A 115,343-nucleotide genomic window follows, 5' to 3' on the forward strand; every position below is an offset into this window, starting at 1 on the left:
CGCCTGTTGACCATCCGCGACGTCGGGCGCTGGGCGGCCTTGCTGGCCAGCTCCACTTGGCCCCTGGTGTGGCTGTTCGCCTTGCAGCGGCCGGCTGAGACGGACGTGATCGGCTTCGCCCTCGCGATGACAGCCGCCCCGTTGCTGATGCTCCTGGTACGCGATGCGCTTGTTCGACGACTGGAGACCGCCTATACCGGACTGCATGGCGGGCTGGCGCGGGATCTCCCCCGCCTGTCGGGCATGATCGTGGTAGCCACGCTCTCCGCAATGGCCCTGCCACTGTTCCCCGGCTTCTTCGCTCTGCTGACACTGCTGGGTGGTGCCACGCCCGGGGTTGCCCTCGGGGTCCTGCTGACCTGGTTGCTGTGGAGCTGGGCAGGGGCGCGGCTGCTGCAAGGAACAGTGTTCGGGCCGCGCAGTGGCGCCATCGCCGAGGACCTGCCGGCCACATCGATATGGGCCTTCGCCGGACTGGTGGCATTGCTGGTGGTATCCGGACTGCTGTGGACTGGAGGTGCCCCGTGAAGCTGACCCTCGGACGTAAGCTCAAGATCCGCTCGATGGTGCGCATGGCGGCCGAGCCGATTCCCAACTTCTGGCCCATGCGCACCTTCATCCATCACAACCCGCTTCACGGGCTGGAGAACTTGCCGTTCCCGGACGCGATCCGGCGCGGTGAAGAGCTGTTCCACGGGCGGGGATTCCTGCCCCGAGCCGACTACCAGCGACTGTTCCGCGAAGGCCGCGTGGACCGCGACACCCTCGAGGCGCGCGTCGATGCCACTCTTGAGAGCCACCCGGCCCTTAGGGCGATCGGCGGGCTCGACCTGCTCTGCACGCTGCTGACCGAATGCCATGATCCGGTCATCACGCCGCGCACGCTCGCCGATGCCGACGACGTGGCGGCCGCCCTGAACGGTCGCGAACACACACCCTCTGCGACGGATACCGGGATACTCGCGGACCGGCTGCACGCCGCGTTTCCGGCTATGCGGCCGCTCTACGAGGCGCTCGATTCAGTGTTCGGCACACGTATCGGGCTCACGCTGGACGAACAGCTGATCAGGATCTGCCTGGACTACTTCGACGAAGGTCAGTCGGCATGGCAGATGCCCGGCCGCGAACAAGGCCTGTTCGCCGCGTGGAAGAGTGTCGTCCATCACCATCCGCGCCTGTTCCTGCGCGGCCAGCACACTCACAAAATCCTGGCGGAGTGTGACAGTCCCGAGGCGATCATCGCCCATGTCCTGGACGCGATCGGGATCCCCGAAGAGGCCTGGCCCGATCTGATCGTTCACGAACTGACTCGCCTGCACGGCTGGGCCGGCTTCATCCGCTGGCGCTCGACGGCAAGCCACTACCACTGGGCACGCGAACATCCGGCCGACCTGATCGATTTCCTGGCTATCCGCCTGGTGCTCGCGCTGTCGCTGATCCGCGAACATGGCCGTCGGCACAAGTTGCCCGGTGACCGCAAGGCGCTCGAGGCCTTCCTGACCGAGCGACCCGGCGAGGCCTACCTGCGCCACGAACTGTTCACCGGGGCAATACTGCCGACTCAGGCCGAGATCGTCGAAGACGTTATCGCGCGTGGCAGGCCGGCCGAGATCGCCCGGCAGCTGGACCATTACCTGCCGGCCAAACGCCACGCGGAAAGTCGCGACCAGGCCCGCGCGCTTCACGCCCTGGCGTCGCTCGCCGGGAATCCCGCGCTGTTTGACGGGCTCGAGCGCGGACCGCTTGCCGCCGTGCTGGAACAGCTGGGCGAGTTCGAGCGGCACGAGGGTATGGTCTGGCTGGAGGCCATGGAGGCGACCTACCGCCGCAGCGTTCTGTCCGGCCTGCGACTCGACCCGCCCGCACCGCGCGAAAAACGCCCGTTCGCGCAGCTGCTGTTCTGCATCGACGTGCGTTCCGAACGTGTCCGGCGTCAACTCGAGACCATCGGCGACTACCAGACCTACGGCATTGCCGGCTTCTTCGGGGTACCAGTGAGCTTCATCGCGCTCGGCAAGGGCAGCGAGGATCACCTCTGCCCGGTCGTGGTCACGCCGAAAAACCTCGTGCTGGAGGTGACCACGGGCGCCGAGCAGCTGGACCTGGACCTGTACTCCTCGGCGGAATACCTGCTGCACGACCTGAAGCACTCCGTGCTGTCGCCGTATTTCACCGTCGAGGCCATTGGTCTGCTCTTCGGATTCGACATGATTGGCAAAACCGTCGCGCCGGCGGCCTACCACCGATGGCGCAACAAGATCGAGTCGGACCAGCCCTCGACCCGCCTGATGGTCGACAAACTTACCCGTGAACAGGCGGATTCGGTGGTTCGCGCCCAGCAGCGGGTCATCATCGTCCAGGCGATTCATCAGCAGTTCGACATCGAGCGCGAAGCGATCACCGACTCCATGATCCGCGAGTTGCGCGAGACGGCAATGGGAAACAGCAGCGAACAGACCGTCTTCGCCCGCGAATTCGGCCTGAGCGAGAGTGCGGAGTCGGAGTTCATCGCGACCTTGCGGAACGACTATCGGATCAACCGTTCCTATGCCCATATGCAGCTCGAGCGACTGGGACGAATCGGCTTTTCCCTCGAAGAGCAGGCCTACTTTGTCGCCCAGGCGCTCCGCTCCATCGGCCTGACCGAACAGTTCTCGCGTTTCATCATCCTCACGGGGCACGGCAGCCAGTCGGACAACAACCCCTACGAATCGGCCCTGGACTGCGGCGCCTGCGGCGGCAGCCACGGTATCGTCAGCGCGCGAGTGCTCGCACACATGGGCAACAAGCCCGAGGTTCGACGGCGGCTGCGAACCCAGGGCATCGACATCCCCGATGACGCCTGGTTTCTGCCCGCCATGCACAACACCACATCCGACGAGATCCGGCTGCATGACCTCGACCTGCTGCCGGCCAGCCACCTGGTCTATCTCGAGCGCCTGCGCAACGGCCTGCGCGCCGCCACGCGCCGAACGGCACGCGAGCGGCTGCAGACCCTGGAACCGGATCTCGAGGACGCCCCCGATACCATAACGGCCGCTCGGCAGGCACGACGCAACACGGTCGACTGGGCCCAGGTGCGCCCCGAATGGGGTCTGGCACGCAATGCGGGCTTCATCATCGGCCGGCGACACCTGACCGCGGCGAGCGACCTGCAGGGCCGCACGTTCCTGCATTCCTACGACTATCGCGTCGACCCCAAAGGCCGACTGCTGGAAAGCATTCTGACCGGCCCGCTGATCGTCGCCCAGTGGATCAACATGGAGCACTATTTCTCGGCGGTCGACAACGAACGCTACGGCTCCGGCAGCAAGGCCTACCATAACGTCGCCTGTCGCGTCGGGGTCATGACCGGCAACCTCTCGGACCTGCGCACCGGCCTGCCCGCCCAGACCGTACTCTACGACGGGCTGCCCTACCACGACCCGATCCGGTTGCTGGCCCTGATCGAGGCCCCGCTCTCCCATGCGCGCCGGGCCATTGAAAACGTGCCCAAGGTCCGGAGCCTGATTGCGAATGGCTGGGTACTGTGCGTCATCCTCGACCCGGAAACCGACCGGCTGTACCGATTCGTCGACGGCGACTGGCGCGAGGAACCCCCGCCCCGTTCCACACAAGATGCGGCCGACCGACCTGCCGTGGAGGAAAACCGCGCATGAACGACCTGAATCTCAAATCACTGAAGAAGATCGAGATCATTCTCGAAGGCGAACACCAGGCGTTTGCCACCGATCTGCTGGATCGGGCGGGCGTCAAGGGCTACACCATCATCGGCAATCTCTCCGGCAAGGGTAGCCAGGGCTTCCACTCGGGGCACCTGATGTTCAACGAGGACGAAGTCCTGATCATGATCATCGCGGCGATCCCCGAAGAACTGGTCGAACCGATCCTCGAAGGGTTCACGCCCTTCTTCAACCAGCACAGCGGTGTTGTCTTCATCTCCGACATCCAGGTCAGCCGCCTGGTGAAGTTCAAGGGCTGAGATCGAGCGCCTTGCCTTGAGCACACGGGTCGGCGACCACCACGGACGCCCCCTCACGACCGTGGTAGCCGAACATCACCTCCTCAGTGCCCATGGAGCCGGTTTTCGCCCGTGCGCTCAATGCCGCACTTCTCGTCCAGTGCAGAGTTGTCGTCCGCGTCGACGGGCATCGTCAGCGGACCCTCTCCCGGGACCCCAAGCAGCGTGGCAATGACCACCGTGGGCTCATCCCGGCTGGGGTTGTAGGCCGTGTGCACACTGTCCCCGGGATCGACCAGGGCCATGCCGGGTTCAAGCTCGCGCCTTACACAGTCCTCCGCGAACATGAATACGAATTCACCTTCCGTGACCATGATGAGTACCGTCCCCGGATGGGTATGCCAGGGAAACACGGCCCCCGGCTGGATGGTGAACTCGAATACGCTGACATTCGATGCGTCTTCAATGTCGAAGGTCTTCCTGGGCAAACCGTCGAGCTCCTGCGTGATCTGCATCGAGACTTCGCCGCTAAAGGCGTGACGTTCGGTCAATGGCTTGGCCGTGATCGGATCGGGGTCCGCGTGTGCCAGTGGCGTGGCCAGGAGCACCAGCAGCGTAAACGCCGTGAGGGATATGGCGGCTCTGGTCCTGGCACGGAATCCGGGATTGTTCATGACATTCTCCTTTGGGTCTGTTTGGGGCGAGCACTCCCCGACAGCGGCACCCTCGGCGCCGTATGTCGCACACGCACTCCGTGCGGCTTGATGTGGAAGGACTCGACTGGCGATCGATTCGCATGTGAGTGTCATCGTCGGCTCCCCTTGGTTTGGGCTGCGATGGGTTACGGCAAGACAAGGCACGCCGTGAGATCAGCATTGCGAAGCGGAGGCCGACCCCGCTAGTTCAGAAAATGAACCGGAAAACACCCGGTGGCGGAGCCATAATTGGGAAAATGGCTGCGGAGAAGCGCCATGACCGACCGAACGGGATACAGTCAGTTCTGCCCTGTGGCAAAGGCGGCGGAGATCCTGACAACGCGCTGGACCCCGCTGGTTCTGCGTGAGTTGATCAGTGGGTCCTCAGGTTTCAACGAGATCCATCGCGGCGTGCCGCTGATGTCGCGTGCACTGCTGGCCCGCCGTCTGCGGGACCTGATTGCGAGCGGCGTCGTAGTCCGAGAACACGCGGACTATCGCCTGACGGAGGCCGGCGAGGCCCTGGGCCCGGTGATCATCTCGATGGGCCTGTGGGGGCGGCGCTGGGTGGAAAGCGCAGCCGACGGCCCCGACTGGGACGCAGGCGTACTCATGTGGGACATGCGCCGGCGCATCGATACCGCGGCTCTTCCCTCGGGGCGGACCGTCGTCCAGTTCGACTACAGCGACGCGCCGCCCGAACTTCGACGCTGGTGGCTACTGATCGAAGACGATGATGTCGACCTCTGCCAGTCCGACCCCGGATTCGAGGTCGACCTGTACATCGCCACAACCGTGCGGGTGCTGGGCCCGGTCTGGATCGGCCAGCGCCCCCTCGCGCCGGCCATCGAACGCAGGGATATTCGGGTTCTCGGAAGACTGGAGCTGGAACGCAGCATCGGGCGCTGGATGAAGCTGTCAGTCATTGCCGAACAGGCGGCAAGGTCGCCCCCCACAAGAACGGCCCCTGACGCCACCACCGGGATGAACCTGAAACACTGACCAGCGGTCCAGACCTCGTCCCTCTACCGAATTCCCGTCGGGCTGTCGCCACCAGTATTCCATCGCAAAGCTGGCAGTCTTCAGCATGTCTCGCTCAGCGGTTGGCCCCAACGGGACGCCCAGCACGGGCCGCGATTGGCTTGCCCGCGCAGACCGTACTTTGCAACGGCTTGCCCCACTCCGACCCAATTGCCCGCTGACCCTCACCGAGCCGCGTTCGCACACGCACGCGGAGCCATCGACAGCGTGCCCAGGATCCGGAGCCTTATCGACAACGGCCGAATACTGATCATGATCATCGCTGCGATCCCCGAAACACTAGTCGGGCTCGAGAAAACAGAGCTGCGCCGGCGCGGCTTCAACCCCCACCAACAGGGATACTACCGGGCCGTTTCAGCCGCATCGCGCCTGCCAGCCAGGCGGTAACCCCATGCACTGATAACTCGCGACAAGCGAACGATACAGCCGCTCGCACGATGGCTTGACCGGTCTGTGGACCTCAATCCTCGTCGAGAGCGGCAAAGCCTTCGGCCAGATGATCGATCAGCCCGCGCACGGCCGGCAGCTGACCGCGCCGCGACGGGAACACCGCATGCACGATCTCGCGCGGCGGGGCCCAGCCGTCCAGCACCGGCAGCAGGCGGCCATCCGCCAGCTCCGTGGTCATCATCATGGTCGGCAACTGCACGATACCGACCCCGTGGCAGGCGGCAATCCGCAGGGCCGTCATGCTGCGCGTGACCAGCCGCGGCTGGTGGGCAATCCAGGCCTCGCCACCGTCGGGCCCGACAAGATGCCATTGGTAGCGTGCCTGCGGCCGGCTCAGTGCGAGGCTGGGGAGGTCTGCGAGGTCCGCCGGCACCCGCGGCGAGCCCTCACGCTGAAGCAGGTCGGGGCTCGCCACCAGCCGCTGGGCCCGGTCGGCCAGGACGCGCAGGACAAGCTCGCTGTCCTCCAGCGGCGGCGGCTCCACGCGGATGGCGATATCGAAGCCTTCCTCGATGACATCCACGCGGCGGTTGGTCGCATCCAGGTGCAGCTGCACCCGCGGGTAACGGCGCTGGTATTCCGCCAGCATGGTCGCCACCCGGGCATCCAGCAGCGCGACCGGACAGCTCAGCTTGACCGTGCCACAGGGCTCGTCGCGCAGGCCGTCGATAGCGTCCTGCGCGGCCTCCGCCTGCACCAGCATGGCCTTGCAGAAGCCATGGTAGACGCGCCCGATCTCGGTGACGCCGACCTGCCGGGTGGAGCGATGCAACAGGCGCACCCCCAGGCGTTCTTCCAGCGCCGCGATCCGGCGACTGAGCTTGGACTTGGGCTCGCCCAGTGCCCGTGCAGCTGGGGCAAACCCGCCGTGTTCGACCACGCGGGCGAAATAGTAGAGATCGTTGAGGTCCTGCATCTTCATCGTTCCGATTATGGAACGGTGAGTGTAATTTTTGCGTACTACCAGCGCCACCGTCCTGCTGCCAGGATTCTCGTCAGGTCACCAACCACGGCCTTTCGAGGAGGACGACATGAAGACCATCCTGGGTACATACAGCGCCCCACCCCGCCACTGGGTCGGCAACGGCTTTCCCGTGCGTTCGCTGTTTTCCTACCAGAGTCACGGCCGCCACGTGAGCCCGTTCCTGTTGCTCGACCATGCCGGCCCCATGGATTTCGAACCTGCGACCCGGCCGCGCGGCGTCGGAGAACATCCGCACCGGGGGTTCGAGACCGTCACCATCGTGCTGGATGGCGAGGTGGAGCATGCCGACTCCACCGGGGCCGGCGGCATTATCGGACCGGGCGACGTGCAGTGGATGACCGCCGGTGCCGGCATCCTGCACGAGGAGTTCCATTCCCGGCGTTTCACCCGCACCGGCGGGCGGCTGGAGATGGTGCAGCTCTGGGTCAACCTGCCGTCCCGATACAAGATGACCGCACCGGGCTATCAGCACCTGGGCGTCACCGACATCCCGGAGATCGCACTGCCGGACGCCGCCGGGCGGCTGCGAGTCATTGCCGGCGAGTATGCCGGGCAGCGAGGGCCGGCCCGCACCTTCAGCCCGATGCAGGTATGGGACCTGCGCCTGGAGCGCGACGGCGAGGTCCGCCTGGACCTGCCGCACGGCTGGAACTCCATGCTGGTGGTACTGCACGGCACCGTTCAGGTGAACGGCAGCGAGATCGCGCGCGGCGGCCAGCTGGTGATGCTGAGCGCGGAGCACGAGGGGGTGATCGTCGAATCCAACAACGAGGCCACCGTACTGGTCCTGTCCGGCGAACCCATCGACGAGCCCGTCGTCGGCCAGGGGCCCTTCGTCATGAATACGCCGGAGGAGATCCGCCAGGCCATCCGCGACTATCGCGAGGGCCGCCTGCAGCACTCCGCCCCATCCACTTGACCCCACCCCGCGGCGCACCCGCGTCGCGGCATTTCATGCCTGCCCGGCAGGCTTTCACAAGGAGAACGACATGAATCACGACTACACCTACCGCCGCCTCGACAAGGACGATGCCGCGCTGCTGCTGGTCGATCACCAGTCCGGTCTGATCTCGCTGGTCCAGGACTTCGAACCCAGCGAATTCAAGAACAACGTGCTGGCCACGGCGGCCTGCGGCCGGTACTTCGGGTTGCCCACCATCCTGACCACCAGCTTCGAGGCCGGCCCCAATGGACCACTGGTGCCGGAACTGAAGGAGATGTTCCCCGACGCCCCCTATATCGCGCGTCCGGGCAACATCAACGCCTGGGACAACGAGGAATTCCTGGCTGCCGTGAAGGCCACCGGCAAGAAGCAGCTAATCATCGCCGGTGTCGTCACGGAGGTGTGCGTGGCCTTCCCTGCGCTGTCCGCCATCGAGGAGGGCTACGACGTGTTCGTGGTGACCGACGCCTCGGGCACCTTCAACAAGACCACCCGCGATTCCGCCTGGTCCCGCATGGAGGCCGCCGGCGTCCAGCTGATGGGCTGGTTTGCGATGGCCTGCGAACTGCACCGCGACTGGCGCAATGATGTCGAAGGCCTGGGATCGCTGCTCTCCGAGCACATCCCCAACTACCGCAACCTGATGACCAGCTACTTCGCACGTAACGCCTGAGCCATGAGCTATCGGGGCGGGCGGCCATCGCGGCGCCCGCCCTTTGCCGTTTTCATCACGACCTGACGCCCTGGAGGCGTTCACAAGCTCCGGGATCACCGGGGACATGCGCCTCCGGATTGCCGCGATGGCAAGGAGTCCCGGACGAGTTCACCCGCGCCATCGCCATTAACACCCGAGGCATGGCTTCAATACCACCGACATCGGGCTCGAATAATGGACCCACATCCTCGCCTGCGGCCTGATCCACTTCACCCAGGTCGAACTCGAAAAAACACTGCTGCGCCGACGCGGGTTCAATCCCCACCGGCCGTCCACATGAGCACGACTTCATCCATTCCACAAGCCATTTAGGCACCGGTCAGACCGAAACCAGACGCGTCATCGATGGTGATACTGCTGACTCATTGCAGGCCCCATGGCCAACCCTTCATAAGCCTTGTTTATACGCCTCCGTTCGCCTAGGGTAATTATGGCGCCATTATGTGATGGTGGTCACGCTTTCTTGGGACTACGCGGCAGGAGGCCAGATGCGTTTGATTCTTGCGTTTCTTCTACCCTGGCTGCAGCTATTCAGCATCGGGCGTCCTTTCTCCGGGATCGCCTGCCTCTTCCTTCAACTCACTCTCATCGGATGGATTCCTGCGGTGATCTGGTCCGTGCACGCGCTCAATCAGTACAAAACGGACCGGAAAATTCGCGCGGCCATGAGGCGTTAGCGAAGCAACCGAATACGGCAGACCCGCCTTTGTAGCCTTCGGCATCAGGCTTACTCAGGCGATTCATGGATGATGAGCGCGAGAGGGACATCAAGTGATTTTTTCAGGAACGAAATTTGTAGCAGCCGGCATTAGTACGGCAATCGTGGCTCTGACCGGGTGCGGTGGGAGCGGTGGCGGAAGCAGCGGCGGAGGCGGCGGCGGAAGCTCGCAGGTTCGGCCTGCCGCGCCGGATGTGGGCTACACCTACGTCGAAGGCGGGGAGACCGTAAAGATCGCGGTCCTCGACAACGAATTCCGTCTGAGTCACGAGGAGTTTGATGGCCGGATTGCGGGCACTCACAACGTTGCTGGTGAAGACGACGATATGGAAGCCACGGTGTTTGGCGATGACACCCTGGTTCCCTCTCAGCACGGGACGCCGGTCACGGCCCTGGCCGCAGGTACTACGTTTGGCGTGGCGGGAAATGCGGAGCTGGAACTGGTCCGCGTGAGCAACACGGGGACGGCCTGGAGCAACAACATTCGCGCGGGGCTGGAACACGCGGCGCTCTCCGGCGCGCAGGTCGCGAATGTTTCCTATGGGAGCATCTGGCGCGCAATGGATCGCGAGGAGACCGTCGAGAGCATTCAGGCGGCCAATGATGGCGCAGGGATGGCGGTCGTGATGTCGGCCGGGAACAGCGCAACGAACCTCTCCCGAGGGGAGGGTGACGATCCGCCCGCTCTGGACTATGAAGGACTGGAGTGGACCCCGGAAGTCTGGGATCAGTTGATTATTGCGGGTGCCAGCAATGGCTACGACCTGGCCTCGTTCAGCAATTACGCGGGCGAAGACGAGCGGATTCAGGCGCGCTTCATGGTGACTCAGGGGCAGGGGCTTACCTCTGCGAGCTACACCGATGATGATGCGACCGGGACTTTCGCAGGAACCTCGATGGCGGCTCCGCGCATCGCGGGTGCGGTGGGCGTGATGCACTCGCGCTGGCCGCACCTGACGGCGGAGGAGTCGACCGGCCGCCTGCTCGATACGGCCGACCAGGGTTCCGAGTTGTATGACCGTAACGACTGCGGACCCGACGAGAACCTGAACTGCGGCTTTTACTACCTCGGCCAGGGGCACCTCGACATCGAGGCCGCGCTCAAGCCGGATGGCGAGCTGGCAATGGCTAGCCAGGACGAGACGGTGGAGACTGCAAGCTACGCTCCCGCTGAGAGCCTGGTGGCGTGGTCGTCCAACTTCGGGGCCGGCCTCGATGCCCAGGCATTGTCTGGAGCGGTGGCGTTCGATTCCCTCGGGCGCGACTACACCCTTGACCTCTCCGGGCACAGCGAAATGGTGCTGTCCTACGGCCAGCGTCTTGGGAATCGCGTGGAGCGCATTGCTTCGGCCAGCCTGAACCCGCGTCCGATCACCACGGAGATCATGCCGGGTCTGTCCATGACCAGCCACCATGCGGCTGGCGGGGCGCTGGGCGCGAGTGAAATGCGCTTCGATACGGGCTTCATGGAACTGTCGGCCTTCGGCTTCCATCAGGGCGAAACCGCGCTGATGGATCCGTGGAGCCCGGATAACGGGATGGCGATGTTGTCCGATGGCTCCGGAGGTCTGTCGCACCTGCTGGATACCGGCGCGGGCTTCGGCGTGACGTTGCCGATGAGCGACCGTGTGAACGTGGATGTCGGTCATTGGGCTGGTTCCGCGGATGGCGAGGATGACAGCCTGTACCGCGGCTATCGTCAGGCGCGTACCGATGTCGCGATGCGTTTCGATGCAACCGACAACCTGGAACTGGAAGTGGGCTACGGCCAGCGCCAGGAGGACAACGGTGTGCTGGGTTCGCGCGGCTTCGGTGCCCTGTCGCTGGGCAACCAGACCCGCATGAACCTACTGAACGTCGGCGCGAACCTGTCGCTGGGCGAGCACTTCGGGCTGATGGCTCGCTACGAACAGGGCCACGCAGACGTGGCAGGCGGCCCGGGCATGATCCGCTCGATCGACGGCCTGACCACGGAGCAGTCCGCCGTGGGCCTGACCTTCGAGCACGACCGCCACGAAGCCGTGTTCATGGTGAGCCAGCCACTCCGCGTCACGGGCGGCGACGCGCAACTCGATGTTCCGGTGGGCCGGGATCTGGATGGCAATGTGATCCGTGACCCGCGTAGTGCCAGCCTGGCTCCGGGCAGTCGTCAGCAGGACGTGGAACTGGGCTATGCCTTCGCCTCGTCCGTGGACAGCCGACTGAACCTGAACGTGCTCTACTCCCGCAATCCCGACCACCAGAGCGGTTCGGATATGGCGGGTGTTGCCACCTACACCAGCCGGTTCTAAGCCATGATGATGCTGAAACCTACCTTCAACCGGGTGGCCCTCACGGCCACCCTCATCCTGACCACTACCGCCTGCGCGGGGAACGCGATGGACGCCAACAATGATGTTCACGGCTATGAGTATGACGAGCACGGTGAACCGGTTGCGGCCTACGTGTTCACCGGGTGGGACGACCGAAACTGCGCTCAATACCGCCTGGAGGCACTCCGGGACGACATGGCGGCCGTCACGGCAATGTTCGTCTGGGATGGCGTTCAGTTCACGATGGATCAGGGGCGATGCAAGCCTGGAGTGACGCCCCGGTAATTGCGGCAACGATAACGCGCCGACTCCGCACACCGAGCTCCTCACAAGACATGGGGAGAACGCACGGTCCATGTTAAAGACCGGAGGCTCCATTCGGAGTCTCGAGCTTTCTCGTCAGGTCCAGATCGTTCCAAGGTCGGCAGCCAGCTTAACGCCGAGTACCGGCATTGTTCCGGCCGTACCGGCATCCGCCAGGCAGGCCGTACGCCTTGCGTAGGTTAGGGGCAATGACTGCGCTTCTTCTTCCTAGCCAGGGATCAGCTCCCTGACAGGAGGGGACATGCGCCTCCGGACTGCCGGGATGGTAAAGTGCGGGCCCAGAAAGGGCCGTAAAGGGCCTGTCCCTCATTCAAACCGCATTGGTCGCAGGAGCATCATGGCGCAGTACATCTTCACGATGAACGGTGTGGGCAAGATCGTCCCGCCGAAGAAGTACATCCTCAAGGACATCAACCTGAACTTCTTCCCGGGCGCCAAGATCGGCGTGCTGGGTTACAACGGTGCGGGGAAATCCACACTGCTGCGCATCATGGCGGGCGTGGACACCGAGATCGTCGGCGAGGCGCGGCCGCAGCCGGGCATCAATATCGGCTACCTGCCGCAGGAGCCGCAGCTCGACGAGAGCAAGGACGTGCGCGGCAATGTCGAGGAGGCCGTGGCCCCGATCAAGGAGGCGCTGGCCGAGCTGGATCAGGTGTATGCCGCCTATGCCGAGGCCGATGCCGACTTCGATGCCCTGGCCGCCAAGCAGGGCGAGCTGGAGGCTAAGATCGAAGCGGCCGACGGCCACAACCTCGAGCGCAAGCTGGAGGTCGCCGCAGACGCCCTGCGCCTGCCGCCGTGGGATGCGGACGTGAAGACCCTGTCCGGGGGGGAACGCCGCCGCGTGGCCCTGTGCCGCCTGCTGCTGTCCAGCCCGGACATGCTGATCCTCGACGAGCCGACCAACCACCTGGACGCCGAATCCGTGGCCTGGCTGGAACGCTTCCTTCAGGAGTTCCAGGGCACCGTGGTCGCGGTCACCCATGACCGTTACTTCCTCGACAACGTGGCCGGCTGGATTCTCGAGCTCGACCGCGGCCAGGGCATCCCGTTCCAGGGCAACTACTCACAGTGGCTGGAGCAGAAGGAAAAGCGCCTGAAGCAGGAAGAAAAGGCCGAGGCCGCCCGCGTGAAGGCGATGGAGTCGGAGCTCGAGTGGGTGCGTTCCAACCCGAAGGGCCGCGGCGCCAAGAGCAAGGCGCGCCTGAAGCGCTTCGAGGAGATCGCCTCCACCGACTACCAGAAGCGCTCCGAGACCAAGGAAATCTACATCCCGCCGGGCCCGCGCCTGGGCGACAAGGTGCTGGAGGTGGACGGCCTGTCCAAGAACTTCGGCGACCGCGTGCTCTACCAGGGCCTGTCGTTCTCCGTGCCACGCGGCGCGCTGATCGGCGTGATCGGCCCGAACGGCGTCGGCAAGACCACCCTGTTCCGCATGATCGCCGAACAGGAACAGCCGGACGAAGGCACGATCGAACTGGGCGAGACCGTGCAGCTGGCCTATGTGGACCAGAGCCGCGACGCGCTGCAGGACGAGAAAACCGTCTGGGAGGAGATCTCCAACGGCCAGGACATCATCCAGGTCGGCAATTTCCAGATGCCGTCACGCGCCTACGTCGGCCGCTTCAACTTCAAGGGCACCGACCAGCAGAAACGCATGAAGGAGCTGTCCGGCGGGGAACGCAACCGCGTACACCTGGCCAAGCTGCTCCAGAGCGGTGGCAACTTCCTGCTGCTCGACGAACCGACGAACGATCTGGACGTCGAGACCCTGCGCGCGCTGGAAGAGGCCCTGCTGGACTTCCCCGGCTCCGCGATCGTGATCTCGCATGACCGCTGGTTCCTCGACCGCATCGCCACGCACATCCTCGCGTTCGAGGAGGATGGCAACGTGGTGTTCTTCGACGGCAACTACCAGGAATACGAGGAAGACCGCCACAAGCGCCTGGGCGCTGAGGCCGACCAGCCCCATCGGGTCAAGTACAAGCGACTCGCTTCCTGACGCGAACCCGTCCGGGCGCTCTCCGCGTCCGGACGGTTGGCCTTACAGCCGTTCCAACACACTGCGCGTCACGCGCTCGGCGTAGTCGTTGCGTTTCCAGTGCTCCGGACTCCAGCCGGCCAGAAAACGCTGGAAATCCGCCTGGGCCAGCAGGAACAGCTCGCGCCATTCCTGCTCCAGTGCGTCCAGGTCCACACCCCCTCCGTGCGTGGCGACAACCTCCGAGCGCAGTGCAGCGAAATACCCCTCCAGCAGTTCCTTCTCGAAGCGTTCCTGATCAGCCTCGTCCAGACAGCTGCCGATGAAGTACGCAACGTCCTTCATCCCGCAGCCACCCCCGACATACTGGAAATCCACCGCGGCCACCCGATCGCCACGTTCGCTGAAACAGAAGTTCGCGACCTTGGCATCGCCATGCACCAGCGTCTGAAAGCGCGCCGAACTGAGTCGCTGATCGAGCTTCGGGGCCGCTTCGCGCAGTTGGGGATCAGCGATGGCCGCCCATTCGTCCGGCCGGGTCGCGAGGTGCCAGTAGGTACCCGTAGTCCAGAGTCCCGAGGGCCTGGCACTGAGAAAGGTCGCGTGAAAGGCCGCAAGCCATCCCAGGCAAACGCCGGCCTGCTCCACCGACAGGTCATCGTGCCGAAGCGGAAAACCGGCGGCATCCAGGTCCTCCAGCACAATCAGGTGGGAATCACCCAGGTCCTGCGCGAGGTGGCATCGCGGGACACGACAGGCGTCGCGGCAGCGCCCCGCCCAGTCGCGATACCAGTGCATCTCGACCTGATAGGAGTGCCGCTTGCGCTCATGCCCCCGCGCCCCTGACCAGCCGCGCGGGTGGCGGCGATTGGCCGGAAACACAATGTGCTTGGCGATAACGGTGGGAACGGACGCCCCCTCCAGACGATAGCGGACGATCTCGCCGTAGCCGCTCCAGAGCGTCTGGACATGCTCGATGGGGATCGCGCGGCGGGCGCCCGTGGCTGCGCATACTGCAGCGGCGACCGCCGCCTGCGATCCGTCGCGGCCTGGCTCAGACACCCGGGTCGTTGCAGGTCGCGGTCAGGCGCCCCTCGACTGGATCCCGCGTCATCCCGGTATCGGAAAACAGCCCCTCGGCGACCAGTTCCGCGCCGTCGATCCGGATCAGGGGTTCGGAGGGACCGTCCGCAGCGGAGAACCACTGATCGCCGGAACGGCTGCGGTTGGCCTCCAGCACCTCGCCCTCCGGCGACATTACATCCCCGATCTGCACGCTGACCGTATGCATCAGCATGCCGCTGACCTCATTGCGCGAGACAAACACCCGCATCGGGCCATCTTCAGTCTCGGCATCGCCAACGAGTGTCTGCAGGTCACCTTCGTCGGACTCGCCTGAGAAATCACAGACCTGAACGTCGAGATCATGGGACTGCCCATCCAGCTCGAGCTGCGCGGTGCCCGTGGCGTGGGCGCTGCCGGCCACGGCGAACACAATGGTGGCAGCCGTCAGGCTCCTGATGCGATTCGGGTTCATGTGTGTCCCCTGCTCTTGATCCGAACCCGACAGTATCCCGGGTTGTACCAACGGGCAAGCCGGGGTTGGCGCTGATGCGTTTGCACCTGCATGCCGGAGCGAATTCTGCCCGCCTCGTCCTCATGCCAGCGGCCGTACCAGTGGAACGGGGGGCGCGACACACAGGACATACGTTCCTTTCGACCGCGATGTGGTCCATATTCAGAGTAGAGGCTGGTTGATCCTCGAGGCGGAGGGCGATGCGAAGATCCTTCGGTAGCGCTGTAAGGGGTGGTTCCGGAATCCGGCCCGGCGCTTCTCCTTGCCGGAACCGGTCCCGGAGAACAGCCCGTGCAGCCTGAACGGACCGCCACCTGCCGCTTGCAGTTGCACGCCGGCTTCACACTGGATGATGCCGCGCGCGTGACCCCCTACCTCGCCCGGCTGGGCGTATCGCATCTCTACCTTTCTCCGATCCTGCAGGCGGTGCACGGCAGCACCCATGGCTATGACGTGGTCGACCCCTCGCGGGTGAACGACGAGCTCGGCGGCGAGCCGGCGCGCCAGCGCCTGTGCGCGGCACTGGAGCAAGCCGGTATGGGCCTGGTGCTGGACATCGTACCGAACCACATGGCGGTGGCCGGAGCCCAGAACCCGTGGTGGTGGAATGTACTGGAGAATGGCCCCTCCAGCCCGTTTGCGATGTATTTCGATGTGGACTGGGAATCATCGGAGGAGCGCTGGCCGAACAAGGTGCTCCTGCCAGTGCTGGGCGATCATTACGGGCGCATCCTGGAGGCTGGCGAGATCCGTCTCCAGTATGGCGACGGCCTGTTCGAGCTCGCCTGTCACGAACACCGCTTCCCGCTGGACCCGTCCTCGCTGAACGACCTGCTCCACCGCGCGTACCGCGCCACGGGTATCGAATTGCTGGGCTTTCTCGCGGAGTCTTGCGCGCGCCTGCCGCAGCCATGGCTGACCGCCCGCGACGCGGCGTCTCGGCGCCACCGGGATCAGGACGTCATCCGTCAACTCCTCGACAACACCACCCGGCAGGATCCGGCGGCCGCCGCGGCCATCGAGGCCGAGGTGGAACAGATCAATACGCGGCCCGATGCCCTGGATGCACTGATCGAGAAACAGAACTACCGCCTGGCCTGGTGGCGTACCGCCGGACGCGATCTCGGTTATCGGCGGTTCTTCGACATCAACGACCTGGCCGGCCTGCGCCAGGAGCAGGAAGAGGTCTTCGAGGCAGTACATGCACTACCGCTCCGCTGGGTAGAGGAAGGCTCGGTGCATGGCCTGCGGATCGACCACCCCGACGGCATGCGCGACCCGGGGCAGTACTTCAGTCAGCTGGGGCGGGCCTGCCCGGGCGCCTGGATCGTCGCCGAAAAGATCCTCGAGCCCGGCGAACAGCTGCCCGGAGACTGGCCGATCGCCGGCACCACCGGCTACGACTTTCTCAACCGCGTACAGGGGCTGTTCGTGGACCCGGCGGGCGAGGCTCCGCTGACGCGGCTGTTCGAGGAACTCACCGGCGAGCACGCCGACTACGCCGGGCTGGTCTACGAGTCCAAGCGGCAGGTACTGAAGGACCTGCTCGGCAGCGAGCTGAACCGGCTGAGTTCGCTGTTCGTGGACATCTGCGAACTGCACCGCCGACACCGCGACTATACGCGCCACGAGCTGCACCTGGCCCTGCTGGAGACAGCCTCCTGCTTCCCCGTCTACCGCACCTACGTGAGCCCGCGTGAAGGCTCAGTGGCGGCGACCGACGTCGACTATGTAGACGCCGCGATCCACCAGGCGGGCGAACGCCGTCCGGAGCTGGACAGCGAGCTGCTGCAGTTCCTGCGCGACCTGCTCCTGCTGCGCATCCCCGGCGAGCGCGAGAACGAACTCGCCCTGCGCTTCCAGCAGTTGACCGGGCCGGCGATGGCCAAGGGGGTCGAGGACACCGCGCTGTACCGCTTCCACCGCCTGACGGCGCTCAACGAGGTCGGTGGCGACCCGGAACGTTTCGGCATATCGGTCGATGCATTCCACGAGGCCTGCGCCCTGGTACACGCGCGTCACCCGGAGACCATGCTTACCACCTCCACCCACGACACCAAACGCAGTGAAGACGTGCGCGCGCGCCTGGTGCTGCTCTCCGAGATCCCGGATGCGTGGGCAAAAGCCACGCGCAGCTGGATGCGACACAACGCCCGCTACCGCAGCGGCGATTGGCCGGAACCGGCCACCGAATACCTGTTCTACCAGACGCTGGTCGGCGCCTGGCCGATCGATGCCGAGCGCATGACGGCCTACATGGAAAAGGCCGCGCGCGAGGCCAAGCAGTACAGCAGCTGGACCCACCCCCAGGAGGACTACGAGCAGGCATTGCGCGAGTTCGTGAGGGGGACGCTGGAGGATGCAGGATTTCGCAACGCGCTGGAGTCGTTTCTGCAACCGCTGATCGGCCCCGGTCGCACCAACAGCCTGGCCCAGACCCTGATCAAGCTCACTGCGCCGGGGGTTCCGGACCTCTACCAGGGCAGCGAGCTGTGGGACCTGAGCCTGGTCGATCCGGACAACCGCCGTCCGGTGGACTTCGTGACCCGGGCCCGGCTGCTGGAGGAGCTCGGTCACCTGACCCCGGCGCAGATCAGTGCCCGTGCCGACGAGGGCCTGCCCAAGCAGTGGGTGGTGCACCAGGCGCTGACCCTGCGCCACCGCCATCCGGAATGGTTCCGGCCGGATGCGGCCTACACCCCGCTGCGGGTCACCGGCGAGCGCGCCGGGTATGCAGTGGCCTATCTGCGCGGGGAAGGCGCGCTGGTGCTGGTGCCGCGCCTAGTGCTCGGGCTGGGGGGCGACTGGCGCGACACCCGGCTCGGGCTGCCGCCCGGCGTCTGGCACAACCGCCTCTCGGGCGAGACCTTCGAGGGCGGCGACCGGTCGGTGGCCGAGCTCCTCGATGCGTTTCCGGTGGCACTGCTCGAACGCGAGGAGGAAACCGCATGACCCGCGTGCGCGTCTGGGCCCCGCAGGCGAACCAGGTCGAGCTCGAGTGCGGCGGCAGCCGCATGCCGATGGACCGCCAGGGCGAGGGCTGGTGGTCGCTGCAGACCTCGCGGCTGGTGCATGGCAGCGACTACGCCTTTCGCGTCGACGGCAACGGGCCGTTCCCCGACCCGCGTTCCGGCTGGCAGCCGCAGGGGGTGCACGGCCCGTCGCGCTGGCTGGACCATTCCCGCTTCGTCTGGAACGATGCCGGCTGGCAGGCGCCGCCGCTGGCCGCGGCGGTGATCCAGGAGATCCACGTCGGCACCTTCACCCCGGAGGGCAGCTTCGACGGCGTGATCGACCGCCTCGGCCATCTGGCCGAACTCGGCATCACCCACCTGGAGCTGATGCCGGTGGCCGCGTTTCCCGGCGCCCGCGGCTGGGGCTACGACGGGGTCGACCTGTATGCCCCGCACCATGCCTACGGGGGTCCCGACGGCCTGAAACGCCTGGTCGACGCCTGCCACCGCCGCGGCATCGCGGTGCTGCTGGACGTGGTCTATAACCACCTCGGGCCGGACGGCAACTACCTGGCGCAGTTCGGCCCCTACTTCACCGACCGCTACCACACCCCGTGGGGCGACGCGGTCAACCTCGACGGCGCGGACAGCGACAGCGTGCGCCGGTTCTTCATCGACAATGCCCTGATGTGGCTGCGCGACTATCACATCGACGGCCTGCGCATCGACGCGGTGCACGCGATCGTCGACACCTCGGCCACCCATTTCCTCGAGCAGCTCGCCGGCGAGGTGCAGCGCCTCGGGCGGCAGCTCGGCCGGCACCTGGTGGTGATCGCCGAGAACGACCGCAACGACCCGCGCGTGGCGTGGCCGGTCGAGGCCGGCGGCTACGGGCTGGACGCCCAGTGGAACGAGGATTTCCATCACGCGCTGCACACCGCACTGACCGGCGAGTCCGACGGCTACTACATGGACTTTCGCGGGCTGGCCGACCTGGCCCGGGTGCTGACCCGCGGCCTCGCCAACGACGGCCGCTATTCGCCCTTCCGCCGCCGGCGGCACGGCCGCCCCGCGGCGGACCAGCCGGGACGGCGCTTCGTCGGTTGCCTGCAGAACCACGACCAGATCGGCAACCGCGCCAACGGAGAACGCATCAGCGAACTGGTCTCCCCCGGCCAGCTCAAGGTCGGGGCGGCCCTGGTCATGACCAGCCCCTTCGTACCAATGCTGTTCCAGGGCGAAGAATGGGGCGCCTCGAGCCACTTTCTGTACTTCACGGATCACACCGACCCGGAACTGGGCCAGGCAGTCACCGAGGGTCGGCGGCGCGAGTTCGCCGCCTTCGTCGGGGATCCGGGCGACATCCCGGACCCGCAGGCCCGCGAGACCTTCGAACGATCGAGACTGGACTGGGACGAACGCGAACAGCCGCGACATGCCGCGATCCTGCGCTGGTACCAGGCGCTGATCGCCCTGCGCCGCACCCACCCGGCCTTCAGCGATGATCGCCTGGATGCCATCGACGCATACTTCGACGAGACAGCCCGATGGTTCGTGATGCACCGGCCGGGACTGCTGGTCGCGTGCAACCTGCACCCCGATGCGCAACGCCTGGCATGCCCCGGGACCGCACGATCACGCCTGCTGCTGCGATCCGAAGCGGAGATCGTGATCGGGCAGGAAAACCTGGACCTGCCCGGCGCCTCCGTCGTGATTATGGAACCGGGCGATCCGCCCGGTATGTCTTGCCAACATCCCATGTCGAGGGAGTGAGCCCGTGACGGTATCCGACCGCCCCATATCCCGTGCCGAGGGCTACCTGCCCATCGAAGAACACGGCCTGATAGGCAATTGCACGACTGCCGCCCTGGTGGGGCGCGACGGGTCCATCCCCTGGATGTGCGTGCCCCGCTTCGATTCCGAGCCCCTGTTCTGCGCTCTGCTCGATCACCAGCGAGGCGGTGACTTCACCGTGGCCCCGGAGCCCCTGGTCGCCTCGCACCAGCGCTATATGCCCGACACTGCGGTCCTGATCACGGAGATGACCGGCCCCGAAGGACGCATCCGGGTCACTGATTGTCTGCCCCTGCGCGCCGGGGCCGACTTGTCCGAGGATGCGCCGGCAGGGCGCAACGAACTGCTCCGGCGGATCGAGGTGCTGGAAGGCCGCGTGCGGCTGCGGGTCAGGATCGCACCCAGGGGAGGTGCGAAGGCGTATCCACACGGTGCCGGCCTGGGCCTGTCGCTGTACCGCCAGCCGGAACTGGAGCTGTCGCTGAGCTCGTCGCTGCCCTTGGAGGACACCGACAGCGAGCACGAACTCGAGGCCGGAGACCAGCACTACCTGATCCTGGGCTGGGGCCCGCACACGCACCGTTTCCAGGCCCGCACACCCGAGGAACTGCTCGAGGCCACGCTGGAGGTCTGGCGGCGCTGGATGACCCATTTCCACTATGAAGGCCCCTGCGCGGACCTCGTCCGGCGCTCGGCCGTCACGCTCAAGTTGATGGACTACACCGCGACCGGAGCGATGATCGCCGCGCCGACCTCGTCCCTGCCGGAAGCAATAGGCGGCCCGCGCAACTGGGATTACCGCTACGCATGGATACGCGATGCGGCATTTTCCGTGTATGCCATGAGCGATATCGGCATGACCCACGAGGCCGCGGGCTTTATCGGCTGGGCCCTGGACGCGGTGGATCGCGCGGGCTGGCCACGGGTGCTGTATGACGTAGACGGGCACCTGCCGCAGCCGGAGCGAATCGATCCCGAACTGGAGGGCTACCGAGGCTCAGCGCCTGTACGCTGGGGCAACGGTGCGGTGGAGCAGCGCCAGCACGACGTATTCGGAGAGATCCTCGATTGCGCCTATCGGTGGGAGCGCTGGGGCGGGATGCTGGATGAGCACCTGTGGAGCCGCCTGCGGCGACTGGTCGAAGCCGCCGAGAAGGAGTGGAAGAACCCCGACCATGGCATCTGGGAAGTCCGCACCGCCGGCCGTCCCTTTACCTACTCCGCCGCCCTGTGTGCGGTCGCCCTGGAGCGTGGAGCGGCCCTGGCCGATAACAATGGCATGGCAGGCAACAGCGACCTGTGGCGTTCCGAGGCAGGACAAATCCGCAAGGCAATCCTGGACCAGGCCTGGGACCCCGAGCTTCGGAGTCTCACCGAGCACCTGGGCGGCGGTGGCATCGACGCGAGCCTGCTGGCCCTGCCGGGACGCGGTGTAATCCCGGCCGATCACCCGAAGATGATCGCCACCACAGAGGCCGTTATCCGGCGCCTGGGCGCGGGCAACGGCCTGCTGTACCGCTATCTTCCGGAAGAGTCCCCGGACGGTCTGCCCGGGCACGAGGGTGCATTTGTCCTGTGCAGCTTCTGGCTGGTCGACAACCTGCTGGGACAGGGCCGCCTGGAAGAGGCCCAGGCCCTGTACGACTCGCTGTGCGCCCGCACCAATCCCCTCGGCCTGCTCCCCGAACAGATTGACCCGGCCACCGGCGCCTTCCTCGGCAATTTCCCGCAGGCATTCAGTCATGTAGGGCTGATCTCGAGCGGCATCAAGCTCGCTCGGGCCCTGCAACAAGACCGCTAAACCCGGGAATCAGGGGATCCAGCCCGAACGCGGTCCGGGCGGCTCCGCACCCTGTTCAGGCGGTCGGCATCATCGACGAGTGATGGTGCACGATCAGCCACTTGCCGTCGCGGTTCTCGTAGACGAAGGTGTAGCGCGCGGGGACTTCCTGCGTCTCGTTGCCGTCGGTCACGCGGAAGGTATAGGTGCCGGCGTCGGTCAGCTTGTTGCAGCCGAGCTTCACGTTGCGCGTGTTGATGGTGCCGAAGGGCTTCTTCTCGAGGAAATGCTCGAAGTAGTCCTGGATCTCGGCGTGATTGGTACGCGGGACGTTCGACACGGTCGGCAGCAGCACCGCGTCATTGGCGTACAGCTCGGTCACACGACGGGCATCGCCCGTCTGCAGGGCTTCATTCCAGGCGTCGAACAACTCCTCGGCCAGACGGCGCGTGGCGGGTGCGCAGACCACGCAGCTCTCGTTCGGCGGGGTATCGATCGCGGCGGCGAGCATATCGCTGCCCGTCCCGGTCACCGGGTGATGCTGGTCGCGGTGCGAGGCGCTCAGGCTCAGCCGCGAACGCGGGGCCTCGTCGGCGTTGATGAACTGGGTACCGCTGATACGCGGACGGGTCACGGTGCTCACTGCGCGTTCTCCCACTCGGGCCGATGGCGGCCGGGTAAAACGTGAATTTTAAAGAAAGCGCTGAATAAAGCCATCCCGGCTTTCTCAGCGCACGCGGCGCTGCATCGTCTTGCATCTCTTTGCACGGGCAAAGGGGTTTGCAGCTTGCTCCGGAATCAACCGCCTACGGCGGTCGATTCCGGCGGCACGTCCCTGTGCCGCAGGGAAACGCCGATCAATCAGCGTTTCCCAAGGGACCCCTCAGGGCCGGTCATGGCCGCCACTCAGCCGGCCTGGGCCTTGAACGCGGCCAGCAGGTCCTCGACCTGCCCGCGCACCCGGGCCTCGTCCTGGATGGCGAAGTCGAGAAAGGTCTGGGCGACGACGGACAGGACCTTCTTCTTCGGGTAGACGATGTGCCACTGGCGATGGATCGGGAAGTGCTCGACATCCAGCAGCGCCACCGGGCCCTCGGCCCCCTCGGCACTCAGGGTGTGCAGCGACAGCACGGCAATCCCCAGACCACCGATCACCGCCTGCTTGATCGCCTCGTTGCTGCCCAGTTCCATGCGCACGGGCGGGCTGATCCCGTGCTCCTGGAACAGCTTGAGCGTCGCCTCGCGGATACCCGAGCCGGGTTCGCGCATCAGGAACGTCTCCTGCTCCAGCTCCTTGAGCGGGATATTGCGCCGGCCGACCAGCGGGTGGTCGCGGCTGGCCATCACCACCAGCGGATTGGGCGCGAACGGGTGCACCGCGACATCAGTCAGCCGCTCGGGGACATGCCCAATGATGTAGAGGTCGTCGTCGTTGTTCGACAGCCGCTCCAGCACCCGGTCAAAGTTGCTGACCTCCAGCGACAGCTCGATATCGGGATACCGCCGGGCGAACTGACCGAGGATGCTGGGCGCGAAGTACTGCGCCGTGGTGATCACCGCGAGACGCAGACGCCCGCGCTTGAGGCCGTGCATCTCGGCCAGCTTCATCTCGAGGTTGGTCAGCGCGCCGAGCATCTCGCGGCAGGTGTCGTACAGCAGCAGCCCGACCTCGGTCGGGAAGGCCTTGCGCCCCACGTATTCAAACAGCGGGAGCCCCAGTGCCGTGGAGAGCTTCTTGATCTGGATCGAGACGGTCGGCTGGGTCAGATGCAGCTCTTCCGCCGCGCGGGTAAAGCTCCCCAGGCGCACGATCGCCTCGAACACCTGCAGCTGACGCAGCGTGGCATGCCGGATCAGGTGCGCCGGCAGCTCCGACTTGAGCATCACCTGCGGGAGACCGGACTCCTTTGGCGTAGGGGACTGAGTCATACGCGACGTATCGTTTACCGCGTGAGACCCGCGTACAGCATCGGCAGCTTCTCCGGCAGCCGGTCGATCTGGTCCAGCACCATGAAGTGCTGGGCCCCGAAGATGCGCTCGACGTACTCGTCGGCGTTCGGATCCAGGCTCATGCAGAAGGTGTACACCCCCTTGCGCCCAACCTCCTCCACCGCCCGCTTCGCATCCTGACGCAGGTACTGCGGGTCGCGCACATCGGTATCCGCCGGCTCGCCGTCGGTGATGATCAGCAACAGCTTCTTCGCCGTGCCCTGGTTGTGCAGCTGCTGGCCGGCGTGGCGAATGGCCGCCCCCATGCGGGTGGAGAGCTGGCCCTGCATCCCGGCGAGGCGGGCCTTCGCGGTATCGTCGAACGGGGCGTCGAAATCCTTGAAGCGGTAGTACTCGACGTCGTGGCGCCCGTCGGAGGCGAAGCCATGGATCGCGAACGGGTCGCCAATGCGCGAGATCGCGCCGGACAGCAGCGTGGCCGCTTCGCGCGCCAGTTGCACCACGGTTGTCTCGCCGTCGCCGATCGTCTCGTTGGTCGACTCCGACAGATCCAGCAGCACCAGCACGGAGAGATCGCGCACATGACGCAGATTGCGCACATAGATGCGCTCGTCGGGCTGGCGCCGCATGCGGACGTCAATCTGGGCCTCGACCAGCGCGTTCACGTCCAGCTCGTCGCCCTCCGGCTGCTTGCGCATGCGCTGAACGCCCTGGGGCTGCATCGCCTCGATCAGGAATTTCAGGCGCGAGACCAGCGGCTTGTGCTTGTCGTAGATGGCCTCGATTTCCTCGATGTCGCCCTTCTTCGGGCGCCGCTCCAGCAGTGTGACCCAGTGCGGCCGCTCCAGCTGCATCTGGTAGTCCCACTCGTGATAGTGGAACGGCAGCGAGATCGGCTCCTTGCCCTCCTGCTGGTTGATGCTTTCGTCTTCGCCGTCGCGGAACCACTCGGTCGCCAGCACCAGGATCTGCTGGGCGTCGTCGCCGGCGTTCGGCACGTCCAACGTATTGATCATCTGCATCGGGGTGACGTAGAAACGCTCCTGCCCGGAGCCATGCGCGGCCAGGACCTCCGCCTCTTCCTCTTCGCGCCCGAAGTTCCAGAGATAGCGGTTGTCGTCGCGATAGAGGACATCCGGCGCGACCTTGGCCGGGTTCATGTAGCCCTGCTCGGGAAACTCGGGTGCCAGCACCTCGGCCAGCTCGCGGGCCAGCCCTGCGGCCTCAAGGTCGTCCACGCGTTCCGCAAACGCGCTCACCGCCTTCTGCACGAATGCATGCGGGTCGTGGTATTGCGGATCGAGCAAGGCGCGCGCGGTGCGCGCCAGCACTGCCTGCGCCGTGTCCCCATCCTCCGCCGTGGCGGTATGCAGCGGGACCCAGATCTGGCGCAGGCCCGGGAACGCCGCGATCGCCAGGGCCTCAATACGCGCGTCCTCGAACAGCTCGGTCAGGATGCCGACCACGCCCCGAGGCCCCTCGTCCGGCTGCATCTCGCGGGTATGCACCACATGGGATGCCGCGTGCGCGGCCGCCGCGCGATACAGATCCAGCCCGGTGAGGCCCTCGACATCGTCGTAGGCGTCCGGCAGGAAGATCGTGAAGCCCTCGATGTAGGGGCGATACCCCTCGCGCGACTCGAAGTCGCCACTGGTCGGGCGCATGAAGAAATCGCGTGCCCACAGCGAGCGCAAGTAGAGGTTGATACGCCGCTGCACGTCCACGAACAGGGTGCCGCGGCGCTCCTTCTGGAACACCGAGCGTGACTCCGGCGACTCCAGACCGAAGTAGGCAATCTGGCCCTCCAGGTCCGTGCGGTGCGCCTGCGCGCCCCACGTCGCCCAGCGCCGAAGACCGCCCAGCGTCAGGTGGGTCAGCAGCTCATCCAGGTGTTCCAGCATCGGCCGCACACCACGCGGCGCCTGCCCCAGCAGGTTATCCAGCAGGCGCAGATACCCCTCGAACAGCGAATAGTCGCCAAGCCGCTGGGCCGCGACCGGGCTAGTCTCGATCACCAGGGTGATGACCGCCGCGGAGGTCTTGGAGTACATCTTGATCGCGGAACCGAGCAGTTCCGCAACGGCATCCTCGCCCAGTTCCTGGGCCAGTGCAGGCGCCTCCTGCACGAAGGCCACGACCATCTCGGAACCGCGCCCCAGGGCCTGGAGACTGCGGGCCCCTTCAAGGTAGTAACGCTTAAGCCCACTGGCGCTGAAGGCACGGCTGGCCTCCTGCCAGGAACTTTCCAGCACCTCGGTGGCGTGGTTTCCCAGATCGTCGAGGAGGTCCTGGTAGTCCTCCAGATGAACGCTCATCGGTACGGGTACGCCGCGCGGTGCGCTAGAAGAACGTGGTGACGGCCGAATCCAGCGCGTCGCGCATGTCCGGATCGTCGGTGATCGGCCGCACGAGTGCCATGCGGCAGGCGCCTAGCGGCTCCACGCCCTTGGCGATCAGCGAGCCGGCGTAGACCAGCATGCGGGTGGAGATGCCCTCGTCCAGGCCATGGCCCTTCAGGTTGCGCGCGCGCTCGGCCACGCTGACCAGCTTGCCGGCCATCTCCTCGTTGATCTTGCCCTCGTGAGCGACGATCTTCGCCTCGGTCTCGTGATCCGGGTAGTCGAAATCCAGCGCGCCGAAGCGCTGCTTGGTCGACTGCTTCAGATCCTTCATCAGGCTCTGATAACCCGGGTTGTAGGAAATGACGACCTGGAAATCCGCGTGCGCCTGGACCATCTCGCCCTTCTTTTCCAGCGGCAGCACGCGGCGATTGTCGGTCAACGGGTGGATCACTACCGTGGTGTCCTGCCGGGCCTCGACAATCTCGTCGAGGTAGCAGATCGCCCCGTGGCGCGCGGCCAGGGTCAACGGACCGTCCTGCCAGCGCGTGCCATCGGCATCGAGCAGATAACGCCCGACCAGATCGGAAGCCGTCATGTCCTCGTTACAGGCGACCGTAATCAGCGGCTTGCCGAGCTTCCAGGCCATGTGCTCGACGAAGCGGGTCTTCCCGCAGCCCGTCGGCCCCTTCAGCATCATCGGCATGCGCACCGAATACGCCGCCTCGTACAGCTCGATCTCGTCCGCGACCGGCTGGTAATACGGCTCTTCCGTGATCAGGTGATCGCGCAGATCGTCTTGCATTGCCCAGACTCCTCAATCAAAAAAGGCCGGGGGACGGGATGCCCAGCACCCCGCCCAGCCCCGGCCCCGAAACGCCCTGACTCAGTCCGGCCAGATACGATTCGGGTGCAGGTTCTTCCACGGCTCGTCGGCCGTCGCCTTCGCCTTGCCCGGATTGAGCTCGGCGGTGGTGCGACCTCCGCGGCTGGCGCCAGAGCCGCTGGACTTCTTGGCCGCCGGCTTCGTGGCGGACGTCTTGCGTGTGGCCTGTGCGGCCGGCTTTTTGGCCGGGGCCTTGCGCTTGGTCGTAGAGGCCTTGCGGGTCGCCGTCTTGCGCGCCGTGCTTTTGGGCGTCGCGGCCTTTTTCGTTGCGGCTGCCTTGGTGCTGGCCGCCTGATGCGTTTGCGCGCTCGCAGGGGTCGTGCTGGTGTCTTTCTTCAGCGCGTTATCCGACGCAGCATTGCTGTCCTTGTTCTGGTCTTCCCGGGCGCTGCGCACACCGGCCGCCAGCTTGTCTTGCAGATTGCTCATTGCGACACCTCCTCGATGATGGCTTCGATCTCCTCGGCCGCCGGTTCGCCCGGTTTGCCCAGGTCGTACACGGAACAGCCTTCCAGCGCGGAACGCCGGTAGATGGCCCGCCGGCGGAGCGACTGCTCCAGGGCGGGGATGTCGATCTCCATCAGTGCATGCTTCATCGCACGCGACAGCGCACTGCGGACCTCGAGCTGGTTGATCACGACATAGGGGCGCAGCGACCGGTTCTTCATCTGCGCCTCCTCCAGACCGCGCCCCATCCGCACACTGCCCCAAAGATCAACGGGGGATGGCAGAACAGGGATCAACACGACATCCGAGCCCGCGAGCGCGGCAGTCACCGCACCACCCTCCAGGGTCGGCGGGCAGTCCACCACGATGTGATCGTAATCCTTGCGCAGCGCCTTGAGTTCGCGATCCAGCGGACCCGCGACGGCGAACACGGAGGCCGGAAAGGGACGGTCGTCCGAGGACATGCGCGCCCACTGGCCGGCCGATCCCTGCGGATCCGCATCGACCACCAGGGTGCGTCCTCGGCGCGCCAGACCGGCGGCGAGGTTCATGGAGAGGGTGGTCTTGCCGGTACCCCCCTTCTGATTGACTACCGCGAATACCCGGGAACCCACGTATCAGCCTCCTAGGGCCAGGAACCGGACGGGTCCAGTTCGTGGACTCTGACGTGATGGTCGGTCAGCCAGTCGTTTCGCTGGCCAGCCGATCCACCTCTTGCGCGAAACGCTGATCCCCCTCGCCAATCCGGTCGCCGTCGCGCGCATCAATGGTGATGTTCACATACGTCGTACCGAAACTGATATTGGGATGATAGCCATCCTCCTCCGACAACTCGGCTACCCGATCGAGAAACTCGCGCGTGATGCCGTAACGGTCGAAGGTGAACTGCTTGCTGATGGTCGCCGAGGAGCCCTTGCCCGGCTCCCAGCCGGCCGGCACCACGAGATCGCTATCCGCCATGTACTACTCCAGAACGTTGGACAGGCGTACCCCTAGCGGGCCGCGACTTCCTGTGCGTCGATCTCGCGCACATGTTCGAGTTCTTCCTCGAGGATCCTCTCGAACAACTCGGCATCGGCCACCGCACCCACGCGCCGACAGTAGACCGCCGCCTCGTCATACAGGCGCACGGCTTCCATCTCCAGTTCGCGGTTGCGCTCCAGCAATTCGGCCATCGAGCGCCCCAGCCGCACGGGTGCCAGCTGGCTCCCGTTGGGGGCAACCCCATGGTGAAACATGCGGGTCATGAATCGATCCGCATGGTCCAGTTCCTCCTGGGCGTCCCGACGCAGGCATTCGCTGACATCGCTCATGCCCCACATCGCGGTCAATCGCGCCTGGGCCAGATACTGCTGAACCGCGGACAGCTCATGCGCCACCGCGCGGTTCAGGTAACCCACGATCCGCGGATCCGCCATCGAGGTTGCCTCAGCTGGCCGAGCCGTCGGCCGTCGGGGCCTTCGGCAGGATGCTTTCCACTTCGGAGTGGACACGGGCAATGATGTGCGCAGCCACCAGGCCGTCGCCCACACGCTCGCAGGAATCCGCACCGGCACGCACCGCCGCATTCACGGCACCGGTCTCGCCACGCACCAGAACCGTCACGTAGCCACCACCGACGAACTGACGACCGATCAGGCGCACTTCCGAGGCCTTGGTCATCGCATCCGCCGCTTCAATTGCCGGCACCAGACCACGGGTCTCGATCATGCCCAGGGCCACACCAGAAATTTCGCTCGCCATTGCTAACCTCTTTTACAAACGGGCCGCCGGGCCGATCAGCCACGGCGGCGTTTATCCGCCGCAGGGAATTACGGCTTTTCCGGGAGGATGTTTTCCACCTCGGAATGCACACGGGCAATGATGTGCGCAGCCACCAGGCCGTCACCCACACGCTCGCAGGAATCCGCGCCGGCACGCACCGCAGCGTTCACAGCGCCGGTCTCGCCACGCACCAGAACGGTCACGTAACCGCCACCGACGAACTGACGACCGATCAGGCGCACTTCCGAGGCCTTGGTCATCGCATCGGCAGCTTCAATCGCCGGGACCAGACCACGGGTCTCGATCATGCCGAGGGCCACACCAAAGTTTTCGCTAGCCATTACTTAACTCCTATCAAGCGTTACTGATGAATTACTTTTCAACCTGCTCGGGCAGGATGCTTTCCACTTCGGAATGCACGCGGGCAATGATGTGCGCAGCCACCAGGCCGTCACCCACACGCTCGCAGGAATCCGCACCGGCACGCACGGCGGCGTTCACGGCACCGGTCTCGCCACGGACCAGCACGGTCACGTAGCCACCACCGACAAACTGGCGACCAATCAGGCGCACTTCAGAGGCCTTGGTCATTGCATCAGCGGCTTCAATCGCCGGCACCAGACCACGGGTCTCGATCATGCCCAGCGCCACACCAAAACGTTCAGTTGCCATTTCTCTTTCTCCTGGAGTTACAGTTTTTCCAATTAAAATGACGCTCAAGCCGCCTTGTGGGTACCAGCAGAGCGCTGTGCATCGGTCTGGTCTTGTCCAGCCTTGTTCGTCGACCCTTCCGCTTTCCTGCCACCATCGTCCCACTGGTCGATGATGCCGCCGATCGTCAGATCGGTTGTCACCTTGGGGTCATCGAGCGCGTAGCGCGCGGCCGATCCAGAGATCGTGAACACCCAATTGCCCGGGTGCGCACCCACTGGATCCACGGCGACGCTGAGCGCACCCTTTTGATCCACCAGCACGCGCAGCGACATGGTCTGAAGGCCGTCCACACGACGCGTGACCACCAGTTCGTCCTGCACCTGCATAATTTCCATGGAGCTACTGCTCCTCCCAGTAATCGATGATCCCGACGATCGTCGCGTCACTGGGGTATTCCTTGCTGCCGGCCGCCTCGCGCGCCGCGGACGATCCGACCACGATCACCCAGTCCCCGGGCACACAACCGACCGCGTCCACCGCGACCGTGCGCGGACCCCCGGCCTTCTCCTGGACCACCAGCAAGGGACGGTGACCCAGATCCCGGATCCGGTTGGTCGAAACCAGCGTCTTCTCTACCTTGCAGATCTTCATTCCGTGTCCCGTTAGCTCAACCGGCGAGCGGTTCCAACTGGCTGCCGCTGCGCTTGTCGCGAATCACCATGTGGCACCCGATTAGGCCCTTTTCGGCCAGTTCGCGATAGCGCGCCATGATCTGGTCGCGGATCCGCCGGCAGCGGGCCTCGACCCGCTCGCGCGATCCCGGCACCTTGCGGTCGTAGCGGTAATGGATCACCACCGGTACCGGCAGGCCCCGCTCGACATTCAGCTGCCGAAAGATCTTGTTCACCCCCACATCCATCCCGTGGGCGCCTTCTTCCATCGTTTCCAGGTGCGCGAAGTAGGCAAAGTTGCGTACCTGCATCTCCTCGACTTCCTGGCCGACGATGATCACCCGCTCGCGGTGCCCCACATCGGCGTAATGCCCGTTGTGGTAGCGCGCCACGTAATCGAGCTGCGAAATATTGTTCAGCAACAGCCGCGAGATCAGCCGAAGCATCCCCTCGTGCGGCCCACCGTTGCCGTGACCCCAGCCTTGCTGGTGGATCGCGTCCTGGATCGCCTGATACACGCGCAGTTCCGCGTCACGGCCATCCAGGTCCTGCGTCTCCCGGTACACCTTCGCGCTATCCACGAAGCGGTACAGACTCATCCGCGTGTCGGCGTCCGGGATATGGATCTTCACGGCATCCGTATCCGTATCCACGCCAATCAGCAGCGTATCGACCGAGGCCCCACAGCAGTAGGTGTTCTCGATCGCCTGACGAAACGCCCGCAGCTGCCGGAGAGCGGCATCCGCCGCGTCCCGCTCACTGTTGCCGTGCGCCGCGCACCCCTGATGGTGCGGGTCCGCACTGCTGTAGTGGTACGCCGCGATCTTCAGGTATCGACTCGGCACATCCGCCGTGGTCGGCCGTCCTTCGCGGAACCGCAACAGCTCGCGTTTCGTCCAGTGGCGGACATCCTCTTCGATGTCGAACTGCGCACCGGCATAACTCTTAACCCGAACAGCCAGATCCGGCAGGCGCAGAATAAAACGCCGCAGGCTCAACAGCCGCCCGTCGGAACAGGGCGAGATGTCCACTTCGTGGAAATCGCAGTCGAGGAAGTACGCAATCGCGCGTTCCGCCTCGTCCACCAGGTCATCCCGACCCGCCCAGTATTCATTGACCAGCTGATCAAACAGCTCGAACGTGCCGTGCAGGTACAGTTCGCGCGTGTCCAGATCGTTGATCCACGCATCCTCCAGGACGCGTTCCGGCAACCGATACCCGAGGTTATCCTCGACAATCCGTTGCGCCTTTTCCTCGAAGTCCCGCTCGTGTTGCAGCGCATGGACCTCTTTCAGTACTGGCACCAGATTCGCGAAGCGATCGCGAAACCCACTCTCGAACGCGTACAGCCGTTCGTTGTCGGCGACATCCGCCAGCGGATGCCCGGGCTTCAGCACAGAAGGCACGTCCATCGGCGCCGGCGCCTTCGGCGGCACTGCGCTAACCAGAGGTTGCGCAGCCGCCGAATTCGCCCCTTGTGCCACCGGCGACCGGACGGCACTTCCCCGTGGCGTCGCGTAACGCGTGCCAAAGGCGGAAGTCTTGCGGCGGCCTCGGCGCACCATCGTGGTCGTATTGCCTCCTTACTCGCCGCTTAGCCGCGGGCACCGCCGGACAGGGTCACCAGCGAACCGCTGCCACTATTCCCGGAGGAACCGGTGATCTTGCTCATCGGCACTTCCTTGCGCTCGAGCTCACGATTGGCATAGGCACTACGGCCTTCACCACGCGGGTTGCCCTTTTGCGTCGCGTTACGACGCGTGGCGAACCCTTCGGTGCCGGTGACGCTGCTTCCACGGGCCCAGTCATCGCCCGTGATGGTCACACCGTTGCTGCTCCCGTTAACGGTCACACGTTCGGCACCAATCTTGGCCACATCTTCAGCCTGAGCCGGTACCGGCTGGTGACGATCCGGCTGATAGCGGAACTCCTCGGTCCCGGACACCAGGCCCGTCGCCTTGTTGATCGGCCCGGTAATGCCACCCGAGGCACCGTATGCAGTACCGGTCACACGACGCTCGCGGCGCGCCAAGGCTTCGCGGGCCGGGCTTTGAACACTGAAGCCGTCATTCGGCATCGCCTGCGCCGGCACGTCGGCCACCGGTGCGGCTACTGCGGCCTGGCCTTCCGGACGCAGACGCGGGTGCAAGCTGCCAGCGGCCGTCGGACAGGTCGCGGCAAATTCGTTCGCCCCGACATACGGCGCACCGGACACGTCCTGACATGCACCGCGTTCGGTGCCCGTCACGCGCTCGTCATAACCCGGCTGGCTCCCGGAAACCGGATGCCCCGGCGTCGCATGGCGTTCGGCCACGCGGGTGTGCGCCGTCTGCATATCACGCGGCTCGCAATAAGCCTCGTACTGGTCAGCGCCGATGTAGGGCGTGCCAGAAACCGGTTTGCACGCACCGTACTCGTCACCGGTGACCCGTGCCGAGCGGCCCACGGACGTACCCGAGACGTTCTGCTGGTTCCAGGTGCGGCTCACGGAGACTTTTTCCGGGCCGGCCTGCGGACGGGAGCCACAGAAGGCGTCGTAATGCTCGGACCCGACATACTCGGTACCGGTGATCGGCTTGCAGCCGCCGTATTCGTCACCGGTCACGCGCAGCGAGCTATCCACCTGCGTGCCGGAGACTTCCCGACCCCGCAGCGTGTGCATCACGCCCACCTTCGGCACACCACCGGCGGCCGGACGGTCACACAGGTCACCGAAATCCGCCTGGTTGTAGTACGGGGTACCCGTCAGGGGGCGGCAGGATCCGGACTCGTCACCCGTCACCTTCGAGCTGCGGCCCACGGCCGTACCCGTCACGCTCTGGTCTTCCATCGTGTGCAGCTCCTGCACCTTGGCCGGCGTCGGCTCCGGGCGGGTACCGCACATGCCCTTGAACTGTTCCGTACCGATGTATTCGGTCCCGGTGACCGGCTTGCAGCTGCCGTACTCGTCACCGGTGACACGCGAGGAGCGCCCGACTTCTGTCCCGGTCAATTCACGACCGCGAAGCGTATGCATGACGCCGACCTTCATCGGCGCTCCGTTGGACTTTCCCGTGTTACACGGAACCTCGCTCGCCTGCGTATTTAGGTACTCGGTACCGGTGATGTCGCGGCAGGAGCCCGACTCGTCACCGGTGACACGCGGGCTACGGCCGACGCTCGTACCCGACACACCCTCGCCATGACGGGTCACCATCACGCTGGTGCGCGGCGCGCTGTTCGGCGCACGGGTGCCGCAGAAGCCTTCGTACTGCTCGCTGCTCAGGTACTCGGTGCCGGTGATCGCTTCGCAAGAGCCGGACTCGTCCCCCGTTACACGGGCAGAGCGCCCGACCTCGGTACCACTGACTTCCTGGCCGCGGCTGGTGTGGGAGTGCCCCACCTTGGCCGGGTTGGCACTCGGGCGCACATCGCAGTAGCGCTCGTAGTGCTCGAGGCCCAGGTACTCGGTCCCGGTAATGTTGGAGCAGCTGCCCGCTTCGGCGCCGGTGACGCTGCGCGTCGACTCGACTTGCGTGCCGCTAATGTGACCACCGGCGAGGGTCGTGCCCTCTTCCACCTTCGGCGGTGCTTCGCTCGTCTGACCACGGGGACGACCACAGGGACGACCCGGATCCGAAGAACCGCGACCAATCGTGCACAGCTCTTCACGACGCTGGCGTGCTACCTCGCGAGTGGACATACCCTTGCGTTTCGCAGCCTTCCACGCGCCTTCCTGCGGCATGGCACCGCGGCCCTTGGAGCCGTTGAAACGGCGCTTGGTCGCACGCTTGCCGTTCTGTGCCATCGCCTCGCGGCGCGCCATGCAGATCGCGCGGACCTCGGAGATCACCGGATGCGGACCCGCGGACTCGCCACCGGACTCCACCTTGTCGCACAACTGGTCAAGGCCACTTTCCACGACGGTGTCGCTTTCGGGGGTCACCGCGCTATAGGTGTCGTTGCGCTCGGACTTCTCGTCCTTGCAGCCACAGCCACAGCCCTTTTTCTCTTCCTGTGCAGACGGCGCGAAGGAACCCTCGCCTTTCAGCAGGTCTTCACGGCGCGGCTCGGCCGCCATGGCCTTTTTGCCATCGGTCGCCAGGGCCTGACGGCGCAGGCGGCAGATTTCGCGCCCGCTCATGTTGGAACAGTCGATTTCCATACCCTGGTTCTGCGACAGCGCTTCAAGCTGACGCGACCGGTCGGAACCGCCACGGGCCAAACCGCCGAGGGCCCGCGCACGGGTATTGGAGCGACCGACCGCCTTCTTGCCCTGGCGCGCCATCTTCTGGCGGCGCTCAAGAGCGGCCTGGCGGCCGTTCGACGCACCGGCGTGCGCGCCCGGTTCCGGACGGCGCGCAGGTGCGCTGCTGCCGACCTCGAACGAGGTCGACGGCTGAGATTCGCTGGAGTGCGACTCCGGCTCCCGCGCCTGGGGGGCCGGTTCGGAAACACGCTGAGCCTGGCGCGCCTTTTGCGCGGCCGCGGCAGAACGCGACGTTCCCTTGGTTTGGCCGGTCGGCTTCACGGCAGCCTTGCCATTATGAGACATGGCCTTGCGCCGTTCCCGGGCGAGTTCGCGACCCGAGAGACCTTCAGACGCGGATGTCGGATTACTCATGGCACTTCCTTACAGTTGGCGGCAGCAACGGTAATAACGCTTGATGGACGGGCCGGGTGCCACAGGCACCCGGCCTCCACCGAACCGGGGTCTTAGCGACCGCGGTCGACCACGAAGGCCATGCCCTGACTCTGGGCGTAGTTATCGTACGCAATGAAGCGCACCATCATGCCCGGGTTGGCACGGCGGCATTCTTCAATCTCGGACAGCACCGCTTCCACGGACTGCTCGCCAAAGAAGGGCAGCTTCCACATGTACCAGTAGTGGGCCATGGCGTTTTCTTTTTCGCTGTACTCGATCGCCGGGTTCCAGCCCTGCGCGAGGCAGTATTCGATCTGCTTGCGCACCTGGTCGGCATTCATCTCCGGCAGATAGGAGAAGGTCTCGTACTTCTGCGACTGCTTGAAGTTCTGGATATCAGACATGTCGGTAGTCCTGTGCTCTGGTTCTTTCTGGGCACGGACGGCGCACTAGCGCCGCCCGCGCTCGGACGATCACTTGTGCTGGGTATCCAGCTTGTCGACGGTGTCGAACTCGAACTTGATCTCTTTCCACGTTTCCATGGCGATCTTCAGTTCGGGGCTGTGCTGCGCCGCCTGAGTCAGGATGTCCTTGCCTTCCTTCTCGATGTCCCGACCTTCGTTACGCGCCTGGACACAGGCTTCCAGCGCCACACGGTTGGCCGCCGCACCCGGGGCGTTACCCCACGGATGGCCCAGCGTACCGCCGCCGAACTGGAGCACGGAGTCGTCGCCGAAGATGGAGACCAGGGCCGGCATGTGCCAGACGTGGATACCACCAGAGGCCACGGCGAACACGCCCGGCATGGAGCCCCAATCCTGATCAAAGAAGATGCCGCGCGAGCGGTCTTCCGGGATGAAGGATTCACGCAGCAGGTCGATCCAGCCCAGGGTCGCGGCACGGTCGCCTTCCAGCTTGCCGACCACGGTGCCGGTGTGCAGGTGGTCACCACCGGACAGACGCAGGATCTTCGCCAGCACACGGAAGTGGATACCGTGCTTCGGATGACGGTCGAGCACCGCGTGCATCGCACGGTGGATGTGCAGCAGCACGCCGTTGTCGCGGCACCAGTTGGCCAGACCCGTGTTGGCGCAGAAGCCGCCGGTGATGTAGTCGTGCATGATGATCGGCGCGCCAATTTCCTTGGCGAACTCGGCACGCTTGTACATCTCTTCCGGGGTCGGCGCGGTGACGTTCAGGTAGTGACCCTTGCGCTCGCCGGTTTCGGCCTCGGCCTTTTCGGTCGCTTCCTGCACGAACTCGAAGCGGTCACGCCAGCGCATGAACGGCTGCGAGTTGATGTTCTCGTCGTCCTTGGTGAAGTCGAGGCCGCCACGCAGGCACTCGTACACGGCGCGGCCGTAGTTCTTCGCGGACAGACCCAGCTTCGGCTTGATGGTGCAGCCCAGCATCGGACGGCCGTACTTGTTCAGCTTGTCACGCTCAACCTGGATACCGGAGGGCGGACCACCGCAGGTCTTCACGTAGGCCATCGGGAAGCGCACGTCTTCCAGACGCAGGGCACGGATGGCCTTGAAGCCGAACACGTTACCGACCAGGGAGGTGAACACGTTCACCATCGAACCTTCTTCGAACAGGTCGATCGGGTAGGCGATGAACGCGTAGAAGGACTCGTCGTCACCCGGCACGTCCTCAATGGAGTAGGCACGGCCCTTGTAGTAGTCCATATCCGTCAGGAGGTCGGTCCACACCGTGGTCCAGGTACCGGTGGAGGACTCGGCGGCCACGGCGGCCGCGGCTTCTTCGCGGTCAATGCCCGGCTGCGGGGTGATCTTGAAACATGCCAGCAGATCGGTATCCAGCGGCATGTATTCCGGCATCCAGTAGGTTTCGCGGTAATCCTTGACGCCCGCGGAGTACTTCTTGGCGGCCATGTGGCTTTCTCCTACGCGTTGGTTAATCGTGACGGTCGCCTAGATTAGGAAGGTGCACTGCTAATAACAAATAAATAATCTAGATACGACCAATAGACTTTCGTTTATAGAAAGACCGGTCCGCAGAGTTCCGCGGAGCGGCATGGGGGTTCTGTTCGCATCAGCGCCCGGCGCCTGCTCGGCAGCCTCAGCGGGGAATGCGGTCGCTGATTGTAGTCCATGACCGCAGTCAATGCATGCTCTTTAGACCACAGCGTGATCGGAGCCCGCGCCCCTCTGCCGGGGCGCGCGCACCGACGATCAGGCAGGACCCGCATCGGCCTCCTGCGCCTCCAGCGTGTCGGCGTAGTGATCGCGCGCCACATAGGTATAGATGGCCGGGACCACGAAGAGCGTGAACAACGTGCCGATCGCCATGCCCGCCGCAATCACCAGGCCCATTGCGAAGCGCGAGCCGGCACCAGCACCGGTCGCCATCAGCAGCGGCACCATCGCCACCACGGTCGCCGTGGTCGTCATCAGGATGGGCCGCAGACGCAGGCTGGCCGCCTCCTCGATCGCATCGCGCAAGGGGCGCCCCTGACGCTGCAACTGGTTGGCGAACTCCACGATCAGGATGCCGTGCTTGGCGATCAGCCCGATCAGGGTCAGCAGACCCACCTGTGTATAGATGTTCAGCGAGGTCACACCCAGGCTGATAAAGATCAGGGCGCCAGCGATCGACATCGGCACCGTGGTCAGAATGATCAAGGGATCACGGAACGACTCGAACTGCGCGGCCAGCACCAGGAAGATCACGACCAGCGCGAAGAAGAACGTGACGACCAGATCCCCACCCTCGGCCTTCAGCTGCCGCGACTCGCCGGCATAGTCCACGTTCACATCGGGCGGCAGCACCTCGGCGGCAATCCGGTCGATGATGTCCAGCGCCTCCCCGAGGGTGACGCCGGGCCGTGGCACCCCCTGCAGGGTCACCGCGTTCAGCTGCTGGAAGCGGTTGAGCTGGCGCGGCGTGACCGTCTCTTCCAGCGTCACGATGCTGGACAACGGTATCGGCTCGCCGTCCGCGGTGCGCGTGTACAGCTCCTCAAGCTGCTCCGGCGTCAGGCGGTCGGAACGCTGGACCTGCGGGATCACGCGATAACTGCGGTTCTCCATCGCAAACCGCCCGGCGAACCCGCCGGAGAGATACGTCGCCAGATCGGCATTCAGCGTCGCCATGTCGATGCCAAGCTGCGAGGCACGCTCGCGGTCAATCTTCAGATCCACCCGTGGCTGGTCGAAGTTGAGATCGGTATCGAGGAAGATGAACCGACCCGTCTCCATCGCCCGGTCCTTGATCTCCTGACTCAGCTCGTTCAACTCCTCGAACGAGCTGGTGGAGCCGAACACAACGCTGACCGGCGCGCCCTGCCCCGGGGTCGGCAGCTGCGGCGGCTGGATCGCGAACACCTCGAGCCCTGGCAGCCCTTCCAGCGCCGGCTGCAGGTCCTCTTCCAGGATCTTGGCGGTCGTTCGGTCACGCTGATCCCAGGGCGCCATAACGAAACCGCCCAGGGCCTGGTTGGCCGCCCCGGCCATACCGGGCCCGCCGCCAAAGCCGTTCACGATAAAGATGTTGTCGAGCTCGGGGATGCGGTCGAAAAAGCCGTCGGTCAGCGCGGTGTTGCGCTCCAGGTAATCGATCCCCATGTAGGCATCGCCTTCCATGATCGAGAAGGCGAAACCCTGGTCCTCCTGCGGCTCCAGCTCGGTCTGCGAAGTCACGAACAGGAAGTAGCAGGACACCAGCACGATGGCGCCGAAGGCGGCGACGGTGAAGCGGTCATTCAGTGCCCCGTGCAGCCGTCGGCGATAGCGCTCGCGCAGGCTGTCAAAGCGCGCGTCCAGCCACGACTCGATGCGCCCGCGCCGCTCGACCGAACCATCGCGCAGGATTTTCGAACACATCATTGGCGACAGCGTGATCGCGACAATCCCCGAGATCACGACCGTCGCCGCCAGGGTAAACGCAAACTCGATGAAGAGCGTGCCGGTCAGGCCGCCGATGAACCCCAGCGGCAGGAAGACCGCCACCAGCGTGGTCGACATCGCGACAATCGGCCACGCGAGCTCGCGCGCCCCCTGGATCGCCGCGTCCATGCGCGACATGCCCTCCTCGATATGCCGCGAGATGTTCTCCAGCATGATGATCGCGTCATCGACCACGATGCCGATGGCCAGCACCATCGCCAGCAGCGTCAGCAGGTTCAGCGAGAACCCCATCAGGAGCATCAGCATGAAGGTCCCGATCAGGGACAGCGGTACCGCCACCGCCGGGATCAGCACACTGCGCCACGAGCCAAGAAACAGATAAATCACGACCAGCACGATCAGCAGCGCCAGCACGATGGTCGTCAACACCTCGTCGATCGCGCTCTCGATGTATTCGGTGGAGTCATAAACGATCTCGCCCTCCAGCCCGGAGGGCAGGCGCGGCTCGATGCGCTCCTCGAAGATCTCGCGTACATCCGCGATCACCTCCAGGGCATTGGCATCCGGCGCCAGCTCGATGCCGATGAACGTCGCCGCCTGACCGTTGAAGCGCACCGAGGTGTCGTAGTTCTCCGACCCCAGCTCCACCTCGGCGATATCGCCAAGACGCACCAGGTCGCCCTCCTGCTCGAACAGGATCAGCTGCTCGAACGCCTCCGGGGTCTGCAGGTCGGTATCCGCGGTCAGGTCCAGGCTCACCATCGAGCCCTTGGTCTGCCCCACCGCGGAGAGGACATTGTTGCCCTCCAGCGCCGACCGAACGTCGCGCCCGGTTACGCCATAGGCCGCCATGCGATTGGCGTCCAGCCAGGCGCGCATCGCAAAGCTCTGATCGCCGAGGATCTCGGCCCGCTGAACGCCGTTGACGGTGGCCAGCTCCGGCTGCACCTCGCGAATCAGGTAGTCGGTGGTCTGATTGTTGGAGAGGCGCTCGGAATAGAACGACAGGTACATCGCCGCCACATCCTGACCCACGGAGAGATCCACCACCGGGTCCTCGGCCTCCGATGGCAGATCGCTGCGAATCTTGTCCACCTGGGCGGAGATCTGCGTCAGCGCCTGGTTCGGATCGTAGTCCAGCTCCAGAAACGCCTGCACCGTGCTTATCCCCGGCAGGCTGTTGGATACGATGTAGTCGATCCCCTCCGCCTCGGCGATCTCGCGCTCCATCGGTGTGGTGATGAACCCCTGCACCAGGTCCGCATCCGCGCCGATATAGGCGGTGCTGACCGTGACCACCGCGTTCTGCACTTCGGGGAACTGGCGCACGTTCAGGTCGAACACCGCCCGCACCCCGAACAGCAGGATGAACAGGCTGACCACAGTGGCCAGCACGGGCTTCTGAATAAAGAGATCGGTAAAACGCATCGTCGCGGGCCCGCTCAGCGATTCGCCGGCCGCGGATCGCGTTCGGCATCGGGCTGGGCATCCTCCGTGATCTTCACGGGGGTATCGTTCTGGAGCTTCAGCAGACCGCTGACCGCAATCTCGTCGCCCTCTTCCAGGCCATCCACGATGCGCACCAGGTCACCGCGTCGCTCACCGATCTCCACCAGGCGCTGCTCCACACGCTTGTCGCCGTCATCGTCTTCAAAGATCACGAACACCGAGTTGCCCCAGGGTGCGAAACGGATGGCCGTCTGCGGGACCACCAGCCCCTCCTCCGGCTCGCCACGCTGCAGCGTGACGCGGGCGAACTGACCGGGGCGCAGCCGATGGTCCTCGTTGGTGATCATCGCCTGCACGCGGAACATCCGCGAGGCAGCACGGACACGCGGCTCGATCGCGGTAATCTGTCCCTCGAAGGTCTCGCCATAGGCATCGACGGTGACCTCGACCGACTGCCCCAGCTCGACATTCGCCAACCGGCGTTCGGGCAACGTGAAGTTCACATACAGCGGGTCCAGGGACTCCAGCACCACAATCGGGTCGCCCGGGCCGACAAACTGGCCCTCGTTCACCTGACGGATACCCAGCTGCCCGTCAAAGGGCGCCCGCAGACGCTTCTGGCGAATACGGGCATCCTGTGCCTTGACCGCCGCCTCGGCCTGTTGCGCCTCGGTCGCGCGGCGCTGGAACTCCGAGTCGGAAATATCGTTGCGCTGCACCAGGCCCCGCGCCCGTTCCAGCTCGCGCGCCGCGAGCTGCGCCTCGGCGCGCAGGCTTTCCAGCTCCGCCTCGTCCAGCTCGGTGTCGAGTTCGACCAGCGTCTCGCCCGCCTCGGCGAAGGCCCCATTGGCAAAATGGATGCGGTCAACAATGCCCTGTGCCTCGAAACTCAGCGTGGCCCCCTGCACCGCCTCCAGGTCCCCCACCGCACGCAGCTGCGGGGCCCAGCGATCGGTCTCCACGGTCGCCGCGTTGATGGTCGCAGTCGGCTCCGGCATCTCGTCAAAGAACTCCGCGATCTGCTGATCCACGAAGGCCTTGAAACCAAAGATGCCACCCAGGACCAGGGCTACGCCCAGCAGCATCAGGAAGAATCGCTTGCTCATGAATTTGCCTCAGGAATGTGCTCGCGCACGATCGCGCGCACCCGCTCCGTCTCGGCGCGCACGACCGAGGGTTCGTCTGGATCGATTCGCGGCTCCCAGCGCCAGCCGGTCAGCAGCGCATGGGTGTGGCGGATCAAGTGTTCATACGGGCGGTGGATATCGTAGGCATCCAGCAGCCCCTGGGCATTCGCGAGCGCCTGCATCCCGGTATTCAGCGCCCACGGCCCCAGCCCCATCTCTTCCTCGCCCATCTCCTGGGCCGGCGGCAGGTCCTTGTTCGCCCGCGCCTCGGCCACGATGGCGTTGATCGCCTGGCTGATCGGTTGAGCCGCATCAAGCAACTCCTGCCGCCGCGCCTCCGACGTGCTCGCCCAGACCACCTCTGTCGTCACGAATTGGGTCAATCGATAGTAGTCCGGATTCGCCTGCGCGAAATCGATATCGGCCAGCACCATCGCCAGCATTCGTGAACGGGTTCCCAGCGGCAGCCGCGGAATGTGCCGAAAAACCTCGGCACGCTGGCGCGTCGTCCGGGTGGCGACGGCCGCCAGCAGATCCTCCTTGGAGTTGAAATGCTGGTACAGCGTGCCGGTCGCGTACTCGCAGGCGGCCGCCAGACGCGACATCTGCAACGCCAAAAGGCCCTCCGAGCGGATCAGCTCGTGGGCCTTTTCGACAAAGAGGGTCTCGCGCGCCTCGCGCTCGCGCTGCTTTCGATTCTCGGTGCCCATCGGCGCAGACTACCGAATCGGAACCAAGGTTTGAACCTCGTTCACTCAACAAGCAAAAAAACGGGGCCCAGAAGGCCCCGGTCCGCTTGTCATCGGCGCCCAATCAGCCGGCTTCACGCAGTAGGCGCACGATCGCGTCGGCCACGCTCTTGCTGGACTGCGGGTTCTGCCCCGTCACCAGTTTGCCATCCACCACGACATGGTCGGCCCAGTCCTCGGCGGTCTCGACCTCCCCACCCAGTTCGGCCAGGCGGTCCTGCAGCAGAAACGGCACGGCCTGATCGAGCTGTACCGCCTTCTCTTCGCTGTTGGTGAACGCGGCCACCTTGCGCCCCTTCACTGCCGGACTGCCGTCTTTCAGCATCGCGCCGACCAGACAGGCCGGCCCGTGACACACCGCGCCCACGACCTTGTCGTTCTCCAGAAACTCGCCGACCAGGCGCTGCACATGCGGATTCTCCGGCAGATCGAACATCGTGCCGTGCCCACCGGGGAAGAAGATTGCCGCGTAGGCATCGTGGTGCATGCCTTCATCGAGATGGATCGTGTCGTCCAGGGCCTCCTGCGCGGCGACGGCCGCCGGGCCGGGATGATTCGACTCCAGGCTCTTGGGATCCAGAGGGACGGGCCCGCCCTTGGGACTGGCCACCTTGATCTCGAAACCGGCCTTGCGGAAGCGGTCATAGGGCACCGAGAACTCGTCAAACCACACGCCGGTCGCGTGGCCGTCGCCGATCTCGCCGTGACTGGTCACCACCATCAGTATCGTCTTGCTCATCCCGCGAACTCCTGTTGCATCCATACATGTCCGTGGACTCGGTGGTCCGGGACAGGGTTCCGCTGCGCACAGGAATCAAGGGGCCGGGGCCCGAATTCGAGAAGCCGATCCCTTGCGTCTTGTCGGTATTGGCGGGACAGCTTTCTGAGCGGTCCGAGGAGCAGGGACAGTCGACCGAACGCGTATCACTCTCCCCAACCAAGAAAGGCCCCGTAATGGGGCCTCTGACAGCTTGGTCAATGACGTCCGACCGGCAATGCCGGGCGGACGCCAAGGCTTCAGGTCGGAGTCAGACCTGGGTGTAGCGCAGGTAGGAGCGGATCTCCTCGAAGCCCTGCGGGAACTTCTTCTGCGCATCCTCGTTGCTGACCGTCGGCGGGATGATCACGCGATCGCCCGGGGTCCAGTCGGCCGGCGTAGCGATGCCGTGCTGGTCTCCGGTCTGCAGCGCATCGATCACGCGCAGGATCTCGTCGAAGTTGCGGCCCACCGACATCGGGTAGGTCATCATCAGCCGGATCTTCTTGTTCGGGTCGATAATGTAGACCGAACGCACCGCGGCAGTCTCGCTCTCGCCCGGGTGGATCATCTCGTAGAGCTCGGAGATCTTCTTGTCGGCGTCGGCAACGATCGGGAACTCCAGCGTGGTGTTCTGGGTGTCGTTGACGTCCTCGATCCACTTGTTGTGCTCGTCGACGGTATCCGTGGACAGGCCCAGCGGCTTCACGTTGCGATCCGCGAACTGCTGCGCGAGCTGGGCAGTGCGGCCCATCTCGGTGGTGCACACCGGCGTGAAGTCGGCCGGATGGCTGAAGAAGAAGCACCAGGAATCGCCGATCCACTCGTGGAAATCGATCTTGCCCTTGGTGGTGTCAATCTGGAAGTTCGGGGCGGTATCACCCAGTCGAAGTGCCATGATGTACTCCTTTCTTGCTAATCAATGGTTTGCAAGTTTCGGGGCCGTCTCGGCTCCCCGTGGAAACCAAGGTATCGCGACCCCACTGAATTAGCTATTACTAATTCTCTAAGGCCTCGATAGCCGGCACCTAAGACGAGCCGCAACAAGGGCACCCCGCCCCGAGCGGCCCACCCGTCACTACATGCGGCGAAAGAGCTCGGCCAGGTCGTCACGCATCGGCTGGCGCCCCATCTCCTCGGTGGTAAATTCCGAGCCGTCGAAGGACACGCGCAGCATCACTGCCTCGCCGGCCTCCACATCGGGCATCAGCGCAACCATCGGGCGCCCGGTCAGGTATTCGGCAACCGCCTCGTCCATCTCCGCCGCGGCCTGTACCTGCTGCTGCATCCAGGTGGAGATATGCAGCATCAACGTGCCGTCCCACTCGGCCTTCGCGAGCTCGCCGAGCAGGGCGTGGGCCAGGGCCACGTTGTCGTCACGGCTGGCACCGGCGCCAAAGGCGAGATAGGTCACCTCGGCGTCACCGATCGCCGCTACTGCGTCGGCGGCATCCTCGGGCCCTTCCATGCCCGCGATGCTGAACCCGGCCTCCGGGTTGGCGGCCAGCATCCCGGCCCCGAGACCGCCGGTCAGCGCGCCACAGATCGCGGAACGGTTGTTGACCACGGCCAGCGACTCGGCCTCCATCATGCTCGCAATGGCCTGTCCGACATTGCCGCCCGCCATGGCGCGAACGGTCTGCTCCTCGCCAAACGAAAGCGACTCGGCTGCCGCCGTGAGCGGTGCGGCCAGCAGCGCAGCCGAGAGAGACAGTGCAATGGTCGTCTTTTTCATCAGTTCACCTCGTGTTGGTGGTTGGGAATATTCGGTATTTCTGATGCCTGGGGCATCACATCACCATCGGCCGGCCGGGCGGGCGCGGCCCTTCTGGTGTTCGGGAGTTGTGGCTATGCAGCTCCTGGGAACCTGCAGCACCACGCGCGATTCAGGTTTCTCCGACCGCGGCATACTGCGCAGACGGGAACACTCGCCGCAGGCGGCCCGTCAGAACCCGTACCTGGGGCCGCCGGATCAGCCGTCTCGATCCAGTTCCCGCAAGCGCCGGTACAGGCTGCGCTCGCTCAGGCCCAGCCGGCGCGCGAGGCTCCGCCGATCACCCTGGTGTACCGCCAGGGCGTGACGCAGATACTCGCGCTCGATCTGATCCAGCGGACGCAGTTCCCGCGGATGGACCAACTCCGCGTAACCTTCTCCGGCCGCACCCGATTCGGCGCGCGTGGCCTGCTGGCGCACCGGGCCTGGCAGGTGCTCCGGCCGAATCGGACCGCCATCCGCCAGCAGGGCCGCGCGTTCCAGGATGTTGCGCAGTTCACGCACGTTGCCGGGGAAGGCATATCCCTCCAAAACCCGGATCGCGTCGTCCTCCATCGTCGGACGCGGCACCAGCTCGGAGCGATCCAGCATGGCCTCGACGAGCAGCGGGATATCGCCGCTGCGCTGGCGCAGCGGCGGCACCTCGATGGGGAAGGTATTGATCCGGTAGAACAGGTCTTCGCGAAACTCGCCGGCCCGCACCATCGCCTCCAGATCCCGGTGGGTGGCACAAACCAGTCGAAAATCCGCACTCCGAGACTCGATTCCGCCGACCCGGCGGTAGGCGTGCGTCTCCAGCAGGCGCAGCAGCTTCACCTGCTGGCCCAATGGGATATCGCCCACCTCGTCCAGGAACAGCGTGCCGCCGGACGCGGCCTCGACCAGCCCGACCTTGGCCGAGGCCGCACCCGTGAAGGCCCCCTTCTCGTGGCCGAACAACTCGCTCTCGAACAAGGTCTCGGTCAGTCCGGAGCACTCAACCGCGACAAACGGCTTGTCGCGGCGCGGGCTCTCTTCGTGGATCGCCCGGGCGATCAACTCCTTGCCGGTACCGGACTCACCCAGCAGCAGCGCCGAGGCATTGCTGGGTGCCACGCGACTGATCAAGCCCAGCATGGTATTGAACGCCCGCGAACGCCCGACCAGCCCGGTGGCCCCGTTCTGCGGGCTGGATACGGGCAGATGATGGAGGCGCTCGACGAAATAGCGAACAGCCCCCTCCGCCCCCAGGATCGGAGTCAGCTCGACGTCCACGTGCTCGCGGCCCTGCGCCGTGTGATGCACATGCAGGACACGTTCCCGGCGGCGGCTGGCGAGCGCAGCCTGGAGCGGACAGGCTTCCCCGGCCTCGTCGCACGGACGCTGATAGCCGTGCGAGGCCTCATAGCAGGCCCGGGAAGAGCCATCGGCATCCGTGCCGTAGACCCTCTGGTAGGCCGTATTCGCGGCCAGGATCCGGTAATCGGGCGACAACAGGATGGAGGGCTCGCGAAAGGCCTCCATCATCTGTCGCATCGCCGAGAGGTCCGTCTCGTTGCCACACGGAATCGCCAGTCGGCTAATCGTCACGTCTTCTCGCATGGGCCAGGTATCCAGGGGAGGCGCCGCGGCGGTGGTCCTCCGATGACTCTGCCCAATAGACACGCTCAACCGAGGTACGTTCAGTGGCATCACGGCCGGTCTCTACGAATCCCGCTTAGTGGTACCCGGTCTCGGGCGTCACCTTGCCGCGGAAGACCCAGTACGTCCAGGCCGTGTACCCCAGGATGATGGGGATCACGAACAGCGCCCCGACCAGGATAAACAACTGTGCATCCGGGGACGACGCCGCATCCCAGAAGGTGTGGTCCGGCGGCACCACATACGGCCACTTGCTGACCAGAAGCCCCAGATAGGTCGTAATGAACAGGGCGATCGTCGCTACGAACGGGATCCCCTCGTCACGCCGCCGCACCGCCCGGATCAGTATCCAGGCGGACAACAGGGCCAGCGCCGGCAGGACCCACAGGTACTGCCAGGTGCCCATCCAGCGTTCCATCACCTTCGGGTCAATAAACGGCGTGATCAGGCTCACCGCCGCGAACACCACCAGGACCAGGGCCAGCAGGCCAGGCACCACGCGATAGGCAAAGGCCTGGGTCTCGCCATCGGTCTTGACGATCAGCCAGGTCGCGCCCAGCAGCGCATAGCCCGCCAGCAGACCGATACCGGTCAGCACGGTGAACGGCGTCAGCCAGTCCAGCGGCCCGCCGGCAAAGCTCAGACCCTCCATCTCGAAGCCCTGGATGTAGGCGCCCACCACGGCCCCTTGGGCAAACGCCGCCACCGCCGACCCCGCGGCAAAGGCCACGTTCCACAACCCCTTGGAGGTATTGGCCTTGAACCGGAACTCGAAGGCCACCCCGCGGAAGATCAGCCCCGCCAGCATCAGGAAGACGCCGATATACAGGGCCGGCAGGAACACCGAGTACACCAGCGGGAAGGCCGCCAGCAGCCCCGCCCCGCCGAGGATCAGCCAGGTCTCGTTGCCGTCCCAGACCGGGGCGACCGAGTTCATCATCACATCGCGCGAGGTCTCGCCCGGGGCGAACGGGAACAGGATCCCGACCCCCAGATCGAACCCGTCCATCAGCACGTAGGCGATGATGCCGACGGCAATGATGACCACCCAGATCAGCGTGATATCAAGCGTGGTTTCCATGGATCAGCTCCTTGCAGCGCCGGTAGCGGCGTCGTCGATCGAGGTATCGGCCGCGGACCAAGGCCGCTTCGCGTGGGCCGGGGCCTGCCGGACCTCGGTGGTCTCCGGTCCCTTCTGCACGATACGCACCAGGTAGTAGACGCCAGCCGTGAACACGGCGGCGTAGACCAGCACGTAGCCGATCAGCGTGAACAGGGCCATGCCTCCCGTCAGCGCCGGAGTGATGCCCTCGGCATGGGTCATCACGCCGTAGACCAGCCAGGGTGCGCGCCCGGTCTCGGTCACGAACCAGCCGGCGACCACCGCGATGAACGGGGCCGGGATCATCCAGGTCAGACCCCGCAGGAAACGCGGCGAGGCGAACATGCGGCGCCGGAAGCGCAGCCAGGCACCGGCCAGCACGAACAGGATCATCACCATCCCGATCGCGACCATGATGCGGAACGACCAGAAGGTGATCCCCACCGGCGGGCGTTCCTCGGCGGGTACCTCCAGCAGGCCGGGGACCTCGCCATCCAGCTCGTGGGTCAGGATGAAACTGGCCATCTTCGGGATACCGATCTCGAAGTGGTTGGTCTCATTGGCCGAATCCGGGATCGCGAACAGCAGCAGCGGTGCCCCGCGTTCGGTCTCCCAGACGCCCTCCATCGCCGCGACCTTGGTCGGCTGATGTTCAAAGGTATTCAGGCCATGGATGTCACCCACCACCAGCTGGGCCGGCGCCGCCAGCAGCAGCACCCACATGGTGGTACCCAGTGCCTTGCGGTTGACCAGCACATCGCGCTGGCGCAGCAGGTACCAGGCCGAGACGCCGGCGACCACGAAACCCGCGGTCAGCAGCGAGGCCAGGCCCATATGGAAGAAGCGCGGCCAGAAGCTCGGGTTGAAGATCGCGGTGATCCAGGAGGTCACGTGGAAGACACCGTCCTGCAGCTCGAAGCCCACCGGGGTCTGCATCCAGCTGTTGGCGACCAGGATCCAGAACGAGGAAATGAAGGTACCCAGCGCCACCATCAGCGCCGCGAACAGATGTACGCCCTGCGGTACCCGGTCACGGCCGAACAGCAGCACGCCCAGGAAGGCCGCCTCGAGGAAGAAGGCCGTCAGCACCTCGTAGGAGAGCACCGGCCCGAGGAAGTTGGCGGTCGCATAGGAGAACGCACTCCAGTTGGTCCCGAACTGGAACGACATCACCAGCCCGGAGACCACCCCCATCCCGAACACGACCGCGAAGATCTTGATCCAGAACTTCGAGATCTGGGTGTAGATCGCATCGCCGGTCTTCCAGGCGCGAAACTCCAGGAAGGCGATGAACGACGCCAGCCCGATGGTAAAGACCGGGAAGATGGCGTGAAACGAGACCACGAATGCAAACTGGATTCGTGATAGCAGTATGGGGTCGAGCTCCATGGCGTTCCTCCATTGTCAGGGTGCGCCGTCCGGACGCAGCTACCGCGTCCTTACAAGTACCGTGCCAGCAAGCCCGCCTCCCGCTCGCGGGCCCGGCAGGCGGCAACCGGCCTCGAAGACAACCGCCCGCACCCGCTCGCCACAGCGCCGCTGTGACTGCCATTCATGGCAGCAAAAACCCCACAACTGCCATTTGTGGCAGTCCTGTCGTGGCACAACCCGCCGCCAGCGGCAGGCGCGAGCGGGCTCTGCGATCTGGCACGCAACTTGTAAGAAAACGGCAAGCAGGGCGCGTCAGACGCCCGCCTTTCATAACAAGAGTGCACCGCAGGAACCGCGGTGCCGGACGACGGAGATCCAGCATGTCCCAGCCCGAACAGCGCGAAAATCGCAGCCGCCAGCAGCAGTCGACCGAGGCCCTGGCTGCCGCCATGGACCGCAGCGGCCTGTCCCGCCGCGACTTCCTGAAGATCGCCGGCGCGGCCGGCCTGGCCTCGGCGACCGGCGTACAGGCCGCCCCGGCTCAGGCCGCGGTCTCGACACGGGCACGCATCGTCGTGCTGGGTGGAGGCGCCGCCGGCCTGACCATGGCCGCCCGCCTGCGCGCCCTGCTCGATGGCGCCCGTATTACCGTGGTGGAACCGAGCGAGATCCACGACTACCAGCCCGGCTGGACCCTGGTAGCGGCGGGCGTCTATTCGGTCGGCGAGGTCCAGCGGCGCAACGAGCGCTATATCCCGCGCGGGGTGGACTGGGTGCGTTCCGCCGTCGCCGCGATCGACCCGGAGTCGCAGCGGGTGGAGACGGTCGATGGCGACCACCTGGACTACGACTTCCTGGTGGTCGCAACCGGCCTGCACCTGGACTTCGAGGCCATCGACGGCCTGCGCCGCGAGGACATCGGCCGCCCGGGCCTGACCAGCATCTACGCCAGCGCCGAGGCCGCGCGCGATGCCTACGAACAGGTACGCACCTTTGGCGAGCGCGGCGGCGTGGCCCGCTTCACCATCCCGGGGACGCCGATCAAGTGTGCCGGCGCCCCGATCAAGGCCACCTTCATCGCCGAGAGCCTGCTGCAGAGCGCCGGCCAGCGCGGAGATGCGGAGTTCCACTACCACACCGGGGCAGACCGCCTGTTCAGCGTCGCGCGCTTCGACACGATGGTGCGCGACCTGTATGCCGAGCGTGACATCGCCGTGAACGAGGATGGGTTTCTCGCCGCGGTCGATATCGACGCCCGGCAGGCCACCTTCCGCGGGACGAACGGCAACGAGGAGACGGTCGACTACGACTACCTCCATGTGACGCCACCGATGCGGGCGCACGGGTTCGTGCGCGAGGCCGGGCTTGCCGTGGAGGATGGCGCGCTGGCCGATGGCGGCTGGCTGGCGGTGGATGATCGCACCCTCCAGCACACCCGCTATCCGAACATCTTCGGCGCCGGCGATGTGGTCGCCACCGCGATCGGCAAGACCGCCTCCACCGTGCGCTCCCACGGCGCGGTGATGCCGGACAACCTGGTGGATGTACTGCAGGATCGCGAGCCATCGCGCGAGTTCGACGGCTACACCTCCTGCCCGCTGATCACCGAGGTCGGCAAGGCCGCCCTGGTGGAGTTCGACTACAGCCTGCAGGAGGTCCCGACCTTCGGCTTCATCGATCAGGGCGAACCCAGCTGGATGTGGTGGCGTCTGAAGGTGCACATGATCAAGCCGCTGTACTTCAACATGCTGCGCGGGCGCTACCTGCGCTAGGGGGAGCCTGACTGATGTCCGCACGCCCAATCGGTCCGCTCGCGCTGCGTCGAGCCCGGATGCCCGTCGTCCGCACGCGATGAATGCTACCGCCAGGGAGTGGCTGCGCCAGCGTGCCCGCCCCCATCGCCGCTGGCTGTGGCTGTCCGCGGCCGGCTCCCTGATCGCGGCCGGCGCGACGATCGGCGTGGCCGGCATCATCGCCCAGGCCGTGTACCAGGCCCTGTTCGCGCCCGAGCGCCTGGACTGGGCAGCGGTGCTGGCGGCCGGGCTCGTACTGATCGTGCTGCGCTACAGCGCACAGGGACTGCGTGACCTGGCCGGCCAGCGGCTGGCCCACGCGGTCAAGGGCCGCCTGCGCGGCGAGCTGCTGCATCGCGCCCGCGAGGCCGGTCCGGCGCGGCTCGCGGCACAGGCCACCACCGGCGAATGGATCGAACGCTTCCAGGCCCGCGGCGAGGACCTGACCGGCTACTACGCGCGTTACCTGCCCGCGCTGCAGGCGGTCATCCTGATCCCGCTGGCGATCCTGATCACGGTGTTCTGGCTGGACTGGCTGGCCGGCCTGCTGCTGCTGTTCGCGGCCCCGCTGATTCCGGCCTTCATGGCTATCGTCGGCATGGGGGCCGAACAGATCCATCGCCAGCAGCAGGCCGAGCAGGACCGTCTCGCCGGGCACTTCCTGGACCGCATCCGCGCCCTCGACTGGCTGCGCCGGGCACGCGCAATCGAGGCCACCCAGTCCGAGGTGGTGGAGCGCAGCCACCATCAGCGCCGACTTACCATGCGTACGCTGCGGGTGGCCTTCCTGTCCTCGGCCGTGATGGAGTTCTTCAGCGCCGTGGCCATCGGCATGGTCGCGATCTATGTCGGCTTTGCCCTGTTCGGAGCGCTGGACTACGGCCCGGCCGCGGAGCTGACGCTGTTCACCGGTCTGTTCGTGCTGCTGCTGGCGCCGGAATACTTCCTGCCGCTGCGGCAGTTCGCACAGAGCTATCACGACCGCGCCGGTGCGCTCGCGGCGGCCGAGGCTCTGGCCCCGCTGACCGCGCCCGCCGAACACCCCGCCGCCAGCGCCGCTCCGGCCATCGAGCCGCCCGAGACCGACCCGACCGGCGCGATGCTCGCACTGGAAGCCGTCAGCCTGCGCTATCCCGGCCAGGACGCCCCCGCCCTGCCCCGGACCACGCTGACCGTCGAGCCCGGCGAATCCATCGCGATCACCGGGCCCAGTGGCGCGGGAAAATCCACCCTGCTCGCCCTGTGTGCGGGGTTCCTGCAACCGGACGAGGGACGCGTACGGCGCCATGGTGATGCGCAATCGTTCGTGTGGATCGGACAACAGGCCCACCTGTTCCACGGGACCCTGCGCGAGAACCTGCAGCTGGCCCGCCGCGAGCCCCTCTCCGATGAGGAGATGGGCTCGGCGCTGGCGCAGGCCGGCCTGCCGCTGACGGCGGCGGAGCTGCCGGACGGGCTGGATACGGCGATTGGCGAGCAGCGCCGCGGCCTCTCCGGCGGCCAGGCCCAGCGTGTCGCCCTTGCCCGCGGCCTGCTCTCCGGCTACCGGCTATGGCTGCTGGACGAGCCCACCAGCGCACTCGACGCGGCGACCGAGCGCGCATTGCTGGACACCCTGTTCGGGCTGGCCCGGGAACATGGGCTCACGCTGGTCGTGGCCACGCACCACACGACGGTGCAGGCCCGTTGCCAGCGGACCCTGAATCTCGTGGGGGATCGGGATGCGTAGGGACGGCTTCCGGGATCTGCGCTTCCTGCACGCGATCTTCCGGCAACGGCGGCTCTGGTACTGGGGCGCCTGGGCCCTGCTGGCCCTGACCTGGGTCGCCGGGATCGTGTTGCTGGCGCTGTCCGGCTGGTTTATTACGGCCACGGCCCTGGCCGGGGTCGGCCTGCTGGCCACCCTCGACGTCTACGTCCCCTCGGGCGGCATCCGTACCGCGGCCATCGCACGCACGCTGGCGCGGTATTCCGAGCGGCTGGTCAGCCACGAGGCGGTGCTGCGCAGCCTCGCCGACCTGCGGGGCCGGACCTTCCGGGGCCTGGCGGCCCGTCCCGCCGGCTGGGTCCGCGCCTATCGCAGCGGCGACCTGCAGACCCGGCTGACCGGGGACATCGACACCCTGGACGCGATGCCGCTGCGGGTCGCGGGCCCGATCATCGCCGCTCTGCTGAGCCTGCTGGTCACACTGGTCATTGCATTCTGGCTGGCGCCATGGCCGGCGGCGGCACTCCTGCTGGTGGCCGGCACCCTGACCATGCTGGTCTCGCTGCTGCTCGCATGGGTCGGGCAACGTGACAGCCGCCAGCTGGTACGCGCCCGGGCTCATGAGCGTATCGCCCTGGCCGACTACATCGGGGGCCTGGCCGAACTGATCGCCTTCCAGCGGGCGGGCGATACCGAACAGGCGCTGGCGCGGCAGAACCGCGACCATGCCCGGCGACTGACCCGACAGGAGTCGGTGGGCACACTGACCGAGCCCGTGGTGCAGGCGGTGGTCGCCGTCTCGGCACTGCTGATGCTCCTGCTGGCCCTGCACTGGTACACGCAGGGGCTGATTTCAGCACCTGTGGCAGTCCTGCTGCCCCTGATGACCCTGGGCCTGGGCGAGGTCCTGGGCAGCCTGCCGGGCGCCTGGTGGCGGGCCGGCGAGAGCCTGGCCGCCGCGCGCCGCATACGGCATGTGGTCGCGCGGAAGCCCCTCCCGGCCGATTTGCCCGAAGGGGGTGAACGGCAGGGACACCCGCGCCTGTCCGCGCAGGGCGTGGTGACGGGATTCGAGGCCGGCCGCCCGCTGTCGGCACCGCTGGACCTGGCACCCGAACCCGGGACGCCGCTGGTCGTGACCGCCCCGAGCGGACACGGCAAGAGCACCCTGCTGGACACCCTCGCCGGCGAACAGGCGCCCCTGGCCGGGTCGGTCCGGATCGGGTCGACACCCATCGAGGCCCTGTCGGTCGATGCCCGCTATGCCCGGATCAGCTATCTGCCGCAGACCCCGCACCTGCCGGACACCCGCATCCGCAACATCCTCGCGCCCGGTCCGCATGACGACCACCAGGACGAGGCCCTGTGGGATGCGCTTCGGCAAGTCGACCTGGCCGACCGGGTTGGCGCCGATGCGGATGGACTGGACGCCCGCATCGGCGAGGGCGGGCAGCGCCTGTCCGGTGGCCAGCGTCAGCGCCTGGCGCTCGCCGCCATACTCCTGCAGGACCGCCCCATCGTGCTGCTGGACGAACCCTTTTCCGGTCTCGATGCCGCCACCATCCAGCGGATCCTGCAGCGCCTCCGGCCCTGGCTGGCTCGGCGCCAATGCATCCTCGTGACCCATGCCCCGGACGCGCTGCCGCCGGACTGGACACGTCTGCTGCTACCGCGCCCCGCGCTGCCCCGGACGGGTTCTGATTCGGTTACTACTGCTTAGGGAAACACGGACCGGGCTCAACGCCCGCCTTGCGCTGCCGCGGCCCACTCGCGGAGCGCGGCAACATCGACACAGGGGCCCGGCAAATCCGGCCCCCGGAACACCGTTGCCGGACACTGCGGCTCGCCAAATCCATCCAGGACAACCAGGGCGCCGGTGAAGTCCTGCTCGCGCGTGTAGTCGTTCGTCGTGACCACCACATTCAGCCCCGCCCCCCGGGCTGCGCGCACGCCGTTGTCCGAGTCCTCGAGGGCCAAGCAGGCCTGTGGCGGCAGATCCATCGCCTCCAGGGCGTGCTGGAAGATATCCGGGGCGGGCTTTTTCTCCGGGACGACGTCACCGGCAGAGATCACCTCGAAGCGGTCCGGACCCTCTTCGCCCAGCGTCGCCTCCAGCAACGCGGTGACGTTCTCGGGCGTCGTGGTGGTAGCAATCGCCAGGCGCAGTCCTGCCGCCGACGCCTCGTCGAGCAGACGTTCGACCCCCGGCCGCAGCGGGATCGCGCCGGTCTCCAGCAGCGCCACGTAGTGCCTTGTCTTGGCCGCATGCAGGTCCCGGATGCGCTGATCGATTTCGGGCTCGTCCAGGATGTCGGGATGATCCTCCGAGAGGTACTGGCGGATGCGTTCCTTGCCACCCGTCACGCGCAACAACTGTCCGTAGCGCTCGACGCTCCACTCCCAGTCCAGCCCGGCCTCGGCAAACGCCTGGTTGAATGCGACGCGATGCCCGTCGCGCTCGGTATCGGCCAGTGTGCCGTCGACATCGAAGATCAAGGCCTTCAGTTCCTGCATCCGGGTTCCTCTGGATATGTGGCTGATAAAGTGGGATTCGCTCCGGGCCCCACACAAAAAATACTGGCACGGGACTTGCCCAGCCGGGCTGTCTCTGATACTAAGTGCGCCTTATTTTTCCAGCCGGAGAGAATGCCCGCATGGCTGCTGACAAGAATCAGGACCACCCCTCCACCAAGCACATGGTTGCCGGAGGCATCGCGCCCTACGAGCCGAAGTCCGGCGAAGAGTACATGAATCCGGATCAGCTCGATCATTTCCGCAGCCTGCTGCGGGCATGGCGCCAGGAGCTGGCCGAAGAGGTCGACCGTACCGTGGGCCACATGCGTCAGGACGCCGCGAACTTCGCGGACCCGGCCGACCGCGCGACCCAGGAAGAGGAGTTTGGCCTGGAGCTGCGTGCCCGCGATCGCGAGCGCAAGCTGTCGAAGAAGATCGACGAGGCCCTGCGCAAGATCGACACCGGGGACTACGGCTACTGCGAGACCTGCGGCGTCGAGATCGGCATCCGCCGCCTCGAGGCACGCCCGACCGCCACGATGTGCATCGACTGCAAGCAGCTGGCGGAGATCAAGGAAAAGCAGATGGCCTAGGGAGACGCTGATTTAATCGCACGTCCGCGCTCGAGTCGCTTTTGCGTGGGAACAAGGCGCGGTGACTGCCGTGCAGTCATTCTGCACAAGGGAACCGCAACGCCGTTCCCACGCAAAAGCGGCCGAGCCCCTGCTTTCAATGGCTTGTGGGGTTGGTGCCCCCCCTGTTCCCCGATCCTGCGTTGCGCCCCGCATTCATCAAAAACGGGCGGGTAGAACCACTACCCGCTGCACGACGCGCCTTGTCTCGGAAAACAGGGGGCACCAACGCGGACGTGCGATTAAATCAGCGTCTCCCTAGCAGGTCATCCGGCGGCAGGATGGCTGTGCCATGACTACCGCCAGCTCGAATCAAGGCGCCCCCTATGTGGGGCGCTTTGCCCCTACCCCCTCCGGCCCGCTGCATGCGGGTTCCCTGTTCGCCGCCGTCATCTCGTGGCTGGACGCCCGCAGTCACCACGGCCGTTGGCACCTGCGTATCGACGACATCGACACCCCGCGCGTCCAGACGGGCGCGGAGTCCGCGATCCTTTCGGCACTCGAGGCCTTCGCCCTGGACTGGGACGGCCCGCCCACCCGCCAGAGCAACCGCACCCCGACATACCAGGCCGCGCTTGAGCACTTGCTAGCCCGGGACCTCGCCTTTGGCTGCGCCTGCACCCGGCGCGACCTTGCTCACAACGGCAAACCGGGCTGGGAAGGCCCGATCTACCCCGGAACTTGTCGTCAGGGTCCGCCGGCCGGACACCCGCCGCGGGCCTTCCGTGCCCGTGCGGCGCAGTCACACTGGGACGTGGAAGACCGTTTCCTGGGCCCCGTCGCCTTCGACCTCGAGGCCCTCGGCAGCGACTTCGTCATCCGCCGCGCGGATGGCCTGTTCGCCTACCAGCTGGCCACCGTCGTGGATGATCTCGGGTTGGGCGTGACCGACGTGGTGCGCGGAGTCGATCTGCTGGGCTCCACTCCCCGTCAGATGCAGCTGTATCAATCGTTGACCACGCCCTGGCCGCGTTACGCGCACCACCCCGTGCTGATCGGCGCGGGTGGCCAGAAGCTGTCCAAGGCGACAGGCGCCGAGGGTCTGCGCGAGGACACCACACGCGCCCAGCTCGCCTCAGTGCTGACCTGCATCGGGCTGGCACCCAGCGACCCCGACTGCCCCGACCGGCCCGCTGCCCAGCTGGCCGAGGCACTGGAGCGCCTGACCGACCGTCCCCTGGCCACTCGCCTGCCACTCACTACCGGCGTGCCCGTCCGCGAGCCAGGGAAACACTGATGAATGTACACGCTCGCGTTGGCACCCCAGGTTTTCCGAGACAAGGCGCGTCGTGCAGCGGGTAGTGGATCTACCCGCCCGTTTTTGATCAATTCGGGGCGCAACGCAGGATCGGGGAACCTGGGGTGCCAACCCCAAAAGGGCTCGGCCGCCGGTTGTTATCAAAAACGGGCGTGGGAACTGCGTTGCGGCTCCCTTGTGCAGAATGACTGCACGGCAGTCACCGCGCCTTGTTCACACGAAAAAAGTGACTCGAGCGCGAACGTGTACATTCATCAGTGTTTCCCTAGGGGGTAGACTGCGGCCATGCTGCGCCTGTCCACCCCCACATTCGCGCCACGGCCTGCGGCCCGTCACAGGCCGGATCGGCACACTCCGGGGCGCTGACCTTGCAGTCTTCACGCGCAATCCTCGTCGCCCTGCTGGGCGCCTTGCTGTTCCTCAGCCCACTGGTCATCTGGGTCGCGCACCTGACGCCGGCCTGGTGGTGGCCATTCGCTGGCTGGGCGACCTTCATCGTCCTGGTTGCCGTTGTCTTTGCCGGGGGTCGCCGTGACCCTTAGCCTGGGCCTGATCTACGCCGTCGGCGTGGCCTATCTGGCGCTGTTGTTCGGGATCGCCTTCCTGGCCGATCGCGTTCCGCGCGTCGGGCGCATCGCGGCCAACGGCTGGGTATTCAGCCTGTCGCTCGGCGTCTATGCCACGTCCTGGACCTTCTACGGCAACCTCGGCTTCCTCGCGGACCATGGCTACCTGTACCTGACGATCTACCTGGGCGTGACGCTGGCCTTCGCCGCTACCCCGTGGCTGCTGCGCCCGATCCTGCGCCTGACCCGCGAGCAGCAGCTCACATCCCTGGCGGATCTGTTCGCGTTTCGCTATCGCAGCCGCTGGACCGGCCCCATCGTCGCGCTGTTCATGCTGGCCGGGGTACTCCCGTACATCGCGCTGCAGATCAAGGCGGTCGCGGAATCCGCCGGCGTCCTGACGGCCGAGACGCCACCGCACCTCCTGGCCCTGACCTTCAGCGCCACCATCGCGTTGTTCGCGATCCTGTTCGGCGCCCGCCATATCGCACCGCGCGAGAAACACGCCGGCCTGGTGCTGGCCATCGCGTTCGAGTCCATCGTGAAGCTGGTGGCGATCCTCGGCATCACCGCAGTCGCGCTGTACGCGGTCTTCGGCGGGTTTTCCGGCCTGGACACCTGGCTGACCGAGAATCCCGAGGCCGTGGATGCGCTGTACGCGCCGGTACGCGAGGGCGGCTGGTTCGCGATGATGATTCTGGCGTTTGCCGCCGCCTTCCTGCTGCCGCGCCAGTTCCACATGCTCTTTACCGAGAACATCAACCCGGCGGCGCTCAACCGGGCTGCCTGGGCCTTTCCCGCCTTCCTGCTCCTGCTGAACCTGCCGATGCCGGTGCTCTACTGGGCCGGAGAGGCGGCCGAGCTCGGCATCGACACCAACTACTACGCAATCGGCATCGCCGGCATGGTCGACTCGCCCTCGCTGGCCTTGCTGGTGTTCATTGGTGGTCTCTCGGCCGCCAGCGCAATGATGATCGTGACCACGCTGGCCCTGGCCCACATGGGGACCAACTACCTGTCGCCACTGACGCGCCTGCACGACGAGGACAGCGCCGCCGCCAACCTCTATTCCCGGCTCCTCTGGGGTCGACGCCTGTGGATCGTGTTCATCATCGGTCTGGGCTACGCGTTCTACGGCCTGCTGCAGGTGGTCGAAGGCCTGGCCCAGCTGGGCCTGATCTCGTTTGCCGCCGTGGCCCAACTGCTACCGGGGCTGATCGGGCTGATGCTGTGGAAACAGGCCAACCGCGTCGGCTTCCTGCTGGGACTCTGTGCGGGCATCGCCGGCTGGCTGTTGACGCTGGTGCTGCCGCTGATGGCCAAGGCGGGGATCGTTGCTGGCTACCCGGACCCACAGGGAATGCTTCGGGCCGAGGCCCTGGACCCGTGGACCTTCGCCCTGATGTGCAGCCTCGGCATCAATGCCGTGCTGTTTGTGCTCGGCTCGCTGCTGACCCGCCCCAACCGCGAGGAGACCGAGGCCGGGCGCGCCTGCTGCCCCAACGAATCGGCCGGGACCGGCGGCGGCCTGCCGCTGGCCGGCGATGTCGCCGAGATGGAGACCGCACTGGCCGCCACGCTCGGTGCCAGCGCTGCCCGTCACGAGGTCCAGCGGGCCCTCGACGATCTCGGCCTGCCGCGCCACACCCGTTCGCGCGGCGACCTGCGCACGCTGCGCGAGCGCATCGAGCGCAACCTGTCGGGCCTGCTGGGCCCGGTGCTCGCCCGCATGATCGTCGACCAGCACCTGCGTCTCGACGCCGCCGGGCGCCACACTCTGAGCGAGAGCCTGCGCCGGGTGGAAGAGCAACTCGAGACGCGCGCCCTGCCCCTGTCGGGTCTGGCGGCCGAGCTGGACGCCCTGCGCCGCTTCCACCGCCAGATCCTTCACGAACTGCCGCTGGGGGTAGCAAGCCTTGGCACCACCGGCGAGATCACCGGCTGGAACCAGGCCCTGGCCAAACTGACCGCGATCAACACTGACCAGGCCATCGGATGCAATCTGCAGCAGCTCGAGAGTCCCTGGGCGGGGCTGCTGACCGCCTTTATCGAGAGCCCGGATCGCCAGTGGTACAAGCTCAACGTCGATCTGCCCGATGGCAACCGGCGGCTGAACCTCCACAAGTCCGCACTCCAGGACGAGCATGGCCGGCTGGAGGGTCGCATCGTCCTGATCGAGGACATCACCGAGCGCGCCCAGCTGGAGTCCGAAATAGCCCACGGTGATCGCCTGGCCTCCATCGGGCGCTTTGCCGCCGGGGTCGCGCACGAGATCGGCAACCCGCTGACGGGCATCGCCTCGCTGGCGCAGAACCTCCCGCTGGAGGAGGACCCCGAAGAGGTCCGGGGCACCGCCGAGGACATCCTCGCGCAGACGCGGCGCATCAATGCGATCGTGCAGTCGCTGGTCACCTTCGCCCATGCCGACGAGGGCCCCTCCGCCGGGCATTTCGAGACCATCGCGCTGGATGCCATCGTCAACGAGGCGATCCGCCTCACTCGCCTCGCCGGGCGCAAGGACCTGCGCTTCGAGCTGGACGGCCTCGAAGGCCTCTATCTGCGCGGCTCGCACGCGACCCTGCTGCAGGTGTTCATCAACCTGCTGACCAATGCCGAACAGGCCTCGCCCGAGAATGCGACGGTGGCGATCAGCGCCAGCGCTCGCGGTCGCAACATCCACCTGATCATCGACGACCGCGGACCGGGCATCGAGGAATCCAGCCTGGAGCGGCTGTTCGAGCCATTCTTTACCACCAAGCCCGCCGGCCACGGCACCGGGCTCGGCCTGCCGGTGGCCTACAGCATTGTGCGCGACCACGGTGGTACCCTGATGGCCGCGAACCGCCCGGACGGCGGTGCGCGCTTTATCCTGATCCTGCCGCGACACAACCCCGATGGCGACCACGCATGACGCGCATCCTTCTGGTTGACGACGAAGCCCCGATCCGCCGTGCCGTGCGCCGGTTCCTGGAGCATCACGGGTTCCAGGTGCGGCTGGCCGAAGACCTCGCCAGCGCCCGCACCGCCCTGCGGGAGGAACTGCCGGACCTGATGCTGGTAGACCTGCGCCTGCCCGACGGCGAGGGCATCGAGCTACTGGCCGAGGCCGGCCATACCCCCACCGTGATCATGACGAGCTACGCCTCGGTCCCCTCGGCCGTCACCGCGATGAAGGAAGGCGCGGCCGACTACATCGCCAAGCCATTCGATCACGACGCCCTGTTGCTCACCCTGCGCGCGGCGCTGCGGGGGGTCCCCGCCGCAACGACGGCGGGCAGCGACCGCGATGCCGACGACGACAGTCTGGGCCTGGTGGGCGACAGCGTGGCCATCCAGCGCCTGCGTGACCAGATCCGCCGGGTCGCGACCACTCAGTCCACCGTACTGCTGCGCGGCGAGTCGGGCACCGGCAAGGAGCTGGCTGCACGGGCCCTGCATCGGCTCAGCTCGCGCGCAACCGGGCCGTTTATTGCGGTCAACTGCGCGACCATCCCCGAGGGACTGGTCGAAGCCGAGCTGTTCGGCCATGCCCAGGGCGCCTATACCGGCGCCGTCAAGGCGCGCACCGGCCTGATCCAGGCGGCCCACGGCGGCACGCTGTTCCTGGACGAGATTGGCGAACTGGCCCCGGCCGCGCAGGCGCGCCTGCTGCGCGTGCTGCAGGACGGCGAGATCCGCCCGGTCGGCGCGAACGAAAACCTGAAGGTCGATGTCCGCCTGCTGGCGGCCACGCATCGCGACCTGGAGGCGATGATCGGCGAACAGGCCTTTCGTGCCGACCTGTACTACCGCCTGCGCGTACTGGAGCTGTCCATCCCGCCGCTGCGCGAGCGCCGCGAGGATATCCCGGCACTGGCCCGGCATTTCCTCTCCGATCTGGCAGGGAATGGCGGACCACCCGCCGAACTCACCCAGGCCGCGCAGAAAACACTCGAGTCCCACGACTGGCCGGGCAACGTGCGCGAACTGGCGAATGCCCTCGAGCGCGGCTGGGTGCTGAGCCCGGACAGCCGGATCGAACCGGACCACCTGGGACTGGCCCCGGCTACGGGCAATGGCGACACGACTCCCGGAGGCTCGAGCCTCAATGACTATTTCCGCCGCTTCGTACAACAGAACCAGGCCCAGATGACCGAGACCGAACTCGCGCGCGCCCTGGGTATCAGCCGCAAGACCCTGTGGGAACGCCGCCAGCGCGAGGGCCTGCCCCGCCCTTAAGCGGCCTGGCCGGGCGGCCTGACCGGGTCGAGGAGAGACGCCTTGAGCGACGCACGCCGCGTGTTCCTCGCGCTGTGGCCCGATGACACCACGCGCGGGATGCTGGATGACGAAGCGCAACGCCTGATTGGCCCGGGACGGCCCGTCCCCCGGGGCCACCTGCACCTGACGCTGGCCTTTGCCGGCACCATCCCGGCCACCCAGGCCGACTGTATCGCCCGGGAGATGGGTACGCTGGGGCAGGAGGCCTTTCCGCTCACACTGGACCGGCTCGGCCATTTCGAGCGGGCGCACGTCAGCTGGATCGGGCCCTCCGCGACACCGGCCGCGCTCGACACGCTCGCGGCCCGGGCGCGCGACCTCACCCGAGCCTGCGGCGCCACGCCAGAGGATCACTCGTTCCGGCCGCACGTGACCCTGCGCCGCTTCGCGCGTCCGCCCGAACGCGAGACGCCCGAGCACGCGATCCACTGGAACGCGACGGAGGTCGTGCTGATCGAATCCGGCCAGGGTGGCAACCCCGGCCCCTACAAGGTCCTCGCGCGGGTCCGGCTCAGTTCTTGAGCGTGACCGGGGATGTGAACATCAACAGGCCATAGTCCGCCTCGTACTGCTCCTTGAACTGTTTGGCAATGCGGTCGCACAGGTCCGGGGAACCGACCACTTCAAGCTTGATGTTGCCGCCCTGGCGCCAGTTGCCCCGGCGCTTGCCATGTTTGCCCCAGCCCCGGGTGTCGGACACGGTGTAGCCAGCCGCGCCCTGGCGGCGCACCTCCTCGATCAGAATATCCTCGAGGATGGCCTCGGCCACCACCGTCAACAGCAGCATCTCCTCCGATTGCATTGTCCTAGCCTCCCAGCGAGTAGAGCCACTGGGTCATCCAGAAGTACAGCGGGACGCCCAGGAAGATATTGAACGGGAAGGTGACCCCCAGCGAGGCCCCGATCGACAGCGCGGGGTTGGCCTTGGGTACCGCGATGCGCATGGCCGCGGGTGCGGCGATGTAGGACGCACTCGCGTACAGGGTAGCCAGCAGCAGCGTACCACCCAGGCTCATGCCCAGGCCCCAGCCCAGCAGGATCCCGAGGATCGCCGAGACCACCGGCATCACGATCGCGAACACCACCAGGAACAGCCCGTACTGGCGCACCTCGGCGATCCGGCTGGAGGCGACCAGCCCCATCTCCAGCAGAAACAGGGCCAGTACGCCCTTGAACAGATCGAAGAACATCGGCTCCAGTGGGTCCATCAATTCGGGACCGGCCACGAAGCCGATCACCAGCCCACCGGCGAGCAGGAAGATGCTCTTGCCGAAAAAGACCTCGTGCATGGTCTTGCCCCATTGCACCGGTCCCTTCGTGCCCATGCGTGCCAGCAGGATGCCGATCACCAGCGCCGGCATCTCCAGCAGCACGAGGAAGACCACCATGTGACCCTCGTAGTCGATCCCGCGGGCTGCGAGAAAGGCGACCGCCACCGAGAACGTCACCACACTGACCGAGCCGTAGTGCGCGGCGATAGAGGCCGAATCCGCGCGCGGCATATGCCCCAGCCAGCGCAGCACTGGAAACGCCAGCAGCGGGATCAGGGCCCCGACCGTCAGCACCGCAAGGCCGGGCAGAATCAGCGGCACCAACTCGCTCTCGGCCAGTTTCACGCCGCCATGCAACCCGATGGCCAGCAACAGATAGATCGACAGCGCCTCGTAGATCGCCATCGGGATCTTGAGATCCGACTTGGCCAGCCCGGCAATTGCCCCGAGCAGGAAGAACAAAACTACCGGATCAAAAGCCATTTCCACCCGTCTCCGTTACTGCGCTGCAGCACCCGGAATATCGTAGGGCAAACTCGAATCAATGTGCATCGATCCGCCGCTGCTACTGGCAGTAAAGCCAGACGGCTTCAGTGATGGGCTACGCTCGTAATGAGTGGTTTGTTCCCGAGCTGCCGGAGGCTGGCCGATGACACGCATCCTGATCCTGCAGGGCCACCCGGACCCGGCCGAAGGCCACTTCGACCATGCGCTGGCGGACGCCTACCGCGAGGGTGCCGAGCGTGCAGGTCTCGCAGTGGATGCGTTCCCGATCGCCCAGCGTGACTTCCCGCTGCTGCGCAGCCAGGCCGAGTTCCTGGAGGAGGCCGTGCCCCCGGCGATCCTCGAGGCACAGGAGTTGATCGAGGTCGCCAACCACCTGGTGCTCGTCTACCCCCTGTGGATGGGCGATATGCCGGCGCTGGTCAAGGGCTTTCTGGAGCAGGTCTTTCGGCCATCCTTTGTGGGTGACGGCGACATGAACCAGTTGCGCCATACCCGGCTGAGGGGCCGCTCGGTGCGTATCGTCGTCACCATGGGCATGCCGGCACCGATCTACCGCTGGTTCTATCGCGCGCACAGCCTGAGGAGCCTGGAGCGCAACGTCTTCCTTTTCTGCGGCTTCAGCCCCGTGCGCCACACCCTGATCGGGCAGTCCGGGGGCAATGCCGCTAGCCGCGAACGCTGGCTGGAAAAAATGAGGGAGCTGGGAGGTCAGGCGAAGTAGCACGACCATCGGTACACTCCCCCGGACCCCCAGCCAACGGACGCGTGTGAACCACAACGATCACCCCCTGAGCGAAGTACCGGACCACGCCCGCAAGGGGTTCTGGTCCATGACCGTGGTCCTGTTCGGGTTCACCTTTTTCACCTCGACCCTCTGGGCCGGCGGCTCGCTCGGCACCGCCTTCAGCTTCGGCGAACTGATGGTGGTGATTGCGCTTGGGAATCTCCTGCTCGGAGCCTATGCGGCCACACTCGCCTACATCGGCTGCAAGAGCGGGCTGCACACAGTGCTGATGGGGCGCTTCTGCTTCGGCGAGTGGGGCAGCAAGCTCTCCGACGTGATCCTCGCGTTCACCCAGATCGGCTGGTACGCCTGGGGTACCGCAACGGTTGCGATCATACTGGTCGAGACCACCGCCCTCCCCGAACCCATGGAGGTCGGACTGATGGTGCTGTTCGGCTTCGCCTTCTGCATCACCGCGATGATCGGCTACCGTGGTCTCGACTGGCTCTCCCGCGTCGCCGTGCCGGTAATGCTGCTGTTTATCCTGTTCACGCTGTTCATTGGCGTGGGCGAGGTCGGCGGCCCCGGCGGTCTGCTGGGGCAGGATCCGGAAACAGAGATGGGCTTCGGCTCCGCGCTCACCATCGTGATCGGGACGTTTGTCGGCGGCGCAACACTGGCGACCAACTGGACCCGCTTCGCGCGCACACCCCGCATTGCGGTGATCGCCACCCTGGCGGCCTTCGTCTTGGGAAATGGGTTGATGGTACTGACCGGCGCACTGGGCGCGCTGATCTATCACGAGGCGGACATCGTCCACGTGATGCTGGCGCAGGGGTTCGTGACCTTCACGCTGCTGATGCTGCTGCTGAACATCTGGAGTACTCAGGACAACACCATCTACAACTTCGGCGTGGCCGGTTGCAATCTGCTGCGCACCCAACGCAGGCGCCTGGTGACGGTACTCGGGGCCGCTATCGGCACGGCACTGGCGGTGGCCGGGATGTATGACTACCTGGTGCCGTTCCTGATCCTGCTGGGGACCTTCATCCCGCCGCTGGGGGGTGTAATCATGGCCGATTACTGGCTGCGCCACCGGGGGCAGTATCCACAACTGGCCAACACCCGGCTCCCGAGCTTTCACTGGCCGGGGCTGCTGGCCTACGCCGCCGGCTCGGCGGCCGCGTACTACTCGCCCGTCGTGCCGCCACTAGTTGGTGTGGTGGCCGCCACCGCGGCCTATGCGGTTCTGATGAACCCGGCCCTGCCCGCCGCGCTGCGGGCGCGACGGGCAGAGAATCGCTAAACCATCCGGGAAGGTTGATCAGAGATCAGGCGTCGGCGGGGTCGGCGGCTCCGGCAGGTCGGACGGATCCGGCAACGGGCCATCCCCCGGCGAGGGCGGGCTGGACGAACGCGGCGGCTTGGGCAGGTCCGGGCTGCTGCCACCGCGCTGCTGTCCCGGGGGTGTTCCGCCATGGCCCGGGGGCGGATTGCCTCCGGCCGGGGTACCACCACTGGCCCCGGGCGAGCCCCCCGGCGGGCCACCGGGGCCCGGTTGCGCCTGAGCGGTGCCGACCGTGAACAAGGCGCCCAGCGCCGCCGCCAATACCCAACGTTTCGTCGACATCATGTCACCTACTCCTTGTGTGGATTCCTGCCCGTGAGTCCGCGCGAAAGGCCCGGGCGTTCCGGCACACCCGAAAAACTGCCAATCCCTTCACACTATGCAGTCGCTTCGCGAGACCTTACGCCGTCGTTCCAGGATGAACTCTCATCCCCTGTGCAGGAACCACTCGGTACGCTGACGACTTCGATATCCTGCCAAGGTAGATCATTCACCAGGAGATGCTGACTGATGCAGCGCTTCGAGTCCCGCAACGTCTTTGGTCGCCCGCTGGAACCCTGCGGCACCGATCCCGTCACCGGCTTTTATCGCGACGGTGACTGCGCGACCGGCCATGACGACCAGGGCATTCACACCGTCTGTGCCGAGATGACCGAGGATTTTCTGGAGTACTCGCGCGCCAGGGGAAACGATCTAAGCACACCCAATCCGGCATTCGGGTTTCCGGGTCTGAAGGCCGGGGATCGCTGGTGTCTTTGTGCGGGGCGCTGGCTGGAGGCCTACAAGGCCGGCTGTGCGCCCGGGGTATTCCTGCGCGCCACGCACGAGGAGACGCTGGCGATCATCCCGCGCGATCTCCTGGCCGAACACGCGCGCGATACGGCCGAGTAGATAGCGACTCCGAAGGATGCGGAGTCGGCGGAGCTAGCCGGCCACCCGCCGTGCACGGCTCTCGCCGCTGTAGGCGGCCTTCCAGCTCTCGTAGTCGGCCACCAGTTGTTCGACGTCCGCGGCGTCGTACGGGCGCAGGCCGCTCAGCACCAGATGCTTGCTGCCTTCGGCCACGACGGCCTGGTCGATCACCAGCTCGTAGTCGAGGCGGATCTCGCCGCGCTTGCCGTTGACGGTCATCACCGCATCCTTGAGCCGCGGTTCCGGGACACCGGCCGTTGCGGCCAGCGGCTCCGGCAGGCTGAAGCCCATGCGCTCGTACATCACCAGCGGGCGCTTGGGGTTCACCATCACCCCGTGCTCCTCCATCAGCGGCACGAGCACATGCGGGAAATTCTGCCCGGAGAAGCTGACGTAGCTGCGGATCAGCGATTCGATCACATCCGGATCATCGATCACACGCCCGGAGCGCTCGACCTCGATCACGCTCTTGCCGCCGTCTGCCGTAATGGCGAAGGCATCGCCCGGGGTGTCCGGGAAGATCAGCGGCACATGTCCGCCCACCATACTGGTGAAGCGAAAATGCATGTTCGCGCTCGCGCCGAAGGTATCCAGCACCAGGGCAAACAGCAGATCGCCGGGCACACAGAAACGCCGGTTGTCGGCATCATGGATCGGGTTGAAGTCGCCCGCCAGCGTCTTGGCGAAGTCGCTACCCTGCTCGGGGGTAACCACCACCTGGCCATCCCGGAGTTCGTAGAAATCTTTCAGAAAAGGGGTATGGCTCACGCGGTCTCCCCGGCTGTTGTTGTCTTGTTATCGGGCCTGTCCCGGCGTTTGCACCACTATAGCCCGAAATGCCCCTCGATGGCCCGGATGAACGCGTCGCCGTAGCGCTCGAGCTTGTGCTGCCCCACCCCGGTAATCCCGGCCATCTCCTCGGGCGTACGCGGCGCGCTGGCCACCATCTCCAGCAGTGTGGCGTCGGAGAAGATCACATACGGCGGCACCCCCTGCTCGCGCGCCAGGTCCGTGCGCAGCGCCCGCAGGCGCTCCCACAGACCCCGGTCTTCCGGGTCCATCGCGGATACGCTGCGCGCTGTGTCGCGGCGTGCGGGCCGGGCCTGCCGCGCCGGACGGGCCTGCTCCTCGCGCAGGTGGATGGACTCCTCCCCGCGCAGCACGCCCCGGCAGGCCGGATCCAGGCGCAAGCCGCCGTGGCCCTCGTCATCCAGCCGCAGCAGACCTCGGGCCAATAGCTGGCGCACTACCCCGCGCCACTGCATCTTGTCCAGTTCGGTGCCGATCCCGTAGGTACTTAGCCGGTCGTGCCCGAGCCGCTGCAGGCGCTCGCTCGAAGACCCCCGCAGCACGTCGATCACATGCCCGGCCCCGAAGCGCTCGCCGGTGCGGTAGATGCAGGACAAAAGCTTCTGAACCGGCACAGTGGCATCCCAGGTCGCGGGCGGATCCGTGCAGTTGTCGCAGGTCCCGCAGGGTTCCGGCATGTGTTCGTCGAAGTACGCCAGCAGAGCCTGGCGGCGGCAGCTGGTGATCTCGCAGAACCCCAGCATCGCGTCCAGTTTCTGCTGCTCGATGCGCTGGCGCTCCGGGCCGGCCTGCGAGCCCTCCAGCATCTGGCGCAGGGTGACCACGTCCTGCAGGCCGTAGACCATCCAGGCATTGGCCGGCAGCCCGTCGCGCCCCGCGCGCCCGGTCTCCTGGTAGTACCCCTCCAGGCTCTTGGGCAGGTTCATGTGCGCGACGAACCGCACGTTGGGTTTGTCGATCCCCATGCCGAACGCGATCGTGGCCACCATGATCACGCCCTCTTCGCGCAGGAAGCGGGTCTGGTTTTCCGCGCGGGTCCGCGCCGAGAGGCCCGCATGGTAGGGCAGCGCGGGAATCCCCTGCTCCGCCAGCCACTCGGCCAGGGCGTCGACCTTCTTGCGCGACAGGCAATAGACGATGCCCGCCTCGCCGGCGTGCTCCTCACGGATAAAGCGCAGCAGGCGGTCGCGCGGCGTGCCCCCGCGCCCGCCATCGGCCTGAGCCACACGATAGCGGATGTTGGGGCGGTCGAAGGAACTGATGAACGCGCGGGCCTGTTCCAGCCTTAGCCGTTCGCGGATCTCCTGGCGAGTCGGCCCGTCGGCCGTGGCGGTCAGCGCCATGCGCGGGACATCCGGGAAGTGTTCGGCCAGCACCGCGAGCTGGCCGTATTCCGGGCGGAAGTCGTGACCCCACTGGGAAACGCAGTGCGCCTCGTCGATCGCGAACAGGGCCAGCTCGATCCCCTGCAAACGCTCCAGCATGCCCGAGGCAAACAGCCGTTCCGGGGACAGGTACAGGAGATCCAGTTCGCCCGCATGGAGTGCGGCCAGCACACCGCGCGCGGTCTCGGCGTCCTGACCGGAATCCAGGCTGGCCGCGGCCACCCCGTTCTGGCGCAAGGCCGCCACCTGATCCTGCATCAGCGCAATCAGCGGCGAAATCACGACCGCACAGCCCGGGCGGGCCAGCGCCGGCACCTGGTAGCAAAGCGACTTGCCACCACCAGTGGGCATCAGCACCACGGCATCGCCACCGGCGATCACATGCTCGATGACCGCCTGTTGCTGGCCACGAAAATCGGAATAGCCGAAGGTCTCGCGCAGGATGTCCAGCGGCGCAATGGCCGGGGCGCTTCCCTGCGCGTGCCCGGCGGCGAGACGTGTCGGTTCCAAAAGAAACTCCAGGGACTGGCAAACTCCGAAGCCTGCCGAATGCCAGCGGAAGCTGCAAGCCTCGAAACTGCCCGACCCGCCGGGGCGCTCTCTTCCGTCGCGACTGGTACGAATCAACTGCCACCGTGTACATTGGGCATCACCCCGCCCGACCCGTATCCACCACCAGACGTGATGGTCCGAAAGCATGCGCAATTCGGTTGACGAGGAAGTCCGCAGCGCGGTCCGCGAGTACCTGGATGCCTGGTTGCGGCACCGGGATGCAAACGAGGTGATAGCACTTAACGCCGAAACCGTCTGTGGTTTCGGAACCGGCATGGACGAGGCGGCGTTCTCGCCCGACGAGGCCGCTTCGATCATTCGGCGCGATATCGAGCAGGCCCCGGAGCCCTTCGACTACATGATCCAGCACGAGCACGTGACCTTTCCGCATCCGGAGGTCGCGATCGCGATGATCACGTTCGCGATGCACACCCGGATCCACGGACAACAGATCAGGCTCAACGAGTTGAGGGGCAGCCTGGTTTTTCGACGCACCGACGACGGCTGGCGTCTGGCGCACCTGCACGGCTCGTTCCCCACCACTGTCCACGGGGCCGACGAGCCCTACCCGATCAAGGAGTTGGAGGACCGCGCCCAGGTCCTTGATCGCATGGTCAGCGAACGCACGCGGGATCTCGAGGCCGCTCAGGAGCACCTGGAGCGCCTGGCCACCACCGACCCCCTGACGGGGCTGCACAACCGCCTGAAGGGTAACCATGCCCTCGAGGAAGCGATCCTGCAGGCCCGCCGGGACGCGAGCCCTCTGACCGCGATCCTGATGGACCTGGATCACTTCAAGACCATCAATGACCAGCAGGGGCACGCTCGCGGCGACCATGTCCTGCGCGAGACCGGACACCTGCTGCGCGACCGCATTCGCAGCTCCGATACTGCCGCACGCTGGGGTGGCGAGGAGTTCCTGATCCTCTGCCCGAACACCACAGCCGAACAGGCCGCGAATCTCGCCGAGGCCCTGCGCCATGCGATCGAGGCACATGACTTCGGGACCGCCCCACCGCTGACCGCGAGCTTCGGGGTTACCGGCCACCAGCCGGGGGAGTCGGCCGAGAACCTGATCGCGCGCGCGGACGAGGCGCTGTACGCGGCCAAGCGCGCCAACCGCAACCGCGTCGAAACCGCCTGAATGCGTGGGCACACGGCGCATCCGGATGCACCGCCCCCCGGGGCGGTGAACTGGCGCATCCTCAAGAGCCTGCTCCCCTATCTGGCGGAGTTTCGCGGACGGCTGATCCTGGCGCTTGTGCTGATGGGCCTGGCCAAGCTGGCCACGGTCGCGATCCCGCTGGCGCTGAAGTACATCGTCGAGCACTTCGAGGACGCCGGTACCGAGGCACTGGTCGCCGTACCGGTGGCCCTGGTGATCGGCTACGGTCTGTTGCGCTTTGGCAGCACGCTGTTCGGCGAGCTGCGCGACGCGGTATTCGTGCGCGTGGCGGAACGCGCGATGCGCCGCGCCTCGCTGCGCGTGTTCCAGCACCTGCACCGGCTGGAGCTGGGTTTTCACCTCGCGCGCGAGACGGGTGGTCTGGCGCGCGACATCGAGCGCGGCACCAGCGGCATGAGCTTCCTGCTGCGCTTTACCGTATTCAACATCCTGCCGACCCTGATCGAGATCGCGCTGGTCGCGCTGATCCTGCTGGTCGCGGTGGGGCCGGTGTTCATGGTCACGGTGCTGGTGGCGGTCGCGGTCTACATCGCGTTCTCGATCTGGATCACCGAATGGCGCACGCGCTTCGTGCGCGAGGCGAATCTGCGCGACAACGAGTCCAACACCCGCGCGATCGACAGCCTGCTCAACTACGAGACGGTCAAGTACTTCGGCAACGAGGCCTTCGAGGCCGAGCGCTACGACCGCGGGCTGGCCGCCTGGGAACAGGCGCGCACCAAGAACGTCCTGTCGCTGGTGCTGCTGAACTCCGGACAGGCCCTGATCATCGCCGCCGCGATTACCGTGATCATGCTCCTGGCCACGCGCCAGGTAGCCGCCGGCGAGATGTCGCTGGGCGATCTGGTGATGGTCAACGCCTACATGATCCAGCTGTTCATGCCGCTGAACTTCCTCGGCTTCGTCTATCGCGAGATTCGCCAGTCACTGGCCAACATCGAGCGGCTGTTCGGCCTGCTGGAAAAACCGGTTCAGGTGGAGAACCGCCCGGATGCCCCCGATCTAGAAGTCCGGGCGGGCACGGTGCGCTTCGAGCATGTGGAATTCGGCTATCACGCCAACCGGCGCATCCTCGAGGACGTCTCGCTGGAGATCCCGGCCGGTCACAAGCTGGCCGTCGTCGGCCCCAGCGGCGCCGGCAAATCCACCCTGGCGCGCCTGCTGTTCCGCTTCTACGACGTGGACGGCGGGCGCATCACGATCGACGGGCAGGACATCCGCGAGGTGACGCAGGCTAGTCTGCGCCGGGCCATCGGCGTGGTGCCGCAGGACACCGTGCTGTTCAACGACACCATCCGCTACAACGTCGCCTACGGCCAGCCAGGCGCGGACGAGGAGGCGATTCGTCGCGCAGTGCGCCTCGCACACCTGGACGACTTCATCGCACAACTGCCGGACGGGCTGGATACGGTTGTCGGGGAACGGGGGCTGAAGGTCTCGGGCGGGGAGAAACAGCGGATCGCGATCGCCCGCATGCTGCTGAAGGACCCACCGATCCTGGTCTTCGACGAGGCGACCTCGTCGCTGGATTCGGGCTCGGAGAAGGCGATCCTGCGCGCGCTGAACGAGGTCTCGGCACGGCGCACCACGCTCGTGATCGCGCATCGGCTGTCGACGGTGATCGACGCCGAACAGATCGCGGTCATGGAGCACGGCCACGTGGTCGAACGCGGCACACACCGCGAGTTGCTGGCCCTCAAAGGTGCCTACGCGCGGCTATGGCGCCACCAGCAGGAAGAGGCCGAACAGCCCCATCCGGCGACGCCTGGCGAATAGCTCAGTCGTCGACGTCGGCCTCTTCCATCCAGGCGGCCTGGATCGCCTCGAGGATGCGCTCGCCGGAACGGTTCGGGTCGTCGTCGAACTCCGGCAGCTCCATGACCCACTGGCGCAGGTCCATGAAGTTGATGTTGCGCGGGTCCACGTCCGGGTGTTCGTCCGCCAGCTGGATCGCGATTTCCTGGGTATCGGTCCACTTCATAGCCGTGCCCTCAGTGGTTCTCGGAGACCTGGTTGATGGTGTATTTCGGCAGCTCGACCACCAGATCGGTGTCGGCCACGATCGCCTGACAGGACAGTCGGGAGTCCGGCTCCAGACCCCAGGCCTTGTCCAGCATGTCTTCCTCGTCCTCGGTCGGCTCCTCGAGGGTGTCGAAGCCCTCGCGTACATAGACGTGACAGGTGGTACAGGCGCAGGACTTCTCGCAGGCATGCTCGATCTCGATCCCGTTTTTCAGGGCGAGATCGCAGATGCTGATGCCCGGCTCGGCCTCGATGGAGGCCCCCTCCGGGCAGATTTCCTCGTGGGGCAGAAAGATTACCTGGGGCATGTTGTCAGTTCCCTGCGTCGTATTCGCTAACGTTGTGTCCGGCGAGCGCGCGCCGGATGCTGTCATTCATGCGCCGCGCGACAAAGGCCTCGGAGGCCTGTTCCACGCGCTTGCGCGCTGCCTCGATGGCGTCGGGATCGGCACCCTTCTCGCGTTCGGCGCGCAGCGCATCGCGCGCCTGCTCGATGGTCTGGCGCTCCTCGGCCTCGAGGTAGCGATCGCCGTCCGTCTCCAGCGCGGCATCCAGCGCCTCGAGCACGCGGTCGGCCTCGACCTGCTCCTCGCGCAGGCGCCGCGCCTCCATGTCCTCGCGCGCGGAGGAGGCGGAATCGCGCAACATCTGTTCGATCTCGCTGTCGGTCAGGCCGTAGCTGGGCTTGACCTCGATATGCGCCTCCACGCCCTGGGTCTGCTCGCGCGCGGTCACGTTCAGCAGCCCGTCGGCATCGACCTGGAAGGTCACGCGGATGCGCGCGGCCCCGGCCACCATCGGCGGGATTCCGGACAGGGTGAAGCGCGCCAGCGAGCGGTTGGCATCGACCACATCGCGTTCGCCCTGCACCACGTGCAGCGACATCGCGGTCTGGCCATCCTTGAAGGTGGTGAAGTCCTGCGCGCGGGTGGCCGGGATCGTGGTGTTGCGGGGGATGATGAACTCGACCAGCCCCCCCATCGTCTCCAGCCCCAGCGACAGCGGGATCACATCCAGCAGCAGGAGTTCGGTATCCGGCTTGTTGCCGGCCAGGATGTCCGCCTGCTGGGCGGCCCCGATCGCCACCACGCGGTCGGGATCGATCCCGGCGTGCGGCGCGCGACCAAAGAACTGCTCCACCGCCTCGCGTACGGCCGGCATGCGCGTGGAACCACCCACCAGCACCACCTCGTCGATCGCGTCCAGCGCCAGGTCGGCATCTTCCAGCACCTGGCGGCAGGCAACCATCGTGCGATCCAGCAGGGGCCTGGCCAGATCGACCAACGTCACACGGTCAAGCTCCGCCGTGTAGGTCGAGCCATCGGCGCGCACGACCTCGACGCGGGTGCTCTCGGCGTCGGTCAGGGCCTCCTTGGCCTCGCGCGCGGCCAGCAGCACACGGCGCAGGCGCTGCGGATCGGTCTCGCCGGTCATCCCGGCCTGATTCAGCAGCCAGTCGGCGATCGCGCGGTCGATATCATCACCACCCAGGGCGGAATCGCCCCCGGTAGCCAGCACCTCGAACACGCCCCGGCGCAATTGCAGGATGGAGATATCGAAGGTCCCGCCGCCCAGGTCATAGACCGCAATCGTGCTCTCTTCGCCCTGGTCCAGGCCGTAGGCCACGGCCGCGGCGGTCGGCTCGCTGATCAGGCGCAGGACGTTCAGGCCCGCCAGTTGCGCCGCATCGCGCGTCGCCTGGCGCTGGGGGTCGTCGAAGTACGCGGGCACGGTAATGACCACGCCTTCCAGCTCGTCACCAAGCGTGGCTTCGGCGCGTTCGCGCAGGGTATTGAGGATGTCGGCCGAGACCTCCACCGCCGTCTTGTCCCCGGCCGCCGTCTCGATCCGAGGAACGCTGGAGTCCCCGGTCTTCAGCCGAAACGGCAGCTCGCCGGACAGCGTGGCCACATCCGCCGCACCGCGCCCGATCAAACGCTTGACCGAAGCAATGGTGTTGTGCGGATCATCTGCCGCATGCTCGGCCGCCGCGTGCCCGACGCTTACCGCATCCGGCGCGTAGTGCACCACAGAAGGCAGGATATGCCGGCCCTGCTCGTCCGGCAGGGTGTCGGCCACACCACTGCGCACGGTGGCGACCAGCGAATGCGTGGTGCCGAGGTCGATCCCGGCTGCCAGGTGCCGCCGGTGCGGGGCGGAGTCGGCTCCGGGTTCGGTGATCTGCAGTAACGCCATCGAAAATCGGCTCCTTTGGAGGCCGCGGCTGGTTATGGACTAGCCGCGCGCCAGGTTCTGTCGGGTTCGTTTCAGCTCGGCCAGCAGGCGGTCGAAAAAGCGCAGCTCGAGCACGCGATCCTTGGCCTGTGCCCCGGGCGATGTCGGATCGGCCAGAGCCTCGGCGACCTTCGAGCGCGCTTCGTCGCGGGCCTTTTCCAGCTCCATCCCCACCGCGTCCAGTTCCTCGCGGTCGCCGGCGGATTCGGCCTCTTCCAGGCGTTCACGCCACTCGATCTGGGCCTCGATGAACTCGATGTTCTGGCTGGTATCGCGTTCTGCATCGAACGCAATCCCACCGCGCTCCAGCAAGGCCACCGCACGGCGGTAGTCGTCGTCGAGAATGGCATAGGCCTCGTTGACATCGGCCGCCATCGCCGCAGCCATGCGCCGCGCCTGGTCGCCCTGACGCACGAAGCGGTCGGGGTGCAGCTCGGCCTGCAGGCGCTTGAAGCGCTCGGCCAGCTGCTGACGGTCGATCTCGAAAGCGACCGGCAAGTCGAACTGCTCGAAGGGGTCGGTCATGACGTCCTGTGGTCCTCGCAACAAGAGGCTGGCATCGGGCACGGGCGCCCAACGCAAAACGGGGTGGGACAGTGGCTGCCAGGCAACCACCATGCACCACCCCGGATGCGTGCATCAGTCAGATACTGAAGCTTTCACCGCAGCCGCACCGGGCCTTCTCGTTCGGGTTATTGAACCTGAAACCCTCGTTCAGGCCTTCCTTGCCGAAATCCAGCTCGGTGCCATCCAGATAGACGAGCGACTTCGGGTTGACCACCAACTTGATGCCACGATCCTCGAACACCGTGTCGGTGTCCTCGATATCGTCGGCGAACTCGACCACGTAGGCCATGCCCGAGCAGCCGGTCGTCCTGACCCCGAGGCGCACGCCCACACCCTTGCCACGCTGGGCAAGAAAGCTCTGGATGCGCTCGGCTGCCGGTTCGGTCAGTGTAATCGCCATAGACACCTCAGGCGGTCTTCTGCTCGGCCTGCTCGTCCTGACCGTGCCGCTCCTGATAGTTGGAGATGGCTGCCTTGATCGCGTCCTCGGCCAGCACGGAGCAATGGATCTTCACCGGCGGCAGGGCCAGTTCTTCCGCAATCTGCGTATTCTTGATCTGGCTGGCCTCGTCCAGGGTCTTGCCGCGCACCCATTCGGTGAGCAGCGAACTGGAGGCGATGGCGGAGCCACAGCCGTAGGTCTTGAACTTGGCGTCTTCGATCACGCCTTCGTCGTTGACCTTGATCTGCAGCTTCATCACATCGCCGCAGGCCGGGGCGCCGACCATGCCGGTACCGACGGAGTCATCGTTCTTGTCGAAGCTGCCGACGTTGCGCGGATTTTCGTAGTGGTCCAGAACCTTGTCACTGTAAGCCATGACCGTTCTCCTATTGCGTAGTACGCGTTGCGTTCGTGGTGCCGAGCCGGTGGCCTAGTGGGCCGCCCACTCGACGGTGCTCAGATCGATGCCGTCCTGATACATCTCCCACAGTGGGGAGAGCTCGCGCAGCTTGGCGACTGCGGCGCGCACGATCTCGACCGTATGGTCGACCTCCTCGACGGTCGTGTAGCGACCGATGGAGAAGCGGATCGAGCTGTGCGCCAGCTCGTCGTCGCGACCCAGTGCTCGCAGCACGTAGGACGGCTCCAGGCTCGCCGAGGTACACGCCGATCCGGAGGACACGGCGATGTCGCGCAGCGCCATGATCAGGCTCTCGCCCTCGACGAAGTTGAAAGAGACATTCAGGTTGTGCGCGACCCGCTGTTCGGCGTCGCCGTTCAGGTAGACCTCTTCCATGCCGTCGAGGCCCGCCCACAGGCGGTCGCGCAGCATGCGGATGCGCTCGAGTTCGGTACCCATTTCCGCGCCGGCAATTCGGAAGGCCTCGCCCATGCCGACGATCTGGTGAGTCGCCAGAGTGCCAGAGCGCATACCGCGTTCGTGCCCACCACCGTGCATCTGCGCCTCGATGCGCACCCGCGGCTTGCGGCGCACATACAGGGCACCGATGCCCTTCGGCCCGTAGGCCTTGTGCGCGGAGAAGCTCATCAGGTCTACCGGGAGTTTGGACAGATCGACCGCGACCTTGCCGGCGGACTGGGCCGCGTCCACGTGGAAGACGATCCCGTGCTCGCGGCACAGATTGCCAATCGCCTCGATGTCCTGGATCACGCCGATCTCGTTGTTCACGTGCATCACGGAGACGACGATCGTGTCGTCCCGGATCGCATCCTTGAGTTCCTGCAGGTCCACCAGGCCGTTCTCCTTCACGCCCAGATAGGTGACCTCGAAGCCCTCGCGTTCCAGCTGGCGCGCGGTGTCCAGCACGGCCTTGTGCTCGGTCTTGACCGTGATGATGTGCTTGCCCTTGCGCTGGTAGAAATTCGCGGCACCCTTGATCGCCAGGTTGTCGGACTCGGTGGCGCCGGAGGTCCAGATGATCTCCTTCGGGTCGGCGCCAACCAGCGCAGCAACCTGCTCACGGGCATTCTCCACGGCTTTTTCCGCACCCCAGCCGAAGCTGTGGCTGCGCGATGCCGGGTTGCCGAACAGGCCGTCCTTGGTCAGGCAGCCGGTCATCTTCTCGGCCACACGCTCGTCGACCGGCGTGGTCGCGGAGTAGTCCAGGTAGATGGGCAGTTTCAGGTCACTCATTACGCGTTCACTCCTTACGCAGCCGCCTCAGGCGGTCGCATTGCTCGATTTGGTTGCATCGCCCTTCAGGGCGTTGCCATGCACGACCACTTCCTTCACGCCATCCTGCTCCTTCTGTGCCCGATGCCGTTCCAGCACATCCGCCAGCGTCCGGTTGCTGAGAAAGTCGTAGAGCTGCTGGCTGAGATCCGTCCACAGATCGTGCGTCAGACAGCGCGATTCGGAATTGCAGTTGGCCTTGCCGCCACAGCGCGTGACATCCACGGGCTCGTCGACCGCGACGATGATATCGGCCACCGAGATACCCTCGGGCTCCCGACTCAGCGCATAACCACCGCCCGGGCCGCGACTGCTGTTCACCAGCCCCTGCCGGCGCAGCCTGGAAAAAAGCTGCTCCAGATAGGACAATGACAGTTTCTGGCGTCGCGCCACCTCGGCCAGTGATACCGGGCCGTTCTCGGTGTGCATCGCCACGTCCAGCATGGCAGTGACGGCGTAGCGCCCTTTGGTCGTCAGTTTCATGGCTGTGTCTGCTTCCTGCTCATTTGACGTGCAGCTTAGAATAACCGACCAAAACGATCAAGTATTCCCCTGCTGTTTACGTTCTTGTTGGCTTTCCGCAGGCCGAGGCACTTCGCATTCGTCCGGCTCCAGCCCCTCCAGATCGCAGGGCTCGATCGGCCTCGAATCCGCATCGCCCACCACCTCGCCGGGGTCGATCCCCGCACGCTTCAGGGCCTGGCAGGCCTTGTCCATGCGCTCGTCCAGCTCATGCACTCGGTGCACGATCCGATGAATCGCGTTGGCCACCGGGTCGGGCATATCGCGCGCAACACCGTAGGCATCGAAACCCAGGCGGTCGGCCATCTGCTGAAACCGCGGGTCCGGCTCCGGCCGCGGACCGATGACCCGCGCCGGGATCCCGACCGCCGTCGCATCCGCCGGGACATCCTTCAGCACCACTGCATTCGAACCGATGCGCGCGCGGTCACCCACGTGGATCGGGCCCAGCAGTTTGGCCCCCGCACCGATGACCACCTCGTCGCCCAGCGTCGGGTGGCGTTTGCCGCCCTCCCAACTGGTACCGCCGAGGGTCACCTGGTGGTAGATCGTGCAGTCATCGCCGACCTCGGCGGTTTCGCCGATCACCACACCCATACCGTGGTCGATAAAGAAGCGCCGCCCGATCTTCGCGCCCGGGTGGATCTCGATCCCGGTCACCCAGCGACTGAAGTTGGCAATCACCCGCCCCAGCCAGCGCATGCGATGGTTCCACAGCCAGTGCGCCAGCCGGTGATACCAGAGCGCATGCAGACCGGGATACGCCGTCACCACCTCGAAGGCGTTGCGGGCGGCGGGGTCGCGTGCGAACACGCAGCGAATGTCCTCGCGCATCCTGTCAAACATGGCCGGGCCTCATTCCTGAGTCATTTACTAAGGTATCACTTCCGCGCGCGACCCGTCTCAGCGGCCACGCTCCGTGTGCGTCAATATGCCGCGCAGCATGCGCACCTCGCTGGCACTGAGCCCCGCGCGCATGTAGAGGTGGCGCAGGCGCCGCATCAAATGGCGCGGGTTCTCGGGATCCAGCACCTCGATGGTCGTCAGCGCCTGCTCGAAATGACTGAACAGGCCCTCCATCTCCGCCTGGGTCGCCAGCGGGTCGCGCGCATCCTCGGGCTCGGCCGCAGCCGCGGCCCCAACCGACTCCCCGGCCAGGACGGCCATGCGCAGCGCATAGGTCATCACCTGCACGCTGCCGGCAAGATTCAGGGAGCTGAAATCCGGGACGGTCGGGATCTGGACAAAGGCGTTGCAGTGATCCAGCTCGGTATTGGTCAGCCCGCTGTGCTCGCGCCCGAACACCAGCGCGACCGGCCCCTCGGACGCATGCGTCAGCACCTGTTCGGCCGCAATATCCGGGCCCAGCACGGGCACAGAGTGCGTGCGCAGCCGGGCGCTGGTCCCGATCACCCACACACAGTCCGCGACCGCAGCCGCCAGGTCGTCCACCACCCGTGCCCGCGCCAGCAGGTCATCGGCCCCGGAGGCCAGCGCCGTGGCATCGGCATGCGGGAACCGCTCCGGCGCCACCAGCACCAGATCGGTAACCCCCATGGCCTTCATTGCACGCGCGGCGGAGCCGATGTTGCCCGGATGCGTCGTACCGACCAGCACGACCCGCACCCGGCCCAGGCGTTGCTCCATATGCGGAACCCCCTTCGTTCAAGGCGTCGGATTGTACACACCGGTGCCTGCGACTTCCCAAAAAAGAGCCGCTTGTGTATTGTTCGCGGCCTTTCCGCGGCGCGTGCGCGCGCCCGCTGGACACCCCTCAGAACACCAGGAGACACCCCATGCACCCCATGCTGAACACGGCGGTATCGGCGGCTCGCGAAGCCGGACGCATCACCACCCGCGCCTGGGGACGACCGGATCGCATGAACACGCGCGAGAAGGCCCGCAACGACTGGGTGTCGGATGTCGACCTCTCCGCCGAGCAGGCCATTGTGCAGACGTTGCGCCGCGCCTATCCCGACCACACCATCATGGCGGAAGAAGGCGGGCAGCAGGACGGAGCCGACGGCGAATACGTCTGGATCATCGACCCGCTGGACGGCACCACCAACTACCTGCGCCAGATCCCCCAGTACGGCATCTCCATCGCACTCAAGCACAAGGGGCGGCTGGAGCAGGCGGTGGTCTACGACCCGCTGAAGGAAGAGCTGTTCACCGCGACGCGGGGTGCCGGGGCGTTTCTCAACAGCCGCCGGATCCGCGTGTCCGACCGCAAGGACCTCAACGGCGCCCTGCTGGGCACCGGCATCCCCTTCCGCGAAGGCCAGGATCTGGAGCGCTACCTGAGCAGCCTGCGCCACCTGGTGCCCGGCACCGCCGGTGTACGCCGCCCGGGCTCTGCCGCGCTGGATCTGGCCTGGGTCGCTTGCGGACGCTTCGATGGCTTCTGGGAGATGGGCCTGCAGGCCTGGGACATCGCGGCAGGCCTGCTGCTGGTGCAGGAGGCGGGTGGCGTTGTCAGCGACTGGGCCGGCAACCCGGACGTGCTTCGCCGCGGCGATGTCGTCGCCGGCAACCCGAAGGTGCTCAAGGCCATGCTGCAGCGCCTGCACCAGGCCGAAAAAGAACGCGCCGCCCAAGCGAACGACTGAGCCCTCCCCTTCGCGCCCTGCCGGGCTAACGCCCCGGTAGGCGCCCCCGCCACCTTTCGCGCCGTTAATACTGGGCTTGGTTCATCCTCTGGAGTTTACGGTGCCTTCGACCGGCCGCATGCCAAGCGCTGTCTCGCCAGCGCGCCGCGCCCGTTATTGATCAACAACTGGCTTCTTTGCTCGTGCAAAGAAGTACCCACGAAACACGCCCGACTGCCGCGACCCCGGCCCGCTGCGCGGGCCGGGGTTTCCCTCGCTCCGAGGCTTTTCGCGGGCGGCGCGACGACAACGGGGGTGAAGGTCAAGACAACAGCTGTCCCGGCGATTGTGCTTATGGATGGAGGCTAGGTCTTCGGACATCTTTGGCACGCGCGGCCTTCGGGCCTGGCGTGCCGCGCCCGCCAGCGGGCGCCAGACCCCATCGTAGGATGCTGATGAGCGCAGCGAATCGCATCAGGGTTGCCCCGACGTCGGGCCGGTGCGTTTCGCAGCGCTCAACAGCACCCTACGGCGTTTGAGCTGGTCGAATTTTCGTGGACACCTCGTTAGGTGGGACGATACCCCCTGAACGAGGAGAACAACCATGGCACGCAAGCGCCGAAGTTTTTCAAGCGAATACAAGGAACGCGTGGCCCGGATGGTGGTAGATGACGTCTGGAGGTCTCGGTCGTATGCCGAGATCAGGATCTAGGCGAGACGGCCGTTCGCCGCTGGGTCGATCAGCTCTAGGCGGAGCGCACGGGGCAACCGGGCGAGGGTCGGCCGCTGACGGCAGAACAGCAACGGATCCGCCAGCTCGAGGAGGAGAACCGGCGATTGAAGGAGGACAAGGAGCTGCTAAAAAAGCGTCGGTGAGTTCAACCGGTCGACGCAACAGTAGCCATGAGTTTATCCGCCAGGGAGATAAAGCCCAAGGTTTTCCGTGGTCGCCGATTCATGCGGAGGGCGGTTTCATCCAGGTCGGTCTGTGAGAAGCCGTCCAGTTCCGTCCCCTTTGGGAATTACTGGCGCAGCAGGCGGTTGGTATTCTCGTTGGTGCCGCGCTGCCAGGGACTCTGCGGGTCACAGAAGTAGACCTTCACATCCGTGTCGGCGGTGAAGGCCTTATGGCTGGTCATCTCGCTGCCGCGATCCCAGGTCAGGGTTCGCCATATCTCGCGCGGGAGTCTGCGGACCTTGAGGCTGAGCGCGCTCGCGACACTCGCCACATCCTTGCCTTGGACCTTCACCAGCCTCGTAAAGCGGGAGTGGTGCTCGACGAGCGTGGCGATGTGGCTGCTCTTCGCCCCGGAGATCAGGCCCCCTCCCAGTGGCCCGGTATCACACGATCTTCCACTTCCGCCGGACGCTCTCGGATCGAGATTGCATCAATAACCTGACCTCGCGGCTGTCCTTCCGTGCTCGCAAGGCGGGAGCGGCGCATCATCCGGCGCGAACGCAGGCGCTTCAGCAATTCTTTCTTGAGTACGCCGCGACCCTGAATGAAGAGGCTGCGGTAAATCGTCTCGTGGGACACGTGCATGCTGGACGTACCTGGATACTGAACCCGTAGCCATCCTGCGATTTGCTCGGGCGACCAGTCCAATTCGAGCTTCTCTGCCACTATTTCTTGCAGTGGAACATGCGTTGCGCGCCGACAGGGCTTCGGGCGCCGCGCCCGATCCCACGCCCGACTATCGGCCACAGTGGCGCGATATGTACGGCGGGCGCCGTGGCCGCGGCTGATCGTGGAAGGGGCGTGTTGGAGGGTCGCGGCAATCTGACGGATCGATGCCCCGCCAGCAAGGCTGCGGGAGATCTCCTCGCGCTCGGAGGGCGTCAACGCCAGACGGGACCTGCGACGTTCGGCCGGGGCAATTCCACCATGCGCGGCGACGACGCCATGAATCGAGCCGGCCTGCTTGCCCAGCGCTCGGCCAATGTCACTGAGCGACTCGCCGGCTTGCCATTGTTCTCCATAATGCACCACCCCCAAACGCAGCATTGGGACCGAAGGTGTTGCATCGATCAATTGAACGCACCTCCGCCTTCTTCGCCCGGGAACTGAAGTGATGCATCGCTGCATCACGCGGTTGAGCGGAGAAGGCCCTGTCCATCGTCTTTGTCGGCTGCTGGGAGTGAGCCGGGCCGGCTATTACGCGGCGCGGGCGCGGGCCGAACGTCCAAGCGTGCCCTGCGCCGCTGGCGCTCACCTCGAGCGCGTGTTTGCTGCTTCCGGGCGAACCTACGGCAGCCGGCGTCTGGCAAAGGCCTTACAGGCGGATGGCACCGCCGTGGGCCGTTACCGGGTGCGGACGCTGATGCGCGAGCGCGGCCTGCGGCCCGTCTGGCGGCGGCGCTTCGTGACCACCACGCAACGCGACGACAGGGCTCCTCTCGCCGAAAACCATCTCAACCGCGAGTTCACCCCGGCCGGACCGAACCAGGCGTGGGCGTCCGACATCACCTATATCCCAACCACCACCGGCTGGAGCTACCTGGCGGTCATCCTCGACCTGTACTCGCGCAAGGTCATCGGTTGGGCCCTCGATCGGCAGATGCCGGCGAGCCAGACCTGCGAGGCCCTGCGCATGGCGCTGGAGCAGCGCCAACCGGAGCCGCGACTGCTGCTGCACTCCGACCAGGTCTGCCAATACACCAGCGCCGCCTGGCGGCGGCTGCTGACCCGGCACCAGATCCAGGCGAGCATGAGTCGCCGGGGTAACTGCTGGGACAATGCCGTCGTCGAGTGCTTCTTCCTGAGCCTCAAGACGGAACGCGTCTGGCAGCGCCGCTACGCGAACCACGGCGAGGCGCGGCGGGATATCGCGGACTACATCGCTCGGTTCTACAACACCGTTCGCATCCACTCGACGCTGGGCTACCTGCCTCCCAGCGTCTACGATCAACCAACGGCAGCCAATCCACCTAACGCGGTGTCCGAAATCACTTGACCACCACCACAGTTGGAGCTGAATACAAGCGCGGGGAGACCTTCTGTTTTGACCTTCCTCCCCCCGTATGAAGCCCCTTGCGGAAGGGTTCTCGGGACGGACGATTCAAAATAGAAACGGGGGCGCTGACTGTCTGAGCGAAGCCGAAGGCGTAGCGAGTTTCAGCGCCGCCGGCCCGAGGGCCCTGGAGCAAGGTCCCCGGGCGGAATCCGGGTGCCCTTCTTTGGGTACTTTCTTGGGCAAGCAAGAAAGTACCTCGCGGCGCGCTCGCGAGTGAGCGCACGGCAGGCGGCGTACCGAAGGCACGTAAACACCGGATGACGAACCAAAGCCAGCCTCAACAAGGCAGGCGGCCGGACGAAGGCACTTCAAACACCCAACGACGATCAAGGGCCAGCCCTGAAGCGCCGACGGCTAGCGAGGGTCGTCGTCGGAGTCGGGGGCGGGCTCGAGGCGGAGCTGGCCATTGGCGTCGTCCTCGGGCGGTGCCAGGGTGAAGCCCGCGTCGGAGGCGACGTCCGCCAAGTCGCGGATCGCATCCAGCGGCGGCAGCTCCTCCAGCCGCTTCAGGCCCAGGTCGTCGAGGAACGTCCGCGTCGTCGCATACAGCGCAGGCCGACCGGGCACCTCCTTGTGCCCCACCACGCGCACCCATTCGCGCTCCTGCAAGGTACGCATGATCCCGGAACTAACCGCCACGCCGCGTACCGCCTCGATCTCGGCGCGCGTCACCGGCTGGCGATAGGCAATGATCGCGAGCGTCTCCAGCAGCGCGCGGGACAGCCGCGCGGGGCGTTCGGGCTGCGCCGCCTGCACCGTGGCCGAGAAGCGGGCCCGCACGCGGAAGCGGTACCCGCCAGCCGTACGCACCAGTTCGATGGCGCGATCCGCATAGCGCTCCTGCAGCCGGCCAATCGCCTGGTCCAGTGTCGGCTGATCGATCTCGCCCAGATCCTCGCAGGCGGCCTTCAGGTCGCGCGGCGCGACCGGCTCGGCGGCGGCAAAGAGGACCGCCTCGATCGCGAGTTCGATGGCACCGAGCGTGTCGGTGTCGATCTCGGTAGCGGCTTGCGGGGCCTCAGGGCTGGTGACGTCGTTCATGCATCCTCCGGGTCCGGCCGGCCACCCCGACGGCGCAGGCGAATCGGGCTGTAGGGTTCGCTCTGGCCCCACTCCACCAGGCCGGACTTGGTCAGCTCCAGCACGGCGAGAAACGAAACCACCACGCCCTGGCGCCCTTCAGAGGCGAGCAGGAGCGTGACGAAGTCGGTAAAGCGCTCCGGGTGCAGGACCTCGAGGATACTGCTCATGCGCTCGCGCACCGACAACTGCTCGGTGGAGATGTGATGGTGTGCGGAGAGGCTGGCCCGATGCATCACGGCGGCCAGGGCCTCCATCAACTCGTCCATCGTGGGGGCCGGGGGTGGCGGCCCCTCCAGTGCCTCGACGCTGGCAGCGGCGGCGTACACGTCGCGGTCCATGCGCGGGATCTCGTCCAGCCGTTCGGCCGCGGTCTTGAACTGTTCGTATTCCTGCAGCTGCCGGATCAGCGCCATGCGCGGATCCGTGTCCTCGTCCGCGTCAGCCTGCACCGGGCGCGGGAGCAGCATGCGCGACTTGATCTCGGCAAGCAGCGCCGCCATCACCAGATACTCGCCGGCCAGCTCCAGGCGCAGCGCGCGCATGACCTCGATATACGCCATGTACTGACGGGTGATCTCGGCGATCGGGATGGCGAGGATGTCGAGGTTCTGCCGGCGGATCAGGTACAGCAACAAGTCCAGCGGACCTTCGAACGATTCGAGGAAGACCTCCAGTGCATCCGGGGGGATATACAGATCGGCCGGCAGCTCGGCCACCGGCTCGCCATGCACGCGATAGACAAACTCGCCTTCCGCTCCGGTCTCGACCGTCGCGGAGTTCTCCAGGTCCGTCAGCTCATCGCGCGGGTCCATGGCTCATCTCGGTGGGAGCTTCCCGAATGGGGTCATCGCAGGTAATCCAGGCCCATCACGCGGCGTACCTCTTCCAGGGTCTCGCGCGCCTCTTCGCGCGCGGCCTCGGAGCCCTCGACGATGATCGAGCGCACCAGGGCCGGGTCCTCGGCATACTCCTTGGCGCGCTGCTGGATCGGCTCCAGTTCCGCCTGCACCTCTTCGATCAGCGGGCGCTTGCAGTCGATGCAGCCGATCCCGGCCGAGGTGCAGCCCTCGTGCAGCTCGGCACGGCTGGCCTCGTCGGTATAGACCAGGTGCAGGTCCCAGACCGGACACTTCTCCGGCGTGCCGGGATCAGTACGGCGCACGCGCGCCGGGTCGGTCGGCATGGTGCGGATCAGTTTTTCCACCTCGGCCGGCTCGGTGCGCAGGCTGATGGTGTTGCCATAGCTCTTGGACATCTTGCGCCCGTCCAGCCCCGGCATCTTCGCAGTGGGCGTGAGCTTGGCCTGGGGCTCCGGCAGGATGATCTTGCCACCACCTTCAAGGTAGCCGAACAGGCGTTCACGATCCCCCAGCGAGATGTTCTGCTGCGACTCGAGCATGGCCCGGGCCACTTCCAGCGCCTCGTCCTCGCCGTGCTCCTGGAAACGCTTGCGCAGGTCGCGGTAACGCTTGGCGGCCTTTTTGCCCATCTTGTCGACCGCGGCCTCGGCCTTCTCCGCAAACCCCGGCTCGCGGCCATAGAGATGGTTGAAGCGGCGCGCGATCTCGCGCGTGACTTCCAGATGCGATACCTGATCCTCGCCAACCGGGACCATGCCGGCGCGGTAGGCGAGCACATCCGCGCTCTGCAGCACGGGGTACCCCAGAAAGCCGTAGGTCGCCAGATCCTTCTCGCGCAGCTGTTCCTGCTGGTCCTTGTACGTGGGCACGCGCTCCAGCCAGCCGAGCGGGGTAATCATCGACAGCAGCAGGTGCAGCTCCGCATGCTCCGGCACGCGCGACTGCACGAACAGCGTGGCGGAGCCGGGACTCACCCCGGCCGCCAGCCAGTCGATCACCATCTCGGTGACATGCTGTTGCAGATCACCCGGGTCTTCGTAGTGCGTGGTCAGCGCGTGCCAGTCGGCGACGAAGAAGAAGCACTCGTAATTGTGCTGCAGCTCGATCCAGTTTTTCAGGACGCCGTGATAATGGCCCAGATGCAGGTGCCCGGTCGGGCGCATGCCCGAGATCACGCGCTGGTTCGTTCCCTGGTTGCTGGTCACGAGTGGTTCCTTCTCCGTTATTCGTGGGGTTCGTTGGGCACGATTCAGAACATACCGCCCGACAAGGCAAACAGCATGCCCAACAGGGCCGCCGTACGATCGCGTTCGTTCACGTACACCCGACCGTCTTCCATATTCAGGTGCCCGCGCCAGAGCTCGGCATCGGCGTCGCGCTGCAGCCAGCCCTGCGCCGCCAGGGCATGGAGACGCTCGTCCAGCTCCGCGTCGGGATAGGCCGCGTCGAACTCGCGGACCCATTCCAGCCCGAGCCGCAGCTCGCTGTCCAGTACCAGGGTCTCCAGTGGCCGGGTGCGGAAGCCGCGCGCATCACCGCGCAGGCCCAGTTCGGTCTCCAGGGCCACCTGATGCGCGGGGGATTTGTTGAACGAGGCCTTCAGCTCGACCGCCGGCCGATGCTCGATCATGCGTTCGATCGCATCGGTGATCACCGACCCGCCGAGCGCCAGACGCTGCCCGCGTTCGAGGTCACGCTCCTGCAACACCTCCAGGTCCTGGATCATCTGCAGCAGTGCCGGGCGATCCCAGCGCAGCATCGCAAACTGGAGATCGACAGTCTCGAGTTCCAGCACGTCGGCGTCCGCCTCGCGCAGACGGACCTCGTCGATCTCCAGGCGCAGACGGCTGTCCAGGCGATCGTTATTGGTCTTCTGGAAGGCATTCACCCGCGGCCGGGTCAGCTCCATCTCGCCCTGCTCGTCGCGAAAGCGCAGCTGCGCGGCCGCCAGGCCGCCCTCGTAATCGGGCAGGCGGCCGTAGATACCATCCTCGTCTGGTTCGAACACGGTCGCAAAACGGCCCTGCTCCACTCGCAGGTCCGCCTCGTCGTCATGCAGACGCAGTGCGGGCAGGTCCAGGCTCAGCAGCAGCTGCTCCGCCGACCAGGCAAAGCGCCCCTGGCCCGCATCCAGCTCGAGCCACAACGGCCCTTCGCCATCAACACGGTCGGCCACATCCGGCACCTCCATCAGGTCCAGCGTCAGGGGCTCGAACTGCACGCGCGTGGTCAGACGACCCCCCATGCCGGCGTGCGTCTGCACGACCAGATCGAGCTCGTGCAGCAAATGGGCCGCGAGCGAGCCCTCCGGGGCCTCGAGGGCACCCAGGTCCACGTTCGATTCGCCGCGGGCGCCGAGCACGCCGTGGCGTACCCGATGTTCCAGCGGAATGACCAGTTCGGTCTCGCCGTCGTCGAGCGTCAGCTCGCTGCGAGCGGTCGCGGTGCGATAGCTGCGCCGGTATTCGACCATCTCGTGGCGCAGATCCACCTCGCCGATGCGTGCCTGCTGGGACTCGGTCACGTTGCGCTCGACCTGCCCACCGACAAACACCGGCCAGGCGGCGACCACGATCAGCAACACCAGTAGCAGCACGATCCATTTACGCATCACGCATCTCCCCGGGCCTCCATGCCCCTGCTATTCCTCAAGAAACGCCACGTCGCCGACACCGTGACGGATGATCTCCGGTACGTCACCGGTCAGGTCGATCACGCTCGTCGGCTCCAGGGTGCCGGCCCCGCCATCGACGACTTCGTCCACGACCTTTGACAGCCGCTCGTCGATCACCCAGGGCTCGCTCAGCGGCAGATCCTCGCCCGGCAGTTGCAGCGTCGCGGTCATCAGCGGCGATCCCAGTTCCTCCAGCAGCGCCGAGACGATGCGGCTGTCCGGAACGCGCAGGCCAATGGTGCGCCGCTTGGGGTGCTGCAGGCGGCGCGGCACCTCGCGCGTGGCCGGCAGGATGAAGGTATAGGGCCCGGGCGTCAGGCCTTTCATCAGGCGAAAGGCCGTGTTGTCGACCTTGGCATAGACGCCAAGCTCCGAGAGATCCCGGCACAGCAGCGTGAGGTGATGGGTCTCGTCGACCTGGCGAATGCGGCGGATACGGTCGGCGCCGGCCTTGTCGCCCGGCAAACAGGCCAGGGCATAGCAGGCATCGGTCGGGATCGCGATCACGGCGCCCTCGTGCAGCCGATCCAGGACCTGCCGGACCAACCGGGGCTGCGGGTTTTCGGGGTGTATCGCGATCATGGAGTCGGGCCACTGATGACAAGGCGCGCAGTGTAGCGCATGGTGGGCGCCGCTTATAAGGCGGTCTGGCTGCGTTAGAATTTACGTCCCAACCCACGGAGACGCCGATCAATGCTCTACATGATCCAGGGCCAGGACGCGCCCGACTCGCTGGATGCCCGCCTCGCCGCGCGGCCGGAACACGTCGCCCGCCTGCAGGCGCTGCACGACGCCGGTCGCCTGGTCCTGGCCGGTCCGCTGCCGGCGATTGACAGCAACGACCCGGGCCCCGCCGGGTTCACCGGCAGCCTGATCGTGGCCGAGTTTCCGTCGCTGGAGGCCGCCCACGACTGGGCCAACGCCGACCCCTATGTCGCCGCGGGGGTCTATACCTCGGTGGACGTTCGTCCTTTCAAGCAGGTGTTTTGATCATGCGTACCCGTCCCGCCGCGCTCGTTGCCACTCTCGCCCTCGCGGGCCTTCTGGCCGCCTGCGGGAATGGCGACGAGGGTCTGCCGCTGCCCGACGAAGAGGCTAGCGAGCTCGACACGGTCATCACCGATACCGATGACGAGGACACGGTCGCCATCGTTAACGATCGCGCGATCACCCGCGCCGACCTGTTCACCTATGCCGGCATGGACGAGGATCCGGGGTTGGCCACGCAGGGCGAAGGCGTGCTGGACGAGGTCATCAGCCTGGAGCTGCTACGCCAGGAGGCGTTGAAGCGCGGGCTGGGCGACGACCCCGAGATCCAGCGCATCCTGAAGATGGTCGAGACCAATCTGCTGGCTTCGATGCTGATGGAGCGCATCGCCGAGGAGCTCGAGATCAGCGAAGAGGACGTGGAAGCGGAATACGAGCGCCAGGTCGAATACCTGCGCGGCACGGAGTACCGCGCGCGTCACATCCTGGTCGAGGACGAAGACAGCGCGCGCGAGCTGCTGGCACAACTGGACGACGGGGCCGATTTTGCGGAGCTGGCCGAGGAGCACTCCATCGACCCGGGATCCGCCGCCCGGGGCGGGGACCTGGGCTGGTTCACGCCCGATGGCATGGTGCCGGAATTCGCCGCCGCCACCGAGGCCCTGGAACCCGGCGAGACCACCGACGCGCCCGTGCAGTCCCAGTTTGGCTGGCACCTGATCCGTCTGGACGACACCCGCGAGGTGGAAGTCCCGCCGCTGGACGAGGTGCGCGCCGAGATCATCGAGATCCTGGAAAGCCGCGCCATTCAGGAAAAGCTGGAGGCCCTGCGCGCCGAGGCGACGATCGAGATCCCGAACCGGCCGGAGAACTGATTCGGCCCGTTCGGGCGGGCGCGTCAGTGCCCGTGACCGCCGTGCCCGTGACCCGCGTCATCGTGTTCCATGTGATCGTGCCCGGCACCCTCCTCGGCCTCGCCGCGGCGGACCTGCATGTGCAGATCCATGGTCTCGCCGTCCTCGAAGGTCACACGTACGGCGACCCAGTCACCGGCCGTCAGCGGCTCGTGCAGACCGATGAACATCAGGTGCAGGCCGCCCGGCTCCAGCACCAGGGCCTCGCCCGCGGGCAGATCCAGGTGTTCGACCTCGCGCATGCGCATCACGCCATCCTCGTGGGTGTGCTCGTGCAATTCGGTAGTCTCGGCGATCGGCGACTCGGCGGCCACGATGCGGCGATCGGACCCGCCGGTATTGCGCAGCTCCAGGTAGCCGGCGGTGGTATCCCCCGGTACCAGGCGCACCCATGGCGTGCCTTCCATCTCCAGCCCTTCCAGGCATTCGCACGCCTCCGGGGCCTCCTCGGCCATCGTGGTACCACCGCCCACACCGAGGCCAAGGACCAGGGCGACGGCCCCGAGATTTCGTAATACGCCGAGTTTCATCATCGCGCTCTCCAGATTTGTGGCTGGCCGCATACTAACCCAGCGAGGATCATCGAGGAGGCGGGGTCGCGCACACAGACAATTCGCTTAGAATAACGCGCCGGGAAGGAACCCTCCGACCCTTTAGTGCCTCCAACCGACCGGCCCTGCCCCATCCGACCGAGAACACCATGCCGCGCCTTCTTCGACGTGCCCTGCCCCCCTTGCTGATCCTCGCCGCTGCGATCGTGGGCTTCCTCGTATTGCGTGCGACGGGCCCCGAGGCGCCTGCGCCGGAGGCCACCGAGCGGACCTGGCCGGTGCAGGGGCTGGTGGCCGAGTTGGGCGAACACCACCCAGGCATCCTGCTGAACGGGCGCAGCGCGTCGGCCCAGACGGCCACCCTGCGCGCAGCCGTGGAGGGCGAGATCGAAGCCGTCCCAGCCCGGATCGGGGCGCGCATGGAGGCTGGCGAAACCCTGTTGCGCATCGACCCGCGCGAGGCGGAACTGCTGCTCGTCCAGCGCACGGCCGAACGCCGTGAGCTCGAGGGCGCAAAAGAGAGCGAGGAGATCCGCGCCCGCTTCGATCGCGAGGCCCTGGTGCGCGAACGCGAACTCCTGGAGATCGCCGAGCGTGGGCTGCGCCGGGCGCAGAACCTGCGCGAACGCGATCTCGGCTCCGAGACCGACGTGGACACAGCCCGGGAGGCCCTGGAACAGGCCAGCCTGACGTTGGACAACCGCGAGCAGGCGATGGCCGATGCCCCGATGCGCATGGCCCAGGCAGAGGCCCGCCTGGAGCGCGCGCGGGCTGCCGAGGATCAGGCGCGCATCGATCTCGAGCGCACCACGATCACCGCACCCTTCGATGCCCGGATAGTCGAAGTCGAGGTGGCCGTCGGCGAGCGTGCACGCCCGGGCGACCCGCTGGTGCGCCTGTTCGCGCTCGACGACCTGGAGATTCGCGCCAGCATCCCGGCCTACATCCTGCCGCGCATCGAGGAACTGCTGGACGCGGGCGAGGAGCTGACTGCCCATGCCCGGGTGGGCGGGCGCACGGTGCGCACGGAACTGGCACGCCTGGAAGGCGAGACGCGCGCGGGCGAAGCCGGGACGCGCGGCGTCTTCGAGGTACGCGAGGGTCATTCGGCGCTGAACCTAAACCGCTTCGTCGAGCTGACGCTGCGGCTACCGGCCGAGGCCGACAGCGTGGCCGTTCCCTACGAGGCCCTGTATGGCCGAGACCAGGTCTTCCGCGTCGTCGATGGCCGCATGCAGTCGTTGCGGATCGAGCGCCTCGGCGAGTTCGTGACCGACGCCGGGGACGTCCGGGCGCTAATCCGTCACCCGGATCTGGAGACGGGCGACATCCTGGTCGCCACCCGCCTGCCAAATGCCGTGGACGGGCTGAAGGTCGAGGTCGAGGAGCCCGGCGAACGCCCGGACCGCGATGCCGCGATCCCGCGCGCCTACGACAGCAACGGGGAACAGGACCCGAACGATGACTGACGCCGACCCCGGCCAGCGCGCCGGCGACGGCCCGAACGAGCGCCCGATGCCCGGCGGGGGATCGCGTGACAATGGCCAGCCACCGCGTGGTCCCATTCAGCTGTTCCTGGAACACCGCCTGGCCGCGAATCTGCTGATTGCGCTGATGCTGCTGGCCGGGGCGTTCGCGCTGACCAAGCTGAACACCCAGTTCTTCCCGAACTTCGAACTGGACTTCATGATCGTGGAAGTGGTCTGGAGCGGCGCCAGTGCGGAGGACGTGGAACAGGCGATCATCGATCCCCTGGAGCAGGACCTGCGCACCGTGGACGGCCTGCGCAACATGACCTCGACCTCTGCGCTGGGCGTCGGCGTGGTCACGCTGGAGTTCGAGGCGGGCACCGACATGACGCGGGCCGCCGAGCAGGTCAACGACCGCGTCGACCAGCAGCGCAATCTGCCGGAAGACGCGGAAACCCCGGTGGTCAAACGGATCATCCGCTACGAGCCCGTGGCGCGGCTGCTGATCACCGGCCCGGAAGACCCGCAGCAGCTGCGCCGGCTGGCCCGGCAGTTCGAACGTGAACTGCTGGATGCCGGGATCGCCCAGATCGAGTTCACCGGGCTGACTGAAGACGAGATGGCCATCCAGGTGCCGGCGCGCGAGCTCTATCGACTGGACATGACGCTGGACCAGATCGGTGCGCAGATCCGCGAGATGGCGCAGGACTTCCCCGCCGGCTCGGTCGGGCGCGACGATACCGCGCGCCAGATTCGCAGCCTGGAGCAGGCTCGCGATGTTGTCGGCTTCGAGCGGCTGATCCTGCGCGGCGACACCGATCTGGGGCGGATCAGGCTGGGCGATATCGCCGACATCGAACTGCGACCGCGCGATGGCGAGGTACGCACCCGCGCCAACGGCAAGCCCGCTATCGAGATGCAGCTGCTGCGCTCGGAGACGGGTGACTCGCTGGAGGCCGCGCGCGTCCTCGAAGACTGGCTGGAGGAGACCAAACCCGCCCTGCCCCCGGGCGTGGATCTCCAGGTGATGGATGCCTTCTGGGAACTGCTGGCCGAGCGCATCAACCTGCTGCTGAAAAACGGCCTCGGCGGCCTGATGCTGGTGCTGGGGATTCTGTTTTTGTTCCTCAACCGGCATGTCGCGCTACGCGTGGCGCTGGGCATCCCCATCGCGTTCACCGCCGCCTTTGTCGTGCTGTGGCTGGTGGGCGGCTCGATCAACATGATCTCGCTGTTCGGCTTCATCATGTCGCTGGGGATCATCGTCGACAACGCGATCGTGGTCTCGGAGCATGCCTACAGCCTGCACCAGCGCGGGCTGGACGCGGGCCGGGCCGCACGCGACGGCGCCCGGCGCATGGTCGGCCCGGTGATCGCAGCCTCGCTGACCACGGTCGCCGCCTTCATGCCGCTGATGCTGATCGGCGGGGTGATCGGAAACATCCTGTTCGACATCCCGCTGGTGGTGATCTGCGTGATCGTGGCAACCCTGCTGATTGCGTTCCTGATCCTGCCGGCCCACCTGAAGGGTGTGATGCATCGGCTCAAGGAGCCCGCCCCGAACAGCCTGCGGGCGCGCTTCGACGCCGGCTTCGAACGGCTGCGAAATGGCCCGTTCCGCCGCGCTGTTACGCACTCGGTGGACCACGCGGGCGTCACCCTGGCACTGGCCGTGGGCGCGCTGATCCTGGCCATTGGTCTGGCCGCCAGTGGCCGCATCGGCTTCACCTTCTTCCCCTCGCCCGAGGGCACCATCGTCAACGCCGGGGTGAACTTCGTCGCCGGCACCCCGCCGGAGCGGGTGGAGTCGTTCCTGATCCACGCCGAGCGCGCTCTTGAGGAGACCGAGGAGGCATTGGGCGGCAACCTCGTGCGCACCTCCGTGACCCGCCTCGGCAAGGGGATCGACCCGGGCGATGGCAATGCGCCCAAGGGGGAGCAGTTCGGCAACATCCAGGTGGAACTGGTCTCGCCGGAAGAACGGACCGTGCGCAATCGCGAGTTCATCCGCGAATGGGAGGACCGCATCCGCCAGGCCCCTGGAATCGAGAACTTCTCCATCGACGAGCGCCAGACCGGTCCGCCCGGGCGTGACCTCGATATCCGCCTGACCGGGGACGACCCGCATGTACTGAAGGAGGCGGCGCTGGAACTGGCCGACATGCTGGACGACTTCCCCGGGACCTTCGCCACCAGCGACGACACCCCGTTCGGGCGCGAGCAGTTCGTATTTCAGCTGAAGCCCGAGGGCCGCGCGGTCGGGCTGACGACCGAATCCGTCGGGTTGCAGCTGCGCAACGCCTTTGATGGCTACCTCGCCCAGCTCTATCAGGACGGGCTGGAGGAAGTGGAGGTGCGCGTACGACTGCCGGATGGCGAGCGCCACCGCAGCGAGAGTCTGGAGCGGCTGAACCTGCGCCTGCCGGACGGGGCCTTCGTGCCACTGGACGACGTCGTGGAACTGCGTTCACGCCAGGGGTTCGAGACCCTGCGCCACGCCGATACGCGGCTGGCCATTCAGGTCTCGACCGAGGTGGATCGGGCGGTGAACAACGCCGCCCGTATCCGGGCGGCACTCGAGGACGGGCCGCTGGACGAGCTGGCTGTCCGCTATGGCGTCGAGTACTCCTTCGAAGGGCGCGCGGCCGACCAGGAAGAGACCTTTGCCGACATGCGGATGGGCCTGCTGCTGGCGCTGGGGCTGATGTACATCGTGCTGGCCTGGGTGTTCGCCTCCTGGGGCTGGCCGCTGATCGTGATGGCAATCATCCCGTTCGGGATTCTCGGCGCACTGTTCGGGCACTGGGTGATGGGTGTGGAGCTCACCATCCTGTCACTGTTCGGCCTGTTCGGACTGACCGGGATCGTGGTCAACAACTCGATCATCCTGGTCAGCTTCTACCAGGGGCTGCGGGAGACCGGACTCGCTCTGCGCGAGGCGATCGTAGAGGCCGCCTGTCAGCGCCTGCGTGCGGTCATCCTGACCTCGGTCACCACCATCGCCGGGCTTACACCCCTGCTGTTCGAGCGCTCGGTGCAGGCCCAGTTCCTGATCCCGATGGCGATCTCGATCGTGTTCGGACTGGCCTTCGCGACCCTGCTGGTGCTGTTCGTGATCCCCGCCCTGCTGCGCCTGTACGAGGGGCGCTTCGGACGCGCGGAGGCCACCGAGGCACGCGTTTCTTGATTCTCGCTCGCCAGCGAGTAAACTTCCGGCGCCACGAATTCCGTTTCACCGGGGCCTGGCCCCGGCAATCCAAACGTCCCAGGAGATAGGCATGGCTGGACATTTCCCGTTTGCTGGTAAGCGCGGCACGCGCTACGGCCTCGCCCCGCGCGGCACCATCGCCGCCTTTTTCGAAAACCACGGGTTCAACGAGGACCTGCAGGAGAAGTACTACAAGTGGTGGTACGACTGGGCCAAGGACTTCGTCGAGAAGGACGCCGATCTCTCCTACACCATGATCACCAAGTTCGACAGCTATCCGATGGGCACCCATGCCCACCACTCGTTCCATCTGAACGGCAAGTACTGGCCGAGCTGCCTGGACGAGCTGGGCTCGTTCATCCGCGACGTCATCTTCCCGAAGATGGACGAAAAGGCGATGCACGATCTCGAAGAGAAGCACGCCAAGATGATCAAGGACCTGGAGAAGGAAGCCGAGTCCAACCCGCGCGAAGCGGCCCCGGACGTCGGTCTGTTCCGCCACGTCTGATCGGCAGTCTTGCCGCAGCATCCGGCCCCGCCCTGCGGGGCCGGTTTGTTTAGGGAAACACTGATTAATGAACGCCGCGAAGCGTGAAGCCATCTTCGAACGCCTGAAGGCGGCGAACCCCGAGCCGACCACCGAGCTCGAATACAACACGCCCTTCGAACTTTTGATCGCAGTCATCCTGTCGGCCCAGGCCACGGATGTCGGCGTGAACAAGGCCACCCGCCGCCTCTACCCCGCCGCCAACACGCCCGAGGCGATCCTCGCGCTGGGGCTGGACGGGTTAAAGGAACACATCAAGACCATCGGCCTGTACAACGCCAAGGCCGAGAACGTGATCAAGACCTGCCGCATCCTGGTCGACCAGCACGGCGGCGAGGTTCCGCGCGACCGCAAGTCGCTGGAGGCCCTGCCGGGGGTGGGCCGCAAGACCGCGAACGTCGTCCTGAATACCGCCTTCGGCGTACCCACCATCGCGGTGGACACCCACATCTTCCGGGTCGCCAACCGCACCGGACTGGCGCCCGGCAAGAACGTGCTGGAGGTCGAGAAGCGGCTGATGCGGCTGACGCCAAAGCCCTATTTGCAGGACGCCCACCACTGGCTGATCCTGCACGGACGCTATGTCTGCAAGGCGCGCAAGCCCGAATGCTGGCGCTGTCCGATCGAGGACCTGTGCGAATACAAGGCGAAGACGCCGCCACCCATCGGCGCCTAACCACCCCCATACCTTCGAGGAACACCCCATGTACGGCAACCGCGACCAGATCCGCACCCAGTTCGTCGACGCCTGGCACAAGGCGCAGGCCGGCGAGACGCTGACCGACCTGGAACAGCAGCTGGTGGACGTGATCTCGGAACACCCCGAGTACCACGAATTCATCAAGGACCGCGAGACCGCGCTGACTGGCGAATTCCCGCCGGAGCTGGGCACCTCCAACCCGTTCCTGCACATGGCGATGCACCTGAGCCTGCGCGACCAGGCCCGCACCGACCGCCCAGAGGGTATCCACGCCCTGCACCAGGGCCTGTGCGCCCGCTTCGGGGTGATGGACGCCGAGCACCGGATGATGGAGTGCCTGGGCCAGGCCCTGTGGGAGGCGCAGCGCAACAACGTGGCGCCAGACCAGAACGCCTACATGGAGTGCCTGCGCCAGCTCGCCGGGCGCTGACTCAGGCGCGCTGCGGCTCTGGCGCGGGCCGCCGGTCCAGCCCCAGCCGATCCAGCAGCACCAGCATCGCAGGCGTGAACAGCAACGTCAGCGGCGTGGCGACAAACAGGCCACCGGCGATCGCGGTCGCGAGCTGCACCCAGAAGCCGGTCACCGGCGCCCCGACGTAGAAATCCCTTCCGGCGAAATCCACGGTCCAGGCCAGCACCATAGGCATCAGGCCGAGGATGGTGGTGATCGCGGTCAGCAGCACCGGCCGCATGCGCTGGGCCGCCGCGCGCAGGGCCGCCTCCAGGGCATCCAGCCCGCGTCGACGCTGCTCGTTGTAGGTGTCGATCAGCACGATGTTGTTGTTCACCACGATCCCGGCCAGCGCCAGCACCCCGATCCCGCTCATCACGATGCCGAATGGCTCGTCGCGCAGCAGCAGGGCCAGCAACACCCCGGCGGTGGAGAACACGATCGCCGACATCACCAGCAGCGCCTGCGAGAAACGGTTGAACTGGGTGACCATCATCGCGAGCATCAGGAACAGCGACAGCGCGAAGGCCGCGAGCAGGAAGCGCGCCGCCTCTGCCTGTTCTTCCGCCTGGCCGCGAAACCGCAGCTGCACCTCCGGGTCCAGGTCCATGCCGGCGATGCGCGCCTCCAGCGCGCGCTGGCGCTCGTCTACCAGGTAGCCGCTGGCCGCATCCGCCTCCAGGGTGTAGGCGCGATCGCCGTCGCGCCGCTTGATCAGGCCGGTGGCCGGAACCGGCACCAGTTCCGCGAAATGCGCCAGCGGCACCAGCCCGGTCGCGCCGGGAAGGTTCAGGGTGGCCAGCTGCTGCAGGTGGCGCTGCTCCGCCGGCAGGCGCAGGCGGATATCGACCTCCTCGTCGCTGTAGTCCGGGCGGTAGCTGCCGAGCTGGATGCCGCGGGTCAGCAACTGCACGCCCTCGCCCAGCAACGGCACGTCCACGCCGAAGCGCGCCGCCTGCGTGCGATCGAAGCGCACCTCCAGTTCCACCCCGGGCAGCGGCAGGTCGTCGGTCACGTCCTCGAAGCCGCCCAGCTCGTCCATCGCACTGCGGATCTCGCGGATCACCGGCGCAATGCGATCGGCGTGGCGACTGGAGGCCTCGACCACGATCGGCCGACCCTCTCGCGGCCCTCGTTCCTGGGCACGAAACTGCAGGCGGATGCCCGGCAGGTCGGCGGTACGCTGGCGCAGGTCCTCGATGATCGCGGCCGCCGGCGGGCGCTCGCGCCAGGAGATCAATTCCAGCTGGATCAGCCCGACCAGGTCTTCCGGGTAGTCGCCCTGCAGCCGCCCGAGCTGGGTACCGATGGTCCGCGCATAGACATGCTGGATCTGCGGCACCCCCTGCAGGCGCCCCTCCACCTGCCGCACCAGTGCGTCCGCCTCCCACACCGACAGGTCGCCGCGCGCCTGTACCTGCACCTGCACGAAGTCCGGTTCCACCTGCGGGAAGAACTCCACCCCGCGCCCCTGCTGGGCGTACAGCGCATAGGTGGCGGCCACCAGCGCCAGCGTGGCCGCGAGCGTCCAGACGGGGCGGCGCACCAGCGGCTGCAGCAGGCGGATGTAGGCGCGGGTCAGGCCCTGCAGTTCGTCATAGCGGCCGTCCTCGGCCGCGCGCACGTAGCGCGTCTGGGCCGCGTTGATCGGCCGGCTCTGGCCGATCACCGACCCCAGCGCCGGGATGAATACCAGCGCCATCGCCAGCGAGGCGATCAGGGTCACGATCACCGTGGCTGGCAGGTAGACGATGAACTCGCCGACCATGCCGGGCCACAGCAGCATCGGCGCGAACACCGCCAGCGTAGTCCCGATCGCGGTGGTGATCGGCCAGGACATGCGCTGCGCCGCGGCGCGGAAGGCCTCCCGCCGCGGCATGCCTTCGGCCACATAGCGGTCAGCCAGCTCCACCACCACGACCGCACCGTCCACCAGCATGCCGACCACCAGGATCAGCCCGAACAGCACCACCACATTGAGCGTGAAGCCCATCAGATAGATCGCCAGGATGCCACCGAGGAAGGCCCCGGGGATGGCCACCCCCACCAGCAGCGCCGCGCGCGCCCCCATCATCGCCAGGATCACCAGCGCCACGATCAGCACCGCAGCGATCACGCTGTTCTCGAGATCGCCCAGCAAGTCGTCGACATCGCGCGCCATGTCCTGCAGGTAGGTGACCTCGACCGTCTCCGGCCAGTCGGCCCGCGCCGCCTCGATGGTCGCGCGCGCGGCCGCCACCACCTCCAGGATGTTGGCCTCCGAGGCCTTGCGGATCTCCAGCGACACCGAGGGCTGGCCGTCGATGCGGGTGAAGCCCTCCGGGTCCAGATAGCTCTGGCGGACCTCGGCGACATCGCGCACCCGCACCACCGCGTCGCCCTCCACCCGGATCGCGGTATCCAGCACGTCGTCGACATCGTCTATGGTGCCCGGCACCCGCAGCGGGATGCGCCCGGCTCCGGTGTCCAGCGCCCCGGCCGCGACCAGACGGTTATTGCGTTCGATCGCCCGGGTCAGCTCGTCGAACGACAGCTCGAAGGTCTCCAGCACCAGCGGATCGACCAGCACCTCCATCTGCTCCTCGCGGTCGCCGCCGACATCCGCCTCCAGCACCCCGGGGATCGCCTCCACGCGGTCGCGCAGGTCGCGCGCCAGACGCACCAGCGTGCGTTCGTCCAGCGGCCCGGACAGGTTCAGCGTGAGCACCGGGAACAGCGACAGGTCGACCTCGGAGACGCTCGGGTCCTCGGCCCCGGCGGGCAGTTCCGGGCGCACCTGGTCGACCTCCTCGCGCAGGTCCGACAGGGCCCGGCGGTTGTCCCAGCCGGGCTCGAAGTCCAGCCGCACCAGGGCAAAGCCCTCGCCGGCCCAGGACTGCATCTCGTCCACCCCGGGCAGGGTCTGCAGTTCGCGCTCCAGCGGGCGCAGCATCAGGCGCTCGGCATCCTCCGGACTGACCCCCGGATACGGCACGGACACGAAGAAGATGGGGATGTCGATCTCGGGGGCCGCCTCCTTGGGCACCACCTGGTAGGCGGTCGCGCCCAGTACCAGGATCAGCAGCAGGAACAGCAGCACCGTCCGGGCGTGCTCCACCGCCCAGGCGATCAGGGCCTTCACGGCAGCGCCCCGCCCACCGGTTCCGGCCCGGCCGCGCCCGTCGATGCCTCGGCGGACCGGGGCCGGACGGTCTCGCCCGGGGTCACGAAGCCGTGGCCGATGGTGATCACCCGTGCGCGCTCCGGCAACCCGGTGACCCAGACGCCATCGGTGGCGGCGCGGATCACCTCGACTGCGTGGAAGACCACCCGGTCGTCGTCATCCACTGTCTTCACCCCGACCCGGCCGTTGTCGTCCAGTCCCATCCAGGCCGGCGAGAGCTTGTGCGCCGCGACCGTCTCGGTCGGGATCTCAACCCCGGCGCTGATCCCGGAGGGCAGCGCCTCGTCGGCATTCGGGACCTCGACCTCCACGCGGAAGGTCTGGGTGCCGACCTCGGCCACCCGCGAGACGAACCGGACCTCGCCCTCGGCGCGGCGCCCGTCCAGGAAGCGGATGCGCGCCGCCTGGCCCGGCTCCACGCGCCCGATCTGGTGCTGCGGCACATGCACCACCGCCAGCAGCGGGTCGTTGTCAACGATCTCCGCCACCGGGTCGCCACGTGCCACGAAGTCGCCCCGCTCCGCCAGGCGCTGATTCACCACCCCGTCCACCGGGGCGATAATGCGCGTGTTGCGGATATCCAGCTCGATCGCCTCCAGCTCCGCCCGGGCGGCCTCGCGCTCGGCCTCGCGGGCCTCCAGCTGGGTGCGAGATACATGGCCCTGATCGTGCAGCCGCTGGGCGGCCTCGTATTCGCTCTCGGCCCCGCGCAGCCGCGCGATCGCCTGGCGCCGGCGCGCCTCGCGGTCGTCCATGCGCAGTCGCGCCAGGGGTACGTCGGCGGCCACGCGTGCCCCGCGGGCCACCTCCCACTCGGCCACCTGGCCGGCGGTCTCGGCGCGCACCATCACGCGCAAATCCGGCTCTACTCGCCCCTGCAGCACCAGCAGGCGCTCCACCGGGTCCGCCTCCAGCGTGGTCACGGCCACCGCCATCGGCTGCGGCTCGGCCGCCCGTGGCGCCTCGTCGGCCTCGCGCCCGAACATCCCGGAGGCGATCCAGACGATCACCAGCAGCAGGATGCCCAGCGCGAACAGCACGCGCGCCTGCCCGCGCAGGCGCTGCCACCAGGAATCAGCCATCGCCCCGTCTCCCCTGTGTGCCGGCTGTACTCATTTTGCCCCACCGAACAGGCGCTGCCACCAGCGCCGGCGGCTGCCGGTCGGCGGCATCGCTGCCTGCAGATCCACGGGCGGGACCCGCGAGAGTACCCAGCCGGGCAGTATCCTCAGCCCCGAGGACCCGCAACTGGCCCCCAAGTGGTTCGGGTCGAAGATCTTCACGAAGCTTGGGGCATCACGATCGTCGACATAGACGATGCCGCAGTAATCTTCGTCGTGGTCCTGCCGCAGCAAGTGATCGACCTCCTCCAGGAAGCGCCGGAAATCATCCGCCGGCACTGGCGCCTGGGGCACTGCATCGCCCACGGCATAGATATACCAGTGGTCGTCCGCCCGTTCGCGCAGCCGCGCCCACAAGGCTTCCAGGTCAGTCCAGTGCAGCACGCCGGTGCTGCCCGCCTGGAAGCGCTTGAGAAACTCGGGTTCGGCGGACGGGGCGGACATCGCGGTAACCGGTGGGGGGTGAACCGTCATCGTAGCCCGCCGCAGACTCGCTTGCATGGAACCCACGGCCTGCGCGAGCCTCTGATCAGCAAGTACCGCTCAACCTTCCCGGCAGCCGGACGATGCGTCAGCTCACCCACAACACCTCTCTCCACGCGGAACCGGAGCAGGTCTTCGACCTGTTGAGCCATGTGCCCAACTTTGTCGATCTGTGCGACAACGTCGAGCATATCGAGCCGCTGGGGGGCGCGCGCTACCGCTGGACCATCCGCGCGGCGGGGATGAAGCTGCACTTCGATGTGGAGGTCTGCGAGGCGGCGCGCCCGGAGTATTTTGCCTGGCGCTCGATCCGCGGTATCCAGAATCGGGGCAGCTACCGGCTGAGTCCGGGCGAACCCGGCCACACGCAGGTGGAGTTCGAGCTGCAATACCGCCTGGGCAGCCCGCTGCTGGAGGCCGCGGTGCGCCGTGCCGCGAACTCGCTGGTCGAACGCGTCTCCGGTCAGTTGATGACCCGTGTGCAACGCCGGCTCGATGCCGAGAACGGGCGCGCCTGACGCTTCAAGCGGCGCGGCCTATGGCGTGCGTACTGGCGTCTTGTGTCGCCACTCCCCGTATACCGAGGCCAGCACGCCAGCCGCCGCCAGAAACGCCGCGAACACATAGACCGAGGCGGGGCTGATGCCATCCCAGAGGTAGCCCGCGACCAGACTTCCGCTGGCACCGCCCATCCCGAATGCCAGGGAGGAGTACAGGGCCTGCCCGCGCCCTTGTAGCCGCCCGGGGAAGAAATAATGGATCAGCGAGATGGCGGCCGCGTGATAGACGCCGTAGCTCGCCGCATGCAGGGCCTGGATAAACAGCAGCATGGGGAGCGAGTCGGGTATGGCGGCCAGAAGCCCCCACCGCAGAGTGGTCAGCACCAGTGCCGCCGACACCAGGAACCAGGCGCCAAAGCGCAGGATCAGCCTCGGCATCAGCAGGAACAGGACCACCTCCGCCGCGACCCCAAGGGCCCACAGCTGCCCGGCCACCGCGCGCGAAAACCCGGCCTCCTCCAGATACAGCGTGAAGAACGCGTAGTACGGGCCGTGGCTCGCCTGCATAAAAAAGCAGGCCACAAACAGCGCGATCACCTCGGGCCGCTTGAGTACTGCCACCAGCGCCGGGACGTTGTTGTCCTGATCCAGGTCGCGCACCGGCTCGCGCACCCAGAGGGTCGTCAGCCAGAGGGTGGCGAAGATCCCGAGGACGATCCAGGGCAGCCAGGCGATGTCGATCTGGTCGAACGCCCAGCCCAGCAGCGCGACCGCCACGATAAACCCGACCGACCCCCACAACCGGACCAGCGCGTAGCGATGGGCATCGCGACCCAGCGTACGCATGGTGGTCGCCTCGAACTGCGGGAGGATCGCATTCCAGAAAAAACTGAAGGCGGCCATTACCACGGCCAGCCACCAGTAGCCGGTGTACAGCAGCACCCCGGCAAAGGCGACCACACCGCCAAAGGCCCCCCAGCGGGTGATCGGCATGTGCGCGCCGGCGCGATCCGCGAGCCAGCCCCAGACGTTGGGTGCAATGATCTTGGTGGCGAGCACGATCGCCATCAACTCGCCGATCTGCGATCCGCTAAAGCCGGCCTCGGACAGATACGGGCCCCAGAACGGCATGAACGCGCCGAGGCTCGCGAAATAGAAGAAGTAGACCGTGGACAGGCGTGCGCTGGGGATCACCGGAGCGGACCCCCGGCGATGCGGGCACGACGGAGCGCGCCCATATCAGTCGTGCGGCAGGTCGCGCAGTTCCGGCAGACCGGTGTCACCGACGTCGGCGTTTTGTCCGCGATGGCGCAGGGCATGGTCCATCAGCACGAGTGCCATCATCGCCTCCGCGATCGGGGTCGCGCGGATGCCTACGCAGGGGTCATGGCGGCCCTTGGTGACCACCTCCACCGGTTCGCCGGCGGTGTTGATGCTGCGTCCGGGCAGACGGATGCTCGAGGTCGGCTTGAGCGCGATGCTCGCACGCACGGCCTGGCCGGTGCTGATCCCGCCCAGCACGCCGCCGGCGTGGTTCGACAGGAAGCCGTCGGGGGTGATTTCGTCACGGTGCTCGGTACCCCGCTGGGTCACCGACTCGAAGCCGGCCCCGATCTCCACACCCTTGACCGCATTGATGCTCATCAGCGCATGCGCCAGTTCCGCATCCAGGCGATCGAACACCGGCTCGCCCCAGCCTGCCGGCACACCGACAGCCTCGACGGTCACCCGCGCGCCAATCGAATCGCCGGACTTGCGCAGGGCATCCATGTATTCCTCCAGCTCTGCGACCTTGTCCGGGTCGGGGCAGAAGAACGGATTGTCGTTGACGATCTCCGGCTGCTTCGCCTCCAGCTCGATCGGGCCCAGCTGTGACAGCCAGCCACGGATCTCGATCCCGTAGCGCTGCTGGAGGTAGCGCCGGGCGATGCCACCCGCCGCGACACGCAGCGCGGTCTCGCGCGCGGAGCTGCGCCCGCCGCCGCGGTAATCGCGCGAGCCGTATTTGCGGTGATAGGTGTAGTCCGCATGCCCCGGGCGAAAGCGATCCATGATCTCGCTGTAGTCCTTGGAGCGCTGATCGACGTTCTCGATCAGCAGGCCGATCGGGGTGCCGGTCGTTCGGCCCTCGAACACCCCGGACAGAATGCGCACCTGGTCCGGCTCGCGGCGCTGGGTGGTGTGGCGCGACTGTCCCGGCCGGCGGCGATCCAGATCAAACTGCAGGTCCGCCTCGCAAAGCTCCAGACCAGGCGGACAGCCGTCCACCACCGCGCCCAGGGCCGGCCCGTGACTCTCACCAAAGGTACTGACGACGAACAGTCGCCCAAAGCTGTTTCCCGACATGCGCGATAGTGTATCCGCGCCGCGCGGTGCTGTCGCCTGTCGCGAGCCCGACCGAGCAGCAAAACCAAGATGTTTCTGCCATGATCGGCAGCGCAGCACCCATAACAAAAGACAGGAGATGGATATGTCGCGTTCGATCAAGCGCCTGGCCGCCGGTACCGCCGCCGCGGCCTGTCTGGGACTGGCCAGCGTGGCCCAGGCCGACGTGTTCAACCAGCGCATGATGAGCATGGAACTGGCCAACGACATCGCCGAGGCCGCGGTGCTGGCCTGCCGCGAGAAGGGACACCAGACCAGCGCCGTGGTCGTTGACCGCGCCGGGAACGATCGCTCCGTAATGCGCGACAATCTGGCGGCCGTGCAGACTATCCAGATTGCCGGCGACAAGGCCCGCGCCACAGTCATGTCCGGCACCAGTTCCGGCAGCTTCCGCGACAACCGCGAAGAAATCCGCATGGAGATGAACCACGTGGACGGCATCATCATGCTGGCCGGCGGGCTGCCGATCGAGGTGGCCGGCAGCATGATCGGCGCGGTGGGCGTGTCCGGTGCTCCCGGTGGTGATCTGGATGAAGAATGTGCCCAGGCCGCGCTAGACTCGGTCCAGGAACGACTCGACTTCGCGATGTAATGCCATTGCAACCCCAGGGATCGGGGCGCGCGGCCAAGGATGGCCGCCCACCCGCGTCCGGAGCTTGAATGGAAGACCCTCTCGCCAATCAGAAGACGGTTCCCGCGCCCGGCGTACGCCGGATCCACCCGCAGGAGGCGCATCAGCGGCTGCAGGAGCGCCCGCGCGACCTGCTGATCGACATCCGCTCCACGATGGAATTCCTGTTCGTCGGGCACCCGCAGGGCGCCATCCATATCCCGTGGATCGACGAACCGGACTGGACCGTGAATCCTCACTTCGTGCCCCAGGTACGCAAGCTGCTGCTGGGCGGGGCCGAGGATCACAGCGAGGATGCCCCCGCGCTCTACCTGATCTGCCGCAGCGGCAAGCGCACGCTGGCCGCTGGCCAGGCCCTGGTCGATGCCGGTATCGAGAACGTGTACTCGGTGGAAGAAGGTTTTGAAGGACCGCTGGACGAACACCACCAGCGTTCCACCCGCGGCGGCTGGCGCTACCACGGGCTGCCCTGGGAACAGTGCTGAGCGAGTCAGCGCCTGACGCAACTGAACTCGCTAGCGGTGATACTCGCCGGCGCGCTCCGGCTGGTACTCGACGGCCTCGATGCGCACATGCATCTTCCCGCCACCCGGGCGCGGCCATTCGATCTCGTCCCCCTCGGACAGCCCCAGCAGCGCACTGCCCACCGGCGCCAGAATCGACAACGTGCCGCCGCTCTCGTCCACGTCACGCGGATAGACCAGCGTCAGCGAGAACTCCTCGCCGGACTCGATCACCCGGAAACGGACCCTGGAATTCATCGTGACCACCGAACCCGGGATCTCGCGCGAATCGACGACATCCGCGCGGTCCAGCTCGGCCTCCAGGTCGGCCTTGCCGGGAAAGCTGTCGTCCGGCAGCGATTCCAGCAGCTTGTCCAGGCGCTCCATGTCCGTGTTGGAGACGACGATCTTCGGATTACTCACCTTTACACACTCCAATAAAGCAGAACGCGCCCCCACCGGAGGCGCGCTGAATAAAACGGGGACAAATCCCAAATCGGAGAATCAGACCCGAGAGTAGCCAAGCCCCGGCCAAAAAGCCATATCAGCCGCGACTGGCATTCCTGCGATCAAGTCTGCGTGTCACGCCACGCCGAGTAGCCACCACGCAGGACCCGGGCATCCATTCCCATCGCGCGCAGACTGTCCGCCACCAGCTGGGACCGGCCACGGCCCCCGCAGAACACCACGACGGGCTGCTGGGGGTCCTGCATGTGGGATTCGATGCTGGCCTCCAGCTTGGGCCGGGGGATATTCACCGCGCCTTCAATACTGCCTTCGGCCGCCTCCTCCTGCTGGCGCACATCCACCAGCAGAAAGGACCGCCCAGTTTGGCGCCAGTCGACCAGTTCCGCGGGGTCCAGATGCGGCAGCTTTGCTTCCAGCTCCGCGATGCGTTTGTCGAAAAGACTCACTGTCAGCGGCTCCGTTGAATGCCCATGTGCAGCATTCTACCGCCTCGGCAGAAGCAGGACCCTCACAGGGACGGGCGCAGCAGGAGCGGCGCGATGCGCAGCGTAAACAGCGCAAGCCCGACAAACGCGGCCACCGCACCGACGGCGGTCAGCATCGGCACTCCCAGCAGCCAGCCAAAGCCCATGCCCAGCACCGAGACATGCACGAGCACCTGCGGCGTCCAGGCCCACAGCCAGCCACCCGCGATCGGGTGCCCAGTAAAGCGCGGCAGCATGTGCTCGCCGAGGCCCATGATCAGGAGCAGAAGGAACCCGAGCGTAAAGCCATGCAGCGCGGCCGGGCGCGCGGCGCCATCCAAGAAGAAGCCGCCCAGCGGCAAGGCGGCACCCGCGATCAGCAGCCAGATCATGGCGCCCAGTACCGAGGCACGGCTGGAGGCCGAAAGCCCCAGCCCGACATGACGTGCAGTCTTCTGCGTGCGCTCCGGCGCCTCGGCGACCAGCGCGGTCGCGGCCGTGCGGTCCAGCAGCCCGATGTGCTTGAGTTCGCCGTCCACGACCACGGCCGGGATGGAACGTATGCGCAACCGGGTCGCCAGTTGACGCCCCTCCGGCTGCCCCATGTCGACGACTGCGAAATCGATCTGTTTCTTCTCCGCCACCTCGCGCCAGATGCGCTCGGCATCGTGACAGGAGGCACACCATTCGGACACCAGCAGTTCCACCTTCATGAGTCCGTCCCCTCAGTCCGCGCAGCGCATGCAGTGGATGTCGTAGCGGTCGATCCACTGCTTGAGCCCGTCGACGGCTTCGGGCCCTGTATGCAGCCGCTCCAGCGCCTTTTGCGGGTCGTCCGGGCGCATCACCACCACCCAGGCATCGGTATAGGGGGCCACATTCACCAGCCCGGGGTCGGCCTCCACGGCCGGGTTGATGCGCTCAATGGTGCCGTCGAAGGGCGTGGGGATGCCCCCCGCCCACTTGCCGGACTCCAGCCGCGCGACCGGCTTGCCCGCGGCCCGATGCGAACCGGGCTTGCGAAAGCGGAAGTACTGTACGCGGCCCGCCATGGTCTGGGCGGGATCGGTGATCCCCAGGGTGAAGGTCCCGTCGTCCTCCGGGCGGACCCAGACATAGTCGAGGTCGTAGAACAGGTCGTCCGGCAACTCGCAGCCGTTGTATTCGGTATGGCTCATCACGCCCCCTTCGGGCCGTAGTGGCGCACGGTGAGTGCGATATTCAGCGCGAACAGGATCATCGCCCCCCAGGCCATCGCCCCGCCGACCGCAACAGTCGGGTTATGGAACATCATCCAGCCGGCGATCATCACCCAGAGACCGAGATTGGCCAGCACGAACTGCGCATGCCCCAGCCGTTCCGAGAACAGCGAACGCCCGGAGAAGCGCGGTAGTACGTGGAGCCCTACGCCGTAGATCATCATGGTGACAAAGCCGAGCAGCATCAGGTGACCATGGATGCGTGGCACATTGCCGGGGATCAGCCCCGGATGGGCCAGCCAGACGATGCCGATGAGTCCACCCAGCAGCGCATAGGCCAGCGCGGCCAGGATGAACATCCGGTTGCGTGGATGCATGTCGCGTTTGCTCCCTTTTTTGTTTGTTCTGCAGCGAGGCTAGACTACGATAAGATACATCGTAAATGCATTGATCGAGATCAACACGGACGCTTGCGCATTCAGTGACAGTACGCCCCACATGTGCGCTGAGCACACGCCGATTGCCCCGCCATCCGAGCCTATTGATGAAACTGCACCTCCAAGAACCCGCGCCCGGCTTCCACCGCCCGATCGAGCTCCTGCGAGCCTGTCATCGGCGGATCACGAACTGCCTCGACACAATGGAGCGGCTGTCGGGACACATCGAGCAGCACGGGGCCGACGCGGAGGCCCAATCCGCGGCTCGCCGTGTGCTGGCCTATTTCGAGCAGGCCGCCCCGCAACATCACGCCGACGAGGACCAGGATCTGTTCCCGATCCTGCAGGCGTACCGCGACCACCCCGAGGCCCATCCACAACTGGGTGAGTGGATGGATCGCCTGAGCGCGGAGCACCCCCAGCTAGAGGCTGGCTGGGACGCCCTGGAGCCTGCGCTGCAAAACATTGCGGCCGGGCACGCAGATCCGCTGGAAGGCGCGACTGACTGGATCCAGCGCTACCGGGCCCACCTCGAGCTGGAGGAACAAGCCGTACTGCCGCTGGCTGAACACCTGCTCAACGCCGAGGAACGCGCCCGTATCGGACGCTCCATGGCGCACCGGCGCGGCATCCCGGATGCGTACAAGGAACCCGCCGATGAGTGACTTCCTGCTGGACCTGCGGGGACTCGCCGATCACGCGCACACCCGCGCCTACTACACGTTGCGCGAACTGCAACCGGGTCAGGTCTTCGACGTCTGGCTGGATCAGGAGCCACAGCTGTTGATGGATGCGGTCAGCCTGCAGTTGCGTCAGGCGATCCACTGGCAATTGCAGGAGAACGGCCCGCCGCTGTGGAAGCTGCGCGTCCAGCGCCGCGAGGATGTCGCACCCGTGGATCTCGTAGATCTTCTGCAGCGCGACCACCTGCGTATCGACCGGCTGTTCGCCAGCGCCCTGCACAAGGTCAATGCTGGCGATCTCGAGGGCGCGGCACCGGACTTTCGGGCCTACGTGGAAGGCCTGCGCCGGCACGTTCATGTGGAGAACGAACTCATCGTCCCGACGCTTGAGGTTGCGCGCGGAGTCGGCAGCCAGGACCCGGTCACGATCATGCTGCGCGAGCATGACGAGATCCTGGAACAAACCGCGCTGCTGGAACACGAGTTCCAGGAAGGTGTCGACGAGGCGTGGATGGTGGCCCCGTTCTTCGCCCTGATCTCCGGGGCCCTCGCCAAACACGAAAGCCGCGAGGAGCAAAACGTCTTCCCGAACTGGGGACGCCGCCTGCGCCACGAACCCGACCTGGCGGCCGAACTCCTGGAGAAGGCCCGTCAGCACCTGGGGGATGGCGTCGGGACGCCCGATCGATAGGGGTCGGCAACACGCAAGGACTGTGTCACGATAGTTCATCGCCACGGCCCGAAACGACGTGACACCACTCCACCCCGATACCGGCTTCCCCCGCCCTTTCCAGCGGCTTCGCGAGTGGCACGCGGTATGGGCAGTCGTCGCCCTGACCCTGGCGGTCCTGCTGCCTTGCAGCGCCAGCGCTCAGGCCGACGAGTCGGCGCAACCCCTGATCGTCTCCCAGGACCATGCCTGGCCACCCTTTGCCTTCGCCGACAATGGCGGCAAGCCACGCGGCTTGCTGGTCGATTTGTGGCAGGAACTCGCAAACGAACTCGACCGCCCGGTGGAGTTCCGGCTGGTCGACTGGCCGCGCACCCTGGATCTCGTGCGCGACGGCGAGGCCAATGTCCACGGCGGGCTGATCCAGTCTCCCGAACGCGAACAAACGCTGGTCTTCAGCGACGTGCTGTTCCCCCTGCGCACCTTTGCCTTTGTGCGTACCGGCGCGCCCGTGGCCCAACTGGGCGAACTCGCACACAAGCCGGCAGGCGTTGTGGCGGCCAGCTTCGAACTCGAGTTCATGCGGCGCGAACGACCCGAGCACCCGCTGCAGGTTTTCGACAACAACGAGCAAATGGTGCGCGCCGCGGTGGAAGGCACGATCGATGTCTTCGTGGGCGACTACCCGGTCGCCATGTACCTGCTGGACCGTCATGGCGACCCGGGCATGTTTCACCCCCTGGAGTTGCTCTACGAGCAGCCCCTGCGCGCAGCGGTGACGCACGGTAACGAGGAACTGCTGGACGAAATCAATACCGCTATCGCCCAGCTGGATGACGAACTGCTGCGCCAGATCACGCAGCGCTGGATCCACTCGGATACGGTCGAGGTGATCCCCACCTGGCTGCTCTCAACCGTCATTGGTCTGGGCCTGCTGGCGGTATTGCTGTATGCCGCATTGCTGCTTCGCCAGCGGCGCGCGCTCGAGACACGCGTTCGCCAGCGCACCGCCGAACTCGAGGACGAGCGCGAGCTGTTCCGCACCCTGACCGAACACGCCGCGGCCGGGGTATTCATCCTTCAGGACGACCATTTCCAGACCGTCAATCCAGCCCTTTCCCGCATCCTCCAGCGCCCCGAACACTGGCTGCTGAACCAGCCCTTCTACGAAATCATCCACCCGGAACAGCGCGCGGCCGTGACCCAGCGGGCCCGCGACCGGATCGCGGGCAAGAAGGTGCCGGATCACTACGAGATGAAGGTCATCACTGGCGAGGGCGAGACCCGCTGGGTCGACCTGACCGCCGGGCGTGTAGAGCTGCAAAGCGGCCCGGCCAGCATTGGCACGATATACGACATCACCGAGCGGCACCTGCTCGAGGATCAGCTGCGCGCCAGCGAGGCCCAGTACCGCCAGCTGGTCGAGAATATCGGCGACATTATCTACACCCTCACGCCGAATGGCGTCATCACCTACGTCTCGCCGCAATGGACACGAGTGCTCGGTTATACCGCCGAAGAGGCGACCGGAACCCCCATCACCGACTACGTCCATCGGGACGACCGCGAAGAATTCGGCCGCTTCCTCCAGCGCACGATCCGCTCCGAGAAAAACGACCAGGAAGTCGAGTACCGCATCCGGCATCAAGAAGGGGAATGGCGCTGGCACGTCTCCAGCGGCGCGCCGATCCGCAGCGCAACGGGTGAGATCACGGGCTATGTGGGTGTAGCCCGAGACATCACGGATCGCCGCCGCATGCACGACGAGCTTCAGTATCAGGCGCGTTTCAATGCCATGCTGGCGCACCTGTCCTCGGACTTTGTAACCGCCAGCGCCGACTTGATGGACGAACGTCTGGACGCCGCGCTGGCCGATATCGGGCGCTTTTTCGAGGGCGACCGCTGCTACCTGTTCGAGTTGTCAGCGGATGGCGAGCATATGGACAACACCCACGAATGGTGCGCCCCCGGCGTGTTCTCCGTAATGGATCAGCTGCGGGATGTAGACCTCAACGAACTGCCCTGGTGGCGTACCCGCATGCTGGAGATGATCGAGCAGCGCATGCCGGTGGTGATCCCTGTGGTGGACGACCTCCCGGAGGAGGCGGCCACCGAGCGCGAGCTGTTTCGGCGACAAGGCGTCAAGACCCTGATCTGCGTACCCATCCTGACTGGGCAGCAGGTCACCGGCTTTGTCGGGATGGACATGCTGCGCCCGCGCACCTGGCGCAAGGATCAGGATGAACTGCTGCTGGTGCTCGGCAACCTGATCTCGGAGGCACTGCAGCGTAACCACCTGGAGATCCAGCTACGCGATCTGGGGATCACCGATCCATTGACCGGCCTGTACAACCGCCGCTACCTGATGGAGCGCCTGCGCGAACAGATCGAGGCCTGGCGCCGCCACGGCGAACACTTTGCCGTGGCGATTCTGGATCTGGACCACTTCAAGGCCCTCAATGACACCCATGGGCACCTGGCCGGCGACGAGGTGCTGCGCAACTTCGGTGATCTGCTGCGGCGCCAGCACCGGGTCTTCGACATTGTCGCTCGTTTTGGCGGCGAGGAATTCATCGTGGTGCTCAGTCATGTCGATCACGAGGCCGCCACCACCGCGATCGAGCGCCTGCTGCAGGCCACCCGCGAACTCGACACACGGTTCGAGGGCGAATCGCTGGCCTTCACGGTCAGCGCCGGCCTGGCCTGGTCCGACGAGTGTGACCCGGAGCACCTCACGCCCGAAGCCCTGATCGATCGGGCCGATGAGCGTCTGTATCGCGCGAAGGCCCAGGGGCGCGACCGGCTTGTGGCCGGAGACACGTAACCCATCCGGGACACGTTGAATGCGTCAGTGCCTCCCAGCGCCCCGTGGACCCGACAGTCGGCTGAGCGCCCACAACCCGAGTGCGGGCCCGGGCAACAACAGCCACAACACCCACAGCCCCAGGTCATCCCACAGCCAGGCGGTCACCAGGATCGAAGGCAGGGTGAGCGCAAAGCCGATGGCATTCATCACGCTCAGGGCCGAGCCCACCGCATCCTGTGGCGCACTCTCCGCGGCCAGCGCGGAGAACTGGGGCGAATCCGCGATCACCGTCAGCCCCCAGAGGGCCAACAGACCCAGGAGCAGCCACGGCGCCAGCCCCGCCAGCAACGGATACAGCAGGCACACCAGCCCGGATGTCGCCAGCGCCACCCGTGCGACACGCAGGCTCCCCAGATGGCGACTCAGCCGGCCACCCCAGACACAGCCCACCGCGCCCAGCCCAATCACCGCGAAGGCCAGCCAGGGCACCAGCCCCGCCGGGGCATCCAGACGGGTCAGCTCATGCGCAACCAGCAGCGGAACCAGGGTCCAGAAGGCATACAGTTCCCAGCAATGGCCGAAGTAACCGCCGGCCACCGCACGAAAGTCACGCCCGCGCAGCGCAAGAAAGCCCTTGCCCAGCCCCGGTGTACGCCCCGGCGGCGGCAGGTGCGGGCCGTCGCCCAGGCGCGCAATCATCCAGGCGGCCGCCACCGCCAGCACGGAGGCCAGCATCATTGGCACCGGCCAGACCAGGTCGAGGGTCACGCCCCGCAAGAAATGAGGAAGCGCCGTTCCCAGCGTGAGCATCCCGAGCAGCCAGGACAGGGCCCAGCCCTTGTGCTGCGGCGTCCAGCTGATCACCAGCTTCATGCCCAGCGGATACACCCCGGCCAGGCACAGCCCGACGACAAAGCGCACCGCCAGCGCCAGCTCCCAGACGCCGGCCAGCAGGATGAACCCGGCATTGACCAGCGCGCCCAATAGCGCGGACACCATGAACAGGCGACTGGCACGCACCCGGTCGGCCAGGCCGGTCGCGGCCGCCACCAGGGTGCCGATGATGAACCCCAGCTGCGTCGCCATCGTCAGCCAGCCGATCTCGGTCGCCGTCCAGCCCAGTTCCTGCTGCAGGGACAGCCCGACCCCGTTCACGCTGAACCACAGCGAGGTCGCAAAGAGCTGAGCGATCACGATCACCGCCAGGGGATGGCGGTGCAGCAGCCCCGCGAAGCGGCCTGCCTGCACGAGTTCTAATCCACCACGCGGCCGGGACAGGCGTCGCTCAGGGGGCATCCCTGACAAAGCGGTTTCGTACGGCAGCGCTGCTTGCCGTGTTCCACGATCAGGGCATGCAGATCATTGAAGGCCTGCGCATCCGGCCCCAGCTCCGACTCCACCCAGGCCCGCAGGTCGTCGTAGGCGCCGCGGGCATGCGGCAGGTCCAGCCGTTCGAACAGTCGCCGGGTGTAGGCATCGACCACGAACACCGGCCGCTCGAACGCATACAGCACGATGTCGTCCGCGGTCTCCGGCCCCACGCCCTTGACGCCCAGAAGGGCCGAGCGCAGGGCCTCGGTCTCCATGCGGGCCAGGGCTTCCACCCCGCCGTGCTGTTCCAGAAAGCGCAGCAGGTGCCGCAGACGGTCGGCCTTCACGTTGAAGTAGCCGCTCGGGCGGATGTGTTCGGCCAGGGTCTCGTGCGGGAGCTCCAGCAGGGCTTCCGGGTCCAGCACATCGGCCTCGCGCAGATTCGCGATTGCGCGTTCGACATTGGTCCAGCTGGTGTTCTGCGTGAGCACCGCGCCCACCATGACCTCGAACGCCGACTCCGCCGGCCACCACTGCAGGTCGCCGTAGGCGCCCTGCAGGCGCTGCCGCACTTCGGCCACCCGCAACGACATCAGGAACGCGCCCGACCACCCGGCTTGCGCGGCCCACCCTTGCGCCCGGAACCTCCTGGCCCCGAACGTCCGGTCTTGCCGCCCTTGCCGGGGCCGCTCCCCGGCTTGGTGGAGCTCCAGCGATCCGCTTCGCGTACGCGCCCGCCCGACTTGCCCCGCTTGCCGCGCGCGGGCCGGGTGTTGCGGCCCGGCCCGCGGCGCCGACCCCGCTCGCGAATGGACTCCGGCACGGGCAGCTCGACTGCCTCGTACAGGGCCTCGACCTCGCGCACCTCCAGATCGCGCGAAGCGCCCGTCTTCAGACCGCGCCCGAGCACCACCGGTCCGTAGCGCACCCGGATCAGCCGGCTCACGGTCACACCTACGGCGTCCCACAGGCGGCGCACCAGACGGTTGCGGCCCTCGCTGACCACGACATGAAACCAGTGGTTGGCGCCGTCGCCGCCACGCTCTTCCAGGACATCGAAGCGCGCGGGACCATCCTCCAGCTCGACCCCTTCCAGCAGCATGCGCCGCGTATCGTCGGGGACCTCGCCCAGCACCCGCACCGCATACTCGCGCTCCAGCGAATGACTGGGGTGCATCAGG

At 66.3% G+C, this 115,343-nt stretch carries 106 protein-coding genes and 2 pseudogenes (2 of these 108 cut by a window edge); 42 read left to right on the forward strand and 66 right to left on the reverse strand.

Annotated elements, in window-relative coordinates:
• The 3 genes in view from C936_RS0112300 to C936_RS0112310 are tightly spaced (each overlapping or abutting the next) and all read left to right on the forward strand, a layout consistent with a single transcriptional unit that may run on beyond the window.
• A protein-coding gene (locus C936_RS0112300; RefSeq protein ID WP_018174442.1) for a hypothetical protein crosses the window boundary here: on the forward strand, positions 1-528 show its 3' portion. It extends 225 nt beyond the left edge of the window; 528 of the gene's 753 nt are visible here — the last part of the coding sequence; the start codon falls outside the window, past its left edge; its stop codon occupies positions 526-528.
• On the forward strand, positions 525-3,659 hold the full coding sequence (locus tag C936_RS0112305) for a DUF2309 domain-containing protein (RefSeq protein ID WP_018649350.1): 3,135 nt from the start codon (positions 525-527) through the stop codon (positions 3,657-3,659). Before C936_RS0112300 ends, C936_RS0112305 begins: the two co-directional genes overlap by 4 nt.
• Positions 3,656-3,982 (forward strand): P-II family nitrogen regulator, encoded by a 327-nt coding sequence (locus tag C936_RS0112310; protein WP_018174440.1) that lies wholly within the window; start codon positions 3,656-3,658, stop codon positions 3,980-3,982. Before C936_RS0112305 ends, C936_RS0112310 begins: the two co-directional genes overlap by 4 nt.
• Before the next feature lie 83 nt (positions 3,983-4,065).
• Here the strand turns inward: C936_RS0112310 and C936_RS0112315 are convergent, their stop codons facing one another.
• Positions 4,066-4,635 carry a cupin domain-containing protein gene (locus C936_RS0112315; protein ID WP_018174439.1) on the reverse strand — a complete coding sequence of 190 codons (570 nt, stop codon included), beginning with the start codon at positions 4,633-4,635 and terminating at the stop codon, positions 4,066-4,068.
• A gap of 297 nt (positions 4,636-4,932) precedes the next feature.
• On the opposite strand from C936_RS0112315, the gene C936_RS0112320 reads away from it, so the two are divergent.
• A complete protein-coding gene (locus C936_RS0112320) occupies positions 4,933-5,658 on the forward strand; it encodes a helix-turn-helix domain-containing protein (protein ID WP_018138827.1) in 726 nt (241 codons plus the stop codon).
• A 499-nt stretch (positions 5,659-6,157) separates the two neighbouring features.
• Here C936_RS0112320 and C936_RS0112325 read toward each other — a convergent pair whose 3' ends face one another.
• Positions 6,158-7,069 carry a LysR family transcriptional regulator gene (locus C936_RS0112325; RefSeq protein WP_018174438.1) on the reverse strand — a complete coding sequence of 304 codons (912 nt, stop codon included), beginning with the start codon at positions 7,067-7,069 and terminating at the stop codon, positions 6,158-6,160.
• Positions 7,070-7,178: 109 nt separating this feature from the next.
• Between C936_RS0112325 and C936_RS0112330 the strand changes: the two genes are divergently transcribed.
• From C936_RS0112330 to ettA, 6 genes are all read left to right on the forward strand, one after another.
• On the forward strand, positions 7,179-8,051 hold the full coding sequence (locus tag C936_RS0112330; protein WP_018174437.1) for a pirin family protein: 873 nt from the start codon (positions 7,179-7,181) through the stop codon (positions 8,049-8,051).
• A gap of 70 nt (positions 8,052-8,121) precedes the next feature.
• The gene (gene ycaC / locus C936_RS0112335) at positions 8,122-8,748 is read left to right on the forward strand and encodes an isochorismate family cysteine hydrolase YcaC (protein WP_018174436.1); all 627 of its coding nucleotides are present in this window, start codon (positions 8,122-8,124) and stop codon (positions 8,746-8,748) included.
• A 530-nt stretch (positions 8,749-9,278) separates the two neighbouring features.
• A complete protein-coding gene (locus tag C936_RS0112340; protein WP_018174435.1) occupies positions 9,279-9,467 on the forward strand; it encodes a YqaE/Pmp3 family membrane protein in 189 nt (62 codons plus the stop codon).
• Positions 9,468-9,702: 235 nt separating this feature from the next.
• Entirely contained in the window at positions 9,703-11,799 is a 2,097-nt protein-coding gene (locus tag C936_RS0112345) for a S8 family serine peptidase (RefSeq protein ID WP_018174434.1), read from the forward strand.
• Positions 11,800-11,802: 3 nt separating this feature from the next.
• Positions 11,803-12,105 (forward strand): hypothetical protein, encoded by a 303-nt coding sequence (locus tag C936_RS0112350; protein WP_018174433.1) that lies wholly within the window; start codon positions 11,803-11,805, stop codon positions 12,103-12,105.
• A 376-nt stretch (positions 12,106-12,481) separates the two neighbouring features.
• Entirely contained in the window at positions 12,482-14,149 is a 1,668-nt protein-coding gene (gene ettA, locus C936_RS0112355; protein WP_018174432.1) for an energy-dependent translational throttle protein EttA, read from the forward strand.
• A gap of 42 nt (positions 14,150-14,191) precedes the next feature.
• On the opposite strand, the gene C936_RS0112360 is transcribed toward ettA, so the two are convergent.
• Positions 14,192-15,190, reverse strand: a complete 999-nt coding sequence (locus tag C936_RS0112360) for a phosphotransferase (RefSeq protein ID WP_018174431.1) — start codon at positions 15,188-15,190, stop codon at positions 14,192-14,194.
• Positions 15,183-15,665, reverse strand: a complete 483-nt coding sequence (locus tag C936_RS0112365; RefSeq protein ID WP_018174430.1) for a hypothetical protein — start codon at positions 15,663-15,665, stop codon at positions 15,183-15,185. The genes C936_RS0112360 and C936_RS0112365 overlap by 8 nt, the downstream gene beginning before the upstream one ends.
• Positions 15,666-15,995: 330 nt before the next feature.
• Between C936_RS0112365 and treY the strand changes: the two genes are divergently transcribed.
• The 3 genes from treY to C936_RS0112380 are packed head-to-tail and all read left to right on the forward strand — an operon-like array spanning position 15,996 to position 22,253.
• The gene (gene treY, locus C936_RS0112370; protein ID WP_018174429.1) at positions 15,996-18,656 is read left to right on the forward strand and encodes a malto-oligosyltrehalose synthase; all 2,661 of its coding nucleotides are present in this window, start codon (positions 15,996-15,998) and stop codon (positions 18,654-18,656) included.
• Positions 18,653-20,431 carry a malto-oligosyltrehalose trehalohydrolase gene (gene treZ, locus C936_RS0112375; RefSeq protein WP_018174428.1) on the forward strand — a complete coding sequence of 593 codons (1,779 nt, stop codon included), beginning with the start codon at positions 18,653-18,655 and terminating at the stop codon, positions 20,429-20,431. The genes treY and treZ overlap by 4 nt, the downstream gene beginning before the upstream one ends.
• A gap of 4 nt (positions 20,432-20,435) precedes the next feature.
• Positions 20,436-22,253, forward strand: a complete 1,818-nt coding sequence (locus C936_RS0112380) for a glycoside hydrolase family 15 protein (protein WP_018174427.1) — start codon at positions 20,436-20,438, stop codon at positions 22,251-22,253.
• A 55-nt stretch (positions 22,254-22,308) separates the two neighbouring features.
• Here the strand turns inward: C936_RS0112380 and C936_RS0112385 are convergent, their stop codons facing one another.
• The 26 genes from C936_RS0112385 to C936_RS0112510 all read right to left on the reverse strand — a co-directional run bounded on the left by C936_RS0112385 (position 22,309) and on the right by C936_RS0112510 (position 49,403).
• Positions 22,309-22,875: an SgcJ/EcaC family oxidoreductase gene (locus C936_RS0112385; protein WP_018138840.1), complete on the reverse strand. Its 567-nt coding sequence runs from the start codon at positions 22,873-22,875 to the stop codon at positions 22,309-22,311.
• Positions 22,876-23,138: 263 nt separating this feature from the next.
• The gene (locus C936_RS0112390; protein ID WP_018138841.1) at positions 23,139-24,116 is read right to left on the reverse strand and encodes a LysR family transcriptional regulator; all 978 of its coding nucleotides are present in this window, start codon (positions 24,114-24,116) and stop codon (positions 23,139-23,141) included.
• A gap of 59 nt (positions 24,117-24,175) precedes the next feature.
• Positions 24,176-26,497, reverse strand: a complete 2,322-nt coding sequence (locus C936_RS0112395; RefSeq protein WP_018649349.1) for a nitric oxide reductase activation protein NorD — start codon at positions 26,495-26,497, stop codon at positions 24,176-24,178.
• 25 nt (positions 26,498-26,522) lie between these two features.
• A complete protein-coding gene (locus C936_RS0112400; protein WP_018174426.1) occupies positions 26,523-27,326 on the reverse strand; it encodes a CbbQ/NirQ/NorQ/GpvN family protein in 804 nt (267 codons plus the stop codon).
• Between the two features lie 81 nt (positions 27,327-27,407).
• Positions 27,408-27,836: a hypothetical protein gene (locus C936_RS0112405; protein WP_018138844.1), complete on the reverse strand. Its 429-nt coding sequence runs from the start codon at positions 27,834-27,836 to the stop codon at positions 27,408-27,410.
• Positions 27,833-28,468 carry a ParA family partition ATPase gene (gene parA / locus C936_RS0112410; RefSeq protein WP_018138845.1) on the reverse strand — a complete coding sequence of 212 codons (636 nt, stop codon included), beginning with the start codon at positions 28,466-28,468 and terminating at the stop codon, positions 27,833-27,835. The genes C936_RS0112405 and parA overlap by 4 nt, the downstream gene beginning before the upstream one ends.
• A gap of 64 nt (positions 28,469-28,532) precedes the next feature.
• Positions 28,533-28,814 carry a 4a-hydroxytetrahydrobiopterin dehydratase gene (locus C936_RS0112415; RefSeq protein ID WP_018649348.1) on the reverse strand — a complete coding sequence of 94 codons (282 nt, stop codon included), beginning with the start codon at positions 28,812-28,814 and terminating at the stop codon, positions 28,533-28,535.
• A gap of 32 nt (positions 28,815-28,846) precedes the next feature.
• On the reverse strand, positions 28,847-29,272 hold the full coding sequence (locus C936_RS0112420; RefSeq protein ID WP_018138846.1) for a bacterioferritin: 426 nt from the start codon (positions 29,270-29,272) through the stop codon (positions 28,847-28,849).
• 10 nt (positions 29,273-29,282) lie between these two features.
• Entirely contained in the window at positions 29,283-29,597 is a 315-nt protein-coding gene (locus tag C936_RS0112425) for a BMC domain-containing protein (RefSeq protein ID WP_012982277.1), read from the reverse strand.
• 68 nt (positions 29,598-29,665) lie between these two features.
• Positions 29,666-29,959 (reverse strand): BMC domain-containing protein, encoded by a 294-nt coding sequence (locus tag C936_RS0112430; protein WP_012982276.1) that lies wholly within the window; start codon positions 29,957-29,959, stop codon positions 29,666-29,668.
• 31 nt (positions 29,960-29,990) lie between these two features.
• On the reverse strand, positions 29,991-30,290 hold the full coding sequence (locus C936_RS0112435; protein WP_012982275.1) for a BMC domain-containing protein: 300 nt from the start codon (positions 30,288-30,290) through the stop codon (positions 29,991-29,993).
• 44 nt (positions 30,291-30,334) lie between these two features.
• Positions 30,335-30,667: a carboxysome peptide B gene (locus C936_RS0112440; protein ID WP_018138847.1), complete on the reverse strand. Its 333-nt coding sequence runs from the start codon at positions 30,665-30,667 to the stop codon at positions 30,335-30,337.
• Between the two features lie 4 nt (positions 30,668-30,671).
• Positions 30,672-30,923, reverse strand: a complete 252-nt coding sequence (locus C936_RS0112445) for a carboxysome peptide A (RefSeq protein ID WP_012982273.1) — start codon at positions 30,921-30,923, stop codon at positions 30,672-30,674.
• 16 nt (positions 30,924-30,939) lie between these two features.
• Entirely contained in the window at positions 30,940-32,355 is a 1,416-nt protein-coding gene (locus tag C936_RS0112450; RefSeq protein ID WP_018138848.1) for a carboxysome shell carbonic anhydrase, read from the reverse strand.
• Positions 32,356-32,537: 182 nt separating this feature from the next.
• On the reverse strand, positions 32,538-35,477 hold the full coding sequence (locus C936_RS0112455; protein WP_018649347.1) for a CsoS2 family carboxysome shell protein: 2,940 nt from the start codon (positions 35,475-35,477) through the stop codon (positions 32,538-32,540).
• Positions 35,478-35,638: 161 nt separating this feature from the next.
• The gene (locus C936_RS0112460; protein WP_018138850.1) at positions 35,639-35,971 is read right to left on the reverse strand and encodes a ribulose bisphosphate carboxylase small subunit; all 333 of its coding nucleotides are present in this window, start codon (positions 35,969-35,971) and stop codon (positions 35,639-35,641) included.
• 69 nt (positions 35,972-36,040) lie between these two features.
• The gene (locus tag C936_RS0112465; protein ID WP_012982269.1) at positions 36,041-37,462 is read right to left on the reverse strand and encodes a form I ribulose bisphosphate carboxylase large subunit; all 1,422 of its coding nucleotides are present in this window, start codon (positions 37,460-37,462) and stop codon (positions 36,041-36,043) included.
• Positions 37,463-37,762: 300 nt separating this feature from the next.
• Entirely contained in the window at positions 37,763-40,864 is a 3,102-nt protein-coding gene (locus C936_RS0112470; RefSeq protein ID WP_018174423.1) for an efflux RND transporter permease subunit, read from the reverse strand.
• 14 nt (positions 40,865-40,878) lie between these two features.
• Positions 40,879-41,991: an efflux RND transporter periplasmic adaptor subunit gene (locus tag C936_RS0112475; RefSeq protein ID WP_018138852.1), complete on the reverse strand. Its 1,113-nt coding sequence runs from the start codon at positions 41,989-41,991 to the stop codon at positions 40,879-40,881.
• Positions 41,988-42,722, reverse strand: a complete 735-nt coding sequence (locus tag C936_RS0112480) for a TetR/AcrR family transcriptional regulator (protein WP_018174422.1) — start codon at positions 42,720-42,722, stop codon at positions 41,988-41,990. The genes C936_RS0112475 and C936_RS0112480 overlap by 4 nt, the downstream gene beginning before the upstream one ends.
• Positions 42,723-42,825: 103 nt before the next feature.
• Complete coding sequence (locus tag C936_RS0112485; RefSeq protein WP_018174421.1) at positions 42,826-43,500, reverse strand: type 1 glutamine amidotransferase domain-containing protein; 675 nt, start codon at positions 43,498-43,500, stop codon at positions 42,826-42,828.
• A 289-nt stretch (positions 43,501-43,789) separates the two neighbouring features.
• On the reverse strand, positions 43,790-44,416 hold the full coding sequence (locus C936_RS0112490; RefSeq protein ID WP_018138855.1) for a peroxiredoxin: 627 nt from the start codon (positions 44,414-44,416) through the stop codon (positions 43,790-43,792).
• A 180-nt stretch (positions 44,417-44,596) separates the two neighbouring features.
• Positions 44,597-45,253 carry a hypothetical protein gene (locus C936_RS0112495; RefSeq protein ID WP_018138856.1) on the reverse strand — a complete coding sequence of 219 codons (657 nt, stop codon included), beginning with the start codon at positions 45,251-45,253 and terminating at the stop codon, positions 44,597-44,599.
• A 237-nt stretch (positions 45,254-45,490) separates the two neighbouring features.
• A complete protein-coding gene (locus tag C936_RS0112500) occupies positions 45,491-46,873 on the reverse strand; it encodes a sigma-54-dependent Fis family transcriptional regulator (protein ID WP_018138857.1) in 1,383 nt (460 codons plus the stop codon).
• 115 nt (positions 46,874-46,988) lie between these two features.
• The gene (gene cydB, locus C936_RS0112505; protein ID WP_018138858.1) at positions 46,989-47,993 is read right to left on the reverse strand and encodes a cytochrome d ubiquinol oxidase subunit II; all 1,005 of its coding nucleotides are present in this window, start codon (positions 47,991-47,993) and stop codon (positions 46,989-46,991) included.
• Between the two features lie 3 nt (positions 47,994-47,996).
• Complete coding sequence (locus C936_RS0112510; protein ID WP_018138859.1) at positions 47,997-49,403, reverse strand: cytochrome ubiquinol oxidase subunit I; 1,407 nt, start codon at positions 49,401-49,403, stop codon at positions 47,997-47,999.
• 362 nt (positions 49,404-49,765) lie between these two features.
• Between C936_RS0112510 and C936_RS0112515 the strand changes: the two genes are divergently transcribed.
• From C936_RS0112515 to cydC, 3 genes are all read left to right on the forward strand, one after another.
• The gene (locus C936_RS0112515; RefSeq protein ID WP_018138860.1) at positions 49,766-51,157 is read left to right on the forward strand and encodes an FAD-dependent oxidoreductase; all 1,392 of its coding nucleotides are present in this window, start codon (positions 49,766-49,768) and stop codon (positions 51,155-51,157) included.
• A 79-nt stretch (positions 51,158-51,236) separates the two neighbouring features.
• Positions 51,237-52,907 (forward strand): thiol reductant ABC exporter subunit CydD, encoded by a 1,671-nt coding sequence (gene cydD / locus C936_RS0112520; RefSeq protein WP_018649346.1) that lies wholly within the window; start codon positions 51,237-51,239, stop codon positions 52,905-52,907.
• Positions 52,900-54,606, forward strand: a complete 1,707-nt coding sequence (gene cydC / locus C936_RS0112525) for a thiol reductant ABC exporter subunit CydC (RefSeq protein WP_018649345.1) — start codon at positions 52,900-52,902, stop codon at positions 54,604-54,606. Before cydD ends, cydC begins: the two co-directional genes overlap by 8 nt.
• A 17-nt stretch (positions 54,607-54,623) precedes the next feature.
• On the opposite strand, the gene C936_RS0112530 is transcribed toward cydC, so the two are convergent.
• Positions 54,624-55,400 carry an HAD family hydrolase gene (locus C936_RS0112530; RefSeq protein WP_018138863.1) on the reverse strand — a complete coding sequence of 259 codons (777 nt, stop codon included), beginning with the start codon at positions 55,398-55,400 and terminating at the stop codon, positions 54,624-54,626.
• A 140-nt stretch (positions 55,401-55,540) separates the two neighbouring features.
• Between C936_RS0112530 and dksA the strand changes: the two genes are divergently transcribed.
• The 6 genes from dksA (at position 55,541) to thpR (ending at position 62,638) form a co-directional block, all read left to right on the forward strand.
• The gene (gene dksA / locus C936_RS0112535) at positions 55,541-55,993 is read left to right on the forward strand and encodes an RNA polymerase-binding protein DksA (RefSeq protein ID WP_018138864.1); all 453 of its coding nucleotides are present in this window, start codon (positions 55,541-55,543) and stop codon (positions 55,991-55,993) included.
• A 331-nt stretch (positions 55,994-56,324) separates the two neighbouring features.
• Positions 56,325-57,269: a tRNA glutamyl-Q(34) synthetase GluQRS gene (gene gluQRS, locus C936_RS0112540; protein WP_018138865.1), complete on the forward strand. Its 945-nt coding sequence runs from the start codon at positions 56,325-56,327 to the stop codon at positions 57,267-57,269.
• Positions 57,270-57,658: 389 nt separating this feature from the next.
• Positions 57,659-57,832 (forward strand): hypothetical protein, encoded by a 174-nt coding sequence (locus C936_RS15060; protein ID WP_018138866.1) that lies wholly within the window; start codon positions 57,659-57,661, stop codon positions 57,830-57,832.
• Positions 57,822-60,767, forward strand: coding sequence for a sensor histidine kinase (locus C936_RS0112550; RefSeq protein WP_018174418.1), 2,946 nt, complete (start codon positions 57,822-57,824; stop codon positions 60,765-60,767). Before C936_RS15060 ends, C936_RS0112550 begins: the two co-directional genes overlap by 11 nt.
• The gene (locus C936_RS0112555; RefSeq protein WP_018174417.1) at positions 60,764-62,074 is read left to right on the forward strand and encodes a sigma-54 dependent transcriptional regulator; all 1,311 of its coding nucleotides are present in this window, start codon (positions 60,764-60,766) and stop codon (positions 62,072-62,074) included. The genes C936_RS0112550 and C936_RS0112555 overlap by 4 nt, the downstream gene beginning before the upstream one ends.
• A gap of 42 nt (positions 62,075-62,116) precedes the next feature.
• Positions 62,117-62,638 (forward strand): RNA 2',3'-cyclic phosphodiesterase, encoded by a 522-nt coding sequence (gene thpR / locus C936_RS0112560; RefSeq protein WP_018138869.1) that lies wholly within the window; start codon positions 62,117-62,119, stop codon positions 62,636-62,638.
• Here the strand turns inward: thpR and C936_RS0112565 are convergent.
• Together C936_RS0112565 and C936_RS0112570 are read right to left on the reverse strand one after the other, a co-directional pair.
• Positions 62,628-62,918 (reverse strand): hypothetical protein, encoded by a 291-nt coding sequence (locus tag C936_RS0112565; protein WP_018138870.1) that lies wholly within the window; start codon positions 62,916-62,918, stop codon positions 62,628-62,630. The genes thpR and C936_RS0112565 overlap by 11 nt on opposite strands.
• Positions 62,919-62,922: 4 nt before the next feature.
• A complete protein-coding gene (locus C936_RS0112570; protein ID WP_018138871.1) occupies positions 62,923-63,870 on the reverse strand; it encodes a sodium-dependent bicarbonate transport family permease in 948 nt (315 codons plus the stop codon).
• Between the two features lie 166 nt (positions 63,871-64,036).
• Between C936_RS0112570 and C936_RS0112575 the strand changes: the two genes are divergently transcribed.
• Entirely contained in the window at positions 64,037-64,615 is a 579-nt protein-coding gene (locus tag C936_RS0112575; RefSeq protein ID WP_018174416.1) for an NAD(P)H-dependent oxidoreductase, read from the forward strand.
• Between the two features lie 46 nt (positions 64,616-64,661).
• Positions 64,662-65,924 (forward strand): cytosine permease, encoded by a 1,263-nt coding sequence (codB, locus tag C936_RS0112580; protein ID WP_018174415.1) that lies wholly within the window; start codon positions 64,662-64,664, stop codon positions 65,922-65,924.
• A gap of 18 nt (positions 65,925-65,942) precedes the next feature.
• Here codB and C936_RS14800 read toward each other — a convergent pair whose 3' ends face one another.
• On the reverse strand, positions 65,943-66,248 hold the full coding sequence (locus C936_RS14800) for a hypothetical protein (RefSeq protein WP_081601208.1): 306 nt from the start codon (positions 66,246-66,248) through the stop codon (positions 65,943-65,945).
• A gap of 228 nt (positions 66,249-66,476) precedes the next feature.
• Between C936_RS14800 and C936_RS0112585 the strand changes: the two genes are divergently transcribed.
• A complete protein-coding gene (locus tag C936_RS0112585; protein ID WP_018138874.1) occupies positions 66,477-66,857 on the forward strand; it encodes a DUF2237 family protein in 381 nt (126 codons plus the stop codon).
• A 33-nt stretch (positions 66,858-66,890) separates the two neighbouring features.
• Here the strand turns inward: C936_RS0112585 and C936_RS0112590 are convergent, their stop codons facing one another.
• Both C936_RS0112590 and recQ read right to left on the reverse strand, forming a co-directional pair.
• Positions 66,891-67,646 (reverse strand): DUF3581 family protein, encoded by a 756-nt coding sequence (locus tag C936_RS0112590; protein ID WP_018138875.1) that lies wholly within the window; start codon positions 67,644-67,646, stop codon positions 66,891-66,893.
• Between the two features lie 56 nt (positions 67,647-67,702).
• Entirely contained in the window at positions 67,703-69,583 is a 1,881-nt protein-coding gene (gene recQ, locus C936_RS0112595) for a DNA helicase RecQ (RefSeq protein WP_018649344.1), read from the reverse strand.
• A 187-nt stretch (positions 69,584-69,770) separates the two neighbouring features.
• Between recQ and C936_RS0112600 the strand changes: the two genes are divergently transcribed.
• Both C936_RS0112600 and C936_RS0112605 read left to right on the forward strand, forming a co-directional pair.
• Positions 69,771-70,769: a diguanylate cyclase gene (locus C936_RS0112600; protein WP_018174413.1), complete on the forward strand. Its 999-nt coding sequence runs from the start codon at positions 69,771-69,773 to the stop codon at positions 70,767-70,769.
• Complete coding sequence (locus tag C936_RS0112605; protein WP_018174412.1) at positions 70,770-72,587, forward strand: ABC transporter ATP-binding protein/permease; 1,818 nt, start codon at positions 70,770-70,772, stop codon at positions 72,585-72,587.
• 1 nt (position 72,588) lies between these two features.
• Here the strand turns inward: C936_RS0112605 and iscX are convergent, their stop codons facing one another.
• The 10 genes from iscX to C936_RS0112655 form a co-directional block, all read right to left on the reverse strand.
• On the reverse strand, positions 72,589-72,792 hold the full coding sequence (gene iscX, locus C936_RS0112610) for a Fe-S cluster assembly protein IscX (protein ID WP_018138879.1): 204 nt from the start codon (positions 72,790-72,792) through the stop codon (positions 72,589-72,591).
• A 10-nt stretch (positions 72,793-72,802) separates the two neighbouring features.
• Positions 72,803-73,141 carry an ISC system 2Fe-2S type ferredoxin gene (gene fdx, locus C936_RS0112615; protein ID WP_018138880.1) on the reverse strand — a complete coding sequence of 113 codons (339 nt, stop codon included), beginning with the start codon at positions 73,139-73,141 and terminating at the stop codon, positions 72,803-72,805.
• A 4-nt stretch (positions 73,142-73,145) separates the two neighbouring features.
• Positions 73,146-75,029 carry a Fe-S protein assembly chaperone HscA gene (gene hscA / locus C936_RS0112620; RefSeq protein ID WP_018174411.1) on the reverse strand — a complete coding sequence of 628 codons (1,884 nt, stop codon included), beginning with the start codon at positions 75,027-75,029 and terminating at the stop codon, positions 73,146-73,148.
• A 39-nt stretch (positions 75,030-75,068) separates the two neighbouring features.
• The gene (gene hscB / locus C936_RS0112625; protein ID WP_018174410.1) at positions 75,069-75,593 is read right to left on the reverse strand and encodes a Fe-S protein assembly co-chaperone HscB; all 525 of its coding nucleotides are present in this window, start codon (positions 75,591-75,593) and stop codon (positions 75,069-75,071) included.
• A gap of 118 nt (positions 75,594-75,711) precedes the next feature.
• Positions 75,712-76,035 carry an iron-sulfur cluster assembly protein IscA gene (gene iscA, locus C936_RS0112630; RefSeq protein WP_018138883.1) on the reverse strand — a complete coding sequence of 108 codons (324 nt, stop codon included), beginning with the start codon at positions 76,033-76,035 and terminating at the stop codon, positions 75,712-75,714.
• A 7-nt stretch (positions 76,036-76,042) separates the two neighbouring features.
• A complete protein-coding gene (iscU, locus tag C936_RS0112635) occupies positions 76,043-76,453 on the reverse strand; it encodes a Fe-S cluster assembly scaffold IscU (RefSeq protein WP_018138884.1) in 411 nt (136 codons plus the stop codon).
• Between the two features lie 54 nt (positions 76,454-76,507).
• On the reverse strand, positions 76,508-77,731 hold the full coding sequence (locus tag C936_RS0112640; protein ID WP_018138885.1) for an IscS subfamily cysteine desulfurase: 1,224 nt from the start codon (positions 77,729-77,731) through the stop codon (positions 76,508-76,510).
• A gap of 27 nt (positions 77,732-77,758) precedes the next feature.
• Positions 77,759-78,253 carry an Rrf2 family transcriptional regulator gene (locus tag C936_RS0112645; protein WP_018138886.1) on the reverse strand — a complete coding sequence of 165 codons (495 nt, stop codon included), beginning with the start codon at positions 78,251-78,253 and terminating at the stop codon, positions 77,759-77,761.
• A gap of 57 nt (positions 78,254-78,310) precedes the next feature.
• Complete coding sequence (gene cysE / locus C936_RS0112650; protein WP_018174409.1) at positions 78,311-79,138, reverse strand: serine O-acetyltransferase; 828 nt, start codon at positions 79,136-79,138, stop codon at positions 78,311-78,313.
• A 57-nt stretch (positions 79,139-79,195) separates the two neighbouring features.
• Complete coding sequence (locus C936_RS0112655; RefSeq protein WP_018174408.1) at positions 79,196-79,939, reverse strand: RNA methyltransferase; 744 nt, start codon at positions 79,937-79,939, stop codon at positions 79,196-79,198.
• Positions 79,940-80,088: 149 nt separating this feature from the next.
• On the opposite strand from C936_RS0112655, the gene C936_RS0112660 reads away from it, so the two are divergent.
• A complete protein-coding gene (locus C936_RS0112660) occupies positions 80,089-80,901 on the forward strand; it encodes an inositol monophosphatase family protein (RefSeq protein ID WP_018138889.1) in 813 nt (270 codons plus the stop codon).
• Between the two features lie 857 nt (positions 80,902-81,758).
• Here the strand turns inward: C936_RS0112660 and C936_RS14805 are convergent.
• Positions 81,759-82,885, reverse strand: a pseudogene (locus C936_RS14805) (IS30 family transposase).
• A gap of 58 nt (positions 82,886-82,943) precedes the next feature.
• Here C936_RS14805 and C936_RS0112675 point away from each other — a divergent pair.
• Positions 82,944-83,834, forward strand: a pseudogene (locus C936_RS0112675) (IS3 family transposase); the annotation flags it as partial.
• Positions 83,835-84,248: 414 nt separating this feature from the next.
• Here C936_RS0112675 and scpB read toward each other — a convergent pair.
• The 5 genes from scpB to C936_RS0112700 are packed head-to-tail and all read right to left on the reverse strand — an operon-like array spanning position 84,249 to position 89,093.
• Positions 84,249-84,935 (reverse strand): SMC-Scp complex subunit ScpB, encoded by a 687-nt coding sequence (gene scpB / locus C936_RS0112680; protein WP_018174098.1) that lies wholly within the window; start codon positions 84,933-84,935, stop codon positions 84,249-84,251.
• A complete protein-coding gene (locus C936_RS0112685; RefSeq protein ID WP_018137766.1) occupies positions 84,932-85,789 on the reverse strand; it encodes a ScpA family protein in 858 nt (285 codons plus the stop codon). Before C936_RS0112685 ends, scpB begins: the two co-directional genes overlap by 4 nt.
• A gap of 32 nt (positions 85,790-85,821) precedes the next feature.
• Complete coding sequence (locus tag C936_RS0112690) at positions 85,822-87,042, reverse strand: tryptophan--tRNA ligase (protein ID WP_018174099.1); 1,221 nt, start codon at positions 87,040-87,042, stop codon at positions 85,822-85,824.
• 44 nt (positions 87,043-87,086) lie between these two features.
• Positions 87,087-88,448: a DUF945 family protein gene (locus C936_RS0112695; RefSeq protein WP_018649341.1), complete on the reverse strand. Its 1,362-nt coding sequence runs from the start codon at positions 88,446-88,448 to the stop codon at positions 87,087-87,089.
• Between the two features lie 30 nt (positions 88,449-88,478).
• On the reverse strand, positions 88,479-89,093 hold the full coding sequence (locus C936_RS0112700) for an L-threonylcarbamoyladenylate synthase (RefSeq protein ID WP_018174101.1): 615 nt from the start codon (positions 89,091-89,093) through the stop codon (positions 88,479-88,481).
• 111 nt (positions 89,094-89,204) lie between these two features.
• On the opposite strand from C936_RS0112700, the gene C936_RS0112705 reads away from it, so the two are divergent.
• Positions 89,205-89,501, forward strand: a complete 297-nt coding sequence (locus C936_RS0112705) for a YciI family protein (RefSeq protein ID WP_018174102.1) — start codon at positions 89,205-89,207, stop codon at positions 89,499-89,501.
• A 2-nt stretch (positions 89,502-89,503) separates the two neighbouring features.
• On the forward strand, positions 89,504-90,373 hold the full coding sequence (locus C936_RS0112710) for a peptidylprolyl isomerase (RefSeq protein ID WP_012983097.1): 870 nt from the start codon (positions 89,504-89,506) through the stop codon (positions 90,371-90,373).
• Between the two features lie 23 nt (positions 90,374-90,396).
• Here the strand turns inward: C936_RS0112710 and C936_RS0112715 are convergent, their stop codons facing one another.
• Positions 90,397-90,945, reverse strand: coding sequence for a copper chaperone PCu(A)C (locus C936_RS0112715; protein ID WP_012983098.1), 549 nt, complete (start codon positions 90,943-90,945; stop codon positions 90,397-90,399).
• A 167-nt stretch (positions 90,946-91,112) separates the two neighbouring features.
• Here C936_RS0112715 and C936_RS0112720 point away from each other — a divergent pair, with 167 nt between their 5' ends.
• The 5 genes from C936_RS0112720 to C936_RS0112740 all read left to right on the forward strand — a co-directional run bounded on the left by C936_RS0112720 (position 91,113) and on the right by C936_RS0112740 (position 97,317).
• Positions 91,113-92,432, forward strand: a complete 1,320-nt coding sequence (locus C936_RS0112720) for an efflux RND transporter periplasmic adaptor subunit (protein ID WP_018174104.1) — start codon at positions 91,113-91,115, stop codon at positions 92,430-92,432.
• Entirely contained in the window at positions 92,425-95,619 is a 3,195-nt protein-coding gene (locus C936_RS0112725; protein WP_012983100.1) for an efflux RND transporter permease subunit, read from the forward strand. Before C936_RS0112720 ends, C936_RS0112725 begins: the two co-directional genes overlap by 8 nt.
• Positions 95,620-95,710: 91 nt before the next feature.
• Positions 95,711-96,148 carry a hypothetical protein gene (locus C936_RS0112730; protein WP_012983101.1) on the forward strand — a complete coding sequence of 146 codons (438 nt, stop codon included), beginning with the start codon at positions 95,711-95,713 and terminating at the stop codon, positions 96,146-96,148.
• 67 nt (positions 96,149-96,215) lie between these two features.
• Positions 96,216-96,863, forward strand: coding sequence for an endonuclease III (gene nth, locus C936_RS0112735; protein ID WP_012983102.1), 648 nt, complete (start codon positions 96,216-96,218; stop codon positions 96,861-96,863).
• A 28-nt stretch (positions 96,864-96,891) separates the two neighbouring features.
• A complete protein-coding gene (locus C936_RS0112740) occupies positions 96,892-97,317 on the forward strand; it encodes a DUF1841 family protein (RefSeq protein WP_018174105.1) in 426 nt (141 codons plus the stop codon).
• A gap of 1 nt (position 97,318) precedes the next feature.
• On the opposite strand, the gene C936_RS0112745 is transcribed toward C936_RS0112740, so the two are convergent.
• Genes C936_RS0112745 through C936_RS0112755 form a run of 3 tightly spaced genes read right to left on the reverse strand, consistent with a single transcriptional unit; the run spans position 97,319 to position 102,066 of the window.
• A complete protein-coding gene (locus C936_RS0112745; RefSeq protein WP_018649339.1) occupies positions 97,319-100,459 on the reverse strand; it encodes an efflux RND transporter permease subunit in 3,141 nt (1,046 codons plus the stop codon).
• Positions 100,456-101,583 (reverse strand): efflux RND transporter periplasmic adaptor subunit, encoded by a 1,128-nt coding sequence (locus C936_RS0112750; RefSeq protein ID WP_018649338.1) that lies wholly within the window; start codon positions 101,581-101,583, stop codon positions 100,456-100,458. The genes C936_RS0112745 and C936_RS0112750 overlap by 4 nt, the downstream gene beginning before the upstream one ends.
• Positions 101,584-101,613: 30 nt before the next feature.
• Positions 101,614-102,066 carry a hypothetical protein gene (locus tag C936_RS0112755; RefSeq protein ID WP_018174108.1) on the reverse strand — a complete coding sequence of 151 codons (453 nt, stop codon included), beginning with the start codon at positions 102,064-102,066 and terminating at the stop codon, positions 101,614-101,616.
• A 122-nt stretch (positions 102,067-102,188) separates the two neighbouring features.
• Between C936_RS0112755 and C936_RS0112760 the strand changes: the two genes are divergently transcribed.
• Positions 102,189-102,623, forward strand: a complete 435-nt coding sequence (locus tag C936_RS0112760) for an SRPBCC family protein (RefSeq protein ID WP_018137756.1) — start codon at positions 102,189-102,191, stop codon at positions 102,621-102,623.
• An 18-nt stretch (positions 102,624-102,641) separates the two neighbouring features.
• On the opposite strand, the gene C936_RS0112765 is transcribed toward C936_RS0112760, so the two are convergent.
• The gene (locus tag C936_RS0112765) at positions 102,642-103,799 is read right to left on the reverse strand and encodes an MFS transporter (RefSeq protein WP_018137755.1); all 1,158 of its coding nucleotides are present in this window, start codon (positions 103,797-103,799) and stop codon (positions 102,642-102,644) included.
• Between the two features lie 45 nt (positions 103,800-103,844).
• A complete protein-coding gene (gene aroC / locus C936_RS0112770; RefSeq protein WP_018137754.1) occupies positions 103,845-104,951 on the reverse strand; it encodes a chorismate synthase in 1,107 nt (368 codons plus the stop codon).
• Positions 104,952-105,075: 124 nt separating this feature from the next.
• Here aroC and C936_RS0112775 point away from each other — a divergent pair, with 124 nt between their 5' ends.
• Together C936_RS0112775 and C936_RS0112780 are read left to right on the forward strand one after the other, a co-directional pair.
• Complete coding sequence (locus C936_RS0112775) at positions 105,076-105,582, forward strand: heme-binding protein (RefSeq protein WP_018137753.1); 507 nt, start codon at positions 105,076-105,078, stop codon at positions 105,580-105,582.
• Positions 105,583-105,650: 68 nt separating this feature from the next.
• Positions 105,651-106,106 (forward strand): rhodanese-like domain-containing protein, encoded by a 456-nt coding sequence (locus C936_RS0112780; protein ID WP_018649337.1) that lies wholly within the window; start codon positions 105,651-105,653, stop codon positions 106,104-106,106.
• A 30-nt stretch (positions 106,107-106,136) separates the two neighbouring features.
• On the opposite strand, the gene rnk is transcribed toward C936_RS0112780, so the two are convergent.
• From rnk to C936_RS0112805, 5 genes are all read right to left on the reverse strand, one after another.
• Positions 106,137-106,547, reverse strand: a complete 411-nt coding sequence (gene rnk / locus C936_RS0112785; protein WP_018137751.1) for a nucleoside diphosphate kinase regulator — start codon at positions 106,545-106,547, stop codon at positions 106,137-106,139.
• A gap of 146 nt (positions 106,548-106,693) precedes the next feature.
• Positions 106,694-107,038, reverse strand: coding sequence for a rhodanese-like domain-containing protein (locus C936_RS0112790; RefSeq protein ID WP_018649336.1), 345 nt, complete (start codon positions 107,036-107,038; stop codon positions 106,694-106,696).
• A gap of 62 nt (positions 107,039-107,100) precedes the next feature.
• Positions 107,101-107,769 carry a thioredoxin family protein gene (locus tag C936_RS0112795; RefSeq protein ID WP_018649335.1) on the reverse strand — a complete coding sequence of 223 codons (669 nt, stop codon included), beginning with the start codon at positions 107,767-107,769 and terminating at the stop codon, positions 107,101-107,103.
• Between the two features lie 12 nt (positions 107,770-107,781).
• On the reverse strand, positions 107,782-108,234 hold the full coding sequence (locus tag C936_RS0112800; protein WP_012983113.1) for a glycine cleavage system protein H: 453 nt from the start codon (positions 108,232-108,234) through the stop codon (positions 107,782-107,784).
• The gene (locus C936_RS0112805; protein WP_018137748.1) at positions 108,234-108,632 is read right to left on the reverse strand and encodes a hypothetical protein; all 399 of its coding nucleotides are present in this window, start codon (positions 108,630-108,632) and stop codon (positions 108,234-108,236) included. Before C936_RS0112805 ends, C936_RS0112800 begins: the two co-directional genes overlap by 1 nt.
• Positions 108,633-108,799: 167 nt before the next feature.
• Here C936_RS0112805 and C936_RS0112810 point away from each other — a divergent pair, with 167 nt between their 5' ends.
• The 3 genes from C936_RS0112810 (at position 108,800) to C936_RS0112820 (ending at position 112,869) form a co-directional block, all read left to right on the forward strand.
• On the forward strand, positions 108,800-109,357 hold the full coding sequence (locus C936_RS0112810; protein WP_018649334.1) for a hemerythrin domain-containing protein: 558 nt from the start codon (positions 108,800-108,802) through the stop codon (positions 109,355-109,357).
• Positions 109,350-110,066 carry a hemerythrin domain-containing protein gene (locus tag C936_RS0112815; RefSeq protein WP_018649333.1) on the forward strand — a complete coding sequence of 239 codons (717 nt, stop codon included), beginning with the start codon at positions 109,350-109,352 and terminating at the stop codon, positions 110,064-110,066. The genes C936_RS0112810 and C936_RS0112815 overlap by 8 nt, the downstream gene beginning before the upstream one ends.
• Before the next feature lie 148 nt (positions 110,067-110,214).
• A complete protein-coding gene (locus tag C936_RS0112820) occupies positions 110,215-112,869 on the forward strand; it encodes a diguanylate cyclase (RefSeq protein WP_026278844.1) in 2,655 nt (884 codons plus the stop codon).
• A gap of 24 nt (positions 112,870-112,893) precedes the next feature.
• On the opposite strand, the gene C936_RS0112825 is transcribed toward C936_RS0112820, so the two are convergent.
• The 3 genes in view from C936_RS0112825 to rluB are tightly spaced (at most 5 nt apart) and all read right to left on the reverse strand, a layout consistent with a single transcriptional unit that may run on beyond the window.
• Complete coding sequence (locus tag C936_RS0112825; protein ID WP_018649331.1) at positions 112,894-114,099, reverse strand: MFS transporter; 1,206 nt, start codon at positions 114,097-114,099, stop codon at positions 112,894-112,896.
• A gap of 5 nt (positions 114,100-114,104) precedes the next feature.
• Positions 114,105-114,755, reverse strand: a complete 651-nt coding sequence (locus C936_RS0112830) for an endonuclease III domain-containing protein (protein ID WP_018649330.1) — start codon at positions 114,753-114,755, stop codon at positions 114,105-114,107.
• Positions 114,755-115,343 carry the 3' portion of a 23S rRNA pseudouridine(2605) synthase RluB gene (gene rluB / locus C936_RS0112835; protein WP_018138420.1) on the reverse strand. Its footprint extends 368 nt past the window's final position, so only the last 589 of its 957 coding nucleotides appear in the window; the start codon falls outside the window, past its right edge; it ends in the stop codon at positions 114,755-114,757. Before rluB ends, C936_RS0112830 begins: the two co-directional genes overlap by 1 nt.

The organism is Thioalkalivibrio sp. ALJ4, from assembly GCF_000377225.1.
GTDB lineage: Bacteria > Pseudomonadota > Gammaproteobacteria > Ectothiorhodospirales > Ectothiorhodospiraceae > Thioalkalivibrio.

Coding starts and splice junctions, on each gene's coding strand:
- C936_RS0112310 (WP_018174440.1), top strand. CDS start 3,656: ATGAACGACCTGAATCTCAAATCACTGAAGAAGATCGAGATCATTCTC.
- C936_RS0112315 (WP_018174439.1), bottom strand. CDS start 4,635: ATGAACAATCCCGGATTCCGTGCCAGGACCAGAGCCGCCATATCCCTC.
- C936_RS0112320 (WP_018138827.1), top strand. CDS start 4,933: ATGACCGACCGAACGGGATACAGTCAGTTCTGCCCTGTGGCAAAGGCG.
- C936_RS0112325 (WP_018174438.1), bottom strand. CDS start 7,069: ATGAAGATGCAGGACCTCAACGATCTCTACTATTTCGCCCGCGTGGTC.
- C936_RS0112330 (WP_018174437.1), top strand. CDS start 7,179: ATGAAGACCATCCTGGGTACATACAGCGCCCCACCCCGCCACTGGGTC.
- ycaC (WP_018174436.1), top strand. CDS start 8,122: ATGAATCACGACTACACCTACCGCCGCCTCGACAAGGACGATGCCGCG.
- C936_RS0112340 (WP_018174435.1), top strand. CDS start 9,279: ATGCGTTTGATTCTTGCGTTTCTTCTACCCTGGCTGCAGCTATTCAGC.
- C936_RS0112350 (WP_018174433.1), top strand. CDS start 11,803: ATGATGATGCTGAAACCTACCTTCAACCGGGTGGCCCTCACGGCCACC.
- ettA (WP_018174432.1), top strand. CDS start 12,482: ATGGCGCAGTACATCTTCACGATGAACGGTGTGGGCAAGATCGTCCCG.
- C936_RS0112365 (WP_018174430.1), bottom strand. CDS start 15,665: ATGAACCCGAATCGCATCAGGAGCCTGACGGCTGCCACCATTGTGTTC.
- treZ (WP_018174428.1), top strand. CDS start 18,653: ATGACCCGCGTGCGCGTCTGGGCCCCGCAGGCGAACCAGGTCGAGCTC.
- C936_RS0112390 (WP_018138841.1), bottom strand. CDS start 24,116: ATGCTCAAGTCGGAGCTGCCGGCGCACCTGATCCGGCATGCCACGCTG.
- C936_RS0112395 (WP_018649349.1), bottom strand. CDS start 26,497: ATGAGCGTTCATCTGGAGGACTACCAGGACCTCCTCGACGATCTGGGA.
- C936_RS0112400 (WP_018174426.1), bottom strand. CDS start 27,326: ATGCAAGACGATCTGCGCGATCACCTGATCACGGAAGAGCCGTATTAC.
- C936_RS0112405 (WP_018138844.1), bottom strand. CDS start 27,836: ATGAGCAATCTGCAAGACAAGCTGGCGGCCGGTGTGCGCAGCGCCCGG.
- C936_RS0112415 (WP_018649348.1), bottom strand. CDS start 28,814: ATGGCGGATAGCGATCTCGTGGTGCCGGCCGGCTGGGAGCCGGGCAAG.
- C936_RS0112420 (WP_018138846.1), bottom strand. CDS start 29,272: ATGGCGGATCCGCGGATCGTGGGTTACCTGAACCGCGCGGTGGCGCAT.
- C936_RS0112425 (WP_012982277.1), bottom strand. CDS start 29,597: ATGGCGAGCGAAATTTCTGGTGTGGCCCTGGGCATGATCGAGACCCGT.
- C936_RS0112430 (WP_012982276.1), bottom strand. CDS start 29,959: ATGGCTAGCGAAAACTTTGGTGTGGCCCTCGGCATGATCGAGACCCGT.
- C936_RS0112435 (WP_012982275.1), bottom strand. CDS start 30,290: ATGGCAACTGAACGTTTTGGTGTGGCGCTGGGCATGATCGAGACCCGT.
- C936_RS0112440 (WP_018138847.1), bottom strand. CDS start 30,667: ATGGAAATTATGCAGGTGCAGGACGAACTGGTGGTCACGCGTCGTGTG.
- C936_RS0112445 (WP_012982273.1), bottom strand. CDS start 30,923: ATGAAGATCTGCAAGGTAGAGAAGACGCTGGTTTCGACCAACCGGATC.
- C936_RS0112450 (WP_018138848.1), bottom strand. CDS start 32,355: ATGGACGTGCCTTCTGTGCTGAAGCCCGGGCATCCGCTGGCGGATGTC.
- C936_RS0112455 (WP_018649347.1), bottom strand. CDS start 35,477: ATGTCTCATAATGGCAAGGCTGCCGTGAAGCCGACCGGCCAAACCAAG.
- C936_RS0112460 (WP_018138850.1), bottom strand. CDS start 35,971: ATGTCTGATATCCAGAACTTCAAGCAGTCGCAGAAGTACGAGACCTTC.
- C936_RS0112465 (WP_012982269.1), bottom strand. CDS start 37,462: ATGGCCGCCAAGAAGTACTCCGCGGGCGTCAAGGATTACCGCGAAACC.
- C936_RS0112470 (WP_018174423.1), bottom strand. CDS start 40,864: ATGCGTTTTACCGATCTCTTTATTCAGAAGCCCGTGCTGGCCACTGTG.
- C936_RS0112475 (WP_018138852.1), bottom strand. CDS start 41,991: ATGAGCAAGCGATTCTTCCTGATGCTGCTGGGCGTAGCCCTGGTCCTG.
- C936_RS0112480 (WP_018174422.1), bottom strand. CDS start 42,722: ATGGGCACCGAGAATCGAAAGCAGCGCGAGCGCGAGGCGCGCGAGACC.
- C936_RS0112485 (WP_018174421.1), bottom strand. CDS start 43,500: ATGAGCAAGACGATACTGATGGTGGTGACCAGTCACGGCGAGATCGGC.
- C936_RS0112490 (WP_018138855.1), bottom strand. CDS start 44,416: ATGGCACTTCGACTGGGTGATACCGCCCCGAACTTCCAGATTGACACC.
- C936_RS0112495 (WP_018138856.1), bottom strand. CDS start 45,253: ATGAAAAAGACGACCATTGCACTGTCTCTCTCGGCTGCGCTGCTGGCC.
- C936_RS0112500 (WP_018138857.1), bottom strand. CDS start 46,873: ATGCGAGAAGACGTGACGATTAGCCGACTGGCGATTCCGTGTGGCAAC.
- cydB (WP_018138858.1), bottom strand. CDS start 47,993: ATGGAAACCACGCTTGATATCACGCTGATCTGGGTGGTCATCATTGCC.
- C936_RS0112510 (WP_018138859.1), bottom strand. CDS start 49,403: ATGGAGCTCGACCCCATACTGCTATCACGAATCCAGTTTGCATTCGTG.
- C936_RS0112515 (WP_018138860.1), top strand. CDS start 49,766: ATGTCCCAGCCCGAACAGCGCGAAAATCGCAGCCGCCAGCAGCAGTCG.
- cydD (WP_018649346.1), top strand. CDS start 51,237: ATGAATGCTACCGCCAGGGAGTGGCTGCGCCAGCGTGCCCGCCCCCAT.
- cydC (WP_018649345.1), top strand. CDS start 52,900: ATGCGTAGGGACGGCTTCCGGGATCTGCGCTTCCTGCACGCGATCTTC.
- C936_RS0112530 (WP_018138863.1), bottom strand. CDS start 55,400: ATGCAGGAACTGAAGGCCTTGATCTTCGATGTCGACGGCACACTGGCC.
- dksA (WP_018138864.1), top strand. CDS start 55,541: ATGGCTGCTGACAAGAATCAGGACCACCCCTCCACCAAGCACATGGTT.
- gluQRS (WP_018138865.1), top strand. CDS start 56,325: ATGACTACCGCCAGCTCGAATCAAGGCGCCCCCTATGTGGGGCGCTTT.
- C936_RS0112555 (WP_018174417.1), top strand. CDS start 60,764: ATGACGCGCATCCTTCTGGTTGACGACGAAGCCCCGATCCGCCGTGCC.
- C936_RS0112565 (WP_018138870.1), bottom strand. CDS start 62,918: ATGCAATCGGAGGAGATGCTGCTGTTGACGGTGGTGGCCGAGGCCATC.
- C936_RS0112570 (WP_018138871.1), bottom strand. CDS start 63,870: ATGGCTTTTGATCCGGTAGTTTTGTTCTTCCTGCTCGGGGCAATTGCC.
- C936_RS0112575 (WP_018174416.1), top strand. CDS start 64,037: ATGACACGCATCCTGATCCTGCAGGGCCACCCGGACCCGGCCGAAGGC.
- C936_RS14800 (WP_081601208.1), bottom strand. CDS start 66,248: ATGTCGACGAAACGTTGGGTATTGGCGGCGGCGCTGGGCGCCTTGTTC.
- C936_RS0112585 (WP_018138874.1), top strand. CDS start 66,477: ATGCAGCGCTTCGAGTCCCGCAACGTCTTTGGTCGCCCGCTGGAACCC.
- C936_RS0112600 (WP_018174413.1), top strand. CDS start 69,771: ATGCGCAATTCGGTTGACGAGGAAGTCCGCAGCGCGGTCCGCGAGTAC.
- C936_RS0112605 (WP_018174412.1), top strand. CDS start 70,770: ATGCGTGGGCACACGGCGCATCCGGATGCACCGCCCCCCGGGGCGGTG.
- iscX (WP_018138879.1), bottom strand. CDS start 72,792: ATGAAGTGGACCGATACCCAGGAAATCGCGATCCAGCTGGCGGACGAA.
- fdx (WP_018138880.1), bottom strand. CDS start 73,141: ATGCCCCAGGTAATCTTTCTGCCCCACGAGGAAATCTGCCCGGAGGGG.
- hscA (WP_018174411.1), bottom strand. CDS start 75,029: ATGGCGTTACTGCAGATCACCGAACCCGGAGCCGACTCCGCCCCGCAC.
- hscB (WP_018174410.1), bottom strand. CDS start 75,593: ATGACCGACCCCTTCGAGCAGTTCGACTTGCCGGTCGCTTTCGAGATC.
- iscA (WP_018138883.1), bottom strand. CDS start 76,035: ATGGCGATTACACTGACCGAACCGGCAGCCGAGCGCATCCAGAGCTTT.
- iscU (WP_018138884.1), bottom strand. CDS start 76,453: ATGGCTTACAGTGACAAGGTTCTGGACCACTACGAAAATCCGCGCAAC.
- C936_RS0112640 (WP_018138885.1), bottom strand. CDS start 77,731: ATGAGTGACCTGAAACTGCCCATCTACCTGGACTACTCCGCGACCACG.
- C936_RS0112645 (WP_018138886.1), bottom strand. CDS start 78,253: ATGAAACTGACGACCAAAGGGCGCTACGCCGTCACTGCCATGCTGGAC.
- cysE (WP_018174409.1), bottom strand. CDS start 79,138: ATGTTTGACAGGATGCGCGAGGACATTCGCTGCGTGTTCGCACGCGAC.
- C936_RS0112655 (WP_018174408.1), bottom strand. CDS start 79,939: ATGGAGCAACGCCTGGGCCGGGTGCGGGTCGTGCTGGTCGGTACGACG.
- C936_RS0112660 (WP_018138889.1), top strand. CDS start 80,089: ATGCACCCCATGCTGAACACGGCGGTATCGGCGGCTCGCGAAGCCGGA.
- scpB (WP_018174098.1), bottom strand. CDS start 84,935: ATGAACGACGTCACCAGCCCTGAGGCCCCGCAAGCCGCTACCGAGATC.
- C936_RS0112685 (WP_018137766.1), bottom strand. CDS start 85,789: ATGGACCCGCGCGATGAGCTGACGGACCTGGAGAACTCCGCGACGGTC.
- C936_RS0112695 (WP_018649341.1), bottom strand. CDS start 88,448: ATGCGTAAATGGATCGTGCTGCTACTGGTGTTGCTGATCGTGGTCGCC.
- C936_RS0112700 (WP_018174101.1), bottom strand. CDS start 89,093: ATGATCGCGATACACCCCGAAAACCCGCAGCCCCGGTTGGTCCGGCAG.
- C936_RS0112705 (WP_018174102.1), top strand. CDS start 89,205: ATGCTCTACATGATCCAGGGCCAGGACGCGCCCGACTCGCTGGATGCC.
- C936_RS0112710 (WP_012983097.1), top strand. CDS start 89,504: ATGCGTACCCGTCCCGCCGCGCTCGTTGCCACTCTCGCCCTCGCGGGC.
- C936_RS0112715 (WP_012983098.1), bottom strand. CDS start 90,945: ATGATGAAACTCGGCGTATTACGAAATCTCGGGGCCGTCGCCCTGGTC.
- C936_RS0112720 (WP_018174104.1), top strand. CDS start 91,113: ATGCCGCGCCTTCTTCGACGTGCCCTGCCCCCCTTGCTGATCCTCGCC.
- C936_RS0112725 (WP_012983100.1), top strand. CDS start 92,425: ATGACTGACGCCGACCCCGGCCAGCGCGCCGGCGACGGCCCGAACGAG.
- C936_RS0112730 (WP_012983101.1), top strand. CDS start 95,711: ATGGCTGGACATTTCCCGTTTGCTGGTAAGCGCGGCACGCGCTACGGC.
- nth (WP_012983102.1), top strand. CDS start 96,216: ATGAACGCCGCGAAGCGTGAAGCCATCTTCGAACGCCTGAAGGCGGCG.
- C936_RS0112740 (WP_018174105.1), top strand. CDS start 96,892: ATGTACGGCAACCGCGACCAGATCCGCACCCAGTTCGTCGACGCCTGG.
- C936_RS0112750 (WP_018649338.1), bottom strand. CDS start 101,583: ATGGCTGATTCCTGGTGGCAGCGCCTGCGCGGGCAGGCGCGCGTGCTG.
- C936_RS0112755 (WP_018174108.1), bottom strand. CDS start 102,066: ATGTCCGCCCCGTCCGCCGAACCCGAGTTTCTCAAGCGCTTCCAGGCG.
- C936_RS0112760 (WP_018137756.1), top strand. CDS start 102,189: ATGCGTCAGCTCACCCACAACACCTCTCTCCACGCGGAACCGGAGCAG.
- aroC (WP_018137754.1), bottom strand. CDS start 104,951: ATGTCGGGAAACAGCTTTGGGCGACTGTTCGTCGTCAGTACCTTTGGT.
- C936_RS0112775 (WP_018137753.1), top strand. CDS start 105,076: ATGTCGCGTTCGATCAAGCGCCTGGCCGCCGGTACCGCCGCCGCGGCC.
- C936_RS0112780 (WP_018649337.1), top strand. CDS start 105,651: ATGGAAGACCCTCTCGCCAATCAGAAGACGGTTCCCGCGCCCGGCGTA.
- C936_RS0112795 (WP_018649335.1), bottom strand. CDS start 107,769: ATGAAGGTGGAACTGCTGGTGTCCGAATGGTGTGCCTCCTGTCACGAT.
- C936_RS0112800 (WP_012983113.1), bottom strand. CDS start 108,234: ATGAGCCATACCGAATACAACGGCTGCGAGTTGCCGGACGACCTGTTC.
- C936_RS0112805 (WP_018137748.1), bottom strand. CDS start 108,632: ATGCATCCACGCAACCGGATGTTCATCCTGGCCGCGCTGGCCTATGCG.
- C936_RS0112810 (WP_018649334.1), top strand. CDS start 108,800: ATGAAACTGCACCTCCAAGAACCCGCGCCCGGCTTCCACCGCCCGATC.
- C936_RS0112815 (WP_018649333.1), top strand. CDS start 109,350: ATGAGTGACTTCCTGCTGGACCTGCGGGGACTCGCCGATCACGCGCAC.
- C936_RS0112830 (WP_018649330.1), bottom strand. CDS start 114,755: ATGTCGTTGCGGGTGGCCGAAGTGCGGCAGCGCCTGCAGGGCGCCTAC.